98 protein-coding genes and 4 pseudogenes (1 of these 102 only partly in view) are annotated in these 114,340 nt (G+C 73.4%); 49 read left to right on the forward strand and 53 right to left on the reverse strand.

Annotated features, from left to right (window positions below):
• A protein-coding gene (locus tag ACFQBR_RS08735; RefSeq protein ID WP_344177324.1) for an SDR family oxidoreductase crosses the window boundary here: on the reverse strand, positions 1–361 show its beginning. The gene continues 497 nt to the left of window position 1, outside the view; only the first 361 of its 858 coding nucleotides appear in the window; its start codon is at positions 359–361; the stop codon falls past the left edge of the window.
• A 131-nt stretch (positions 362–492) separates the two neighbouring features.
• On the opposite strand from ACFQBR_RS08735, the gene ACFQBR_RS08740 reads away from it, so the two are divergent.
• The 8 genes from ACFQBR_RS08740 to argG all read left to right on the forward strand — a co-directional run bounded on the left by ACFQBR_RS08740 (position 493) and on the right by argG (position 11,452).
• Positions 493–882 (forward strand): winged helix-turn-helix transcriptional regulator, encoded by a 390-nt coding sequence (locus tag ACFQBR_RS08740; protein WP_344177326.1) that lies wholly within the window; start codon positions 493–495, stop codon positions 880–882.
• 708 nt (positions 883–1,590) lie between these two features.
• Entirely contained in the window at positions 1,591–2,400 is an 810-nt protein-coding gene (locus ACFQBR_RS08745; RefSeq protein WP_344177329.1) for a phytanoyl-CoA dioxygenase family protein, read from the forward strand.
• The gene (locus ACFQBR_RS08750) at positions 2,397–2,978 is read left to right on the forward strand and encodes a DUF6309 family protein (RefSeq protein WP_344177331.1); all 582 of its coding nucleotides are present in this window, start codon (positions 2,397–2,399) and stop codon (positions 2,976–2,978) included. The genes ACFQBR_RS08745 and ACFQBR_RS08750 overlap by 4 nt, the downstream gene beginning before the upstream one ends.
• Positions 2,975–7,342 (forward strand): AMP-binding protein, encoded by a 4,368-nt coding sequence (locus ACFQBR_RS08755; RefSeq protein WP_378552738.1) that lies wholly within the window; start codon positions 2,975–2,977, stop codon positions 7,340–7,342. Before ACFQBR_RS08750 ends, ACFQBR_RS08755 begins: the two co-directional genes overlap by 4 nt.
• Positions 7,332–8,192, forward strand: coding sequence for a TauD/TfdA family dioxygenase (locus ACFQBR_RS08760; protein WP_344177333.1), 861 nt, complete (start codon positions 7,332–7,334; stop codon positions 8,190–8,192). The genes ACFQBR_RS08755 and ACFQBR_RS08760 overlap by 11 nt, the downstream gene beginning before the upstream one ends.
• Before the next feature lie 77 nt (positions 8,193–8,269).
• Positions 8,270–9,001, forward strand: a complete 732-nt coding sequence (locus ACFQBR_RS08765; RefSeq protein ID WP_378552840.1) for an SDR family oxidoreductase — start codon at positions 8,270–8,272, stop codon at positions 8,999–9,001.
• A gap of 4 nt (positions 9,002–9,005) precedes the next feature.
• Complete coding sequence (locus ACFQBR_RS08770) at positions 9,006–9,761, forward strand: methyltransferase domain-containing protein (RefSeq protein WP_344177335.1); 756 nt, start codon at positions 9,006–9,008, stop codon at positions 9,759–9,761.
• A 239-nt stretch (positions 9,762–10,000) separates the two neighbouring features.
• Positions 10,001–11,452: an argininosuccinate synthase gene (gene argG, locus ACFQBR_RS08775; protein WP_344177337.1), complete on the forward strand. Its 1,452-nt coding sequence runs from the start codon at positions 10,001–10,003 to the stop codon at positions 11,450–11,452.
• Between the two features lie 139 nt (positions 11,453–11,591).
• On the opposite strand, the gene ACFQBR_RS08780 is transcribed toward argG, so the two are convergent.
• The gene (locus ACFQBR_RS08780) at positions 11,592–12,896 is read right to left on the reverse strand and encodes an FAD-binding protein (protein WP_378552743.1); all 1,305 of its coding nucleotides are present in this window, start codon (positions 12,894–12,896) and stop codon (positions 11,592–11,594) included.
• Between the two features lie 218 nt (positions 12,897–13,114).
• Here ACFQBR_RS08780 and ACFQBR_RS08785 point away from each other — a divergent pair, with 218 nt between their 5' ends.
• Positions 13,115–13,291, forward strand: coding sequence for a hypothetical protein (locus tag ACFQBR_RS08785; protein WP_352982759.1), 177 nt, complete (start codon positions 13,115–13,117; stop codon positions 13,289–13,291).
• Positions 13,288–14,502, forward strand: a complete 1,215-nt coding sequence (locus ACFQBR_RS08790; RefSeq protein ID WP_344177345.1) for a methyltransferase domain-containing protein — start codon at positions 13,288–13,290, stop codon at positions 14,500–14,502. Before ACFQBR_RS08785 ends, ACFQBR_RS08790 begins: the two co-directional genes overlap by 4 nt.
• Before the next feature lie 233 nt (positions 14,503–14,735).
• Here ACFQBR_RS08790 and ACFQBR_RS08795 read toward each other — a convergent pair whose 3' ends face one another.
• Both ACFQBR_RS08795 and ACFQBR_RS08800 read right to left on the reverse strand, forming a co-directional pair.
• On the reverse strand, positions 14,736–14,924 hold the full coding sequence (locus ACFQBR_RS08795; RefSeq protein WP_344177347.1) for a DUF397 domain-containing protein: 189 nt from the start codon (positions 14,922–14,924) through the stop codon (positions 14,736–14,738).
• Positions 14,911–15,726, reverse strand: a complete 816-nt coding sequence (locus ACFQBR_RS08800) for a helix-turn-helix domain-containing protein (protein ID WP_344177350.1) — start codon at positions 15,724–15,726, stop codon at positions 14,911–14,913. Before ACFQBR_RS08800 ends, ACFQBR_RS08795 begins: the two co-directional genes overlap by 14 nt.
• A gap of 317 nt (positions 15,727–16,043) precedes the next feature.
• Between ACFQBR_RS08800 and ACFQBR_RS08805 the strand changes: the two genes are divergently transcribed.
• The 4 genes and pseudogenes from ACFQBR_RS08805 (at position 16,044) to ACFQBR_RS08820 (ending at position 17,718) form a co-directional block, all read left to right on the forward strand.
• Entirely contained in the window at positions 16,044–16,532 is a 489-nt protein-coding gene (locus ACFQBR_RS08805; protein ID WP_344177352.1) for an ATP-binding protein, read from the forward strand.
• Positions 16,529–16,756 carry a hypothetical protein gene (locus ACFQBR_RS08810; protein WP_344177354.1) on the forward strand — a complete coding sequence of 76 codons (228 nt, stop codon included), beginning with the start codon at positions 16,529–16,531 and terminating at the stop codon, positions 16,754–16,756. Before ACFQBR_RS08805 ends, ACFQBR_RS08810 begins: the two co-directional genes overlap by 4 nt.
• A gap of 241 nt (positions 16,757–16,997) precedes the next feature.
• A pseudogene (locus ACFQBR_RS08815) lies at positions 16,998–17,162 on the forward strand (BldC family transcriptional regulator); the annotation flags it as partial.
• A gap of 274 nt (positions 17,163–17,436) precedes the next feature.
• A complete protein-coding gene (locus tag ACFQBR_RS08820; protein ID WP_344177356.1) occupies positions 17,437–17,718 on the forward strand; it encodes a hypothetical protein in 282 nt (93 codons plus the stop codon).
• Between the two features lie 355 nt (positions 17,719–18,073).
• Here ACFQBR_RS08820 and ACFQBR_RS08825 read toward each other — a convergent pair whose 3' ends face one another.
• Positions 18,074–18,460: a VOC family protein gene (locus ACFQBR_RS08825; protein WP_344177358.1), complete on the reverse strand. Its 387-nt coding sequence runs from the start codon at positions 18,458–18,460 to the stop codon at positions 18,074–18,076.
• Between the two features lie 63 nt (positions 18,461–18,523).
• On the opposite strand from ACFQBR_RS08825, the gene ACFQBR_RS08830 reads away from it, so the two are divergent.
• The 7 genes and pseudogenes from ACFQBR_RS08830 to ACFQBR_RS08860 all read left to right on the forward strand — a co-directional run.
• Entirely contained in the window at positions 18,524–19,489 is a 966-nt protein-coding gene (locus ACFQBR_RS08830; protein ID WP_344177360.1) for a helix-turn-helix transcriptional regulator, read from the forward strand.
• Between the two features lie 670 nt (positions 19,490–20,159).
• Complete coding sequence (locus ACFQBR_RS08835; RefSeq protein WP_344177363.1) at positions 20,160–20,987, forward strand: alpha/beta hydrolase family protein; 828 nt, start codon at positions 20,160–20,162, stop codon at positions 20,985–20,987.
• A gap of 884 nt (positions 20,988–21,871) precedes the next feature.
• Positions 21,872–22,126 (forward strand): hypothetical protein, encoded by a 255-nt coding sequence (locus ACFQBR_RS08840; RefSeq protein ID WP_344177365.1) that lies wholly within the window; start codon positions 21,872–21,874, stop codon positions 22,124–22,126.
• Positions 22,127–22,648: 522 nt separating this feature from the next.
• Complete coding sequence (locus ACFQBR_RS08845) at positions 22,649–23,554, forward strand: NADP-dependent oxidoreductase (RefSeq protein WP_344177367.1); 906 nt, start codon at positions 22,649–22,651, stop codon at positions 23,552–23,554.
• A gap of 51 nt (positions 23,555–23,605) precedes the next feature.
• Complete coding sequence (locus ACFQBR_RS08850; protein WP_344177369.1) at positions 23,606–24,328, forward strand: alpha/beta fold hydrolase; 723 nt, start codon at positions 23,606–23,608, stop codon at positions 24,326–24,328.
• Between the two features lie 168 nt (positions 24,329–24,496).
• A complete protein-coding gene (locus tag ACFQBR_RS08855; RefSeq protein ID WP_344177372.1) occupies positions 24,497–25,639 on the forward strand; it encodes a Gfo/Idh/MocA family protein in 1,143 nt (380 codons plus the stop codon).
• A 175-nt stretch (positions 25,640–25,814) separates the two neighbouring features.
• Positions 25,815–26,120, forward strand: a pseudogene (locus ACFQBR_RS08860) (DUF4158 domain-containing protein); the annotation flags it as partial.
• A 5-nt stretch (positions 26,121–26,125) separates the two neighbouring features.
• Here the strand turns inward: ACFQBR_RS08860 and ACFQBR_RS33670 are convergent.
• Positions 26,126–26,263, reverse strand: a pseudogene (locus tag ACFQBR_RS33670) (Tn3 family transposase); the annotation flags it as partial.
• Between the two features lie 607 nt (positions 26,264–26,870).
• On the opposite strand from ACFQBR_RS33670, the gene ACFQBR_RS08870 reads away from it, so the two are divergent.
• The 3 genes from ACFQBR_RS08870 to ACFQBR_RS08880 all read left to right on the forward strand — a co-directional run bounded on the left by ACFQBR_RS08870 (position 26,871) and on the right by ACFQBR_RS08880 (position 31,646).
• Positions 26,871–28,643: a hypothetical protein gene (locus ACFQBR_RS08870; RefSeq protein ID WP_344177376.1), complete on the forward strand. Its 1,773-nt coding sequence runs from the start codon at positions 26,871–26,873 to the stop codon at positions 28,641–28,643.
• A gap of 200 nt (positions 28,644–28,843) precedes the next feature.
• On the forward strand, positions 28,844–29,773 hold the full coding sequence (locus ACFQBR_RS08875) for a universal stress protein (protein WP_344177378.1): 930 nt from the start codon (positions 28,844–28,846) through the stop codon (positions 29,771–29,773).
• A 511-nt stretch (positions 29,774–30,284) separates the two neighbouring features.
• Positions 30,285–31,646 (forward strand): YeeE/YedE family protein, encoded by a 1,362-nt coding sequence (locus tag ACFQBR_RS08880; RefSeq protein WP_344177380.1) that lies wholly within the window; start codon positions 30,285–30,287, stop codon positions 31,644–31,646.
• Between the two features lie 109 nt (positions 31,647–31,755).
• On the opposite strand, the gene ACFQBR_RS08885 is transcribed toward ACFQBR_RS08880, so the two are convergent.
• From ACFQBR_RS08885 to ACFQBR_RS08900, 4 genes are all read right to left on the reverse strand, one after another.
• Positions 31,756–33,027 carry an aspartate aminotransferase type Ic gene (locus ACFQBR_RS08885; RefSeq protein ID WP_267949733.1) on the reverse strand — a complete coding sequence of 424 codons (1,272 nt, stop codon included), beginning with the start codon at positions 33,025–33,027 and terminating at the stop codon, positions 31,756–31,758.
• A gap of 93 nt (positions 33,028–33,120) precedes the next feature.
• The gene (locus tag ACFQBR_RS08890) at positions 33,121–33,783 is read right to left on the reverse strand and encodes a 2-dehydro-3-deoxy-6-phosphogalactonate aldolase (protein WP_344177383.1); all 663 of its coding nucleotides are present in this window, start codon (positions 33,781–33,783) and stop codon (positions 33,121–33,123) included.
• A gap of 73 nt (positions 33,784–33,856) precedes the next feature.
• Positions 33,857–34,909 carry a 2-dehydro-3-deoxygalactonokinase gene (locus ACFQBR_RS08895; RefSeq protein WP_344177385.1) on the reverse strand — a complete coding sequence of 351 codons (1,053 nt, stop codon included), beginning with the start codon at positions 34,907–34,909 and terminating at the stop codon, positions 33,857–33,859.
• Between the two features lie 166 nt (positions 34,910–35,075).
• Positions 35,076–35,870: an IclR family transcriptional regulator gene (locus ACFQBR_RS08900; RefSeq protein ID WP_344177388.1), complete on the reverse strand. Its 795-nt coding sequence runs from the start codon at positions 35,868–35,870 to the stop codon at positions 35,076–35,078.
• Between the two features lie 278 nt (positions 35,871–36,148).
• Here ACFQBR_RS08900 and ACFQBR_RS08905 point away from each other — a divergent pair, with 278 nt between their 5' ends.
• Positions 36,149–37,282, forward strand: a complete 1,134-nt coding sequence (locus ACFQBR_RS08905; RefSeq protein ID WP_344177462.1) for an ISL3 family transposase — start codon at positions 36,149–36,151, stop codon at positions 37,280–37,282.
• Positions 37,283–37,584: 302 nt separating this feature from the next.
• Here the strand turns inward: ACFQBR_RS08905 and ACFQBR_RS08910 are convergent, their stop codons facing one another.
• The 5 genes from ACFQBR_RS08910 to ACFQBR_RS08930 all read right to left on the reverse strand — a co-directional run bounded on the left by ACFQBR_RS08910 (position 37,585) and on the right by ACFQBR_RS08930 (position 42,528).
• Positions 37,585–38,184 carry a GNAT family N-acetyltransferase gene (locus ACFQBR_RS08910; protein ID WP_344177390.1) on the reverse strand — a complete coding sequence of 200 codons (600 nt, stop codon included), beginning with the start codon at positions 38,182–38,184 and terminating at the stop codon, positions 37,585–37,587.
• Positions 38,181–38,519 (reverse strand): transcriptional regulator, encoded by a 339-nt coding sequence (locus tag ACFQBR_RS08915; RefSeq protein WP_267949727.1) that lies wholly within the window; start codon positions 38,517–38,519, stop codon positions 38,181–38,183. Before ACFQBR_RS08915 ends, ACFQBR_RS08910 begins: the two co-directional genes overlap by 4 nt.
• Positions 38,516–38,941, reverse strand: a complete 426-nt coding sequence (locus ACFQBR_RS08920; RefSeq protein WP_267949726.1) for a hypothetical protein — start codon at positions 38,939–38,941, stop codon at positions 38,516–38,518. Before ACFQBR_RS08920 ends, ACFQBR_RS08915 begins: the two co-directional genes overlap by 4 nt.
• A gap of 356 nt (positions 38,942–39,297) precedes the next feature.
• On the reverse strand, positions 39,298–41,130 hold the full coding sequence (locus ACFQBR_RS08925) for a BNR-4 repeat-containing protein (RefSeq protein ID WP_344177394.1): 1,833 nt from the start codon (positions 41,128–41,130) through the stop codon (positions 39,298–39,300).
• Between the two features lie 69 nt (positions 41,131–41,199).
• The gene (locus ACFQBR_RS08930; protein ID WP_344177397.1) at positions 41,200–42,528 is read right to left on the reverse strand and encodes an MFS transporter; all 1,329 of its coding nucleotides are present in this window, start codon (positions 42,526–42,528) and stop codon (positions 41,200–41,202) included.
• A gap of 183 nt (positions 42,529–42,711) precedes the next feature.
• Here ACFQBR_RS08930 and ACFQBR_RS08935 point away from each other — a divergent pair, with 183 nt between their 5' ends.
• The 3 genes from ACFQBR_RS08935 to ACFQBR_RS08945 all read left to right on the forward strand — a co-directional run bounded on the left by ACFQBR_RS08935 (position 42,712) and on the right by ACFQBR_RS08945 (position 45,875).
• A complete protein-coding gene (locus ACFQBR_RS08935; RefSeq protein ID WP_344177399.1) occupies positions 42,712–43,887 on the forward strand; it encodes a mandelate racemase/muconate lactonizing enzyme family protein in 1,176 nt (391 codons plus the stop codon).
• Between the two features lie 180 nt (positions 43,888–44,067).
• Positions 44,068–45,144: a dihydrodipicolinate synthase family protein gene (locus tag ACFQBR_RS08940; RefSeq protein ID WP_378552767.1), complete on the forward strand. Its 1,077-nt coding sequence runs from the start codon at positions 44,068–44,070 to the stop codon at positions 45,142–45,144.
• On the forward strand, positions 45,141–45,875 hold the full coding sequence (locus ACFQBR_RS08945) for an SDR family NAD(P)-dependent oxidoreductase (protein ID WP_378552769.1): 735 nt from the start codon (positions 45,141–45,143) through the stop codon (positions 45,873–45,875). The genes ACFQBR_RS08940 and ACFQBR_RS08945 overlap by 4 nt, the downstream gene beginning before the upstream one ends.
• 172 nt (positions 45,876–46,047) lie before the next feature.
• Here the strand turns inward: ACFQBR_RS08945 and ACFQBR_RS08950 are convergent, their stop codons facing one another.
• Complete coding sequence (locus tag ACFQBR_RS08950; protein WP_267949720.1) at positions 46,048–46,980, reverse strand: TauD/TfdA dioxygenase family protein; 933 nt, start codon at positions 46,978–46,980, stop codon at positions 46,048–46,050.
• A 738-nt stretch (positions 46,981–47,718) separates the two neighbouring features.
• Here ACFQBR_RS08950 and ACFQBR_RS08955 point away from each other — a divergent pair.
• From ACFQBR_RS08955 to ACFQBR_RS08965, 3 genes are all read left to right on the forward strand, one after another.
• Positions 47,719–48,942, forward strand: a complete 1,224-nt coding sequence (locus ACFQBR_RS08955) for an MFS transporter (protein ID WP_344177409.1) — start codon at positions 47,719–47,721, stop codon at positions 48,940–48,942.
• A 174-nt stretch (positions 48,943–49,116) separates the two neighbouring features.
• Complete coding sequence (locus ACFQBR_RS08960) at positions 49,117–49,272, forward strand: hypothetical protein (protein WP_267949718.1); 156 nt, start codon at positions 49,117–49,119, stop codon at positions 49,270–49,272.
• A 232-nt stretch (positions 49,273–49,504) separates the two neighbouring features.
• A complete protein-coding gene (locus tag ACFQBR_RS08965; RefSeq protein WP_344177411.1) occupies positions 49,505–50,392 on the forward strand; it encodes a glycoside hydrolase family 19 protein in 888 nt (295 codons plus the stop codon).
• A 266-nt stretch (positions 50,393–50,658) separates the two neighbouring features.
• Here ACFQBR_RS08965 and ACFQBR_RS08970 read toward each other — a convergent pair whose 3' ends face one another.
• The gene (locus ACFQBR_RS08970) at positions 50,659–51,330 is read right to left on the reverse strand and encodes a pyridoxamine 5'-phosphate oxidase family protein (RefSeq protein ID WP_344177413.1); all 672 of its coding nucleotides are present in this window, start codon (positions 51,328–51,330) and stop codon (positions 50,659–50,661) included.
• Positions 51,331–51,397: 67 nt separating this feature from the next.
• On the opposite strand from ACFQBR_RS08970, the gene pdxR reads away from it, so the two are divergent.
• On the forward strand, positions 51,398–52,849 hold the full coding sequence (gene pdxR / locus ACFQBR_RS08975) for a MocR-like pyridoxine biosynthesis transcription factor PdxR (RefSeq protein ID WP_352987234.1): 1,452 nt from the start codon (positions 51,398–51,400) through the stop codon (positions 52,847–52,849).
• Positions 52,850–52,962: 113 nt separating this feature from the next.
• Here pdxR and ACFQBR_RS08980 read toward each other — a convergent pair whose 3' ends face one another.
• Together ACFQBR_RS08980 and ACFQBR_RS08985 are read right to left on the reverse strand one after the other, a co-directional pair.
• A complete protein-coding gene (locus ACFQBR_RS08980) occupies positions 52,963–54,480 on the reverse strand; it encodes a PepSY-associated TM helix domain-containing protein (RefSeq protein ID WP_344177417.1) in 1,518 nt (505 codons plus the stop codon).
• A gap of 125 nt (positions 54,481–54,605) precedes the next feature.
• Positions 54,606–55,193, reverse strand: a complete 588-nt coding sequence (locus tag ACFQBR_RS08985) for a hypothetical protein (protein WP_378552776.1) — start codon at positions 55,191–55,193, stop codon at positions 54,606–54,608.
• 352 nt (positions 55,194–55,545) lie between these two features.
• Here ACFQBR_RS08985 and ACFQBR_RS08990 point away from each other — a divergent pair, with 352 nt between their 5' ends.
• The 3 genes from ACFQBR_RS08990 to ACFQBR_RS09000 are packed head-to-tail and all read left to right on the forward strand — an operon-like array spanning position 55,546 to position 58,404.
• Positions 55,546–56,586, forward strand: a complete 1,041-nt coding sequence (locus ACFQBR_RS08990) for a FecCD family ABC transporter permease (protein ID WP_267950366.1) — start codon at positions 55,546–55,548, stop codon at positions 56,584–56,586.
• The gene (locus ACFQBR_RS08995; protein WP_267949713.1) at positions 56,586–57,413 is read left to right on the forward strand and encodes an ABC transporter ATP-binding protein; all 828 of its coding nucleotides are present in this window, start codon (positions 56,586–56,588) and stop codon (positions 57,411–57,413) included. Before ACFQBR_RS08990 ends, ACFQBR_RS08995 begins: the two co-directional genes overlap by 1 nt.
• A complete protein-coding gene (locus ACFQBR_RS09000; protein WP_344177422.1) occupies positions 57,394–58,404 on the forward strand; it encodes an ABC transporter substrate-binding protein in 1,011 nt (336 codons plus the stop codon). The genes ACFQBR_RS08995 and ACFQBR_RS09000 overlap by 20 nt, the downstream gene beginning before the upstream one ends.
• A gap of 129 nt (positions 58,405–58,533) precedes the next feature.
• Here the strand turns inward: ACFQBR_RS09000 and ACFQBR_RS09005 are convergent, their stop codons facing one another.
• From ACFQBR_RS09005 to ACFQBR_RS09015, 3 genes are read right to left on the reverse strand one after another with little or no spacing between them, the layout of a single operon-like run.
• Complete coding sequence (locus ACFQBR_RS09005) at positions 58,534–59,574, reverse strand: pyridoxal-phosphate dependent enzyme (RefSeq protein WP_267950365.1); 1,041 nt, start codon at positions 59,572–59,574, stop codon at positions 58,534–58,536.
• Between the two features lie 2 nt (positions 59,575–59,576).
• On the reverse strand, positions 59,577–60,398 hold the full coding sequence (locus ACFQBR_RS09010; RefSeq protein ID WP_344177424.1) for a Rossmann-like domain-containing protein: 822 nt from the start codon (positions 60,396–60,398) through the stop codon (positions 59,577–59,579).
• Entirely contained in the window at positions 60,395–61,153 is a 759-nt protein-coding gene (locus ACFQBR_RS09015) for a class I SAM-dependent methyltransferase (protein WP_267949710.1), read from the reverse strand. Before ACFQBR_RS09015 ends, ACFQBR_RS09010 begins: the two co-directional genes overlap by 4 nt.
• A gap of 255 nt (positions 61,154–61,408) precedes the next feature.
• Here ACFQBR_RS09015 and ACFQBR_RS09020 point away from each other — a divergent pair, with 255 nt between their 5' ends.
• Positions 61,409–62,641 (forward strand): MFS transporter, encoded by a 1,233-nt coding sequence (locus ACFQBR_RS09020; RefSeq protein ID WP_344177427.1) that lies wholly within the window; start codon positions 61,409–61,411, stop codon positions 62,639–62,641.
• Positions 62,642–62,840: 199 nt separating this feature from the next.
• Here the strand turns inward: ACFQBR_RS09020 and ACFQBR_RS09025 are convergent, their stop codons facing one another.
• From ACFQBR_RS09025 to ACFQBR_RS09035, 3 genes are read right to left on the reverse strand one after another with little or no spacing between them, the layout of a single operon-like run.
• Positions 62,841–63,686 carry a citryl-CoA lyase gene (locus ACFQBR_RS09025; protein ID WP_344177429.1) on the reverse strand — a complete coding sequence of 282 codons (846 nt, stop codon included), beginning with the start codon at positions 63,684–63,686 and terminating at the stop codon, positions 62,841–62,843.
• Positions 63,683–64,903 (reverse strand): CaiB/BaiF CoA transferase family protein, encoded by a 1,221-nt coding sequence (locus ACFQBR_RS09030; protein WP_344177431.1) that lies wholly within the window; start codon positions 64,901–64,903, stop codon positions 63,683–63,685. The genes ACFQBR_RS09025 and ACFQBR_RS09030 overlap by 4 nt, the downstream gene beginning before the upstream one ends.
• On the reverse strand, positions 64,900–65,691 hold the full coding sequence (locus ACFQBR_RS09035; RefSeq protein ID WP_344177433.1) for an IclR family transcriptional regulator: 792 nt from the start codon (positions 65,689–65,691) through the stop codon (positions 64,900–64,902). Before ACFQBR_RS09035 ends, ACFQBR_RS09030 begins: the two co-directional genes overlap by 4 nt.
• A gap of 305 nt (positions 65,692–65,996) precedes the next feature.
• Here ACFQBR_RS09035 and ACFQBR_RS09040 point away from each other — a divergent pair, with 305 nt between their 5' ends.
• The 6 genes from ACFQBR_RS09040 to ACFQBR_RS09070 all read left to right on the forward strand — a co-directional run bounded on the left by ACFQBR_RS09040 (position 65,997) and on the right by ACFQBR_RS09070 (position 73,439).
• Positions 65,997–66,989, forward strand: coding sequence for a Bug family tripartite tricarboxylate transporter substrate binding protein (locus ACFQBR_RS09040; RefSeq protein ID WP_344177436.1), 993 nt, complete (start codon positions 65,997–65,999; stop codon positions 66,987–66,989).
• Entirely contained in the window at positions 66,986–67,618 is a 633-nt protein-coding gene (locus ACFQBR_RS09045) for a tripartite tricarboxylate transporter TctB family protein (protein ID WP_344177439.1), read from the forward strand. The genes ACFQBR_RS09040 and ACFQBR_RS09045 overlap by 4 nt, the downstream gene beginning before the upstream one ends.
• A 1-nt stretch (position 67,619) precedes the next feature.
• The gene (locus tag ACFQBR_RS09050) at positions 67,620–69,182 is read left to right on the forward strand and encodes a tripartite tricarboxylate transporter permease (protein WP_344177441.1); all 1,563 of its coding nucleotides are present in this window, start codon (positions 67,620–67,622) and stop codon (positions 69,180–69,182) included.
• A 438-nt stretch (positions 69,183–69,620) separates the two neighbouring features.
• Positions 69,621–72,206, forward strand: coding sequence for a tetratricopeptide repeat protein (locus ACFQBR_RS09055; protein WP_344177443.1), 2,586 nt, complete (start codon positions 69,621–69,623; stop codon positions 72,204–72,206).
• 367 nt (positions 72,207–72,573) lie between these two features.
• A complete protein-coding gene (locus tag ACFQBR_RS09065; RefSeq protein ID WP_344177445.1) occupies positions 72,574–72,861 on the forward strand; it encodes a YrhB domain-containing protein in 288 nt (95 codons plus the stop codon).
• Between the two features lie 296 nt (positions 72,862–73,157).
• Positions 73,158–73,439: a hypothetical protein gene (locus ACFQBR_RS09070; protein WP_344177448.1), complete on the forward strand. Its 282-nt coding sequence runs from the start codon at positions 73,158–73,160 to the stop codon at positions 73,437–73,439.
• Positions 73,440–74,103: 664 nt separating this feature from the next.
• Here the strand turns inward: ACFQBR_RS09070 and ACFQBR_RS09075 are convergent.
• The 11 genes from ACFQBR_RS09075 to ACFQBR_RS09125 all read right to left on the reverse strand — a co-directional run bounded on the left by ACFQBR_RS09075 (position 74,104) and on the right by ACFQBR_RS09125 (position 87,406).
• On the reverse strand, positions 74,104–75,573 hold the full coding sequence (locus ACFQBR_RS09075; RefSeq protein ID WP_344177450.1) for a hypothetical protein: 1,470 nt from the start codon (positions 75,571–75,573) through the stop codon (positions 74,104–74,106).
• Positions 75,574–75,662: 89 nt separating this feature from the next.
• The gene (locus ACFQBR_RS09080) at positions 75,663–76,556 is read right to left on the reverse strand and encodes an HpcH/HpaI aldolase/citrate lyase family protein (RefSeq protein ID WP_378552787.1); all 894 of its coding nucleotides are present in this window, start codon (positions 76,554–76,556) and stop codon (positions 75,663–75,665) included.
• On the reverse strand, positions 76,553–77,761 hold the full coding sequence (locus ACFQBR_RS09085; RefSeq protein ID WP_344177454.1) for a CaiB/BaiF CoA transferase family protein: 1,209 nt from the start codon (positions 77,759–77,761) through the stop codon (positions 76,553–76,555). The genes ACFQBR_RS09080 and ACFQBR_RS09085 overlap by 4 nt, the downstream gene beginning before the upstream one ends.
• Positions 77,758–79,878 carry an SUMF1/EgtB/PvdO family nonheme iron enzyme gene (locus ACFQBR_RS09090; protein WP_378552790.1) on the reverse strand — a complete coding sequence of 707 codons (2,121 nt, stop codon included), beginning with the start codon at positions 79,876–79,878 and terminating at the stop codon, positions 77,758–77,760. The genes ACFQBR_RS09085 and ACFQBR_RS09090 overlap by 4 nt, the downstream gene beginning before the upstream one ends.
• Positions 79,875–81,242 carry an ADP-ribosylglycohydrolase family protein gene (locus ACFQBR_RS09095; protein WP_344183362.1) on the reverse strand — a complete coding sequence of 456 codons (1,368 nt, stop codon included), beginning with the start codon at positions 81,240–81,242 and terminating at the stop codon, positions 79,875–79,877. The genes ACFQBR_RS09090 and ACFQBR_RS09095 overlap by 4 nt, the downstream gene beginning before the upstream one ends.
• Positions 81,239–82,429, reverse strand: coding sequence for an ADP-ribosylglycohydrolase family protein (locus tag ACFQBR_RS09100; protein WP_344183360.1), 1,191 nt, complete (start codon positions 82,427–82,429; stop codon positions 81,239–81,241). Before ACFQBR_RS09100 ends, ACFQBR_RS09095 begins: the two co-directional genes overlap by 4 nt.
• Positions 82,430–82,559: 130 nt before the next feature.
• Entirely contained in the window at positions 82,560–83,831 is a 1,272-nt protein-coding gene (locus tag ACFQBR_RS09105; RefSeq protein WP_344183358.1) for an ABC transporter substrate-binding protein, read from the reverse strand.
• A 47-nt stretch (positions 83,832–83,878) separates the two neighbouring features.
• Positions 83,879–84,706: a carbohydrate ABC transporter permease gene (locus tag ACFQBR_RS09110; RefSeq protein WP_267949689.1), complete on the reverse strand. Its 828-nt coding sequence runs from the start codon at positions 84,704–84,706 to the stop codon at positions 83,879–83,881.
• A 2-nt stretch (positions 84,707–84,708) separates the two neighbouring features.
• Positions 84,709–85,671 (reverse strand): carbohydrate ABC transporter permease, encoded by a 963-nt coding sequence (locus ACFQBR_RS09115; protein WP_344183356.1) that lies wholly within the window; start codon positions 85,669–85,671, stop codon positions 84,709–84,711.
• A complete protein-coding gene (locus ACFQBR_RS09120; protein ID WP_344183354.1) occupies positions 85,668–86,726 on the reverse strand; it encodes a LacI family DNA-binding transcriptional regulator in 1,059 nt (352 codons plus the stop codon). Before ACFQBR_RS09120 ends, ACFQBR_RS09115 begins: the two co-directional genes overlap by 4 nt.
• Positions 86,727–86,965: 239 nt before the next feature.
• Complete coding sequence (locus ACFQBR_RS09125) at positions 86,966–87,406, reverse strand: nitroreductase family deazaflavin-dependent oxidoreductase (protein WP_344183352.1); 441 nt, start codon at positions 87,404–87,406, stop codon at positions 86,966–86,968.
• 309 nt (positions 87,407–87,715) lie between these two features.
• On the opposite strand from ACFQBR_RS09125, the gene ACFQBR_RS09130 reads away from it, so the two are divergent.
• Together ACFQBR_RS09130 and ACFQBR_RS09135 are read left to right on the forward strand one after the other, a co-directional pair.
• Positions 87,716–90,787, forward strand: a complete 3,072-nt coding sequence (locus tag ACFQBR_RS09130) for an alpha-mannosidase (protein WP_344183350.1) — start codon at positions 87,716–87,718, stop codon at positions 90,785–90,787.
• 23 nt (positions 90,788–90,810) lie between these two features.
• Positions 90,811–91,590 carry an IclR family transcriptional regulator gene (locus tag ACFQBR_RS09135; protein ID WP_344183348.1) on the forward strand — a complete coding sequence of 260 codons (780 nt, stop codon included), beginning with the start codon at positions 90,811–90,813 and terminating at the stop codon, positions 91,588–91,590.
• A gap of 84 nt (positions 91,591–91,674) precedes the next feature.
• Here the strand turns inward: ACFQBR_RS09135 and ACFQBR_RS09140 are convergent, their stop codons facing one another.
• The 5 genes from ACFQBR_RS09140 to ACFQBR_RS09160 form a co-directional block, all read right to left on the reverse strand.
• The gene (locus ACFQBR_RS09140) at positions 91,675–92,430 is read right to left on the reverse strand and encodes a metal-dependent hydrolase (protein ID WP_344183345.1); all 756 of its coding nucleotides are present in this window, start codon (positions 92,428–92,430) and stop codon (positions 91,675–91,677) included.
• Between the two features lie 453 nt (positions 92,431–92,883).
• On the reverse strand, positions 92,884–93,744 hold the full coding sequence (locus tag ACFQBR_RS09145; protein WP_344183343.1) for a carbohydrate ABC transporter permease: 861 nt from the start codon (positions 93,742–93,744) through the stop codon (positions 92,884–92,886).
• Positions 93,745–93,749: 5 nt separating this feature from the next.
• Complete coding sequence (locus ACFQBR_RS09150; protein ID WP_344183341.1) at positions 93,750–94,688, reverse strand: carbohydrate ABC transporter permease; 939 nt, start codon at positions 94,686–94,688, stop codon at positions 93,750–93,752.
• Positions 94,689–94,711: 23 nt separating this feature from the next.
• Complete coding sequence (locus tag ACFQBR_RS09155; RefSeq protein WP_267949679.1) at positions 94,712–96,064, reverse strand: ABC transporter substrate-binding protein; 1,353 nt, start codon at positions 96,062–96,064, stop codon at positions 94,712–94,714.
• A 28-nt stretch (positions 96,065–96,092) separates the two neighbouring features.
• The gene (locus ACFQBR_RS09160; RefSeq protein WP_344183338.1) at positions 96,093–97,100 is read right to left on the reverse strand and encodes a LacI family DNA-binding transcriptional regulator; all 1,008 of its coding nucleotides are present in this window, start codon (positions 97,098–97,100) and stop codon (positions 96,093–96,095) included.
• Between the two features lie 167 nt (positions 97,101–97,267).
• Between ACFQBR_RS09160 and ACFQBR_RS09165 the strand changes: the two genes are divergently transcribed.
• Entirely contained in the window at positions 97,268–98,266 is a 999-nt protein-coding gene (locus tag ACFQBR_RS09165; RefSeq protein ID WP_344183336.1) for an ADP-ribosylglycohydrolase family protein, read from the forward strand.
• Complete coding sequence (locus ACFQBR_RS09170; RefSeq protein WP_344183334.1) at positions 98,256–99,290, forward strand: ADP-ribosylglycohydrolase family protein; 1,035 nt, start codon at positions 98,256–98,258, stop codon at positions 99,288–99,290. Before ACFQBR_RS09165 ends, ACFQBR_RS09170 begins: the two co-directional genes overlap by 11 nt.
• Positions 99,291–99,446: 156 nt before the next feature.
• Here the strand turns inward: ACFQBR_RS09170 and ACFQBR_RS09175 are convergent, their stop codons facing one another.
• The gene (locus tag ACFQBR_RS09175; protein ID WP_344183332.1) at positions 99,447–99,836 is read right to left on the reverse strand and encodes an ArsR/SmtB family transcription factor; all 390 of its coding nucleotides are present in this window, start codon (positions 99,834–99,836) and stop codon (positions 99,447–99,449) included.
• 165 nt (positions 99,837–100,001) lie between these two features.
• Here ACFQBR_RS09175 and ACFQBR_RS09180 point away from each other — a divergent pair, with 165 nt between their 5' ends.
• Entirely contained in the window at positions 100,002–101,108 is a 1,107-nt protein-coding gene (locus ACFQBR_RS09180; RefSeq protein ID WP_344183330.1) for an NADH:flavin oxidoreductase/NADH oxidase, read from the forward strand.
• A gap of 263 nt (positions 101,109–101,371) precedes the next feature.
• Here the strand turns inward: ACFQBR_RS09180 and ACFQBR_RS09185 are convergent, their stop codons facing one another.
• Positions 101,372–103,048, reverse strand: coding sequence for a Na+/H+ antiporter (locus ACFQBR_RS09185; RefSeq protein WP_344183328.1), 1,677 nt, complete (start codon positions 103,046–103,048; stop codon positions 101,372–101,374).
• A gap of 210 nt (positions 103,049–103,258) precedes the next feature.
• Between ACFQBR_RS09185 and ACFQBR_RS09190 the strand changes: the two genes are divergently transcribed.
• Together ACFQBR_RS09190 and ACFQBR_RS09195 are read left to right on the forward strand one after the other, a co-directional pair.
• Positions 103,259–103,696, forward strand: coding sequence for a DUF6892 domain-containing protein (locus tag ACFQBR_RS09190; protein WP_344183326.1), 438 nt, complete (start codon positions 103,259–103,261; stop codon positions 103,694–103,696).
• A gap of 148 nt (positions 103,697–103,844) precedes the next feature.
• Complete coding sequence (locus ACFQBR_RS09195) at positions 103,845–105,278, forward strand: PepSY-associated TM helix domain-containing protein (protein WP_344183324.1); 1,434 nt, start codon at positions 103,845–103,847, stop codon at positions 105,276–105,278.
• A gap of 46 nt (positions 105,279–105,324) precedes the next feature.
• Here ACFQBR_RS09195 and ACFQBR_RS09200 read toward each other — a convergent pair whose 3' ends face one another.
• The 10 genes and pseudogenes from ACFQBR_RS09200 to ACFQBR_RS09245 all read right to left on the reverse strand — a co-directional run.
• Entirely contained in the window at positions 105,325–105,861 is a 537-nt protein-coding gene (locus ACFQBR_RS09200; RefSeq protein WP_378552806.1) for a copper chaperone PCu(A)C, read from the reverse strand.
• Between the two features lie 133 nt (positions 105,862–105,994).
• Positions 105,995–107,260, reverse strand: a complete 1,266-nt coding sequence (locus ACFQBR_RS09205; protein WP_378552808.1) for a Dyp-type peroxidase — start codon at positions 107,258–107,260, stop codon at positions 105,995–105,997.
• A complete protein-coding gene (locus tag ACFQBR_RS09210; protein WP_344183318.1) occupies positions 107,257–107,877 on the reverse strand; it encodes an SCO family protein in 621 nt (206 codons plus the stop codon). Before ACFQBR_RS09210 ends, ACFQBR_RS09205 begins: the two co-directional genes overlap by 4 nt.
• An 86-nt stretch (positions 107,878–107,963) precedes the next feature.
• Positions 107,964–108,569 carry an RNA polymerase sigma factor gene (locus tag ACFQBR_RS09215; RefSeq protein ID WP_378552811.1) on the reverse strand — a complete coding sequence of 202 codons (606 nt, stop codon included), beginning with the start codon at positions 108,567–108,569 and terminating at the stop codon, positions 107,964–107,966.
• A gap of 247 nt (positions 108,570–108,816) precedes the next feature.
• Positions 108,817–109,392, reverse strand: coding sequence for a hypothetical protein (locus tag ACFQBR_RS09220; protein WP_344183316.1), 576 nt, complete (start codon positions 109,390–109,392; stop codon positions 108,817–108,819).
• Positions 109,393–109,442: 50 nt separating this feature from the next.
• Positions 109,443–110,837, reverse strand: a complete 1,395-nt coding sequence (locus tag ACFQBR_RS09225; protein ID WP_378552814.1) for a hypothetical protein — start codon at positions 110,835–110,837, stop codon at positions 109,443–109,445.
• A gap of 187 nt (positions 110,838–111,024) precedes the next feature.
• A complete protein-coding gene (locus ACFQBR_RS09230; RefSeq protein ID WP_378552817.1) occupies positions 111,025–111,705 on the reverse strand; it encodes a methyltransferase domain-containing protein in 681 nt (226 codons plus the stop codon).
• Positions 111,693–112,364: a TIGR04282 family arsenosugar biosynthesis glycosyltransferase gene (locus ACFQBR_RS09235; protein ID WP_344183310.1), complete on the reverse strand. Its 672-nt coding sequence runs from the start codon at positions 112,362–112,364 to the stop codon at positions 111,693–111,695. The genes ACFQBR_RS09230 and ACFQBR_RS09235 overlap by 13 nt, the downstream gene beginning before the upstream one ends.
• Complete coding sequence (locus ACFQBR_RS09240; RefSeq protein WP_344183308.1) at positions 112,361–113,137, reverse strand: glycosyltransferase family 2 protein; 777 nt, start codon at positions 113,135–113,137, stop codon at positions 112,361–112,363. Before ACFQBR_RS09240 ends, ACFQBR_RS09235 begins: the two co-directional genes overlap by 4 nt.
• Before the next feature lie 30 nt (positions 113,138–113,167).
• Positions 113,168–114,281, reverse strand: a pseudogene (locus tag ACFQBR_RS09245) (NAD-dependent epimerase/dehydratase family protein); the annotation flags it as partial.
• Positions 114,282–114,340: the final 59 nt, after the last annotated feature.

Raw genomic sequence — 114,340 nt, forward strand, 5'->3', positions numbered from 1 at the left:
TGTGCTCGGGGGCCAGGACCAGGGTGGTGTCGGTGGCCCGTGGGGCGCTGGTGTAGACGATGTGCCCGATCCCGGCCTCCTTCGCGGCCTCCACGGCGTTGGTGTGCTGGGGCACCCGCCGGCCGACCTCGCTCCCGGAGATCAGGAGGAGGGTGTCGGCCCCCTGGAAGGCGGCCTTGAGCGCCTGCGGGTCGTCGAGGTCGGCGCGCGCGGTCCGCACTCCGGTGGCGGCGAGCGCGGCCAGCCGGCCGGCGTCGCGCCCGGTCGCGGTGATCCGGTCGGCGGGGAGGCCGTGGGCCAGGAGGTCGGCGACGACGAGGCGGCCGAGGTGGCCGGTGGCGCCGGTGATGACGACGGACATGCGGGTCCTTCCGATCGCGGGCCGGGGGTTCCCGGCCTTCGTGCGGTGGCAACAGGCCTGTTCTCGAGCGCATTCCAGAAGTCGTGTACGCACCTTTAAGTGAGGTACCTACCTTTTGGTAAGGTCCGGGCATGAAGACGTCGCAGGAGAACCCGGCCGGCCCGTGGCCCCGGGGGGAGGTCCTGTCCTCGGACTGCCCCTCGCGGCGGCTGCTGGGGGACGTCACCAGCAAGTGGGGGGTGCTCGTCCTGATCTCCCTCGCCGAGGGGCCGCTGCGCTGGAGCGGGCTGCTGCGCGCCATCGGCGGGATCAGCGAGAAGATGCTCGCCCAGACCCTGCGCACCCTCGAGGCGGACGGGCTGGTCCTGCGCGACGCCAGGCCGGTGGTCCCTCCGTACGTGGTCTACAGCCTCACCGCCGAGGGCCGCGAGGTGACCGCGCTGCTGCTGCCGCTCGTGGAGTGGGCCCAGGACCACGTCGCCGCACCGGGCACGGGAGCCGGGCCGGACGGGGACGTGTAGGCCCCCGGACGCCGGACACGGAGGCGGCCGTGCGCGGCCCGCGCACGACGGCGCCCCGCGGGCCCCGCCGGGCGGACCCCGCACCCTCGGATCCCGCCCCATGGGACGACGGTGCGCCTTCTCCCTTTCTCCTTTCACAGCATTCCCATCCACAACTCTCCCCCCAATTTTTCGGACACACAGCCGAGCAACCGCTTTCCATGCCCGCAAGCACAATCCACCGACAATACGCAACCCTTGACAAAAGGGATTCCGCGTGGTGCACCCACATCGGAACACGGTGGTCCACCCCCCGACCTGCGGCCCGCCGGTAGAACATTTCTCGACCCCGGCGACGAAGTCCGGAAGTGCCAACGGGAAACCGCACCCGCCTCCCCGACCCGAGGAACGAAAAGGGAAATCGCCCCTCCGGCACCATGCAAAACACCCTCAGCAGCAGAGGCAGGCATCCCGGCAGGTCGCAGCGGTATTTCCTGGTTTCCCTTGACATCGCCCGAAGCAAATGGAAACTAATACTGGCGACCTTCGGCCCGGCGTCCCCCGCCGGCCTTGCTCTCCCGCCGTTCCCCGAGATCATGACCGGCAAGCACGAGGAGCCGAGCACCGCCCACATGCGCATAACCGGTCCATGATCGATATTTCGCGAGCGTCCCGCTCGTGCCACGCGAACGGCCCACCACCAACGTGCGAAACAGGGGCGATATCCTGATGCATGCGTTTCCCCAGGAAGGCGACACCGTCACCACGCGGCAGAAACAGTTCGCCGAATCCGGATACCTCGTCCTCCCGGGCCTGCTCCCCGACCCCCTCCTCGGCAGCCTCCTGCCCGAGGTCGACCGCTGGGTGGACGAGGGCCTGCGCGACCGCTCGATCGCCGCCTGCCTGGCCCCGGACGTGCACGGCCCTCCCCCGCTCCTGGAGCTGGAGCTGCCCGCCCACGGGCGGCTCCTCACCCACGAGCCGCTGCTGGAGGTCCTGTCCGAGCTCATGGGCCCCTCCTTCGTCTTCCACCACCTGCACAGCGACCGGCACGGGGCCGCGACCACCGGCAAGCCCTGGCACCACGACCACGAGCCCAACGACCGGGAGGACCCGGACCTGCTGATGGTGCACGCCCTGCACTACCTCGGCGGCCTCGACCGGACCGTCGGGAGCCTCGCGGTCCTGCCCGGCTCCCACCGCGAGCACGCGGACAAGACGGCCCGCGCCCACCTGGGGACCGCGGAGCTTCCGGGCGAGGTCGTCATCGACAGCCTCCCTCCCGGTTCCACCGTGCTGATGAACTCCGCCCTGTTCCACGCCCGCAGACCCGCCGGCCCCGCACCCTCCCGCCCCCGCTACTTCGTCGACGCGTCGTACTGCCAGGCCGGCGCGCGGTGGCGGCCCGTCAAGCCCTACTGGCGGTACATGCTCTCCCGCGCCCGCGAGCTCGACCTGGGCGGCGGGCGGTGGCCCGAGCTGTTCTCCGCCCGGCACTTCACCGAGTACGCGGCGGCCGAGCGGGGGGCCACCGCGTGAGGCTCGTCCACCCGGTCACGTACGACCAGGTGAGGGCGGTGTACCTGCGCGACCATCCCGCCGACCGGCCCCACGCGGCCAACTCCAACCGTGACGGCGAAAAGGCCCTGGCCATGGCCGAGGACCTGCTCGGCGCCTGGTCCCTGGTCCGGCTGACGAGGGAGGAGGTGCTCGGCGTGGTCCTGCCCTGGCACCTGAGCGAGGGGGGCGCGGTCGAGCTGGTGCCCCGGTCCGGCCTGACGGTCGGCGAGGCCGCGGACCGGATCCGCGCGGGCGGTCCGGGCATGGCCGCGGCCAACCCGGTCTGCGCGCGGAAGCTGGAGCTGCTGCGGAGCGCGCCCCTGACCCCGGTCTACCTGAGCACCCGCCCGGTGCCGCACTCCGACTACGGGGACCTCCGCGTCCGCACCGGCCTCATCCACCTGGACGGCCTGCACCGCATGATCGCCTGGGAGCTGTCCCGGCGCCTGTCCCCCGGGGAGCCGCTGGAGGCGTTCGTGGCCGGCTCCCCCGTCCCGGCCACGCATCCACGACACCGCCGCCCCGACACCGCGCGAACCGGAGGCCCACGCCCTTGACCCGTACGATGCGTCCCGCGCTCTCCCTCCCCGACCTGCTCACCCGGGGGGCCCGGTCCCATCCGGACCGGACGGCGCTGACCGACGGCGTCCGCTCCCTCGACTACCGCGCGCTCCATGCCGCGTCCGGTCGCGTCGCCGCCCACCTGCACGGCCTGGGCGCCGGACGCGGCGACCGGGTGGCGGTGATCGGCCCCCGCGACGGCCGCGTGTGCGCACTGCTGTACGGCGTCCTGCGCTCGGGCGCCGCCGCGGTGCTCATCGACCCCTCGTGGAGCGCGCCCGACGTGCGGGCGCGCCTGGACGCCGTCGCCGTGCGGCACGTGCTCGGCACCGACGGGGCGGTGCCGGCGCCCGAGGGGTACCGCGCCGAGGTGCTGGACGTGGACGCGCTGGCCGCCGCGGGACCGGTCGACCCGCCGGTGCCGTCCGCCTCGCCGGGGAGCGAACCGGCCTCGGACGCGGCCTACCTGTCCTTCACGTCGGGGTCCAGCGGGGAGCCCAAGGCCGTCGCGGTGACCCACGCCAACGCCGTCCACTACGCCCGTTCGCTGCGCCGCCGGCTGGGGCTGACCCGCGCGGACGCGCCGTGCGTCGCGCACGTCACGACGATGGCGGCCGACCTCGGCCACACCTCGTGGCTGCTCGCCCTCGCCACGGGCGGCTCGGTGCACGTGGTGCCCGACCACGAGACCCGCGACCCCGAGGCGTTCTGGGCGTCCCTGGCCCGCGCCGGGGTGTCGGTGCTCAAGACGACCCCCTCCCACCTGACGGCCCTGCTGGAGGGGAGGCCCCCCGGGAGCCCGCCGCTGGGCACGCTGCTGCTGGGCGGTGAGACGCTCCCCCGCTCCCTCGCCGCCGGCCTCCTCGCCGGGGGCGTGGCGGACCGCGTGGTCAACCACTACGGGCCCACGGAGACCACGATCGGCGCGACGTGCTTCGTCGCGTCCTCCCCCGCCGACCTCCCGGCGGACGAGGCGACGGTCCCCGTCGGCACGGCGCTCGGGGACGTCTCCCTGCGCCTGCTCGGCCCCGACGGCCTGCCGGTCACCGACGGGGTGGAGGGGGAGCTCCTCATCGGCGGGCGCGGGGTCACCGCCGGCTACCACGGCCGCCCCGACGAGACGGCGCTGCGCTTCGTCCGGCACGACGGGGAGCGGGTGTACCGCACCGGCGACACGTGCCGCCGCCGCCCGGACGGGAACCTCGTCTTCACGGGCCGGACGGACCGCCAGGTCAAGATCCGGGGCTTCCGGGTGGACCCCGCCGAGGTGGAGTGGGTGATAGGCGAGTTCCCCGGCGTCGGCCAGTCCGCGGTGTTCGTGCGGGAGACCTCCTCGGGGGGACAGCTCCTGGCCGCGGTGCGCCCGGCGGCCGGGCACGACGAGGGGGTGGTGCTCGACGCGCTCCGCTCCCACCTGCGCGACAGGCTGCCCGGGTACTCGATCCCGCAGCCGATCGTCGCCCTGCCCGACTTCCCCACCGGGCCGAACGGCAAGCTCGACCGCGACCGCCTGGCCGCGGTCGTGGACGGGGTCCTGGAGAGCGGCGGCAGGCGGGCCGCCCCCGGCCGGGACGCGGCTCCGGAGCCGATCGGGATGCCCCTGGTGCGGGCGGTCGCGGAGCTGTGGGCGGGCGCGCTGGGCCTGCCCTTCGTGGACCCGCACGCCGACGTGCTCGAACTCGGCGGCGACTCGATCCTGGCCATGCGCACGGTCACGCTGCTGCGGCGGTCCGGGTACCGCGTGGCGTTCGAGGACTTCTACCGGAACCCGACCCCGATGCTGCTGGCCTCCGCCGCACGGCCGGCGGGCGAGGACGCGGAGGACGACCGAGGCGCGGGAGCCGAGGGGCCCGGGGAGGGCGGCGCACTCGCGCCGGCCCAGCGCTGGCTGTTCCGGCAGCGCCTCGGGGACCACCGGCACTGGAACCAGTCCGCCGTGCTGTGCTGCGGGACGCCGGTGGACGCGGCGGCCCTCTCCGCAGCGGTGGAGGACGTGCTGCGGCGCCACCCGGCGCTGCGGCAGCCGGTGGGCCCCGAGGGCCCCGGGGTCCCCCGCCCCGCCGGCGACGTGGACGCGGTGACCTTCTCCTCCCTGCCCCGCACCACGGGCCAGCTGGCTGAGGCGGTCGAGGCCACGTGCTCGGAGCTGCAGCGCGGCATGGACCCGCGGGCCGGGCGCCTGATCCGGGTCCACCTCTTCTCCGGCGGGCACGGCGTCCGGGACCGGCTCGCGGTGATCGTCCACCACCTGGCCGTCGACGGCCTCTCCTGGCGGATCCTGCTCGACGACCTCGCCCACGCCTACCGGGCGGCCCTCTCCGGGCAGCGGTCCGACCTGCCGCCCACGGCCGACTTCTACCGGTGGGCGGCGAAGGCCCCGCCGCCTCCCCCCGCACCGGAGCGGGCCGTGCCGGAGCCCGCCGGGACCACCGAACCGGTGGCCCTCACCTGGGCCCTGGACGAGAGCGCCACCGCCCGGCTCGTCCGGCGCCACGGGCGGGCCCAGCGCCTGGAGGCGTTCCTGCTGACGGCCCTGGCCGAGGCCGCCCTGCGCTGGAGCGGCCGGTCGCGCCTGGGGGTGGAGGTGGAGACCCACGGCCGCGACACCACCGGCGAGGGCGGCGACCACATGGACACCGTCGGCTGGTTCACGGCGGTCAAGCACGTGGTCGTCGACCACCCCGTCCGGGCGGTGCGGGCCGGGCCGGCGGACACCGTCCGCGGGTCCCGGCGCGACGACCGCGCCGCCCGGACCGCCGCCGGGGCCCTGTGGGGCCCGGACGGCCGCCCGGCGGGAGCGGACACCGCGGCCGAGCGGGTGGGCGAGGTCGAGCGCCGCGTGCGGGAGGCCCCGGAGCTGCCGATGGACGCGCCGGGTCCGCGCCCCGACGTGGGGTTCAACTTCCTGGGCACGTTCGAGCTGCCCGACGAGCCGTCGCTGCGGTGGTCCGTCGCGCCCGAGGCGGGCGGGGCGGCGCGCTGCCCGGACGGCGATCCCCTGTACCGGATGCGCCTGACCGCCCGCATCGTCGAGGGGCGGCTGGTGACCGACCTCGTGTACGCGTGGCCGCGGCTGTCCCACGACGCGGCCCACGGCGTCGTCGCGTCCTTCGGCCGCGCCGTGGCGGCCGAGGCGGGCGCCACTCCCCTGCCCCACACCAGGTCCCCCGTCTCGACCTCCGGCCGACTGCTGTACGACGGCTCCGTCCAGCCCGCGCCGCGCGCACGGGTCACCGGCGAACCGGTGCGGGCCCTGCTCACCGGGGCCACCGGCTACGTGGGGAGGCACCTGCTCGCCGCGCTCACGGCCCGGGGCGCCCGGGTCACGTGCCTGGTGCGGGGCGAACGCGACGCCGACGCCGCGCTGCGGCTCCCCCCGGGACCGGAGGGCGCCGTCGCCGGACGGGGCGGGTTCGACGTGGTCGCGGGCGACATCGACCGCGAGGGCCTGGGCCTGTCCCCCGAGGCCCTCGCCCGCGTGCGGGACGTGCAGGTGGTCGTGCACGCCGCCGCGGACGTGCGCCTGGTGGCCCCGCCCGCCGACCTGGAGCGGACCAACGTCGCCGCGGTCCGGCGGCTGCTCGGGTGGGTCGACGCGCAGGTCCCCGGCGCCCGGCTGCACCACCTGTCGACCCTGGCCGTCGCCGGCGGGGTGGAGGGGCCGGTCCGCCGGTTCAGCGAGGCGGACCTGCGGATCGGCCAGGGGTTCCGCACCCCCTACGAGAGGACCAAGTTCGCGGCCGAGGAGGCCGTCCGCTCCTGGGCCGCGTCGGGCCGCCAGTGCTACGTCCACCGCAGCGGGCACGTCGCGGCGCACAGCGCCACGGGCGCCTTCCAGGCCAACGTGGAGGACAACAGGGTCTACCAGCTGGTCCGCGGCTACGTCCTGGCCGGGGCGGCGCCGAGCCGGCCCGGGGAGACCTTCGCGTTCTCCCACGTCGACACGGTGGCGGCCGGAATCGCGGCGATCGTGACGAACCCGTACGCGGCACCGGGCGCCTACCACGTCGAGACGCCGCACACGGTGCCCCACGACGAGCTCGTGTCCTGGCTCGTCGGCCTGGGCTACCCGATCGAGCTGACCGGAGAGGACGCGTTCGCCGCCGCCCTGGCCCGGGTGGAGCGGACCAGGCCGACCGCCGCTCGGCTGGCCTCGGCGTGGTCGCAGCTGGAGGACCGCAACGTCGTGGTGGACAGCTCCTCCACCGCGGCCGCGCTCGACCGTGTCGGCGTGCGCTTCGCCCCGCCGACCCCCGCGTGGTGGTCCGCCGCCATGGCGTGGGCCGCCGGTGTCGGCTTCCTGCCGGAACCGGGTGCCGATGTTCACGACGAAGGGAACGATCCTCACCATGACCGATGACACCGTGACCGAGATCGGCTGGGGCAGCACGACCCTGGACACCCGTCGAGCGCTGTGGTCGCAGCCGCTCGGGGACGAGGACAGGCGCCTGCTCTGGGCGGACGCCACCGCCGGGAGGTGGGACGGGGCCGCGCACGTGCGCGACGGGCTCCGCGCCTTCACGGAGGAGAGCATCCGCTCGGTGGGCTTCGCCCACGTGCCCAACCTGATGGACGCGTCCGCGGACGGCGGGGAGATCGTGGAGGCCCTGTCCTTCGTGATGCGCGACTTCGGCGAGATCATCCCGCAGAACGCCCAGGGCGACCTGTGGCAGGTCCTGCGCGACCGGGACGGGGACGGGGCCACCGAGCTGGGGTTCCACTGCGACACCTGCGACGTGCTCGTCCTGCTCTGCCTACAGCCCGCGGTGCTGGGCGGGGGCGACACCAAGCTGGCGAGCGCGCGGTACGTGCGGGAGATCATCGAGCGGGAGCGCCCGGACGTCCTGGCGACCCTGGAGGAGGACTGGACCTTCGACCGGACGGGGCGGGCCGGGCAGCAGGTCATCGTCTCCCCGATCCTGTTCACCCAGGAGGACGGGACGGTGGGCTGCTACTACCAGACCCGTACCGTGCGCACCTCGCCGGAGAGGGGCGGGCCGCCGCTGACCGAGCGCCAGTGGGAGGCCCTCGACGTCCTCGACGAGGTCCTCTACCGGCCGGAGATCGCCTTCGGCCTGCGGCTGGCGGCGGGCGACCTGCTGCTCATCCGCAACAGCAGGGTCCTGCACGGGCGCTCCCCCTACGTGGACGAGCCCGGCCCCCGCGCGCGCCGGGTGCTGCGGGCGTGGATGAACACGGGCAGCCGGTGAGCCCCCGCGGGGAGGACCGCGCGCCGGGGCGCGCGGGGGGACGGGACGCGGTCCGGGCGCACGCGCGCGGGACCGCCGTGGTCACCGGGGGCGGGAGCGGCCTGGGCCGGGCGGCCGCGCTCGCCCTGCTCGCGGACGGCTGGTCGGTGGCGGTGGCCGGGCGCCGCAAGGAGGCGCTGGAGGAGACCGTCGGCCTCGCCGGGCCGGACGCCGACCGGGTCCTGGCCGTGCCGACCGACATCCGCAGCCCCGCGGAGGTGGAGGCGCTGTTCGCCGCGGTGCGCGAGCGGTTCGGCCGGGTGGACCTGCTGTTCAACAACGCGGGGGCGGCGGTCCCCCGCACGCCCGTGGAGGAGGTGGCGGTGGAGGACTGGCGGCGGATCATGGACACCACCGTCACCGGGACCTTCCTGTGCGCGCAGGAGGCGTTCCGCGTGATGCGCGGGCAGTCGCCGCCGGGCGGGCGCATCATCAACAACGGGGCCCCGTCCGCCCACGTGCCGCGGCCCCACTCCGTCGCCTACACCACGGCCAAGCACGCGGTCCTGGGCCTGACCCGGGCCCTGTCCCTGGACGGGCGGGAGCACGGCATCGCCTGCGGGCAGATCGACGTGGGCAACGTGGCCCCGGCGGACGGCGGCCCGCAGCCGCCCGCGATGCAGGCCGACGGGACGATGGCGGTGGAGCAGACCATCCCCGTGGAGAGGTTCACGGAGTCGCTGCTGCTGATGGCGTCGATGCCCCTGGAGGCCAACGTGCAGTACCTGACGGTGCTGCCGACGACGATGCCCTTCGTCGGGCGGGGGTGAGCGGGTGTTCGTGAGCGCGCGCTCCTTCGAGGAGTACCGGGCGATGTTCTCGCTCTCGGACCACGACCTGTCGCTGCGGATCCTGGACTGCCCCGGCGGTGCCGCGGGCTTCGTGGCGGAGGCCGGGGCCCGGGGCGCGGACGCGGTGGCCGTGGACCCCCAGTACGGGCCGGGCCGGGAGGGGCTGGGGGAGCTGGCCCTGCGGGAGAACGAGCACAAGCACGCGGAGCTGGTCGAGCGCGCCGGGGAGTACGACTGGAGCTGGTTCGGCGGCCCGGCGCGGTACACGCGGCTGCGCTCGCGCTCGGCGCGCGCGTTCGGCGCGGACGTCGCGGCGCGGCCCGGGAGGTACGTCGCGGGGTCGCTGCCGGACCTGCCGTTCGCGGACCGCTCGTTCGACCTCGTGCTCAGCTCCCACCTGCTGTTCTCCTACGGCGAGCAGCTGGGCGAGGGGTGGCACCGGGACGCGCTCCTGGAGCTGGTGCGCGTGTCCCGTGGACAGGTGCGGCTGTACCCCCTGTTCCAGCACACGAGCAACAAGCGGTATCCGGCGCTGGAGCGGATGCGGGAGGCGCTGGCGGGGTGCGGCGTCCCCTCCCGGGTGGAGCGGGTGGACTACGCGTTCGCCCCGGGGGACCCGGAGATGCTGGTGCTGGAGTGCGCCGGCGCCCGTGCGCCGTCGGGGGCCTCCCGCGAGGGCGGGGGCACGTCCGCGGCGTTCGACCCGGTGCGCTGGAGGCACCTCGAAGCGGAACGGTGACGGAGGGGCGCGGGGCGGGTCGCGGGGACGCGGCCCGCCCCGCCGCCGTCGCACGGCCCGGCCCTCGCTGGGGCGGGCGCGGGCGTGCGGGACAGGTCGTGCGGCCGGGGCGCGGCGCACGGTCGGAACCGGGCGGGCGGGCGCCGGGGCGCGGTTCCCGGGGATGAGAACGGCCACATCCGCGGTGCCGACACCGCCCCAGATTGCATGTTCATTCATTTTTCTGCATACTTATTTTCATGTCCAAGGTACTCACTTCCCTTCCTGTCGGCGAACGCGTCGGAATCGCCTTCTCGGGGGGCCTCGACACGTCCGTGGCCGTCGCGTGGATGCGTGAAAAGGGCGCGGTTCCCTGCACGTACACCGCCGACATCGGCCAGTACGACGAGCCCGACATCGCCTCGGTGCCCGGCCGCGCCAACGCCTACGGCGCGGAGGTCGCCCGACTGGTCGACGGCCGCGCCGCCCTGGTCGAGGAAGGGCTCGCCGCCCTGGCCTGCGGCGCGTTCCACATCAGGTCCGGCGGGCGCCCCTACTTCAACACCACCCCGCTCGGCCGCGCCGTCACCGGCACCCTCCTGGTCCGCGCCATGCTCGACGACGGCGTGCAGATCTGGGGCGACGGCTCCACCTACAAGGGCAACGACATCGAGCGGTTCTACCGCTACGGCCTGCTCGCCAACCCCTCCCTGCGCATCTACAAGCCGTGGCTCGACGCCGACTTCGTCAACGAGCTCGGCGGGCGCAAGGAGATGTCCGAGTGGCTGGCCGAGCGCGACCTGCCCTACCGGGACAGCACGGAGAAGGCGTACTCCACCGACGCCAACATCTGGGGCGCCACCCACGAGGCCAAGTCCCTCGAACACCTCGACACCGGCATCGAGATCGTCGACCCCATCATGGGCGTGCGGTTCTGGGACCCCGAGGTGGAGATCGCCCCCGAGGACGTCACGATCGGCTTCGAGCAGGGCCGGCCGGTGACCATCAACGGCCGCAGGTTCGACACCGCCGTGGACCTGGTGCTGGAGGCCAACGCCGTCGGCGGCCGGCACGGCCTGGGCATGTCCGACCAGATCGAGAACCGGGTCATCGAGGCCAAGAGCCGGGGCATCTACGAGGCCCCGGGCATGGCCCTGCTGCACGCCGCCTACGAGCGCCTGGTCAACGCCATCCACAACGAGGACACCCTCGCCAGCTACCACAACGACGGCCGCCGCCTGGGCCGGCTGATGTACGAGGGCCGCTGGCTGGAGCCGCAGGCGCTGATGGTGCGCGAGTCGCTCCAGCGCTGGGTGGGCACCGCCGTCACCGGCGAGGTGACCCTGCGGCTGCGCCGCGGCGAGGACTACTCGATCCTGGACACCACCGGGCCGTCGTTCAGCTACCACCCGGACAAGCTGTCCATGGAGCGCACGGAGGACTCCGCGTTCGGTCCCGGCGACCGCATCGGCCAGCTCACCATGCGCAACCTCGACATCGCCGACTCGCGGGCCAAGCTGGAGGACTACGCCAGGATCGGCATGGTCGGCAGCGGCGACGCCCACCCGACCTCGATCGGCGCCGCCCAGGCCGCGGCGACTGGTCTGATCGGCGCGATGCCCGAGGGCGGCGCCGAGGCGATCGCCTCCCGCGGCCAGGCCGCCGACGAGGAGTGGCTCGACCACGCCGCCCTGGAGTCCGGCACGGACTGAGGCCCGCTCCCGCCGTCCGCACCGCCTTCGGGGGCCGGCGCGGACGGCGGCGGGTCCGGAGGACCGGCTCTCCCGGCCCTCCCGCGACGACGGGCGGCCCTGCGGCACCGGAATATCGGTGCCGCGGGGCCGCCCGCGCTCATCCCCGGGGGAACAGCGCGTCGGTGAAGGCGTTGCGGAACGTGCCGCCGGGGTCCATGCTCCGCGCCAGGCGGGCGAAGTCGTCCGCGCGCCCGTACCCCGCGACGACCTCCCCGGCCGACAGCGTGGTGAGCTTCCCCCAGTGCGGCCGTGCGCCCAGGGGCGCCAGGAGTGCCTCCACCTCGGCCAGGACGGCCACCACCGCCTCCGCGTCGCTGACCCAGGTGAAGTGGAACGTCACGGAGTCGCGGCCGTACGCGGGGCTCAGCCACAGGTCGTCCCCGCGCACCGTGCGCACCTCCGACACGTGCAGGAGCGGGGCCACCTTGTGCCCGATGCCGCGCAGGGCGGCGAAGGCCCGCGCCGCCTGCTCCCTCGGCAGGTACAGCTCCGACTGGAGCTCGTCGCCCGCACTCGGCGTCACGTCGGGCCGGAAGTGCGGAAGCCGCTCGTGCCAGGGCCCGGAGACCCCCAGCTGCACGGTGCAGGACTCCGCCGGCATGCCCGGCACGGGGTGCACCGGTCCATCCGCCGGCCGTCCGCCCTCCCACGGGCGCTCGGGCAGGTCGGTCCGGTGCTTGAGCCACACGTCGGCGGTGTCCCGGTCCCAGTCGGTGAACGCGCTCACGCTGTACGCGGCGCCGAACACCGCGTCGAACCGCTCGGCCACCGCGTCCAGGGGCACGTCGAGGTGGACGCGCTGGGCGACCTCGAAGGCGGGCTCGACGTCCAGGGTGAGCCGGGTGACGACGCCGAGCGCGCCGAGGGCGACCACCGCGCCGGGGAACGTGTCGGGATCGGTGTCGCGGGCCAGCTCCACGAGGTCGCCCTCCGGTCCGACCATCTGCACGGCCCGCACGGAGGCGGCGAGGCAGCGCTGCCCGTCCCCGGAGCCGTGGGTACCGGTGGCGCACGACCCGGCGACGGAGATGTGCGGCAGGGAGGCCATGTTCGCGAGGGCGAACCCGTCCCGGTGCAGGGCGGCGGAGAGGTCGGCGTAGCTCGTGCCGGCGGCCACCTCGACGGTCCCCGCCCCGGGGTCGAGGACGATGTCCTGCGGCATCCCGTCGAGGCGGACCAGCTCGTGGTCGGAGTCGGCCACCCTGCTGAAGGAGTGGCCGCTGCCGAGGGCGCGGATCCTGGGGCTGTCGCGGACGAGGCGGCGCAGTTCGTCCAGGGTCGAGGGCCGGTGCACCGCCGTGTGGGCGAAGGCGACGTTCCCGGCCCAGTTCCTGAGAGGCGGGGGTGGGGTCGGGGGGCGACTCGGGGGTGGGGGTGAACTCGGGGGTGGGGTGGTGGGCATGGGGCCTCCTTGACCGCTGGGGGGACGCCCGTGCATCTTCCCCCGTGGCCCGGGGCGCTGCAGCGGCCGGGGTCCGTGAGTCCGGGATTCGCGTGGATGCGGGACCCGCCGGGGCGACCGTGTGTCCCGCTCCCCCATGTCGCGCGTTGGGACGGTGGATTGCGCGGGGTGGCCACTTCCAGCCGAAACCACTCACAGTGACCGGACGGTGGGTTACTGTGCCCGTGGTGACAGCCCTCGATCCTTTGGAGGACCACGTGGGAGATCACGGCAAACCCGACAGCACCAACACCGGCAAAGGCGGCTCTGCCAGCGGCGACGGCCAAGACCCCAAGAAGCACGGAAGCGAACCCCTCCCCACCCAGTCCGGCGACGGCAAGGACCCCAACCGGTGACCACACCCGGCGCCCGTCTGGCCCGCGCCCTCACCATCGCGGGCCACATCATCGACCCCCAGTGGCACCGGGCGATCCTCGCGGTGGACCGGGCCGGGTTCATCCCCGACACCGTGTGGGTCACCTCCACCGACCACCCCGGCTACTACATGCCGGTCAGCCGCGAGGACCCCGACCACGCCCGTTGGGCGCATGAGGACTACGCGCTCGCGACCCAGGTGGACGACGGCAACCCGGCCGGGGGTCCGAACGGCGAACCCGGGTGGGGCAGGTTGCGGACCTCCAGCCTCAGCCAACCGTCGCTGGTCGTGGACATGCTCCAACAGCTCGACGCCGCCGAGGGGCACCGGGTGCTGGAGATCGGCACGGGGAGCGGGTACAACACGGCGCTGCTCTGTCACGCACTCGGGGAGAAGGCGGTGGTCTCCGCCGAGATCGACACAGAGCTCGCCCGGGTCGCCGTCGACAACCTCGACCGTGCTGGTTACCGGCCGACCGTGCTGGACGAGGACGGCGCCGAGCACCTGGAAACCGGTCTCGGCACGGACCGCTTCCACCGGGTGATCTCCACCGTGGCGGCCCGCGGGTCCATCCCCCACGCCTGGGTGGGGCAGACGTGGCCGGGCGGGGTGATCGTGACCCCCTGGGAGGTGGGGACCCGCCCCGGGGTGCTGGTGCGACTGGAGGTCGGGGAGGACGACACCGCGCACGGGCGGATCGTCGGTGAGGCCCCGTTCATGGTGTTGCGCTCCCAGCGTCCCGACAGCCGCCGCATCCGGGACCTGGTGGACGAGGAGGACCCCGGCAAGCAGGCCGGAACCACCACCGTGAACCCCCGCCTGGTCGCCTACGAGCACCCCGGATGGCAACTGGTTCTCGGACACCTGGTGCCCGACCTGCGGTACGCCGTCTACGAGGCGTCAGAGGAGCGGCCCGAGTGCGCGGGCGAGGCGTCCGTGTACGTGGCCACCCCGGACGGGTCATGGGCGCTGGGCGAGTACACACCGGCCGGCGGCCCCTACGCCACCGAACGCGCCGGGGGCCGGGACCTGTGGGCGGAGGTCGGCGCGGCGTGGGAGGAGTGGCAGCGGGCGGGTCGGCCGGGCCGGGAACAGCTGGGGGTGACCGTGGACGCGGGAGGGACCCGGTTGTGGGCGGGTTCCCCGGCCGGGGTTCTACGGCCGCTGGGCTCGGCTGCCACGGTGGGGTAGCCGTTCGGGCAGTGTGTCCGCTGTTCCCTGAGGTGAGGCCGGGGTTCGGGTGGCATACCGGCACCAACGTCCGCGAGACGCCCCCACCCGGTGGCCCGGTTGGGGGCGGGACTGCGGGTGGGGTCTTTGGTCCTGGTGGTGTGTCGCGCACCCGGGGTAGCCTGAACCCGCAGAACACGGGATCGGCCCCCGCCAATATCGCTGGCGAGGGCCGAACCCATGACAGCCTGCAACTACCTCAGACCAACGGACGCGACAAGAGTCAACGCCGTCCACTCCCTACGGTCGAAGCTGAGGTGCCCGAGGTCGCGGTTCTGAGTGTCGCGCACGTCCGCGCCCTCCGCGTCCTCGCGGGCCTCGACGCAGTTCTGCCCACCTGAGCTGTACTTGGACTTGTGCCACTCGCCCTTACGGCTGGCCATACTTCTCCCTCATCTCCTTGAGGACCTTCACGGACTCCAGCGGTGACCTCGCGGTCGCCTGTAATCTACTGAACAGCATCATGAACCGCCGCACGTCCTTCAGGTCATCCGTGTTTTGGCCACGGTAGACCGACTCCACGTGCACAAGATCGGGTGCTGCCGAGGACGTTAGCAGCGAGAACGGCCCGTCGAGACCGGCGTGTGGGTGCTGGTCCCAGCCGTGGAGCTGCACCATGATCCGCCCGGTCTCAGCCAGTTCGATGATCTTGGTGATCTGCTTGACCATTAACTGGTTCGGGCCAATCGGACGCATTACCGTAATGTCGTCGAGAACGACATGGTATTGCGGACCGCCGTCCCGCAGGACTTCTTTGCTCCAACCCATTCGCTCTTTAAGCCGTTCCTTGGCCTCGATATGACTCAGCCATGGAGCGCCCGCCGCGATGGTAGCCGCTGCGTACTCGGGATGCTGGATCGTACCAGGAACCAAGCTGTTCTGATATTCACGAATCATCTCAGCGTCAGCTTGCATCTGGCGGAACTCGCCGATCCAGTCCACGTGTTCTGGCTGGTAAACCTCCTCATAGGTGCGGACCAGCCTCCCCTTCGCCTCTAGGAACTCATCCAGGTCAGCGACCTTCGATTCGTCCAGCTTTCGGCGACCGTTCTCTATATGGGAAACATGTCCGGGTGTGCAGGTGAGGTGTCGCGCGAGCACGGCCTGCTGGATGCCTGCCCGCTTCCGCGCGCGCATGAGGGCTTGCCCAAAGCGGACATCTGAGGGGTTCCGCTCATCTTCCATGACCCCATGTAACCAAAGATGGTAGTCCCAAGTCTACGAAAAGTTGTCAGAACTTGCGACTAACTATTCGGTACTGGCCAGAACGTTTATTGCTCTTCAAAACGCTGCTGCGGGATGGGATCTTGTCGTCACCGGGGGTCGACCCCAGCGCCTTACCGAGATCTCGGCAAGGCGCTCGGGCAGCACAGGCCGCTCCTCCCCGCCTGACGGCGCGGGAGGAAGTGGACACCCCTGACACAAAAGAGCCTCGGAGGCCGCTCACAACGACCTCCAAGGCAAATGCCCCACCTGTCCCGAAAAGACACGAGGTGAAGCAAATGAAGCCTACCGGTACCACCGCACCAAAAACAGACGCAGACCCTGAGCCCGCCGGTGTCCCGTACCCGCATCGGATCGGGTTCTCCGAGCCCCACCGGCACGGCATAGTCCTCGGCCACGAGCGCGACTACACCGCCCTGGCCAAGTGGGTGCGGGCCATGACCCCCCGGAGGGCCGCGAAACCGGTCTCGCTGGTGGCCGAAGCGCTCGCCTCGAACGCCCACCAGCACACACTCAGCGGGGACCCCGGCGGAACCGTGCGGGTGGTCCTCGACGTCAACCCGTTCCTCATCACCATCGCGGTCACCGACCGCGGCCCCCGCCCGGACTCCGTCATCCCCTACCCCCGGTTGGGTGACCCCCGCCTCACGCCCCTCCCGGGCCTGCATCTGGTGGACCAGATCGCCGTTTATTGGGAGTGGGACTGGGCGATCCCCGGTGCAGGGTCGGGACCGCTGACGATCCGCGCGAAGGTGGAGAACCCGTGAGCGGGGGGACACCGGAGCTGGACCGCGAGTACCGGCAGGTGGCCGCATCGCTCACCTACCACCACCCGGGCTGGTGGGTGATGTGGTCGTACTCCCTGCGCGTGTGGGTGGCGTTCTTCCTCGGCCCCGCCACGGTGACCCCACTTCGCTACGCCGACCCCGACCGACTCTCCCGGCAGATGCGCCACGTGACCCGTACGGTCGCCTCCGGCCGCTCCCCCTGAGAACCACCTCCGGGCGGCACCGGTCCGCCCGGAGGTTCCCCGCCCGGTGCGTTCGCGCCGGGCCGCGGGGCCGCCGCCGAAAAGGGGGGCCGGCGGCCCCGCCCCACCCACTCGGGTCCGGTCGTACTTCCCCGGACCGGACCCGACCCCCACCCACCATCGATCACCCACCCGTACACGCCCGACAACCGACGACACACGCTGACGGAGAACCACCGTGCCCACCGCACCCCTGCCCGACCTGGTCGAGAACGCCGAGGCCCTGCTCACCCCCGGAGAGGTCGCCCGCCTCTTCCGCGTGGACCCCAAGACCGTCACCCGCTGGGAAAAAGACGGCCGCCTGGCCTCGGTCAAGACCCTCGGCGGACACCGCCGCTACCCCAGGTCGCAGATCACCCACGTCCTGAACGCCGGAACGGGCAGCACCGAGGTCGTCCGCGCCCTGGAGGCGGTCCACGCCCTGGCCCTGGAGGTCGGAGCGATGGGCGACGCCGGACACGTCGCGACCCTCATCGAGACACTGCGCGCCGGGAAGCCCTCGCCGCAGCCCTGAATCGCCCGGACGGGCCGTGGACAGCATGTCCCCTGGGCGACCGTGGTTCGCGCCGGACCCCTGCCCCGAGGAGTCCGGCGCACCACGAAGGCCCTCACCGAGCCCGGCCCGTAGAAGGAGGAAACCGGTGACCACCCGGTCCAGGCCCCCGCATGCGAGCGACGGGACCCCTCTCGTTCCCCGCTACACCGAGCACGCCGAACGCCTCGCGTCCCGCGTCATGCAGGAGCGGGAACGGTCCGCCGCGGACGCCGCCGCCGGTCTGGCACGCCTGGAACAGATCGCCGCCCAGCAGCAGTTCGACGCCGCTCGAGCCCGGCTGGAAGCCGCCCGCAGACGGGTCGAGGCCCAGGACACCGCCTACCTGGGGGTGGCGGTCCGCCAATGGTGCCAGCGCACGACCCCCTGAACCGGACCCGTGCAGGCCCATCCCCGCATACGCGAGGAGACAGGGGCATGCACACGTCGGTGTGCGAGTGAGTGTGGGTCCATCCCCGCGTGCGCGGGGAGCACAGCAGATCACCAGCGAACTTACCAGCGGCAAGCAGCCGATTTTCCAACTTCTCAAGAAACCGACACTGAGGACATAGCAGAGTTTGACGCCATAGAGGCATAATCAGCGTCATTCTCATCCGACCACCGTCATGCCGAACCTTCTTCGGCCTCAAAGGTGGGGCTTCCCGACTGGCCTCCTGCACACCTGATGGGCCCTATGGCTCTTTGGCCTGGTCCCTTTTCCGAATTCCATCGAGAGTGAACGGCATTCAGACCAGGGTGGAGATGCAGAACGGATGTCCGGCGGGGTCGAGCAGAACCCTCCACCGGTCGGGCTCGGGCTGACTCGGGGGTTCGATCGCGCCCAGGGCCAGGAGCCCGGCCTGGGCGGCGTCCAGATCGTCGACACCCAGCTCGATGTGCGCCCGCTTCTCCCGGTCGGGGTCCGGCCAGGTGGGCCGTTGGTAACCCGGCAGCCGGGAGAAGCCCAGACCAGGCGCCCCCTCCTGACCGAGCAGGATGAAGTCGTCGCTGGAGTAGGCCACAGGCAGGTCGAGGGCTTTGCCGTAGAAGCGGGCCAGTTCGGCGGGGTCGGGGCAGTCGAAGGTGACGGCCGTGTAGCGCATCGAGGGCAGAGGCGTGGTTTCAGTGCTCATGGGCAGCACGTTAGAACGCGACCAGGACAGGTTCGGTCCTGGTCGTGGGAGAGACTTCAGGACGTGATCAGCACATCCGCCCGTCTCCTCCATCTGCTTTCCCTGCTGTCCGCACAACCATCGTGGACCTGCCGCGAACTGGCCGAACGTATAGCGGTCAACGAGCGCACGGTGCGGCGCGACGTCGCCAGGCTCAGGGAACTCGGCTACGGAATCGAGTCCGATCCCGGACCGTGGGGCGGTTACAGTCTCGGCGGCGGTACCCGGATACCACCGCTGGTCCTCGACGACGAGGAGGCGCTGGCCGTCGCCGTCGGGCTGCGCGAGGCCGCGCTCAGCGGTGTTCTCGGTAGCGACCAGGCCGCGTTGTCAGCCCTGTTGAAGCTGCGCCAGGCCCTGCAGCCGCGGGTCGCGGGCCGACTCGGTGAGATGGACTCGGCCTTCGTGCACACGACCAGGCCCGGTCGGCCGCAGATCGCGCCGGACATGCTGCTGGAACTGGTCGCCGCCTGCCGCGGGGGTGAACGTGTCCGCCTGTCCTACCGTGACCGCGAGGGGCGGGCGACGGACCGGGACGCCGATCCCTATCGCCTGGTGCACACGGGTCGCCACTGGTACTTCGTCGCCCGCGACGTGGCTCGCGACGAGTGGCGGACATTCCGCGCCGACAGGGTCGAGCGGATACGGCCCACAGGGCACGCGGTGGAACTCGTCGATCCACCGGACCCGGCGCTGCTCGTCTCCGATTCACTGGCGGGCGGTAGGTATCCGCTCTATGCGAGAATCCGCCTCCCGCTGCCGATGGAACAGGCGCTCCGGCTGATTCCGCCGACGATTGGCACCCACCGTCCGGAGGGCCCCGAAGCCACCGTCGTCGATATCGGTGGACCCGACGCGAACGGTCTCGCCGGGTACCTGCTCGGCCTGGCCACCCCGCTGCGTGTCCTGGCGCCGGACGAGGTGCGAGAAGCCCTGGTTCGCCGCGCTCGCGAGCTGGTCGAGGACAACATGGACGGGCGGCTTCCCTGAGCTGCATGCGCCACTGCCTGCCCTGGGCCCATCCCCACGTGCGCGGGGAGCAGCCGGGGCTCAGGCGCAGGGGCCGGGGCCGGGCCGGTCGGGGTCCATCCCCGCGTGCGCGGGGAGCAGTGATCCTGGACTTCCCCGCGGACCCGCCGATCGGGTCCATCCCCGCGTGCGCGGGGAGCAGCGCGAACGACCAGCGAACTTACCAGTGGCAAGCGGCCGATTTTCCAACTTCTCGAAAAACCGACACGGATGACATAGGGGACTTTAGAGACTCTTGTTCGCAATGAAGCATATTTTTCTCCAACAAACGAACCACCCCATGGAACCTCTACGACCCCGGCTTGAAGAAGCCGGACAGACCCGCAGCACGAACAGGGGAATTCGGCAGGGCTACAGTAGCGCGCCCGTCACCGTGGCCGACCCCTCGCGTTCGAGGAGCACCAGGTCCAGGGCCGTGCTGGCGATCAGCGGCGGGGACCATCCCCGCGTGTGCGGGGGGCACTATGGCAGCGGCGCAGACGACCTGGGGCCGTCCCGTCCGGGCCTGCTTGCCCGCGCATCTCGGCCCGTGGTCGGGGACCGGAGGTATGCCCGCAGCAGAAAGGGCGTCCGCGCTCGGTAGAGCTCCCCTACGGTTGGCGACGTACCCCCGAAAGCCGTAGGAGTGTGTATGGATGCGATCACCGGTATAGCCGCAGGCGTGCCGTTCACAGCCCTCCCGCCGTCCGGGACGGGCAACGACCGTGCGCCGTTGATCGTGACCTGGCACATGCTGGACGCACCCCGAACGGACGCGGCCTTCGCAGCGGCACTGCCCATGGCCGGTGTTCCTTCCTGGCGGGTCCACCTCGGTATGCCGCTGTGTGGTCCGCGTATGGTCGAGGGCCGTCTCGACAGACACCTCGAACTCGCTCGCGAAGACATCCTGTTGGCGTACCTCGGTCCGATCGTCCACCAGGCCGTAGAGGAGTTTCCGGCCGCGCTGGCCGAGCTGCACCGTCAGCTACCGGTCGACGACCAGCCGATCGGCATCCTCGGTGCATCGCTTGGCGGCGCGGTGGCTCTGCAAGTGCTCACAGCCCCGCCGACACCGATCGGGGCGGTCGCGCTCGTCAATCCCGCTGTGCGGGTGAGCGCGGCCGTCGAACTCCTCGCGACCGGGCTCGACCAGCCTTACGTTTGGACCGCCGAATCCCGCAGAGCGGCCGACGACTTGGATTTCGTCGGCCGTGCCGGAGAGCTGAGCGGAGAGCCCCCGCTGCTGCTGGTCAGCGGCGAGCGCGACCACCCGACGTTGCGCGAAGATGCTTTCTCCCTGGTCAAGACACTTCGTGGGCAGTACGCGCATCCGGATGAGATCGAGCTGACGACTGTGCCGGACCTGGCCCACCCGCTGGCCGATGAGCCTGGGTTGGAACCGGCTCCCCAGTTGCCCACGACGGCGGCGGTCGACGGGGTTCTTACCCGGTGGTTCGTCCGGCGGTTCGCGACGCAGTGAGCAGCGGTGGGTAAGCGTTCCCAAGGCTGGTGATGCCCCCTGTCCTGAGGCGCGTTGATGCTGCGCAAACGGAAGCCTGCCCGCACGAAGCGCGGGCAGGCTTTTGAGAGGACGGCGCCAGGGCGGGCCTGGGTCCATCCCCGCGTGCGCGGGGAGCAGGTCCAGCCCGCGGCGGCCGGGAAGGTCGCCAAGGGTCCATCCCCGCGTGCGCGGGGAGCAGACGGCCAGCTCGGCAGGAACACGCCGCTGCGGGGGTCCATCCCCGCGTGCGCGGGGAGCAGAGCGAACGACCAGCAAACTTACCAGCGGTAAGCAGCCGATTTTCCAACTTCTCGAAAAACCGACACCGAGGACATAGCGCCCTTCAGGGGTTCCAAGTCGCGAGTAGGCATGTTTTCCTCCGACGAGCCGGGCCGCGCCGCGTGCAACCATCCCGGTCCCGGTGGCGCGAAAGCCCAATGTACAGCCCCGTCCTCGCCCCGGGAGCTCCCACCGGCTCCCACCGCCCCTCTCCTCCTTTGAGCCGATACGCCCTGTCGGCAGGTGTCCCTAGGGGTGTCGGTAAGGAGCGTGTCACCAAGTGCCAACTAACCCGCGGGTAACTTAGACGTTCTCCAGACAGCCGACTCCGATCCCACGGAAGATCGCCGATGACCAGGCAAACAGCCCGGGGAAGACTACCGGCCGTAGCCGGGGCCGCGGCCGCGGGTGGGGCCCGGCGGGGCGTGCCGCTAGGGCTGCGGGGGCGCTGAGGGCGGGGGAACGGGGCTCGGCGTCCTGGCCCTGCGGACCGGCGCCGGGGCGGGCGCGGGGGGCGCGCTCTCCTGGCGCTCGCGGCCCGCCCTGGACCGCTCGGACAGCTCGCGGGCCTGGCCGGAGGTCTGGTGGATCCTCTCGCGTGTCTGCTGGGCTGCGGCGCGGGACCCACCGCCGCCGACATCTGGACGGGCGCTTCCATCGACGTCGGCGAGGTCTACGCCAGCCTGGCCCGCGACATCACGAACGGCACCCACCACACCCCGGGTTTCCAGCACGCCGCCCACAACAGCCGTCTCATCGCCCGAGTCGGACAAGCCGCCCGGACCGGCGTCCGGCAGTTAGGCCACCGCACCTCGCGGCACCGTGCATTACTGCCGTGACGGATACGGCGACCGATTTGCGGGCACGGGCGGCCGCCATAGGTTAGGGCCCGCTGAAGGGTTCCTGAGGCCCACCCCCCTATCAGGGAGTCGTTGATGATTTCAGTCCCTCGTCACCATGGCCCTCGCGGCGCTTCGCGGCAGGCTCACGGCGTATGACCACCTCCGCGCGCGCCGCTGTTCTCGAAGCGCAGGACGGGCCCTTCGAATTCCGCGACATCGTGACCGGCACCGGCTGGAACAGAATCTTCGTCGGTACCGGGAACTGAATCAGCTCCATCGCGAACTACACCACCCGCCACGTCCTCGAGAAGGAGACGAGCGATGGCCGGCTCTGGTGGGAAAGGCTGGCAGGAGCCACCACCCAGACCAAGTACCACGCGTACACCGTACTGAAATCGATCCGCCTCGAACGGCCCCGGCCCGACTACCGCCTGCGGGGCGAGAAACCTCCGGTCTTCCTGACCTGACACCGTTCTGAACGGTGCGAGCAAATAGCCCTCGTATATGAGAAGGATCATCATGAAAGCCGCCGTCATCACCTCGTTCGGCGAACCCTCCGTGTTGCGGATTGCGGAGGCTCCGCGACCGGTGCCGGGTCCGGGCCAAGTACTGGTGCGGGTTCACGCCGCCGGGGTGAACCCGGCGGAGATCCAGGCACGCGCCGGAGCGTTCCGCCTGCGTGCTCCCGCCATCATCGGATTCGAGTTCGCCGGCGTCGTCGAGGCGGTCGGCCCGGGCGTCGACGAGGGCGTGGTCGGCGACCGCGTCGCCGGGTGGCCGGACTCCGCCACCCAGGGCTCCTACGCCGAGTACACGGTCAGCAGCAACTTCGCGACGATCCCCGACGGCGTTTCCTTCGAGGAGGCCGCGGCTACTGTCATCGGCGCCGACAACGCGGCGAGGGCTCTCGGGCTTTTGAACATTCGCCCGGGTCATACGCTCGTGGTCACCGGCGCGAGCGGTGCTCTGGGCGGCGCCGCCGTGCAGTTCGCGCGACAGCGCGGTGTGACGGTGATCGGCGTCGCCGGGACTGCCAACGCCGACTTCGTCAGGAGTCTCGGAGCGACCCCTGTCGCCCACGGCCCGGGCCTGGTCGATCGCATCCGTGCCGCCGCTCCGGGCGGGGTCGACGCCGCGCTCGACACCGCCGGCAAGGGGCTCCTTCCCACCCTCGTCGATCTTCTCGGCGGCCCCGACCGGATCGTGACGCTCGCCGACCGCGATGCCGCACAATACGGCGTCGCGTTCAGCCCCGGGGGCAGCGGGAACCGCGACCGCGGCCCTGTCCAGGAAGCCCTGAATCTGATCGCCGCCGGCGCATGGACCGCACGCATCGGCCGGAGCTTCCCACTCGACGAGGCCGCGGACGCTCATCGCCTCGTCGCCACGGGCCACACCCACGGCAAGGTCATCCTCCTTCCCTGACCCGGCCGACCGGCCATTCAACCACGACAACAAACAAGTGGAGAATCCGAAATGCCTGCAGTCCTCGTCCATGGCGTACCTGACACCCACCGGCTTTGGGACACCGTCCGTTCCCATCTTCAACGCGAAGATATTATGACGATCGATCTCCCCGGGTTTGGCGTACCCCTGCCAGAGGGATTCACGTCGACGAAAGAAGAGTATCTCGATTGGCTTGTTAAGAAGATCGAAGAAATCGGCGAACCCGTCGACCTGGTCGGTCATGATTGGGGATCTCTGCTCACGGGCCGTCTCTCGTCCATCCGACCAGATCTGGTCCGGACATGGACAGGCATCAGCGGACCAATCGATCCGGAGTATCCGTGGCACTATCTTGCCAAGATCTGGCAAACTCCAGGCGAGGGCGAGCAATGGATGGCGGACCTCGACCTCGAGGCGTTCGCAGCAAGCCTCAACGAAGCACAGATGCCGCGCGACGCGGCAAACGAATCGGTCCGGCATCTCGATGCCACTATGAGAGCAAGCATTCTCGCCCTTTACCGTTCGGCGATCGAGGTCGGGGCGGAGTGGAAGCCAGGTTTGAGCAAGGTGACCGCACCAGCGCTAGTGATCTGGGGCCTGGACGATCCGTTTCTTCCCCACCGCTTCGCCGACGAGCTCGGTAATGCCACACGCGCACGTGCCGTCTTCAAGCTGCGCAGCTCGCACTGGCCGATGATAGAGCGTCCGGCCGATGTCGCGCGCGAACTCGAGGCCCACTGGGCTCACGTGTAAAACCTGCGCCTGGGTCACTCGGGCTCGAACCCCGCGGCCGCTACGCGAACGGCAATCATTGCTCGCTCGCCATGGTGAGCCCGAGTGCCCACGCATTTGTCCGGAAACGAATCATCGTGACAAATCCCGGAGGGCTTTGCCGGGGCTGCACACGGCAGGAGCATCCTGATGAAGAATTCAGCAAATACCCGGATCGGCGTCGGCCTTATCGGGGCTAGTGCAGATCGGGGTTGGGGCGGAATTGCTCACGTCCCGGCGCTGCAGGCGCTCGACGCGTTCCAGATCCGCGCCGTCAGTACGACTCGCATGGAGAGCGCGAACGCGACCGCTCGTCGGCTGGGCGCCGATCTCGCCTTCGACACACATGAGGCTCTGGTCGTGCGACCAGAGGTCGACCTGGTGGTGGTTACGGTCAAGGTGCCGGAGCACAAGCAGATTGTTTCCGACGCGCTGGCCGCGGGCAAGATGGTTTATTGCGAATGGCCGCTCGCAAGAAACCTGTCGGAGGCCGAAGCTCTGGAGGGGTTTGCCCGCGAGCGACGGCTGCGGACGGTTGTCGGGTTGCAGGGCGGCCTGCACCCGCCGATCCTCTTCCTTCGCGACCTCATCGCGCAAGGCGTGATCGGCAAGCCGCTCAGCACGAGCATCCGAGCGCATTTGACCGACGACATGTGGGTCGGCCGATATGACCCGCCGGTCGAGTACATGGCTCACGCAAAGCATGGCGCCACGCTTCTGAGCATCATGCTCGGCCACGGGCTCGAACCGCTTGCGCGCGTGCTCGGCGCGTTCGAGAGTCTGTCCGCCGTCGTCGCCAATCAGCGCGGTGACGGCATCCGCCTCTCCGATGGCGCGTCGCTGCCGAAGGACGCGCCGGATGAGATCGTCGTCGCCGGCGTTCTCGAAGGCGGAATCGTCACTTCGCTGCACTACAGTGCCGGGCAGTCTGCCGGCTCGGCGATGGTATGGGAGATCCAGGGCACCGAGGGCAGTGTGCGTGTGGAGTCGGCGTCGGGCTACATCCATTTCACCGATTTCACCATCACGCTGCGCCGCGGCAGCGAGCCTGTCCAAGTGCTGCAGGTCCCTCCCGCTTATGCGGCTCCCGACCTGCAACTCGACGCACCCGCAGCGGGGGTCGCCCGCCTCTACGCCCAGTTCGCCGCCGACCTCCGCGACGGAACCGCCGATGCGCCGGATTTCGCGGTCGCACTCGATCGCCACCGGGTACTCGAGGCGATCACACGGGCCGCTGAAACAGGTCATCGGCAGTATCTGTCCCGCCCCGACCGAATGAACTCCCCTCTTTGAACCCGGGAGAGGCACTGCCGCAGGACCCGAGGAGATGGCGATCCGCGAGCTGACCCTGACTTGATCACGGGGGTTGAGGAGGATTGCTACAGGATCTAGCGGTAGAGCCGTGATCTGGACGACGGTTCGGTGACGGGGCCGGCCTGTCCTGTTCGCGGCCCCTACGTTCATGGCCATGCCGCATGAATACCTCTCCGATGAGCAGATCGCCCGCTACGCCCGCTTCCCCGCCGAGCTCTCGGCGGGCGACCTGGAACAGTTCTTCCGCCTCGCCCCCCACGCCCTGGGACTGGCCACGGGCAAACGCACCCCCACCACCCGGCTGGGGTGGGCCGTGCAGTGGGGCCCGGTACGCACGCTCGGGGTGTTCCAACCCGACCACCCCACCCGGGTCCCCGAACGCGCGGTGGCCTTCGTCGCCGACCAGCTCGACGTCGCCCCGGGCCGCCTGGAGGAGTACCGCACCCGGGCCCAGACCGCCTACGAGCACGCCTGGAGGATGTGCAGGGCGAGCATGGTCAGCTCCTGCTCCTCACGCCGGTTGGAGGACAGCTCGCCGGTCTTGCCGTAGAGGATCTCGCCGTGGATGCCGTGGGAGTTCTCCACCACGTTCAGCGTCGAACCACAGGACCCGCCCGGCGAACCCCGGGTCCATCCCCGCGTGCGCGGGGAGCAGGCACCCGGCGCCGCTGTTCCTTCGGGGACTCGCCCAGGGGTCCATCCCCGCGTGCGCGGGGAGCAGCCACCTCCCGCCGGGCCTCGAAACCTCAACCGGGGTCCATCCCCGCGTGCACGGGGAGCAGGCCACGGCCGGGTACGGGCCCGACCTGGCCGCCCCCGCCGACGTGCAGGTGCTGGGTCCATCCCCGCGTGCGCGGGGAGCAGCGGCCTCAGCGCCCGCCGGGCCTGTGTCGGGCTGGGTCCATCCCCGCGTGCGCGGGGAGCAGAGCGAACGACCAGCAAACTTACCAGTGGCAAGCAGCCGATTTTCCAACTTCTCGAAAAACAGACACCGAGGACATATAAGCCTTTAGGGGTTCTACGTCACGAGTAAGCACGTTCTCCTCCGACCAACCGGACTGGCCGCGCCGCGTGCAACCATCCCGTCCCGGTGGCGCGAAAGCCCAATGTACAGCCCCGTCCTCGCCCCGCCGGCTCCCAACGGCTCCCACCACCCCTCTCCTCCCTTGAGCCGATACGCGCTGTCGGCAGGTGTCCCTAGGGTCGGCGCATGACCCAAGCGACGCATGAAGCGCCCCCACTCCCCGCCTCCGTTCTGGCCGACGTCGAACGCGACGATCCCGCCGCGGCGTGCGAACGGGCCCTCGCCCACCCGGGTTTCCCGCACGCGGCGAAGGGACTGTCCGACCTCCCCACCAAGGCCGTGAGACGGCTGGCACAACATTGCGTCGAGCTGTACAGGGAGGCAGCGGCGACCCCCGAACGGCGGAACGCCGTCCTCACGCTGCACACCGCGCTGCTGGGGTGCCGGCTGGACTTCCTGGAGGAGGACCACCTCGAGATCGAGGTCCTGGTCGCCGCCTCCTCCCGCGACATCGCCGACGCCTGTGAGACCGCCCTCGCCGCCGGGAACCCCCGCCGGACGGCAGAGCGCCTGCGGGGCCTCCACGAGTGGCAGCGGCACCGCCTGACGGACGCCCTGGCCGAGCTCCACGGGGCCGCACAGACGTCGGAGCGGAGGAACAGCGTCCTCTGGCTGCACACGGCCCTCTCGCACTACCAGCTGAACCTGCTGCGGTTCGAGGACCTCGAACCCGTGGTCCGCGAGGTCCTCGGGCGCGACGGTTCCGCGGAGGTCGAGGCGGTGCTCGCCTCCGACTCCTTCCTCCGGGTGATGTCCGGCCTGCGGGCCCTTCCCCCGGAGGTGAGGGAGCGGCTCGCGGGTGAGGCCCGCTCGCTCCGCGAGGGGGCACGGACCCCGGAGAGGACGGAGTTGACCCTGTGGCTGGAGGCGGCGCTCCTCTTCCCCCCGCTCCCGGGCGGGCTCACGCTCTCAGACGAGTTCGAGGCCATGTGGCGCGAGGTCCTCCCGGTCGACGCGGCGGCGGCGTGCGAGATGGTCCTGGCGGACAAGGAGTTCGGCGGGGCGAGGCTGCTCCCGACCCTGCCCGGGGACCTCCGGGACCGCCTCGCACAGGTCTGCGTCGAGCTGTACGGGGCGACAGACTCGTGGGCGCGGCGGGACAGGATCGCCAGGATGCACGCGATGCTCGCCCCGGGGCGCCCCGACGACCTCATGGCGCACACGCGCCAGGAGGCGCTGTCGGCCGCGACGGCGGCGACCTTCTGGGGTCAGGGCTGTGTCCACATGGTCTGGGTGGAACTGGTCTCCGGACGCGACGTCCCGGTCAGCTTCGGCCGGACCCTGCGGCGCTACTGGGGCGAGGGCTACGGGTCCGACGTGCCCCTGGGCGAGGTCGTGCGCCTGCTCACCGCCCACCCGGTGCTCAACGCGGGCGACGAGTGGACGGACCACGCTCTCGCCGAGCTGGCGGACCTCCCGGACGCGTGGCGCGACCTGGTCGCGCACGCCGCGACGGCGAAGGCGAGCAGGCCGAGCGCGACCTGGGAGAGGAGGGGCCGGGCGCTGCTCGCGGGGGTCGACGCGGACGAGTTCCGGGAGCGGGTGCTGGGCTGGCTGGCCCTGGTGGGGGAACCGCGTTCGCTGCCGCTGGAGAACGACGTCCGGCACGACCGCTTCAACGACATCGCCGTCCGCGGCCTCGTACGGCTCCTGTCCTTCCTCCCCGGGCACGCGCACACCGCGAGCGGGTTGGGCGCGCTGCTGGAGAAGGCCCTGGTCAGGGTCCCCGGCCAGGGGCCGGACAGGCCGGCGCTCGCCAACGCGTGCGCGACGGCGCTGGGCCGGATCGGGGACGGGACCTCCCACGCCGAACTGGTCAGGCTCGCCGCCGTGGTGGACCACCGGCCCACGCTCAAGCTGATCGGGGCCGGGCTGGACGCGCACACCGGCGCGGTGTAGGACCGGCCGCCCTCCGGGCCCTCCGGCCTCCACTCCGGACCCTCCGGCCCCGCCCCGGCCCGCCCATGAGCCGGAGGGCCCGGGACGCACGTCGTCCGGTGTGACGAATTTCCCGCCACGCCACGGGACTGTTGGGGCTGGAGATCCCGGGTACGGCAGTCTCGACGGGGAATCCGACATCCCCGGACGAAGGAGGTTTCATGGCGGACGAGCAGCTACCATCCCCCAAGGTCGCGGTGGGGGTCGACGGATCGCCGACCGGGCGGTCGGCGCTGGAGTGGGCGACGGCCGAGGCCGTGCGACGGGGTGTTCCCCTGTACGTGGTGCACGCGCTGTCCATGCCGCTGGTGGTGTCCGTCTACACCGGGCCGACGCGCTTCCCCGCATCGGAGGAGATCGCCGACCAGGGCCGGCGCATCCTGGCCGAGGCCGCCGAGCACGCGCGCTCCCTCCGGCCGGAGGTGGACGTGCAGACGGTCCTCGCCCTGGAGGAGCCCCCGCTCGCCCTGCTGCACCGCACCGGCCCGCACGACCTGGTGGTCGTGGGCACGCGCGGGCTCGGACCGGTCCGCTCCGCCCTCGCCGGCTCCGCGGGCGTGCGCCTCGCCTCCCACGCCGAGTGCCCGGTGGTCGTCGTCCCCGCCCCGGAGGGCGAGACCCCACCCCTGCGCGAACCCCAGCGGATCGTGGTGGGCGTGGACGGCTCGGAGGACTCACGGCGCGCGCTGGGCTTCGCCCTGCACGAGGCCGTGCGCGGCGGCGCGGCCTCGGTCGTGGTGGTGAACAGCTGGGAGGTCCCGATGCCGTTCGCCACCGAGTCGCTGGTCGCGGCCGGCTGGACCCCGCCGGACGACCTGCTGGACCGGCGCTCGGAGGAGCTGGTCTCGGGCGTGCTGGCCGAGGTCATGGACGAGAGCACCGAGGACGTGGACATCAGCGTCGTGCGCACCGAGCGCAACCCGGTGGACGCCCTGGTCGAGGCGGGGGCCGAGGCGGACCTGATCGTGGTCGGCTCGCGCGGCCGGGGCAGTATCCGGGGCCTGATCCTGGGATCGGTGAGCCAGGGGGTGCTGCACAGCGCCACGGTGCCGGTCGTGGTGCTGCCCAAGGGCGTGGACGCGACGGAGTGAGCGCGGCGGGCCGGGTCGGCGCCCCGTCCGGCAGCACGTGGAGCCGGGCCCGAGGGGGCGGCCCCGTCCGGGGTGCGCGGCGGCGCCCCGGGCGGGGCGGCCCCTCCCCCGGTTCCGCTCCGGTCCGCCCCCGCCCCGGCTTCCTCCGCTACCGCCCGGTCGCACCCCGGCGTCCCCTCGGCCCCGTGGTGGCGCGTCACACGGTGCCCGCCCGTTGCCGTACGAGTGCTGTGTCCTAGAATGTTCGCCGTGTCCGATACAGCCCGCTTCCTGCGCATGGTCCTCATCTCCATGTCGCTGACGAGCACCGATGACGGCCTCTGTCGCCGCCGGTGCCGCGACGGCGTGCGCTGACGCGAGGCCCCGGGGTTCCCTCCCCCGCCTCCTCACGGGCGCCCGTGCCCGGTACCGGTCCCCGTCCCTCCGGACGCAGTCATCCCTGTTCCACGGCACCGGTCCGCCCCAGGACCGCCGCCGTTCCCCGCCACCGCATGGTTTGGACAGCACCCGCATGACCACTAACCCCACCTCACCGCCCGGAAATACCGACTCGGTGGGAAGCGTCGACGGCCCCGCCGCCGACGCCCCCGGGTCGGCCGCCGGCACCGCCACGGCGACCGTCTCGCCCGCCCTCGCCCTGACCTGGCGGCCCGCCCTCTCCGTGCCCCCGCCCCGGGCCGCCGAGGCTGAGCCGGTCCGCTGGTGGCCGCTGGGCATCGCCCTGGCGGGCGCGCTCGCGCTGGCCGCCTACGTGTGGAACGCGCACGGGGCGCTGCCCGCCGTCCTGCTGGTCCTGGGCACCGGCCTCGGCTTCACCCTGTTCCACTCGCGGTTCGGCTTCACCTCGGCCTGGCGACAGTTCCTCGCCGTGGGCAACGGCACGGGCCTGCGCGCGCACGCCGTGCTGCTGGGCACGACCGCAACCCTGTTCGCCCTGGTCATCGGCACCGGAACCGGACTGTTCGGCAGCGCCCCGGCGCCGTCGGCCGGCCCCATCGGCATCGCCCTGTTCCTGGGGGCGTTCCTGTTCGGGATCGGCATGCAGCTCGGCGGCGCCTGCGCCTCGGGCACCCTCTTCGCGGTCGGCTCCGGCCAGTCCGCGATCGTCATCACCCTGGTCGGGTTCATCGCGGGCTCGGTGATCTACAGCGCCGCGTGGCCGCTGGTCGCGGACCTGCCCGCGCTGCCGCCGTTCCTGCTCTCCGACCACGTCGGCTGGGGCGGCTCCTGGGCGATCACGATCGCCCTGCTGGCGGCGCTGGTCGTGGGCACCCGGGCGGTGCAGAACCGCCGCGTCCCGCCGCCCGTGGGCGCCCCGCCCTCGGCCCGGGGCGCGCTGCGCGTGGTGCGCGGCAGCTGGCCGCTGATCGCCGGGGCGCTGGTCCTGGCCGTGCTCGGCACCGCCGTGCTGGTGGTCTCCGGCGGCCCCTGGGGCATCACCTCGGCGTTCAACCTGTGGGGGGCCAAGGCCCTGCAGCTGGTCGGCCTGCACCCGGAGACCTGGGCGTTCTGGAGCCAGCCGGCCCAGGCCGAGCAGCTGGCCGGCCCCGTGCTCCAGGACAAGAACAGCCTCACCAACATCGGGATCATCCTCGGCGCGGCGGTGGCCGCCGGCGCCGCCGGGACGTGGAAGCTGCACACCGGCCTGAGCTGGAACCTGGTCGCCGCCGGGCTGGCGGGCGGCGTCCTGATGGGCATCGGCGCCCGTCTGGCCGGGGGCTGCAACATCGGCGCCTACCTGGCCGGAATCGGCTCGGGGAGCCTGCACGGGTGGCTGTGGGCGGTCTTCGCGCTGGCCGGGACCTGGGCCGGGCTGCGCGCCCGCACCCTGTTCGGCCTGGGCGTGCCCAAGCCGAGTGACAGCGTCTGCTGACCCGGCCCCAGAAGCACCACGGCCCCGCCCGCGCGAACGCGGGCGGGGCCGTTCCCGTTCCACGGGAACGGGGCGCCGGGGCGGCCGTCGGCCGCCCCGGCCCCCTGGGTCAGCCCTTCAGCTGCTTCTCGATCCCCACCAGGCGCACGCAGACCGTCAGGCCGTGCATGGCCTGCTCCAGGTCCTCCTGGCCGGGGTAGCTGGGCGCGATGCGGATGGTGGCGTCGTCCGGGTCGTCGCCGTAGGGGTGGGTGGCGCCGGCGGGGGTGAGCACGATGCCCGCCTCGGACGCCCGGCGGACGACCTCCTTGGCGCAGCCGTCCTGGACCCGCAGGGTGACGAAGTAGCCGCCCTTGGGCTCGGTCCACGTGGCCAGGCCGGTGCCGCCGAGCTCCGCCTCCAGGATCCGCTGCACGGCGTCGAACTTGGGCCGCAGCAGGTCGCGCTGGCGGTCCATGTGGGCGCGCACACCCGCCTCGTCGCGCAGGAACTGCGCGTGGCGCAGCTGGTTGACCTTGTCGGGGCCGATGGAGCGCTTGCTGTTGTTGGCGAGCAGCCACTTGACGTTGGCGGGCGAGGAGCCGAAGAAGGCGACGCCGGAGCCGGCGAAGGTGATCTTCGAGCTGGACCCGAAGACGAACACCCGGTCGGGGTTGCCGCTGTCGGCGCACGCCGCGAGGACGTCGGCGATCTCGACGGGCTCGTCGGTGAGGTGGTGCGCGGCGTAGGCGTTGTCCCAGAAGATCCGGAAGTCGGGGGCGGCGGTCGGCATGGCCGCGAGGCGGGCCACGGTCTCGTCGCTGTAGCTGACGCCGTCCGGGTTGCTGTACTTGGGCACGCACCAGATGCCCTTGACCGCGGGGTCCGCGGCGGCCAGGCGCTCCACCTCGTCCATGTCGGGGCCCTCGGGGGTCATCGCGACCGGGATCATCTCGATGCCGAAGCGCTCGCACAGGGCGAAGTGGCGGTCGTAGCCGGGGACGGGGCACAGGAAGGCGATGCGCTCCTCGTCGACCCAGCGGCGCTCGGAGCCCGGCAGGACGCCGAGGAGGGCGTGCACGATGCTGTCGTGCATCAGCTCGAGGCTGGAGTTGCCGAGGGCGAGCAGCTGTCCGACCGGCGTCTGGAGGACCCCGGCGAAGATCTCGCGCAGCTCGGGCAGGCCCTGGAGCCCGCCGTAGTTGCGCACGTCCGTGCCGTCTGCGGCGGTGTGCGTGTCGCCGGGGAGGCCGAGCAGGGCCTCGGAGAGGTCCAGCTGCTCGGGCGCGGGCTTGCCCCGGGTGAGGTCCAGCGAGAGGCCGCGGGCGGCCAGGTCCGCGTAGTCCTTCTGGGCCCGCTCGAACTGCCCTTCCAGGGCGTCGTGGCTCTGCTCGGTGGTCATGGTGGAGTCCTCTCGCGGATACGTCGTGGGGCGCTGCCGAGGATACCGAGAAGGGAGGGGCCGCCGTTCACCGCCCGGGGCCCCGCCGCGGCCTCAGCGGCTGGTCGCGGGGCCGTCCGCCCCCAGCCGGCGCAGTCGCGGGGCCGCCTCGTCCCAGGCTCCGACGAGTTCCGCGGCGACCGCGACCATCTCCTCCTCGGCGATCCCCGGGCGGTAGACGGCGGAGCCGATGCCGAAGCCGGTGGCGCCCGCCTCGACCCACGCGCCCAGGGAGGCGGCGCCGATCCCGCCGACGGGGACGAGTTCGAGGTCGGCGGGCAGCACCGCGCGCCAGGCCTTCATCCCGTCGATGCCCACCTGGGTGGAGGGGAAGAGCTTGACCGCGCGGGCGCCGGCGTGCACGGCGGTGAACGCCTCCGTGACCGTGGCCACGCCCGGGTAGGAGTCCATGCCCAGCGCGACGGTCTCGCGGACGACGTCGGCGTCGACGTTGGGCGACACCACGATCTGACCGCCCGCGTCGTGCACGGAGCGCGCCTGCGCGGTGGTGAGGACGGTCCCGGCGCCCACCCGGGCGTCGTCGGGCAGCTCCTCGCGCAGGACCTCGATGGCGCGCAGGGGGTCCGGGGAGTTCAGGGGCACCTCCAGGGTGCGCATCCCGGTCTCGTAGAGGGCGGAGCCCACGCGGGCGGCGTCCGCGGCGGGCAGGCCGCGCAGGATGGCGATGAGCCCGCTGGGGCGGCGTGTGTCGGTCATGGTTCTCTCCATGGGTCGTCTGGCCGTCCGGTCCCGCCGGTGTTCCACCGGCCGCGCGGACGGGCGTGGGTCGTCAGGGGGCTGCGGGTGCGCGGTCCGCGTCGTCGGGTCCGGCCGTGCCGGAGCCGTCGCCGAGCAGTCCCGCGCGCCGGGCGAGGTGGGCCAGGGCGCGGGGGGTGGTCCCCGTGGCTCCGCGGGCGGAGGCCACGCCCGCCCGGGAGAGCGCGCGCCCGTAGCGGTCGCACAGGTCGTCGGTCCCCAGGAGGAGGACGTCGTCCGCGCCCGGCGTGTCCGCACCGCCGCGGAGCTCGCCGCGGACCTCGCTGCCGATGACGAGGCCGGAGACGTAGTCGCCGACCTGGTCGGGCCGGAGCCGGCCGGTGACGACGAGGGAGCGGGCGGAGAAGAGGGTTCCGAGGAGCCCGGGGTCCCCGTCGGGGCCCATCGCCACGTCCAGGCCCCGCTCGTAGGCCTCCCACCGGTCGCCCTCCGCCGGCCGGGCGAGGCGGCCGAGGATGCTGTTCTCCATGAGCAGCGCGTAGACCTCGCCGCTCATGTGGGTGGTGAAGCCGGTGACGGCGGAGCCGCGCAGCCGCACCCACTTGGCGTGGGTGCCGGGCAGGACGACGGTCCGTTCGCGTCCCCCGCCGGGCTGCGCGGTGGCGTCCCCCGCGACGTCGGCGAGCAGCGCGCCGACGACCTGGGTCTCCTCGCCGCGCAGGAGGCCGGGCAGGGGCCCCGGGGCGGTGAGCCCGGGCAGGATGTGGACCGGCCCCAGGGAGGACTCGACCCTCGTCAGGGGCAGCGCGGTCGCCAGCGGGTCGACCGGGAGCTCGACGTAGGGCGCCTGGGCCCAGCCCTGGTCGCTGCCGACCATGCCGCTCGCGACGACGGGCAGCGCCCGGGGGGCGGCCTCCACCCAGTCCAGGCACAGGGAGCGCAGCGCCCGGTCGAAGGCCTGTTCCCTGCTCTCGCCCGCCTCGCGCGCGCCGGCCGTGACGCGCATGACGCCGTCGTCCGTGGACCTGTGGTCGAGGACGGTTCCGTCCTCCGTCAGGAGGTAGGCGCGGCAGGAGCTGGTGCCCCAGTCCAGCGCCACGAGCCGGGCCGCCGAGTAGTCGTCCATCGCATCCGTTCCGTCGTGCCGTGGTCTGGCCTTATGCCGACAGGTAACGCGAGGCGTCCCACTTTGTCGAACACCGTCCCACATAGAGGGATGGATGGACGCCATGGGGGCCTGACCGGGGACGGGACCCGGCCCTTCCCGGACGCGGCGCGCGACCCCGGCCGGGTCAGCCCCTCGGGGCGAGGATGCGGTGGGCCTGGTAGCCCAGGGCCAGGGCGACGCGGTCGGCGGCCTCGATGACGGTCCCGGCGAGCTCCGCCTCGCGGTGCTGCAGGTCGATCGCGCTCAGCGGCCCGGACACGGACAGGCCCGCGACGATCTCGCCGGTGACGTCGCGGACGGGGGCGGCCACGCAGGCCCTCCCCAGGGCGAGTTCCTCGACCTCGGTGGCGTAGCCCCGTGCCCGGGAGCGCTCGATCTCCGCGTCCAGGGCGTCGTGACCGGTGACGGTGGAGACGGTGTAGGCGTGGAGGTCGTCCCCGAGCAGGGCGCGGCGCTGCTCTGCGGTGCTCGACAGCAGCAGGCACTTGCCCAGGCCGGTGGCGTGCAGGGGGTTGCGGCTGCCCATGAGCACGTGGGCCTTGGGCGCCAGGGCCCCCTCGAAGTTGCACAGGTAGAACAGGGAGTCCCCGTCCCGGACCGCGACGTTGGCGCCGAGGCCGAGCTCCTGGGCCAGGCGCTGGGCCACGGGGCGGGCCTCGCGGTGCACGGGGTTGCCGTTGAGGAAGGCGGCGGCCAGCGACACGTGGTCCATGCCGAGGCGGAAGAACCCGCTGTCCTCGTCCTTGCCGATGAGGCGCGCGGACTCCAGGGTCGCCAGCAGCCGGGAGACGGTGGACTGTCCGATGCCGGTCAGCCGCGCGATGTCGGACACCCGAAGCTCGGGCTTTCCCTCCAGGAAGGCGCGGAGCACGCTGATCGCCCGCTCGACGGACTGGTTCCCACTCTGTTCGGCTGCCACCACGGTCCCATCGCATAAGTGATGCACTGTCCGCATCGTCATCTGCACTGTACGGGTACTCGGTTCGCCGTACCAAACACCCTGCTCACACCGCGCCCGGCAGCGCCGGACCTCCTGTTGACGAGCACGGGGATGGGTTCTGGCACTGATCTTGTGGTTTGCTCACGAAGAGTTATGGGGGCCTGCGATTCTGAGCTGCGTGTGAACTTCAGGGGATCGAAGGGCTTCTTCCGCATCTGTCCGGGCTCGTGGTGGAAAGCGGGGAACGGACACCGGGGATGCTCCATCCCGTAGCTCGGGCGAGTTCCGCTGTCGAGGCCTGCCCAAGGTGTGGGACGGAGTCGACCCGCTTGCATGGCCGCTATGAACGCACCGTCCGCGACAGCACGGTCGGCGGAGCAGAGGTCGTGATCCGGTTGCGCATCCGCCGGTTCCGGTGTCTTGACCCGGACTGTCCGGCGGTGACGTTCGCGGAACAGATACCCGGGTTGACCTCGCCTCATGGCCGGTTCAGCCTGCCGCGCAAGGAAGCCATGACCGCGATTGCGCGAGCGCTCGCCGGCCGTGCGGGGGCTCGGTTGGCCCAGCTGCTGGGGATGCCGGTCAACCGGATGACTTTGCTGCGCTCGCTGCGGGCGCTGCCCGATCCCGAGTTGGCCGCGGCGCCCTCGGCCCTGGGGGTGGACGACTTCGCGCTGAAACGCGGGAACGTCTACGGGACGGTCCTTCTGGACATGGGCACCCACCGGCCGGTCGATCTCCTGCCCGGTCGGACCTCCTCCGCGTTCGCGGCGTGGTTGAAGGAGCACCCCGGAGCACGGGTGATCTGCCGGGACCGCTCCGGGGCCTACGCCGACGGAGCCCGCGTCGGAGCACCCGAGGCTGTCCAGGTCGCCGGCCGCTTCCACCTGTGGCACAACCTCACCGAGGTGGCCGAGCGCGGCCTGGAGCCGATGCTGGGGCCAGTCCAGCGCGCGGCAGAGCGCGTGGGTGTGCAGAGGAGCGCCCGCGTGAGCGAGCGGGACCGGGACGCCCGCCGACAGGTCCGTGCCCCCGGCGACGGAGCTGCGGGCGCGGTGCACGGCGGTGGCGTTGTCGCGGTAGAAGGCGTAGGCGGCGCGGTCGGTGTCGGTGAGCCGGTACCCGGGGCGGACCCGGCCGCCGACGACTGGGGCGTCGGGGTCGATCCACCGCCACACGGTGCGCTCGCTGACTCCGCACCCGGCGGCCGCCAGCCGCACGTGCCGGGACGTGAGCGTTCCCGCCGTGGCGAGCTGACGCGACCGCGCGGTCGCCGCCTGTCTCTTCTCCGGATCGACCACTGCCCACCCCGCGCCGCACGGCTCCTTCGAGGTGAGTATGCGACGAAGGGAAGGTGCTTGTCCGGAGAACGCACACATCACCCGAAGTGACCGCGATCGGCCCCACGCCGTCGGCGGGTCGCGAGGCCGCGCCTGTCCACACCCCAAGGTGTTCTCGCAGATCAGAGGGGAGACCCATCCGGGCGTTCCGGGTGGCCTACCCGTCCTGCGTGGTTCATGCCCGCTCGTCCTGGTTCTGGCCGCCGACAACCCCCCGCATAGCGGCGGCGGGGGCGTCGCGGCAAGACAATCACGAACGAGGGCGTCCGTCGCGGCGAGTCACCCCCGTGTCGGTGTGCCGGGGCCGCGGTCAGCCGACCATCGCCCCTTTCCGGCTTATCTTGTCCGCCCCCTCAGGCGGACCGTGTTTCGTTGCCGGCACCGGTCGTGTCCAACACTGTGCGCATCGTCCATACCGGCGGCCCGCCGGGACGCTGGGAACGGTCGGTGACGCGGAAGCCGTACCGCTGGTAGAGGCTGACGTTGCGCTCTTCGGAGGTCTCCAGTCGCACGGCTCGGGCGCCCTGCCGTCCCGCTGCGTCAAGGCCGAACTCGATCAGGGCTCCCCCGAGCCCTTTGCCCTGGTGGTCTGGGTGGACTCCCAGGGTTTCCAGACTCCAGTCGTCGGGGTCCACGGGCCGCTGGTCGGCGCCTGCCAGGCGGTCGATCCGGTCGCCGTACAGGGTGATGATCCGCTCGAGGGTTGCCTCGCCGGGCTCCGATGCGTCCGGAGGCAGGAGCGCGACCACCCCCTCACCGTGCTCGCTGACCGCAACGATCCCGTGGTCCAAGGCGTGTTTCAGGTAGAGGTGCTGGAGCTCGTGCAGCCGGGATGTGTAGTCGTCCTCGGGGATGACATAGCGCGTCCACGGGTAGTCGTCGAAGGCCGCGACCAAGGTGTCGACGACCGCGTCCAGGTCCTGGGGTACGCCGAGGCGCAGGAACGAAGTCACGAAGGGTCCTCTTCTGGGGTGTGGGTGGGTGGGTGGCCGGGGCCGGAGTCAATGATTGCCCGCAGGGTGGTCAGGTGCCGGTTGAACGCGTCGTGGCCCGCGTCGGTGATACTGACCCATGTGCGGGTGCGTCTGCCCACGGCCTCCTTGCGGACGTCGACCAGGCCTGCTTCCAGGAGCACGGTAAGGGTCTGGGACAGGGTGGAGTCGCTGACCTCCAGGAGGTCGGCGAGAAAACGGAAGTCGGTCTCCTCCAGGTTCCGCAGCGCGGCTAGGAGCGAGAACCTCACCGGTGAGTGGATGAGCGCGTCCAGGTCCTTGCGCGGATGGCTCATCGACGCGAACTCGCCCACAGGCACGCCGCGATCGGGCTGGCCGCGACGGCGCCGGCCAGCACCCACCACCACGGCGAGGAGGCGCCCACGAGCTGGAGGGCGGGGTCGAGCATCAGGGTGTAGAGCGCGAACCACGTTGCCACGGCGATGCCCGTGTTGCGCAAGCCGTGGCGCGGTGCCGACAGGCTGTGGCGGTACGCGGTCGCCCAGACCGAGGCCGAGGCCAGCAGCAGGAGGGCGAACGCGGTCCAGTACGGAGCCCCGAACACGTCGATGGAGAGCGTGAAGGCCAGGGCGAACACGGTCTGCAGTGCCACGAACCACCGGAACCAGCGCACTGCGCGCAGCGCGCGGGCACCGGCCTCCTGGCTGGTGGACACACGGGAAACCGCATCATCATAGGTGAAGTGATTTTCTGCCATGCAACCACTTTACCACTCATAAAGTTATGATTGTGGGCGGACGACCCGCATCCGTCGCACGGGGCGGCTCTCGGGGGCGAGGGGATCGCTACAGGACCTAGAGCCAGACCCCGCCGGAGGCCACGGATCGATTGGGGCCCTCGGAGCTACTTACGGGTTACTGTCCTGTTGCCGGGCCTTCGGGAGAACCATGCCTGGTCAGTGCGCCTTGCGGAGGATGTGTGCGCAGGGGAAGCACTGACATGCCCGTGCTCGTGTCCACTGTCATGTTCGCGTTCGTCAACACCTCCGCCGCCGTACCCGTGCGGCACGGCCGGGCCGGGGCCCGCGCCCCTGCCGGGAGGCGCCCCGGCCCCTCAGGAGAACACCTGGAACTCCCGGACCCTGGCGACGTCGACCTCCGAGGCCGAGGGGTCGGTCACGACCAGCTGGACCCGGTCGACCTCGGCGGACGCGAACTCCACGACGCGCAGCTCCTCGGTGTTGCCGCTCACCGAGGCCAGGGTGGTCCAGCCCCCGCCGGGGGTCCGGCCGCGCACCTCGAAGTCCCGCAGGACGGTGGAGGCGGGGTCGGGCGCGTAGCCGCTGGCCACGCGGACCGCCGACACGTCCGCCACCGCCCCCGGGTCCACGGTGAGGGTGGGCTCGGCGTCGCCCTCGGCGGAGATCCAGCGCGAGGCGTCCGAGCAGTCGCCGTCCACGGCCCGGTCCCCTCCGCTGTCGGCGTCGCGCCGGGAGCTCACCGACGTGGCGCCGCCCAGGGCGAGGTTCTCGCCCAGGTCGGGGTCCTCGGACAGGCCCGAGACCAGCTCCTCCCACGTGCCGCCCCCGGAGGGCGTGCCCCGGGACAGGCCCATGCGGAACACCGAACCCCGCGTCCCCTCCGCCAGGGGCGCGCTGACGTAGAGGGTGTCGGCGCCGTCGGCGCCGGTGAGGGCGCTCAGCCGCTGGAGGCCGGGGCGCTCGGGCCCGGCCCGGTCGAGCAGCCACGGCCCGCTCCCGGACCGCTCCGCCCGCACCACCTGGCTGAACGCCCCCGCGCAGCGGCGGTGCTCGGCCACGAGGTAGACGCGGGTGGTGCCGTCGGCGTGCGTGGTGTCGATCGCCGCGGAGGTGTGCACGCCGCCCGCGCCCGCCTCGGCCAGCACCTCCCTCTCCCAGGCGGTCCCGGTCCAGCGCGCGTACCGGGCGTCGTAGCCGGAGAAGCCGTCCCCGGTGTCACGGTCGCGGAAGCGGTAGGCGACGCCGGCCAGGGAGCCCTCCGGGGTGAGCGCCAGCTTGGCGCTCTGGAGGGAGGGCGCCTGCGTGCCGATGTCCTCGCCCTCGGTGTAGGGCTGGTAGACGACCGCTCCCCCGGGGTCGGCCGCGGCGGGCAGCGCGACGGGGGCGCCCGCGGCGTCCTTCGCGGTCCCGGTCGCGGGGTCGTAGACGAGGTAGGAGCCCAGGTGGCGGGCGGTGCTGGAGGGGAAGGGGCCCCACTCCCACAGCACGTGCACCCGGCCCCGGCCGTCCACCTCCAGGTCGTCGGGGTAGAACGCGTGGCCGGGGGCGGAGGCGACCGTGGTCTCGCGGGACCACTCCCCCGCCGCGTTGTCCCAGCGGTACAGGCGGCCGTGGCGCCTGTCGGCGGCGTCGGCCCTGACCAGCGCGTACACGTCGCCGCTCGCGTCGTCGCGGGCGGTCACCGGGTACGTGTAGGTCCCCCCGCCGTCGGGGAGGTCGGCGGCGGACTCCACGAGCGAGTCCACGTCGCCCGGGGCGGTGGAGCGGTAGTAGCGCCAGGCGTCGTTGTGCATGGACACGAAGGCGTGGACGCGGCCGTCGCCGTCCACCGTGATCGAGGGCTGGTTGTGTCCGATGTCGTCGGTGTAGGAGACGCAGTCGGCTCCGGCCCGGGCGCGCAGGCACCCGGAGGTCCACTCCCCCGAGGCGGTGCGCCGGGCGAGGTGGACCTCGTGGCGCCCGGCCTCGGAGGCGGGGGCGTTGAAGGCGAGGTAGTCGTGGCCGTCGACGGAGTCGATCGGCTTCCACCAGGCGGCCTGGTTGGAGGTGTCGACCGCGTAGGGCATCTCCTCGATGTCCGCGGGGGCCTCGGGCGGCGCGGCGAGCGCGCTTGCGGGGGCCGAGGCCAGGCCCGCGGCGAGGGCGGCGGCGGCCAGGGCGGGCAGGGTGCGTCCGGTTCTTCTCACAGGGGGTGTCCAGTCCGTGGTTCGGGGGGCGGGCGGGGTGCCCCGGGGACTCCGGCGGGGCGGCGCGGGTCAGGGGGCGGCGTCGGCCGGGGCGCGCCGTCCGGCGGTCTCGCGGAGCCGGAGCACCGTGCCCAGGGAGATCGCGGCGACGAACATGATGTAGAAGGCCGGGCTGATGGGGGACCCCGTGGCCGCCACCAGCATTCCGGCGAGGTAGGGGGCCGTGCCGCCGAAGAGGGCGACGGCGATGTTGTAGGGGATCGCGATGGCGCCGTTGCGCGTGCGCGGGGGGAAGAGTTCGGCCATCGCCGCGCTGACCGCCCCGTCGAAGGCGGCGATGAGCACGCCGAGGAGGGCCATCGCCAGGAACGCGAGCACGAAGCTGCCCTGGGACATGAGCCAGAAGGCGGGGTAGGACAGCAGCAGGAACCCGCCCGCGCCCGCGACGAGCAGCGGCTTGCGGCCCACCCTGTCGGACAGCGCCCCCATGAACGGCACCAGGACCGCGACCACGGCCAGGCACGCGGTGGTGACCTGGAAGGACTGCACCGAGCTGAAGCCCAGGGTCTGGGCGAGGTGGCTGGGCATGTAGGTCTGGAGCGTCCAGTGGGCGACGGCCTTGATGACGACCATGCCCGCGAGCAGGAGCATCGCGGTCCCGCCGGTGCGGAACGCCTCCCTGACGGGGGACTGCGCGATCTCGCCGAGCTTCTCCAGGCGGCGGAACTCCGGCGTGTCCTCCATGCGCACGCGCAGGTAGAGGCCGACCAGGCCGAGCGGGAGCGCGAGCAGGAAGGGGATGCGCCAGCCCCAGTCGCCCATGGCGGCGTCGCCCAGGACCGTGGTCAGCAGCAGGGCCAGCCCGGAGCCCGCGACGAAGGCCAGGAACCCGAAGGTGTCGATCCAGCTGGTGAGGAAGCCGCGCCGGCCGCGGGGGGCGTACTCGAACAGCAGGGTCGTGGCGCTGGCGGACTCGCCCCCGGCGGCGAAGCCCTGGACGAGCCGGGCGAGGACGAGCAGCAGCGGGGCGAGGGCGCCGACCGTGGCGTAGGTCGGCAGGACGCCGATGAGGAAGGTCGCCCCCGAGGTGATGAGGACGATCAGGGCGAGGACCTTCTGCCGTCCGATCCGGTCGCCCAGCGGTCCCCAGAAGAGGCCGCCGAGGGGGCGGACCACGAAGGAGACGGCGAACAGCGCGAACGTGGAGAGCAGCGCCGCGGTGGGGTCCCCGGGGGCGAAGAAGTTGGCCGCGATGCTGGTGGCGAGGGTTCCGTAGATCCCCATCTCGAACCACTCCACGAAGTGTCCGATGCCCGTGGCGAGCAGGACCTTCCTCGTCTCCCTCCGGGTGGGAGGGGCGACGTCCGCGGCGCGCACGTCGGATGTTCCTTCGGTCATGTCTACCTCGTCGTCCGTGTCGTCGGCCGGGGGTCCGGCCGCGTGGCGGAAGGCCGGCGCCACCGCTATCGCGGGAGCGCGTTGCACCCTGTGTCTTATCCACCACGTCATTGCATGAGCCATGCAGTGTGTGCAACAGTGATTTAACTCAGTCGACATGTCAAGGGTCACATGGGAAGTTCGATGCGCATTCGTAACGTAGAGACGTTCGTCGTCAAGGTGCGGGGCCCAGCCGCCTACCTCGGCTCCCTCGCCGACGGCTCGGCGCTCACCGAGGAGCAGGGCTACCGGGTCCGCGAACCGTGGCTCAGCCTCTACTCCGCCCTCTTCGAGACCCTCCTGGTCCGCGTCGAGGCCGAGGACGGCACCGCCGGGTGGGGCGAGGCGCTGGCCCCCGTCGGCCCCGAGATCCCGGCGCAGGTGGTCGACGGACTGCTCGCCCCGCAGCTCATCGGCGCCGACGCCACCGCGCCGCGCCCCGCCTGGGCGCGGCTGCGCTCGCTCATGCGCGAGCGGGGCCACCTGGTCGGCCACCAGGCCGACGCGCTCGCCGCCGTCGACATCGCCCTGTGGGACCTGGCCGGGAGGATCAGCGGACTCGGCGTGGCGGCCCTCCTCGGCGGCGCGCACCGCACCCGCGTGCCCACCTACGTGTCCGGGCTCCCGAGCCCGGACGACGCCGGACGGGCAGACCTCGCCCGCCGGTGGCAGGAGCGGGGGGCCCGCACGGTCAAGCTCCACCTGGGCAACGGGGTGGACGCCGACCTGGCCACCGTCGACGCGGTGTCCGCGGCGGCGCCCGGCCTGGCCCTCGCCGTGGACGCGCACTGGCGCTACACGCCCTCCCAGGCCGCCCGGCTGGGGCGGGAGCTGGCCGACCGCGGGGCGGTGTTCCTGGAGGCCCCGCTCGCGCCGGAGGACGTCGAGGGCCACCGCCGCCTCGCCGACCGGATCGAACTGCCCGTCGCCGTCGGCGAGACGCTGCGCAACCGCTACGAGTTCGCGCAGTGGCTGGCGGCGGGGGCCCTCGGCCTGGCCCAGCCCGACGTCGGCCGCACCGGCGTGACCGAGGCCGCCTCGATCGCCGAGGTGTGCTCGGCCCACCACGTGCCCGTCGCCCCGCACCACTCCGTCGGCCTGGGCCCCGCGCTCGCCGCCGGGGTGCACGTGAGCGCGGCGACGGAGGACTCCCCCTTCTTCGAGTACCAGCCGACCACCGTCGAGACCGCCGCCGAGCTGGGCTTCCACTTCGACGCGCACCCCGACGGCATCGGGCTCGGCTCCGGCCCCGGACTCGGCCTGGAGGTCGACGAGGAGCGCGTCCGCTCCGCCGCCGTCCGCCACCGCTCCACGCGGTGACCCCGCTCCGGCCCCGGAGCGGCCGCGCCCGGCGCCGCCCCCGGGGGGACGGACGGAGCGCACCGTCCGGCGCCGGGGCGCAGCGCCCGCCCGCACCTGCCGGGCCGCCCGGCGCGGCGGCGCGCCGCCGCCCGCAGACCACGACCGACGAACCAACCAACCACCGGAAAAGAGGCGACCATGACCGCTCTCGGCGGACTCGTCCCCATCCTCGCCACCCCCTTCCACCCGGACGGAACCCTCGACGACGAGGGGCTGCGCCGGCTCGTCCGCTTCCAGTTGGCGTGCGGCGTCGACGGCCTCGCCGTGTTCGGCATGGCGAGCGAGGGCTTCGCCCTCACCGCCGACGAGCGGTCCCGGATCCTCGACGCGGTCGCCGAGGAGGCCTCGGGAGCGGTGCCGGTCGTCGCGGGGGTCAACGGGACCTCCGTCGAGACGGCCGTCGAGCAGGCGCGGGCCGCGGAGGCGGGCGGGGCGGACTCGCTGATGGTGCTGCCCCCGTACATGGTCAAGCCCTCGGCCCGCCAGGTGGTGGAGTTCTACACCCGGGTGTGCGCCGCGACGGCGCTGGACGTGATGGTCCAGGACGCGCCCGGGGCGACGGGGGTGTCCATGGCTCCGGCCGTGATCGCCGAGATCGCCGCGCTGGACCGGGTCACGTCGGTCAAGGTCGAGTCGCCGCCCACCCCGGCCTCGACCGCCGCCGTGCGCGCCGCCCTGGACGCGCGGGGCGCCGACGCGGCCGTGCTGGGCGGCCAGAACGCCTTCTTCCTGCTGGAGGAGTACGGGGCCGGCGCCGTGGGCACCATGCCCGCCTGCGAGGTGAGCGACCTGCTGGGCGGCGTCCTCTCCCTGTGGGAGGGCGGGGACCGCCGCGCCGCGAGGCGCGCCTACGACCGGCTGCTGCCGCTGCTGCGCTTCGGCATGCAGGGCGGCGTCGCCTGGGCCGTGCACAAGGAGGTGCTGGTGGCCCGCGGCGTCATCGGCTCCGCCGCCGTGCGCCTGCCCGCCGCCCCGCTCGACCCGCGCACCGCCGCCGGGCTCGCCGCGATCCTGCACGACCTCGGCCTGCCCGACCACGACACCGTCGTGGCGGCGGCCCGGGGCGCGAACCCGTCGCCGCGCGCGGCGGGGACGGCGGACACCGGTCCCGGTCTCGGGCCGGACGGCTCCGGGGCGCAGGCCGCGGGAGCCCCGAAGGCCGCGTCCGCCCCGGCGGACGGGAGCGCTGCGGCGGCGGGCGGTGCGGGCCGATGAGCAGGCGCGTCCTCGTCGTCGGGGCCTCCTCCGACATCGGCCGGGCCGTCTCCCGGGCCTTCGCCTCCCGGGGCGACCGGGTCGCGGGCGTCTCCCTGGAGGAGTTCGACGATCCCTCGCTCGACCTCGCCCTGGCCGCCGACTGCGCGGACCCGGCGGGCGCGGCGTCGGCGGTCGCCGGGGCGGCCGAGGCCCTGGGCGGACTGGACGTCCTGGTCCCGGCGGCCGCGGCCATGCCCGTGGCCCCCGCCGAGCACACCAGCGACGAGCAGTGGCGCACGGCCGTGGACACCACCCTGGGCTCGGCGTTCTACACCTGCCGGGCGGCGCTCCCGCTGCTCGGCGAGGGGTCGGCGATCACGGCCGTCGGCTCGGTTAACGGCACGCTCGCGGCGCCCGGCCTGCCCGGCTACGCGGCGGCCAAGGCCGGCGTCGAGGGGCTCGTGCGCCAGCTCGCGCTGGAGTACGGGCCGCGGGGGGTGCGGGTGAACGCGGTCGCGCCGGGGCTCATCGGGGGCAGGGGGCTGGCCGCCGCCTCCGAGGGCTACCCGCTCGGCCGCACCGGCACGCCCGAGGAGGTCGCGCACGCGGTCGTGTTCCTGTCGGCCCCGGAGTCCTCCTTCGTCACCGGCGTGGTCCTGCCGGTGGACGGCGGGCTCTCCATCGCCTCCCCCGCCGCGTTCCTGCGCCCCGACCTGCGCGCCCGGTTCCTCCCCGGCGCCGGGGACTGACCCCGGGCCGCCCACGGACCCCCGCCCGTCGGACGGCGGGCGGGGCCACCGCGGGGGCGTCGGGACCGGCCCGGCCTGGCCGGGGCCGCCCGGGTTCTCCCCCGCCGACCCGGCCTGAAGAAGTCCCCGCCACCGGGCCCCGGCGGCCCGCCCGCCGGGGCCGGGTCCCCTTCTAGAAGGGGCGGTCCCCCACGATGGCGACGCGCTCGGCGATCCGGGGGTGGGGGTGGTAGTCGTTCACCGCGTAGTGCTGGGTGGCGCGGTTGTCCCAGAAGGCGACCGAGTCGCGCTCCCACCGGAAGCGCACCTGGAACTCCGGCGCGTGCGCCTGCTGGAACAGGAAGCGCAGGATCTCGTCGCTCTCGGCCCGCTCCATCCCGACGATGCGGGTCGTGAAGGAGACGTTGACGAACAGCGTCCTGCGCCCGGTCTCGGGGTGCGTGCGCACGACGGGGTGCTCGACCGGCGGGAACCGGTCCTGCCACTCCAGGAGCCTGCGCTCGTCCAGGAACCGCGAGAACCCCGGGATGACGTCGTGGACGGCGGTGCGGCCCTCGATGCGCTCCTTGACGGTGTCGGGCAGGTTGTCGTAGGCGGCGGCCATGTCGGCCCACAGGGTGTCGCCGCCCACGGGCGGGACCTCCACCAGGCGCAGGATCGCGCCCATGGCGGGCCGCTCCCTCCATGTCACGTCGGTGTGCCAGACGTTCTCGTAGCTGGGAGGCGTCCCGCCCTTGGCGAACCGGGCGACGTGGGCGTCGTCCCCCTGGTCGATGAACGGGTTGGTCTCCAGCTCCCCCCACATCCGGGCGACGGCCTTCTGGCGCGCGGAGTCGATGGGCTGGTCGCGGAAGAAGACGACCTTGTACTCCAGGAGCGCGCGGTGGATCTCGGCGCGCAGCTCCTCGCCGATCTCCTCCCGCAGGTCCACGCCGTGGATCTCGGCGCCGATGAGGGCGCCGAGGGGTCGGACCTCGAACAGGCGGTAGGGCTGGGCGGACGCGCCCTCGGGGAGCCGGCGCAGTGTGCGCGGGCCCTCGACGAGCGCCGTGTCGACCGCGGCGCTGTCGCGCAGCCCCGTCGTGGTTTCGATCATCGCAGTCATGTTCCATACCTTTCCGATGGGAAAAAAGGATAAACGGAGGGGCGTCCACCGGGACCCGCGGCTCGCCGGGCGGCGACCGGGGGACGGAGGCCCTGTTCACGGGCGGGGGCGGTCTGCGCGGAGGGAGTGAGGCACGAGTCCCCGGACACCGGACCGGACGCCGCGCCGGGCACGGGGAGCGGACGGGACGGGACACGGAGACACGGCCCCGGGACCGGGCCCGGCGTTCACCGGCGGAACGCCGGCACGGGGGCCGCCCGCGGGTCAGGCGCGGGGAGGGGAGCCCAGTCGGCCGCGGCGCAGGATGAGTCCCGGCGTGCCGCGGCGCTTCCGGTCGGGCCGGGCGGACCGGCGGGCGGTCGGGCGGTTCGACGGGAGGGCGTCCATGGGACCGACAGTGGCGCATCGGGGCCGCCCCGTCAATGCCCTCCGCCGACAGGCGTCCGTACCCCGGCGCGGGCGCGGCGGGGCCTTGGGCGTATGGGCGGATGACCGGACAGGCGCGGATAGTCGCAGGTTGACCGTAAAGAACCTGGAATGCCAGGCAAACGACAGATGGTCATTCGGTGAATACTCAGTGTAGTAAAGGGGATATGGACATGAACGCGTCACCTGTTCGTTCGATCCCTGGACCTGCCCCTTCCAGGGCGAGGAGTCCCCCGTGCAAGAGCGATGGAACCGTGCCTCCGTTCCCCAGCCCTTCACCCGCTCCCGGCCGTCGTCGGGCGGGTGGCGCGTATGACCTTTCGGCGCCCGCGCCCGCGGAGACGGCGACCGGCCGGCACCGAGGCGCGCGGGGCGCTGGCTGCCCTGTGCGTCACCGTCACCGTCAGCCAGGGAGTGCTGTTCTACGCCTTCCCCGTGCTGGGACCGGCCATCGCCGAGGACACCGGCTGGTCCCTCCCGATCGTCATCGTCCTGTTCTCCGGCTCCCAGGTGATGGCGGGGCTCAGCGGCCCCTTCGTGGCGCGCTGGCTGCGCCTGCGCGGCCCGCGCGCGGTGATGACCGCGGCCGCGCTGCTCGGGGCCCTCGCGGTCGTCGGGGTCGCCCTGGCCCCCGACCTGTGGTTCTTCGGCGCGGCCTGGCAGGTGGCGGGGATCGCCGTCGCCGGCCTCTCCTACCCGCCCGCCTTCGCCGCCCTGACCCGCTGGTACGGTCCGCGCCGGGTCCGGGCCCTGACCTTCCTCACCCTGGTCGGCGGCCTGGCCAGCACCGTCTTCGCGCCGCTGACCGCCGCGCTGGAGGCACAGGTCGGCTGGCGCGGCACCTATCTCGTCCTCGCGCTGATCCTGGCCCTGGTCGCGGTCCCGCTGCACGCCCTGGCCCTGTCCCGGCCCTGGAACCCCGCCCGGGCGGAGGACCGTATCCGCGACCGCACCGCCGTACGCGCGGTGCTGCGCAGCGGCGCGTTCTGGGCGCTCACCACGGCGCTGGCCCTGGGCACCCTGACCGTGTACGCGGTGGTGGTCGCCATCGTCCCGCTCATGCAGGAGCGCGGCTACGGCACCACCGAGGCCGCCTGGGCGCTCGGCGTCGTGGGCGTGGGGCAGGTGCTGGGCCGCCTCGCCTACGCCCCGCTGGCGCGGATCAGCGGGTCGGTCCACCGGATCGCGGTCGTGCTCCTGGCCTGCGCGGCGGCGACCGCCCTGCTCGCCCTGGTCAGCGGACCGCTGTCCCTGGTCATCGGCGCCGCCGCGCTGGTGGGCTCCGCCAGGGGCGTGCTCACCCTGCTCCAGGCCACCGCCGTGGCGGACCGCTGGGGGGAGGCGCACTACACCACGCTCAACGGCGTCATGCACACCCCGCTCATGCTCACCATGGCGCTGGCCCCGGGGGCGTGCGCGCTGCTGTCGGGCCCGATGGGCAGCTACGCCGCCGTGTTCCTGCTGCTGGCGGGGCTCTCCGTGCTCGGCGCCGTCGTCGCCCTGGCCAGCGGCCCGCAACGGGGCCGGGCCCCCTGAGCGGGCCCGCACCACCTGTTCCGCGGACATCGACCGGATGCGGGCATCGAGGTTGCCGGCGGCCGGCCTCCGGGAACAAGGGGAGCAGGATCCCGACCGCCGACAAGGACACCGTGACCCGCCCCACCGCCCCCCGGTCGCGGGCACGGCGCACAACGACCCGAGGAGACACAGGTGAGCGAGCAGCCCCCCGAAGGCGGGATCGACGACCCCGCCGGGACCGAACCGGACGGCGGCATCAACGACCCGATGTCAGCCCCGGAGGGCGGGGTCGGAGACCCCCTCGGCTCCGGCCCCGAGACGGAGGGCGGGGTCGGGGACCCCGTCTGACACGGGAAGGACCGCCCCCGTCCACCGCGAGGCGGACGGGGGCGCGGTGCGTCCGGAACCTACCGCCCGCGTCCCGGAGGCACCCTCCCCCACACCGGCCCCGTCCGTTCCGTCACCGTATCCTCACGATCCGTGGCACAGGTCTTGACAGGTCTAGACCAGCTTGCTTAGGTGACGGCACCCCCTGCGGCGCGCGGTCGGACGTCGCGCCGCACCCTAGGAGTGTGACCCCGTGATCCGACGTCTCCTGAGCCAGCTGGCCGCGCTCGGCGCGCTCGCCGCTGTGCTCGCCGTCCTCCCCGCGTTCTCCGCGCAGGCCGCCACCGCCTGCGCGACCGCCTGGAGCTCCTCCGCCGTCTACACCGGCGGCAGCCAGGCCTCGTACAACGGCCGCAACTACACCGCCAAGTGGTGGACGCAGAACGAGCGCCCCGGCGCCTCCGACGTCTGGACCGACCAGGGCGCCTGCGGCAACGGCGGCGAGGAGGAGCCCAACCCCGTCGCGTTCGTCGTCAGCGAGGCCCAGTTCAACCAGATGTTCCCGAACCGGAACTCCTTCTACACCTACAGCGGCCTCACCACCGCCCTCAGCTCCTACCCGGCCTTCGCCAACACCGGCAGCACCGAGGTGCGAAGGCGCGAGGCGGCCGCCTTCCTCGCCAACGTCAGCCACGAGACCGGCGGGCTGGTGCACATCAGGGAGACCAACGAGGCCAACTACCCGCACTACTGCGACTGGAACCAGCCCTTCGGCTGCCCGGCCGGCCAGGCCGCCTACTACGGACGCGGTCCGATCCAGCTCAGCTGGAACTACAACTACAAGGCCGCCGGCGACGCCCTGGGCATCGACCTGCTGAACAACCCCTACCTGGTCGAGCAGAACGCCTCGGTCGCCTGGCGGACCGGCCTCTGGTACTGGAACACCCAGAGCGGCCCCGGCACGATGACGCCCCACAACGCCATCGTCAACGGCCACGGCTTCGGCGAGACCATCCGCTCGATCAACGGCGCGATGGAGTGCAACGGCAACAACCCGGGGCAGGTCCAGAGCCGCATCAACAAGTTCACGGAGTTCACCCAGATCCTCGGCACCAGCACCGGGGGGAACCTGAGCTGCTGATCCGGCGGGCGCGGCGAAGCGCCCGCGGACCGCATCGGAGCGGGGGTGTCCCCGGCGACCGCCGGGGGCGCCTCCGCTCCGGTGTCCCGGGAGCGGGGGCCGGCCCCGCCGACCCTGTTCCCGACCCCGCCGGACGGCGCTCCGGGCCGTGCCTCCCCGCACCGTCCCGGCCCCGCGACCGGACGGCCCCCTCCCACGGGGCCCGCGCCCGTGGAGCACGACCGGGCCCGCGCACCGCCCCGGAACCCCTCGGAGGGCGCCCGGGGTCAGCGCGCCCCGACCGTGCCACCGGACGGCGCAAGCGCGCCGGAGAGCGCCGCGACGTGCTCGGGCACCCCGGTCCCGGGCGCCAGGCCGGGGTCGGGCTCGGGTGCGCCGAACACCTGGCGGACCGGCACGACGCCCGCCCAGACCGGCAGGCCGAGGTCGTCCTCGTCGTCCACGGGCGGGCCGGTCCGCACCTTCACGGAGGCCTCCTCCAACGACAGCGCCAGCACCCGTGTGGCGGCGAGCTCCTTGGCGGTGGGCGGGCGGACGGCGTCCCACCGCCCCGGCGCGAACTGCTCGGTCAGGGCCCGCAGCGCGGCCAGCGACTCCTCCTCGTCCCCGACCACGCGCGGCACGCCGTAGACCATGGCGGAGCGGTGGTTGAGGGAGTGGTTGAACGCGGACCGGGCCAGGACGAGGCCGTCCACGAGGGTCACGGTCACGCACACCTCCCCGCCGGCGCGCAGCGACCGGGCGCCGGTGGACCCGTGCAGGTAGAGGGTGTCGCCGATGCGGCCGTAACCGGTGGGGACCACCATGGGCGCGCCGTTCACGACGACGCCGAGGTGGCAGACCGACCCGGCGTCCAGGAGGTCGTAGAGGTCGGTGCGCGCGGTCCGGGCCTTGTGCTTGGCGCGGCCGAGTCTGGTGCGTTCCGTGGTCGAGAGCATGGAGCTAGCCTAGGAAGAAGTGGACTCCCCGAACACAGCCACTTCCTCCCTGAAACGGAAGACCACTTTGCCCCGACCGCCGGCCGACCCGCCCCTGCGCCTGGACCGCTCCAGCGCGGTGCCGCTCACCGTGCAGCTGTCCGACGCGCTGCGCGGCGCCATGTCCGAAGGGCTGCTCAGGCCGGGCGAGCGCCTGCCCTCCAGCAGGTCCCTCGCCGCGCAGCTGGGCGTCAGCCGGACCGTCGTGACCGAGGCCTTCCAGCAGCTGTACGCCGAGGGCTGGCTCGACGGACGGCACGGGTCGGGCACCTACGTCGCCGAGCACGCCTCCCCGTCGGCCCCGCCCTCCCCCGGCGCGCCCGCGCCTCCGGGGGGCCGGCCGCCGCCCGCGGCGGGCCGGGCGCCCGAGCCGCGCCTGTCGCGGGCGGAGGCCCGGCGGCTGGGCATGGTCGACCTGCGTCCGGGCGTCCCCTGGGTGCGCTCGCACGACGGGGCCGCCTGGCGCAGGGCCTGGCGGCACGCGGCCTCCCTGCCGCTGGACGACGACCCCGACCCCCGCGGGCTCCCGCGGCTGCGCGAGGCGCTCGCCGAGCACCTGCGCCGGACCCGCGGCGTCCGGGTCGGCCCGCGGAACGTCCTGGTCACCCGAGGCACGGGCAACGGCCTGGACCTGCTCGCCGCGACGGTCCTGGCCCGGGGCGGGCGGGCGGGGGTCGAGGAGCCCGGCTACCAGAGGGCGCGCGACATCCTGGAGTCGCGCGGGGCGGAGGTCGTCCCCTGCCGGGTGGACCGGGACGGCATCGTCGTCGACGACCTGCCCGCCGACCTGTCCGTGGTCTACACGACGCCCGCCCACCAGTACCCGCTCGGCGGACGCCTCCCGGTCCCCCGCCGCGAGCGCCTGCTGGCCTGGGCGCGCAGCCGGGGCGCGCTGGTCGTCGAGGACGACTACGACGCCGAGTTCCGCTACGACGTGGCGCCGCTGCCCGCGCTGTACGGGTTGGACCCCGGGCACGTGGTCCTGCTCGGCACCCTCTCCAAGACGCTGTCCCCGGACCTGGGGATCGGCTGGCTGGTCGCCGACGCCGCGCTGCTCGAACGCGTGGCCGGGACCCGCGACCGCCTGTCCGACCGCACCGGCGTCCAGGCCCAGGCGGCGACGGCCCTGCTGCTGGAGCGCGGCGACCTCGACCGGCACCTGCGCCGCATGCGCCTGGAGTACGCCCGCCGGCGGCGGACGCTGATCGACCACCTGGGCCCGTACCTGACCGGGGACACGGCGGGGCTGCACGTCATGCTGCCGCTGCCGGCCGACGCGGTCGCCGGGGTGGTGGCCGAGAGCGCGGAGCAGGGCGTCCTGGTGGAGGACACCTCGCGTGCGAGCCACGGCGAACCGACCGTCCACGGCCTGATCCTGGGCTACGGGGCCGCGCACCCGGCCGACCTGCGCAGGGCGTGCCGGGTCCTGGCCGGGGCCGTGGGCCGCCGCGCGGGGGGCGGCGGCCCGGCGGCCCGCTGAGCCCCCCGCCGTTCCGCGGAGGGAAGGGGCGTGGGCCCCGGGACATGGGGACCGGACCGCCGTCGGGAAGCAGTTCGGGCAGCGCTCCCCCGTGGGCCGGGGACCGGGCCCCGTCAGGCGGTGCGGGCCCGCCTCCTGCGGCGCGCCCCGACGGCGAGGTCCACCGCGAGGAACAGCAGCAGCGACACCCCCAGGACCGGCAGCAGGTACCCGACGGCCACCGCCACGGCGACGACCCCGACCCTGGCCCACGGCGGAGCCGCGCGCCACGCGCCGCGCGGGATCGGACGCCCCGTCGCGAACGCCCCGTCCCTGGTCGGACGGCGCTGCCACCACATGCGGTAGCCCCAGAAGATCATCGCCAGCAGCCCCAGGACGAGGACGGTCAGCAGCACCTGGTTGACCACCCCGAACAGCAGGCCCATGTGGAAGGCGATGCCCCAGGTGGACAGCTTGGCCATGAGGGGGTAGTCGGCGAAGCGCAGCTCCTCGACCACGGTGTCGGCGTGCGCGTCGACGGCGACCGCGTCCTGCTGGACCGGCCAGCTCTGGTCGGTCTCCCTGACGGTGAACGGCGCGCCGTCCTCCACCGGGAAGGAGACCTCGACCGGCCCTTCGAGACCGGCCGAGCGGGCCGTGTCCAGCACCGCGTCGACCTCGCCGGCCGGGTCGGCGGCCTCGTGTCCGGCGTGGTCCCCGTGGCCGGAGTGTCCTCCGTGGTCGGAGGGGGCGGGCGCGGAGAGCGCCGGGGTCTGCCAGCCGAACGCGCCCCGGATCCCGCCGATGTTCTCCCCGGCGAACTGGGACCAGGTCAGCCCGGTCGCGGACACCAGGAGGAGGCCGGCGAGCGCCCAGGTACCGACGGACCCGTGCCAGGAGAGCGTCCTGGCGCGCCCGGAGGCCGAGCGCCGGGGCAGCAGGACGCGGCGCGCGCGGCGGTTGCGCCGGCCGCGGGAGAGCCACAGGGCGAGGCCGCCGAGGGCGATCGCCCACAGCCAGCTCGCGGCGAGCTCGCTGTACAGGCGGCCGGCGTCGCCCAGGTGCAGGGTCCGGTGGAACTCGGAGAGCCAGGACCGCACCGGGAGCGACGCGCTGCTGCCGTAGCTGGTCGAGTCGCCGACGACCTCCCCGGTGTGGGGGTCGACGAAGACCGCCAGGCGGTAGCTCGCGGAGAGGCCCTCCGCGTCGAAGAGCACGCGCGTGGTCAGTCCCGGTCCGACGGAGGGGCGCACGGCGCTCGGCTCCGCCTCCGGGTGTGCGGCGAAGGCCGCCTCGACCTGCTGTGAGAGCGGGACGGCGGTGTCCGCCGGTTCGACGGTGAGCAGGTCGGCGTGGACCGCTTGTTCGAGTTGGGGCGTGTAGACGTACAGGAGCCCGGTCAGGGCTGCCACCACGATGAACGGGGCGACGAGGACGGCTGCGTAGAAGTGCATCCGTAGGACCAGGGGGCGTAGGGAGGACCACAGGGTGCGGGCGGGGGCGGGCGTAGCGGGATCGGCGGAGGAGGCGGGAGCTGCGGGATCGCCGGGGACGGCGGGATCGGGCGTGGCGGGGACGGGGGGTGCGGGCTCGCCGGGGACGGGGGCGCCCGCCGCGGGCTCGTGGGGGTCGGAGGTGTCGTTTCTTCGCATGGGTCGGGGCCTTCTGCTGATCTCCCCGCTCCCCCGTGGGGGACGCGGGCACGGGTGGCGGCGCCGGCGCGCGGGGCGTCGGCGGGGGCCGGGCGCAGGGCGCGCGGCAGGCGGCGTGGTGTCGATCAGGGAAGGGCCGGGGGCCCGCGCACGAGGCGGACGCACCGCTGCCCCGGGCGGGGGGCGGGCACACCGGTGCGGGCGAAGCGCGGCGGGCCGGGGAGCACGACCGTGCGGGGGCGTGCGAGGAGGACGAGGAGCACTCCCCGCAGGAGCGCGTCCAGGAACCCGAGGAGGTCGAAGAGGGCGCGTTCGCCCTGGCGCAGCCACCACGCGCTCACGAGCCCGGCCGCGGCGTGGGCGAGCAGCATGTCGGCTCCGGCCCCGGACGCGCCTTCGGGGAGTGCGGCGTGCGCGGCGGCGTGCCCGTGGCCCGTCCCGCCCGGCGCGGTCGCCCCGGACGGGGAGGCGAGGGTGAACACCAGGTGCAGTGCGGCCTGTCCCCACAGCATCCGGGCGGCGAGCGCGCCCAGGCCCTGTTCGGAGCGGGCCGCGCCGTGGGCGAGTGCGAGGGCCAGCACGACCCCCAGGACCAGGGCGAGCGGGGGCACGCCGTGCCCGGAGGAGAGGCTGTGCCCGGTGGCGGAGACGCCCACGCACACCCCCGCGAACACCGCGGAGCGCGGCAGCCGGGGCGGGGCGGGCGTCGACATGGCTGCCATTGTGCACGGGCGGCGGTTGCGTGGCTATACGTGTACCCGGGGTGATTTCGGCCGGGCCCCCGCGCTCGCGGCCTCGCCGGAACCCCTGCGGGTCCGACGTTCTACCCCCTTGTCCCTTTCGGGCCCTTTTCGCCCTTCGGACCGGCGAATCCGCGCCCCGATCACGTGCGCGAGTGGTGCAATTCAAGCCTAGAATGATAACCATTGTCATTATCGCGCATATCGGAAGGGAGACCCGGTGCGCCAACTGTCCGTCCCCCCGGACGAACCACGGCAGGCACACAGTCCCGACCCCCGCTCCGCTTCCACCCCCGCCCCGGCGGGCCCGCGCCGGGTCCGCCGCCTGTCCACCCCCGCCGGCGCCGCGCTGGCCGCGGTCGTGCTCGGCGCCGTCCTGGCCGTGTCGATGGTCCTGGCGATCGGACTGGGCTCGGCGCTCGTCCCGCCCGGCGAGACCGTGCGCTACCTGTGGGCGGCCCTCACCGGCGGCGCCATCCAGGCCGACGAGGTCGTCCGGTACCAGATCATCTGGCAGATCCGGACGCCGCGCGTGATCCTCGCCGCCCTGGTCGGCGCCGGCCTCGGCGTCGTCGGCGTCGCCGTCCAGGCGATGGTGCGCAACGCGCTCGCCGACCCCTACATCCTCGGCGTCTCCTCCGGGGCCTCCGTGGGCGCCGTGCTCGTCGGCGTGTTCGGGGCCCTCTCGGCCCTGGGCGTCTACGCGGTCTCCGCCGGCGCCTTCCTCGGGGCCCTCGTCGCCACCCTCCTCGTCTACCTCATCGCCTACTCCCGGACGGGGGTGACACCGCTGCGCCTGGTGCTGACCGGTGTCGCCCTGTCCTTCGGGTTCCAGGCGGTCATGAGCGTGATCATCTACCTCGCCCCCAGCAGCGAGGCCACGAGCACGGTCCTGTTCTGGTCCATGGGGAGCTTCGGCGCGGCCACCTGGGGCTCCCTCCCCGTGGTCGCGGCGGTGGTCGTCCTCGGGGCGGTGATGCTCCGCGGCCTGGCACGCCCGCTCGACGTCATGGCGCTGGGCGACGAGACGGCGGCCAGCCTGGGCATCGGCGCGGACCGGCTGCGCCGGTGGCTCTTCGCCCTGACCGCCGTCATGACCGGGGCCATGGTCGCGGTGAGCGGGGCGATCGGGTTCGTCGGCCTCGTCATCCCGCACATCGTGCGCATGCTCGTGGGCGCCGACCACCGCCGGGTCCTCACCGTCGCCCCGCTGGTCGGCGCGGTCTTCATGGTGTGGGTCGACCTCGCGTCCCGCGTGGCCGCGGCCCCCCGCGAGCTCCCGCTGGGCGTCATCACCGCCCTGATCGGCGTCCCGGTGTTCATCACCCTGATGCGCCGCAGGGGCTACCTGTTCGGAGGACGCTGATGGACCTGCGCCTCGACGGCCTGTCCGTCGAACTCGGCGGCGAACCGATCGTCCGCGCGCTGACGCTGGACGTCCCCGACGGGCAGGTGGTGGGGCTGGTCGGCCCCAACGGCTCGGGCAAGTCCACCGCCCTGCGCTGCGTGTACCGGGCCCTGCGCCCCGACGCGGGCCGGGTGTGGCTGGGGGCGGAGGACCTGTCCTCCCTCAGCCTGCGCCTGAGCGCCCAACGGGTCGCGGCGCTGACCCAGGAGAGCGGCAGCGACCTGGACTTCACCGTGGAGGAGGTCGTGGCCCTGGGCCGCGCCCCCCACCTGCGGGGCAACCAGGCGCTCAGCGCCCGCGAGCGCGACCTGTGCCGCAACGCTATGGAGCTCCTGGACGTGGCGCACCTCGCACACCGGGGCGTGCTCGAACTGTCCGGCGGGGAGCGCCAGCGGGTCCTGGTGGCCCGCGCCCTGGCCCAGGAGCCCCGGGTGCTCGTCCTGGACGAGCCCACCAACCACCTCGACGTCCGGCACCAGGTTGAACTCCTGTCCCTCGTGCGGGGGGCCGGGATCACGGTGCTCGTGGTCCTGCACGACCTCAACCTGGCGTCGGCCGCCTGCGACCGGATCGGGGTGCTCTCCGAGGGAGCCCTGGTGGCCGCGGGCACCCCCGACGAGGTCCTGACCCCCGCCCTGCTCCGCGAGGTCTTCGGCATCGAGGCCTCGGTGGTGCCCCACCCCCTGACCGGCGACCCCCAAGTGCTGTACCGGCTCCCTCCCCGTCCAGGCCACCTGGACTCCGTGATGTCGAGAAAGGCGTCCCATGACGACCAGCGTTCGTGAAGGCAGTTCCCCCTGGCGGTCCGTGCTCCCCGTGGCGGCCGTCTCCGTCCTCCTCGCCGGGTGCGGCGCCCAGGTCCAGGAGGGCTCGGCGTCCGCGGACACGGTGACCGTGGAGCGCTGCGGCGAGGAGGTGGAGTACACGACCCCGCAGCGCGCCGTCGCCTACGAGGGCGGCAGCGCCGACAAGCTGTTCGCCCTCGGGCTGGCCGACCAGGTGCACGGCTACGTGATGCCGCCGGCCAACCCGCCGGTGGAGGAGTCGCCCTGGGCGGAGGACTACGCGAGCGTCGAGTTCCTCGGCGACGACCTCCTCGACCGCGAGACGGTCGTGGACGCCGAGGCGGACCTGGTGGTCGCGGGCTGGAACTCCGGGTTCAGCGACCAGCGCGGCATCACCCCCGAGATCCTGGACGGCATCGGGATCCAGAGCTTCATGCACGCCGAGTCCTGCTTCAACTACCCGGGCTTCCCCGAACGCGTCACCCCCTTCGAGGGCCTCTACACGGACCTGGACCGGCTGGGCCGGATCTTCGGGGTCGAGGAGCGGGCGACGGAGCTCGTGGAGGGCTACAGGGAGCGGGTCGCGGCGGTGGAGGAGCAGGTGCCCGAGGGCGACCCGGTTCCCGTCTTCCTGTACGACTCGGGCGCCGACCAGCCCTTCACCGCGGGCAGCCAGGTGCCGCCGAACGACATCATCTCCTCTGCCGGGGGCGAGAACATCTTCGGCGACCTCGACGAGCGGTGGACCCAGGTCGGCTGGGAGGCGGTCGTGGAGGCCGAGCCGGAGGTCGTCATCATCCTCGACTACGGCGACCAGCCCGCCCAGGAGAAGATCGACTTCCTGACCTCGTTCCCCGCCATGTCCGAGGTCCCGGCGGTGGTCGAGGAGAACTTCTTCGTCCTGGACTACAACGAGGGCATCTCCGGCCCGCGCAACATCGACGGACTGGAGAGTTTCGCCGAGTACCTGCGGGAGCTGGAGCGGGGCTGAGCCCGGTCCGGCCGTGAGGCGCACCGGCCCCGCGATCGCGCGGCGGTGCCGGTGCGCCCGGCCCGCCTCCCCGTGCGCGGGCCCGCGCACGGGGAGGCGCCCGCCGGAGGGGGACTCCGGCGGGTGTCCTCACCCCTCCAGGGACGTGACCAGGTCGTCGGTGTGGACGGCGCGGGAGGGCGGCGCGGCCCCCTTCCACTCCATCCGCGACCACGGGAGCTCCAGGTCGTCCGGGTCGAGGACCTCCCGCGGAGCCAGGTCCTCGATCGCCGCGGCCTCCCCGTGGCGCGCGAACACCGACTCCACGTACCGGTGGCCGGTGTCCGGCGCCAGGAACACGACGCGGCGCCCCGGGCTGCGGCGGGCCTCCCACCGCGCCACGAGGTGGGCCGCCCCGGTGGAGAGCCCCGCGAACACCGCGTGGCGGCGGAGCAGGTCGACGCTCCCTGCCAGTGCGGCCGAGAACCCGGTCCAGTGGACGGTGTCGTAGAGCGAGTGGTCGACGTTGCCGAACGGGATGGAGCTGCCGATGCCCGCGATGATGATGTCCCGGTCCTCGACGCCGTCGCCGCCGAACGTGACGCTGCCGAAGGGCTGGACCCCCACCAGCGCGGTCCCGGGCTCCCTCTCCCGCAGGAAGCGGGCCAGGGCCCCGGTCGAGACGCCCGTCCCCACGCCGCCCACCAGGGTCAGCGGCTCGCCCCCCGTCTCCCGGGCGATCATGTCGGCGGCCTCGCGGTAACCGAGGGCGTGGACGTCGTCGTGGTACTGGCGCATCCAGTGGAACCCGGGGTTGTCCCGGATCACCTCGCGGACCCTGCGCACCCGGCGGTTCTGGTCGAGCCGGAGGTCGTCGGAGGGCGGCATCTGCTCCAGGGTGGCGCCGAGCACGGCGAGCTGGACGCGCAGGGTCCGGTCGACCGTCGTGGAGCCGATGATGTGGCAGCGCAGGCCGTAGCGGTGGGCCGCCAGGGCCAGGCCGTGGGCGTACATGCCACTGGAGCTGTCCACGAGGGTGTCGCCCGGGCGGACGGCCCCCGTGTCGAGCAGGTGGCGGACCGCCGCCACGGCGGAGGCCACCTTCATGGACTCGAAGCGCAGGCAGGCCAGCCCCCCGCCCAGGTCGATCAGGTCGGGTCTGCCCACGGCCTCGGAGAAGTGCTCGTCCACGGTCACCCCTCCCCTCCCCCGGCCGTTCTCCGATCCGCACCGTGGGCCCGGTAGCGGTAGAGGGAGGTCGGGTCGGCGCTGAACTGGGAGAACGGGAAGGGTTCGGCCGACAGGGCGCTCACGCCCGCACCGAGGAACGCGCGGGCCACGGCCGCGCCGCTCTGCGCGTAGACCACGAGCGGGACGTCCCGTTCGCGGCAGCGCTCCAGGATGCGGTCGAAGGTCCCGTTGCCCAGGGTCATCCCGGTGGCGACGACGGCGTCGGCCTCGGAGAGGACCCCCTCCATGTCCGGGGTGACGGGGTCGCCCCACTGCGTGCTCCGCAGGTTCAGGTCGCAGGGAAGACAGCGCCCTCCCCTCTCGTGGATGGCGGCGACGAGGGGGTTCACCACGCCGATGAGGCCGACCTTGCGGCCGTCGGGCTCGGGGACGAGACCGGCGACGGCCGCGTCGCGTGCCAGGGCCCGCTCCTCCGGGGTGCCCCGGGGCAGGACGACCTCCTCGGCGCGGGGGTCCTCGGCGTGCGGCGCGGCCTGTCCCAGGTAGGCGTCCAGGGCGGCGAGCCGCAGCGGGAGCGGCCCGTGCAGGAGGAGGTCGCGCAGGGGGGCGCCGGAGGCCTCGGCGCAGACCGCGGGGTCCAGGGCGCCCTGCTCGAAGGCGCACGCGCCGAAGGCCCGGCCGACCCTGACCAGGACGTACTGGTTGAGGTAGGTGACCCCTCCCCCCGCGAGCCGGGTGCCGTGGTGGACCCAGAACACGCTGGTCGCCGGGGGCAGGTCGGGCTCGGCCAGCACCGACCGGAAGAGTGTGTCGAGGTCCTTCATCGGACGGCCTCCAGGTCGCGGTCCCCGTCCCCGGCCCCGGCGGGTCCGCGGGTCAGCCGGAACAGGTGGGTGAGGACGCCGTCCTCCCAGTCGTGCAGGTGGTGGATCTGTGCCCTGAACCCGGTGGCGGCGGCGTGGCCGATGATGCGGCGCAGGTCGGCGGTGTTGGACACGATGAGGTAGACCTCCCCGCCGGGGGCCAGCAGGTCGCGTTCGGCGATCTGCGAGAAGAAGGCCTCGGTGACCGCGGCCCCGGCACACACGTTGCGGACCACGTCGGGGTCGTCGCTCACCGGCTGGCTGACCGCCGGGGGGTTGAACGTGACGACGTCCGCCTGGTGGCCCTCGGGGAAGCCCGCGAAGACGTCGGAGACGACCGGGACGAACTCCGGCGCCTGCGCGCCGGTGACGAGCCTGCGGTAGTTGTCCCCGGCCGCGCGGACGCTGTCGGCGTGCACGTCCACGGCGTAGACCCGCGCCGCTCCGCGCAGGCCCGCCACGGCGGTCTCGACCCCCAGGCCGACCCCCATCGCGGCGTAGCGCCTGCCCCGCACCGCGATGTCGCCGTCGAGGAGGCGCTGGTGGATCATCCGGCTCGTCTCCCCCGGCATGAACACGCCGGGAGGGACGGTGAAGTCCCACCCGTTCCAGGTGTAGGTGCGGTGGGTGCGGAGGTCGGCCTTGGGCTGGTTCATGCCGATGATCTGCTCGGCCGGAAGAGGGGGAGGGAGCTGGGCGATCAGGGAGGGATCCACGCGGGTCCTTTCGACGGCGGAGGGGTACGTCTCGGAATGCGGACACGGGGCGCCGGCACACACGCCCCAGGTCGCATCTCGGACACCGGACCGACCGCGCGGGGCGGCAGGGGCGGCTCTGGCGATGACGACTATAGGGGAAATGAAAATCATTGTCAGCAGATGGCGGCGATGTGAATACGAGCGTTAGTGGTTATCGTTTTCACTAAGATGGAACAGACCCCTGCCGAACCGCCAGAGAGCGAGAGACCACGCGTGTCAACGACGACGCCGAACCAGACCGATCCCCGCCGGCTACGGGGCTCCCCCCTCCTCGACCCCGCCTTCGTGCGCCTGTGGTGCGGAACCACGGCGTCGGGCCTGGCGACCTGGGCCCTGCCGTTCATCCTCGGCCTGGCGGTGCTCGACGGCTCCCTCGGCGCCGTGGGCCTGGGACTGGTCCTGGCCACACGGACCGCGGGCTTCCTGGTCGCGGTCCCCCTCGGCGGGCTGCTCGCCGACCGCCACTCCCGGCGGTCCGTCGTCCTGTGGTCGGGGCTCGCGGCGGCGGCCGCCACACCCGTCCTCGCCCTGGGGCTGGGCACCTCCACCGCGCTCATGGCAGCGGCGGCGGCCGTGGTGGGCGTCGGCCAGGGCGCCTGCCGCCCCGCGTTCCAGGCGCTCACCGCCGAGGTCGTCGCCCCCGAGGACCGGCAGCAGGCCAACGCGGCCCTCACGTTCTCCGTGCGGGGCGCCACCCTGCTCGCCCCCGGGCTGACCGCGCTGCTGTCGACGGTGACCGGCACGGGAGCCCTGCTCCTGGTCACGGCCGCGCTGTGGCTCGCGGCCGCGCTCCTGCCCCCGGCGGGCGCCGCGGCGGGGACCGGGGAGCGGGCCCCGCGCGCCGCCTTCCACACCGAGTTCCTCGAAGGGCTCGCCGAGGCCCGCAGGCACCCCTGGTTCGTCGCCGGGCTGGGCGCCCTCACCGTGGTGATCGCCCTGGGCTACTCCGCCACCAACGTCCTGCTCCCCCTGGCCAGCCGCGACCACTACGGGACCGAGGCGGTCCTGGCCGGGGCGCTCACCGCCTACACCGGCGGCGCCCTCCTCGGCGCGGTGCTGGTCTCCCGGTGGCGGCCCCCGGCCCAGGGGTGGACCGCCCTGGCCGGGCTGGCCCTCTACGGCCTGGCCCCGCTGAGCCTGATCCTGCCCGTGGGCCCCCTGGCGGTCATGGCCGCGTACGCGGTGGTGGGGGTCGGCGTGGAGCTGTTCAACGTCCCGTGGTTCACGGCGGCGCAGCGGGAGGTGGAGCCCGGCAAGCTCGCGCGGGTCTCCTCCCTGGACTTCCTGTTCTCCTACGGGCTCGCGCCCGTGGGCCTGGCCCTGATCGCCCCGGCCGCGCAGGCCTTCGGCGCCGGGCCGGTGCTCCTGGCGTGCGCCGTGCTGTGCGTGGCGGCGCCCGCGCTGGCCGCGCTGGCCCCCGGGGCCCGGGATTTCCGGACCCCCTGAGCCCCGGGCCGGGGCGGCCGGCGCCGAGCAGGGCCCCGTAGTGCCGTGGCCGAAGACGTCGCCGATGTGATGTGAGGGGTCCCGACCCCGATGATCTTGTACTTATAGACGTTCTCGACGCCCAACCTCGCTATAAGTACAAGATCACGGAGGGAAGGCGGAGCGGAGCCGTGCACCTTTCCGGGGACGGGACCGGCCCTCAGGCCCTCCGGTCCGCGGGGACGTGGCGGGTCGGCGGCCCGGTGTACTCCGCCAGGACCGAGCGGGGGAGCGGCCCCTTGATCCTGGCGCCCGACCCGTGCTCCTCCCAGGCGTGGGCGAGGATCCCGACGGAGCGGGAGAGCACGAACAGCCCCCGCGCCAGCTCGGCGGGGAACCCCAGGGACGCGTAGACGACCGCCGTGGCGCCGTCCACGTTCATGGGGACGGGTCTCGCACGCCCCTCGGACAGGGCGGCTTCGAGGGCCAGGGCCGACTCCAGGGGGCCACCCGGCACCACGCCCTCCTCCACGGCCGCCCCGACCAGGCCCAGGAGCGGGTCGCGGCGGGGGTCGCGGGGGTGGAAGCGGTGGCCGAACCCGGGCACGTACTCCCCCCGGGCGCGGTACCCGGCCACCTCGTCGGCGGACACGCGGTCCACCTGGGCGCCTCCGGCGCGCAGGGCCGCCATCCGCTCCAGGAGCTCCACGCACTGCTGGCCCGCTCCGCCGTGGACGTCCCCGAGGAGGTTGACGCCGGTGGCGACGGCGCTGTTCAGGCCGACGCCGCAGGTGGCCGCCATGCGCGCGGCCGCGATCGAGGGCGCCTGGGGGCCGTGGTCGACGGCGGCGACCAGGGCCGCCTCCAGCAGGCGGGACTGCCGGGGATCGGGCAGTTCCCCGCGCAGCATAAGCCACACGGTGTCCACGAACGAGGCCTGCCCGATCAGCTCCTGGACGGGGTAGCCGCGCGGCTCGATCTCGCCCGGGGCGATCCTGATGACCCCCGTGGACCACCAGCTCCCGATCTCGCGGCGGGTCATGGACTCCTGGCCGGTGTCGCTCATACGGTTCCCTCCTCGCGCAGCCTGTCGATCTCCTCGTCGCCGAAGCCCGCCTCGCGCAGGACCTCGGCCGTGTGCTCCCCGAGCACGGGGGGCGGTCCGGGCGGGGCGAGGGCGGCCCCGTCCACGTGCACCCCGCTGCCGAGGACCCGCAGCTCGCGCCCCTCCTCCCCGGGGAAGGGGAGCGTGTGCACGAGGCCCCGGTGCTCCACCTGGTCCAGGTCCAGCGCCTCGGCCACGCTCAGGACGCGGGCGGCCGGGACGCCCGCCTCGGACAGCTCCCGCTCCCACTCCCGGGCCGTGCGCCGGGCGAGGTGCTTCTCCAGCTCCTCCCGCAGGGCGTCCCTGTGGGCCTTGCGGTCCTCGCGGCGGGCGAAGCGCGGGTCCGAGGCCAGGTGGGGCGCGCCGACCAGGGCGCACAGGGTCTCGAACTGCTCCTGCTTGTTGGCGGCGATGTTGAGCGCGCCGTCGGCCGCGGCGAAGGTGCCGGAGGGCGCGGCGGTGGCGTTCTCGTTGCCGATGGGGGACGGCTCGACGCCGGTGGTCAGGAAGTTGGAGACACCCCATCCCATGGCGGTGATGGCGGTCTCCAGCATGGACACGTCCACGCTGGCGCCGATCCCGGTCCGCTCGCGCCGCACGAGCGCGGTGCTGACCGCGAAGGCCGCCGCGAGGCCGCCCAGGACGTCCGCGACGGGGAAGCCGGCCCGGAGCGGCCCGGTCCCCGGGGTGCCGGTGGCGCTCATCATCCCCGAGAGCCCCTGGACGATCTGGTCGTAGGCGGGGCGCCCGCTCATGGGGCCGTCGGCCCCGAACCCGGAGACCGCGCAGTACACCAGCCGGGGGTTGATCCCGCGCAGCCGCTCCCAGCCGAAGCCCAGCCGCTCCAGGACCCCGGGGCGGAAGTTCTCCAGCAGCACGTCGGCCCCGCGGACCAGCCGCTCCATCACCTCGCCGCCCCGGGGGGACTTGAGGTCGAGCGTGAGGGAGCGCTTGCCGGCGTTCTGCGCCAGGAACGACGCGCCCAGGCCCCGGGCGCTGAGGTCGGGGGCGGCTCCGAGCCGCCGGGCCAGGTCCCCGCTGCCGGGCACCTCGACCTTGACCACCTCCGCCCCCATGAGGGCCAGCTGGTAGCCGGCGTAGGGTCCGGCCAGGACGTTGGTCATGTCCAGGACGCGGACCCCGGCCAGCAGGGGTTCGGGCTGTTCCGCCGCGCTCATCGGGCCGTCCTTCCGGGGCCCGCGGGCCCGCCCAGGGGGTCGAGGCCGATGCCGGTGATGCGCCCCGCCGCGCCGACGACGGCCGAGGTGAAGCTCTCGACCGCGGCGTCGGTGAAGCGGGCGGTGGGCCCGCCCACGGCCAGGGCGGCGACGGGGACGGCGCCGTCCGGCCCGTACACGGGGGCGGCGACGCCGGAGGCCCCGGTCTCGCGCTCGCCGTGGCTGACCGCGTAGCCCAGCCGCGCGGCGCGCTCCACCTCCTCCTTGAGCCGGTTGAGGTGCCCGGGGCCGTGGGGCGAGGCCGCCGAGACGCGCAGGAGCAGGGACTCGGGGGCGCCGATCAGGAGGACCTTGCTGGCGGAGCCGCCCCACAGGACCATCTCGTCACCGGTGTTCACGACGTGGCGGAGCCGCTGGGGGCCCTCCTCCTGGGCGACGCACACGCGCACCGCGTCCGCGCGGACGTAGAGGTTGACGGTCTCCGCGGTGTCCGCGACGAGTTCGCGCATCACCGCCCGGACCGCCTCGGGGACCCTCCAGACCGCGTGGGCCAGGCGGGCCCACCGCAGCAGTCCGGGGCCCACCCCGATCCGGCCGTCGGGCCGGGTCCACAGCAGCCCCCGCTGTTCCAGGGTTCCCACCAGTCGCAGGACGGTCGTCTTGGCCAGACCCGTCCGCTCGGTGAGCTCCCGCACGGTGTGGGCCTGGTGCGTCTCGTCGAACAGGTCCAGCAGGTCCAGTGCGCGCGCCACGCTGCGCACGGAGCCGTCCGCGTCGCCTCCCGGCATGTCTCCTCCTCGCCAGTGGTCCACTGTGTGGTCTCTCTGATCCATCAGGTGGACTCGCGGCGACAGCCTAGCGCACGGGGCGGATTCCCGTACAGGCCCGCCTTCGACGGGCACCTCCGCCCCGAACACCGCTCCGCGAAAAAAGCCGCTGGAAGAGGCAGGTACACCCGGACCGCGACGAACACGTTACGGGCGCGTGTCATCCTCCCGTTGACAGGAGCCATTGTGACCCGCATCATTTCCGGAACCAGCAAGCGGCCCTCCTGGTCCACCAGGTGGACCAGGGGGTCGAGAGGAAGTGAAGGATGAAGAACCAGCGGATCCTCCGCTCGGTGGGAGCCGTGGCCTCCGTCCTCGTCGTCGGCGCCGCCGCGGCCAACGCCGCGCTCTCCGACACGGGCGCGTCCGAGGCCCGGGCCCGGGTCGACATCGTCGTCCCGGCCGACCCCGGCGGAGGCTGGGACCTGGTGGCGCGCGAGGCCCAGCACTCCCTGCGTGTCAACGGCATCGTCGAGAACACGCAGGTGATGAACCTCCCCGGGGCCGGCGGCACGATCGGCCTCGCCCAGACGGTCCGCCGGGAGGGCGACGCGACCACCCTGATGACGACGGGCACCGTCATGATCGGCGGCATCATCGTCAACGACTCGGCGCAGACCCTGGAGGACGTGGTCCCCATCGCCCGCGTCGCCGACGACTACGAGGTGTTCGTGGTCAGGGAGGACTCCCCGTTCGAGGACATGTCGGACCTCGTCGCGGCTTGGGAGGAGGACCCGGGCGCGGTGGCGGTCGGCGGCGGCTCCCTGGGCGGCACCGACCACCTCCTCGCGGGCCTGGCCGCCCAGTCGCGGGGGGTGGACCCCCAGAGCGTCAACTACATCCCCTTCGCGGGCGGGGCCCAGGCGCTCACGTCCCTGCTCTCGGGCAGCGTCGACGTCGGCGTCTCGGGCTACAACGAGTTCCGCGACCAGGTGGAGGCGGGCAACCTCCGCGTCCTCGGCGTCTCCGCGGAAGAGCGCGTGCCGGGGCTGGAGGAGCACCCGACCCTGCCCGAGCAGGACGTGGACGCCGTGCTGCCGAACTGGCGCGGCTTCATGGCTGCGCCCGGCATCAGCAACGCCGAGCGCGAGGAGCTGACCGCCATCGTCGAGGAGATGGTCCGCACCCCCGAGTGGCAGGACACCCTCGAACGCAACCGGTGGGAGGACACCTTCCAGTCCGGACCGGAGTTCGAGGAGTTCCTCGCAGCCGAGATCGACCGCATCACCACCGTCACACAGGACCTGGGACTGTCATGAGCCTGCGCAGCACACCCGCGGAACCGCGCGGGACCGAGACCGGACCGCGCCCCGCGCGGCCGGCCCGGCACTGGTGGAGGGGGCGGAGCGAGATCTTCGTCGGCCTGCTCACCATCGGCATCGGCCTCTTCCTCGGCGAGCAGACGCTCACCATGCACGTGCCCGACAACTCGGCCTCGCCGGGGCCGCAGTTCTTCCCCTCCGTCGTCGCGGTCCTGATGGTGGTCCTGGGCACGGCGCTCGCCGTCCAGGTGATCCGGCGCCCCGCCCCGGAGCCGGAGAGCGGCCCCGCCGACACCGAGACCAGGGCGCACGACCAGGCCGGAGCCGTCGGAGAGCTGGTCGACGGCGAGCGGCCCCCGGCGGGCGCGCCCGCCACTCACAGCGACTGGCGCACGGTCGGCATCGTGATCGGCTCGGTCGCGCTCTTCGCCCTGCTGCTGCAGCCGGTGGGCTGGCTGCTGTCCGGGGCCCTGCTGTTCTTCGGCGTCGCCTGGGCCTTCGGCGACAAGCGGCGTCCCGTGTTCGAGGCCGGCGTGGCGCTGGTCTACTCCTCCGTCGTCCAGCTGGCGTTCGTCGCCGGCCTGGGCCTGAAACTCCCCGCGGGGATCCTGGGAGGGGTGCTCTGACATGGAGACGCTCGGACTTCTCGGGGGCGGCTTCGCGGCCGCCCTCACCCCGGAGAACCTGCTGTGGGCGCTGGTCGGCGTCGTGCTCGGCACCGCGGTCGGCGTCCTGCCCGGCCTGGGGTCGGCGATGGCGGTGGCCCTGCTGCTGCCCGTCACCTTCAAGCTCGACCCCACGGGCGCGTTCATCATGTTCACCGCCGTCTACTACGGCGGGCTCTTCGGCGACTCCACGACCTCGATCCTCATGAACACCCCGGGCAACAGCTCGGCCATCGCCACGGCGATCGAGGGCCACAAGATGGCGCTCAAGGGCAGGGCCTCCCAGGCCCTGGCCACGTCGGCGATCGGCGCGTTCATCGGCGCGGTCGTCTCCACGGCCGTGGTGGCGTTCTTCTCGGGCGTCATCATCGACATCGCCCTGCGCTTCGGCCCCGCCGAGTACTTCGCGCTGGCCGTCTTCGCCTTCCTGGCCACCTCCGCGGTCGTCGCCCAGTCCATGGTGCGCGGCCTCATCGCGCTCTCCATCGGCCTGTCGCTGGCCATGGTCGGCATCGACTCCCAGAGCGGCGCGGCCCGCTTCACCCTGGGCATCCCCTCCCTGTTCGAGGGGGTCAGCATCATCACGGTGACCGTGGGCCTGCTCGCGCTGGGAGAGGTCCTCCACGTGGCCTCGCGCGTGCACCGCGGAGGAAGCGGGAACACCGAACTCCTGCGCACCAGCGGCACCCCCTGGCTCAGTGTGCGCGACCTCAAACGCGCCGTGCCCGCGTGGATCCGCGGACTGGGCTTCGGCCTCCCCTTCGGCGCCGTCCCCGCGGGCGGGTCGGAAATCCCCACGTTCCTGGCCTACGGCACCGAGCGCAAGCTGTCCCAGCTGCGGGCCCGCAGGGGCAAGCGCCCCGACGAGTTCGGAGAGGGCGCCATCGAGGGCGTGGCCGCCCCGGAGACCGCCGCGAGCGCCACGGCGGGCACCGCGATGGGCGCGCTGCTGGGGCTGGGCCTGCCCACCTCGGCCACGGCGGCGATCATGCTCGCCGCCTTCCAGCAGTACGGCATGCAGCCCGGTCCGCTGCTCTTCGAGCGCAACGCCGACCTGGTGTGGGCACTCCTGGCCAGCCTGTTCATCGGCAGCGTCATGCTGCTCATCCTGAACCTGCCCTTCGCACCGCTGTGGGCGAAGCTGCTCCTGATCCCGCGCCGCTACCTGTACGCCGGCATCACCGGCTTCGCGGTGCTGGGGGTCTACGCCTCGTCCTACTCGGTGATCGAGCTGTGGCTCCTGATCCTGCTGGGGCTGCTCGGGTTCATGATGCGGCGGTACTCGATCCCGGTGGCCCCGGTGCTCATCGCGGTCATCCTGGGCCCGCTCGCCGAGACGGAGCTCCGCCGCGCACTGGCCATCGGTCAGGGGGACGTGGGCGCGCTCTTCGCCGGGCCGATCACCATCGGCATCTACACGGTCATCCTCGCGGCCGTGGCCCTGGTCGCCGTCGCACGGATGCGCTCGGCTCGCCGGAGCCGGGCCCAGGCCGAGTCCGCCGAGAAGACGGAGGTTGCCGGGTAGCCGGGGGCGGTGGGTCCCTCTGCGAAGGCCCCGGACTCGGCGACCGCCGTGCCCGGGGCCTCCGTCGTGGACGTCCTAGGGTCAGGGCCTCCACGTCCGACGGCCGCAGGTCCGACTCCTGCCGGGTGCGCCACGCACTCCCGGGACGGACGGCTGACACGAGGGCCCCACCAGCGGTCTTCGCCGCGTCGCCGTCCCCGAGGTGCTCCCCGGCGCAAGCCCCCGTGCAGCCGGCGTGTCCGCCCGCCTCTGAACACTTTGCCGTTCTGCGACCTTGGCGTCCCGGGCCGAGGACGGCCCGTGTCCGCCCACCAACGCCCCCAGCCTCCCAGACACCGGAGCCCTGGCTACGGGGCCCGTGGCCGCCCACCGGCCGGATACGACCGATGCAGCCGAAGCCCTTACCCGACAAGGCTTCGCGCACCACAATCAGATGGCATGAGCAAGGCGAGGGAAGAGCGGCACAGTGTCGTCAACACCGTAGACGGAGACACCTCCAGCAGCACCGTCATCCAAGGACGGAACGTGCACGTGACCCCTCAGGTGGCTCATCAGGTGAATTGGCCTATCCGTTTCGGCTCCATCCCCGAGGCGGCAGCTCACTACCAGCATCGGACCATCGCCGACCGGCTTGACAACGACCTGCACAGTTTCGGAACCGTCATCCTGCGACAGGTCATCTCCGGTATCGGCGGGGTTGGCAAGACCCAGTTGGCCGCCCACTACGCCCGCACCCTTCGCAACATCACTGACCCTGAACGAAGGGTGGACGTCCTGGTGTGGGCCAACGCCTCCACCCGTGCAAGCATCACTTCCGCCTATGCCCACGCGTCCCGACAGCTGTACAGCACGGTCCCAGAGGACCCAGAGGACGCCGCTCACCTGTTCCTCGCCTGGCTCGGCGACCCCAACAAACACCAAAACCGGCGATGGCTGGTGGTGTGGGACGACCTGACCGACCTACCCCAGGTGGAAGACCTGTGGCCCCCACACGACCAGCCTCACGGCCGCGTCCTAGTCACCACGCGAAGGCGCGACCATTCCCTGACTACTCAGGGCCACCTCATCGAGGTAGACATCTATACCTCCAACGAAGCACGCGCCTTCCTCACTCAGGCCCTCGACACAGCAGGCATTCCACACTCCACCGCAGAGCTGGACACCCTGGCTAATGCCCTGGGCCGCCTCCCACTCGCCCTAGGGCAGGCAGTGCCCTACATGGCGGACCTTGTCCTGGACTGCCCCGGCTACCTGGAAGTGTTCCATGACCGGATGACCACCTTGGAGGAGGTATTTCCCGACTGGAACACCTCCTCTCCACTCGCCGCCACGTGGGACCTGTCCCTAGGACAAGCCGACAACCTCCACCCTCGTGGAGTCGCCCGCCCATTGATGAGTGTCATCGCCCTACTGGACGGCACTGGCGTCCCCGAACAGGTCTTGACCTCTCCACCGATGTTGGACTACCTCGCGGCTCGCCACAAAGCGAAGGGCCCGCGCGACCGCCCCGGAGTGTCCGCCCACCAAGTGCGCACCATCTTGGCAGGGCTGGACCGGCTCAACCTTCTCACTCGTACTGTTTCTGGCAACAGTCCTGGAAGAAGTCCACATACGGTCCGCGTCCACCAACTCGTCCAGCGCGCTACCCGAGAACACCATATGACTCGTCCTACACGTGAGACCGCGCAAACTGCCGCAGACGCGCTCTTTCACGCATGGCCGGAGGTGGAACGCGACACTGTCCTGGCCGACCGACTGCGCTCCAATACTCAGGCATTGCACGGTCGTACCGGACATGGGCAATATGTGGAGAAATGGTTGTGGGAATCGGAAGGCCATCCCGTGCTGTTCTGGGCGGGCCGCAGTCTGGGCGAGGCCGGAAGAGTACATGAAGCGGTTACCTACTGGGAGCACATGACCCGTGCCGCCCATAAGAATTTGGGCCCTGACCACCCCAGCACCCTTGCTTCTCGCTACAGCCTCGCTCACTGGCGCGGCGAAACCGGAAACCTCACCAAAGTAATGCAAGCCCTCGAAGAACTTCTCACCGACCAACAGCGCGCCCTCGGATCCGACCATCCGCATACCATGACCACTCGTCATAAGCTTGCGCATTGGGATGGCGAAGCCGGATCTCCCGCCACAGCAGCGCAGGCCCTTGAAGATCTCCTCGCTGATCGGCTACGCGTGCTGGGGCCCGACCACCCTGATACGCTCGCCACCCGCCACAATCTTGCCTGGTGGCGGGGCCAGGCCGGGGATCCCATAGCTGCAGCGCAAACCTACGAAGACCTCCTCACTGCAATGCTGCGTGTTCTTGGACCTGATCACCCCGACACCCTCACTACCCGGCATGACCTTGCCTGGTGGCAAGGCCGGGCCAGAGGCCCCGTTGTTGCTGTTACTACCCTCCAAGATCTCCTCAGGGACCGGGTGCGCGTGCTCGGCCCCGACCACCCCGACACCCTTTCCACTCGTCACGAAGTCGCCTGGTGGCGAGGCCGGTCCGGAGATCCCATAAGCGCTGCTGCTGCCCTTCAAGACCTCCTTACCGACCAGCTACGTATCCTCGGACCCGACCATCCCCACACCCTCATCACTCGCGCCAACCTCAGTAGGTGGCAAGGAGAAGCTGGGGACCCCATAAGCGCCGCTGTCACTCTCGAAAATCTCCTCGCCGACCGAGTGCGTATCCTCGGACCCGACCACCCCGACACCCTTTCGACCCGAGGCAAGCTCGCTGACTGGTGGGGCGAAGCTGGGGATCCCACAGCCGCCATCACCGCATACGAAGACCTTCTCATCGACCGGCTGCGTGTTCTCGGCCCCGACCATCCCCACACCCTGCTGACTCGCCACAAACTCGCCTTGTGGACCCATGAGGTGGGCAACACCGCTGAGGCCCTCAAGCTTCTGGCTGCTCTGGTGCAGGATCGGAGACGAGTGCTCGGTTCCGATCATCCCGACACGCACACGAGCGAACAGCTTCTACAGCGGTGGTACAGCGATCTATCGGGGGAATAACTCAACCAAGGGACCCTTGATCCGATCGGTTACCGGCCGCGATTACGAGGAAACCCCAGGCCATCCGGGGTGAATCCTTGCACTGACCCGGGGCCGGGGGTGCCGTGCGGATCCTGGTGTGCTCGCCGGTTCGGTTACCTCACCGGAGCCGAGGTGCCGCGTAGCAGCGCGGCGGTGGCCTCAGCCACCGCCTTCGCCACGTCCGGGAAAACCGACTGGTAGGCGCCCTGGGTGAAGTACATGGTCGCGTGACCCAGCTCGCTGGACACGATGTCTCGTGCCTGGTTTATTGGAGACTCGGAACCAAAGAGGCATCGTAGACCATATCGGCAGATGGCGCCACTACTCTCCCATCAGGAGGAACTAGATGTCGAAACTAGATCGGGAAGTTGCCATCATCAAGGCCGAGGAATTTCTTGAGTCAGAATCAAGAGAATGGAAGTACAATGACGTGAAGGCTATGCGCGAAAAATCATTTCAACATGAAAACGACCTCATTGTCCCCTATAACACAATTTCTTACCTGAAGACAGGAAAAATAGAGGATGGCCTAGTAGGAAATACCCCGATTAGGGTGAATTTGGAAACCGGTGCATGCGACTTCATCGACATCATACAGGTCCTGGACTACAGGGACATGGGATACCCGGTCTAGGGATCATATCGATAGCCATTGGCATGCCTGGATGGGCGTTTGCAACAGAAGAGCATGCAGGCAATGCCGAGCATTGCCCGGAAGGTGGAGGCCCTGCACCCCAGAGTACATTCAACCTTCGAAAAAAGCCCGGCCAGGCGATCGAGCCCTCGTCCTCGCACCGGTGTCGCCCCAGTCGCCAGGAGACTCGATCACGAAACGGACCAGGGTCGATTTGTCTTCCTGGATACACAGACTGAGATAGCTGGCCACGTGGCAAAATGGAGCTACTACATTCCGGCAAGGACACATACGCCATGATGGAAAAAGAAGAAGCCATCGATCTGGCCAGGAAATTCTTCAAGGATGCCATCAGCAAATCCATGATCCAAGATGGTATTATATCCGAGCGCGATATTTTCTGCCACGAGAATTACGTGATCGCACCCTGGGACTCTGCCGCTTTCCTCAAAGAGGGAAAGTGGGAGGAGCGCATGATCGGCAATGTACCCATTGAGGTGGACAGGGAGACTGGGAATTGTAGATTCATAGGAATTAGACGAGTAATAGAATACCGTGATCTCGGTTTCCCCGTTTGACGCAACGATGAAGTTTTCCGTTGTCGGGCCAAGGTTCTGGCGTTCTGAGTGTGGACGTCGAGCACCGCGGGGTGAGGAACCCGCACACCGAGCACGACCCCGCCCCGGCCTGAACGCCGACCGCATCGTCAGGGACGTGCCCAGCGTTTTCACATCCGAGCACACTGCTGCTGCCTCCGACCCCACACCCCGGCCTGCGGTTCCGTCGCATTCTGCCTGTCTCAGGCCCCCTTCTCACAGCGAAACCACCGAGGCCGCCCATTTACCGAGGTGGTGCCCTCAGCACAGGCCCATCACTTTTCGGCTCACCCCAGGGAAAAGGCGTCCAGCACTGCAGCGACATTTAGATCTCCATGGCCGGGTCATTTCCCGCAGGGCCCGCAGGCCGGGACAAAAAATGGGATAAATGTACTTCGCACGACCTCACGATATGCCATCGGACACCATTTCTGCTTCTCATCGATGGTCGCAGGTTCGAATCCTGCCGGACGAGCTACAAACCCCAGTCCATGCGGAGTGCACTGCTTCACTTTCGAGGAACCATCGCACTGATGGGACCGAGGTGGGACCGAAACGGGACCATCCCCGCATTCATCCTCCGTAACTGCCTACAGGGCTATGACCGGTGCTTCCGTCCACCGTCCGCGTACAACACCCGGTCAGGTCAGTACGACGAGGGCTCCCTGCTCCAGGCGCGAGCGGCCAGGACCAGGACATCGTCGCCCCCCACTAAGACCTGCGATTCCGTCTCCTTCCCGTCGACACGAAAGCGCAGGGGCCCACCGAACGCCTCGGTGCACATCCGGATCCGGACGGGATCGGTCGCGACCAGACCCTCCAACCGCCACAACGCCCCCGGTTCGTGACCGGGCACGGCCAGGTGCACGACGGCCTGGGTGCCTTGTCGAGTGCCCCAAGCGATGTGTTCGATCGTGTAGGAGACCAGGCGCAGTTCGGCCCGATCGGGGAGACCTGTGACCTCGCGGGCGGAGTCGAGGACGGCCGGGTCCGCCCCCGACACGAGAGGGCTTCGGTGCACCTCACGTATCAGCTCCGCGGCGTCCGGAACGCCTTGGAGGAGCCGTTTCCACCACGGCACCAGTCCGACCCCTCCCTGGTGGAGCCACCGCACCACCAGGGAGCGGAAAGCCACCTCACGCTGCCGCCGCGGAAGAGCTCCTGCCGCCAGGATGTCCTGTCCAGCTCCCCGCAGGGCCTGGCAGTAGGCCTTCACGGGGACACCCAAGGCTCCCGGCAGGGCGTGGACCGAGCGCATGTGCACCATCGCCGTACTGAGGAAGACGGCCGCGCCCCACACCGAAGACGACAGCTTCCCTGCCTGTGGTGGATGACCTGCCCTGGCCCCGCCCCTGCGGGACGGGACCTGCGTGTCGGCCCGGCGGCCCGCACCCGACAGGTGCCAGAAGGGGTCGTCGAGCCGCAGCGAAGCCGACCGTGCCCGTAGCACTCCGCGGGTGCCGAGACCGACCGATGCTCCGCGTGCGTCGCAGTCCAGCCGCACCCCGGACTCGGTACCGGTATCGACGTCCGCTTCGGCCAGGTCGTGCAGGCACACGTCGAGTGTGGGGACCCGGGCTCCGCCGTCGCCAGGGGCGTAGGAGCGGGCGAGTTCCAGGGTGAGGAAACCACCGAGCCGGGTGCCGTCACGTTCGATGCGTAGGTGGCGGAGGGTCGCCGCGTCCAATGCGTAGTCGTCGGCCAGTTCGGTCAGTGTCTGCGGCGTCCACCGGGAGTACGCCGGCCGGACCGTTCCCCCGTAGTCGCGCCAATGCCCGTCGGGGCGCGCAGGTGGAGGTTGGACCAGTGCGTCGATCCGGTGCCCGGCCGCCGCCCCTTGCTCCAGCAACCAGGCCCGGCCCCGGGGCTCCAGGCTCGCCATCCACTCCAGGGCCGCTCGGGCACGCCGTTCCCTCTCACGACCGGTCCGACCTGTCGCGGCGCGGAACAGGGGGAAGGTGTTGTTGTCCCACACGTCGGCGAAGACCCTGATGGTTTCCCGGTCGAACGTGCGCGCGTCGTGGGCGGCGTCGGCGATCTGGATCAGGGAGCGGTCCAGCAACGCGCCCAACGCGGCAAGGGCCGGTCCAGAAAGCTCGGGGGGTCGAGATCTCATACACGAACCCTGACACGGGCTCCTGAGCCGAGCAGCACGCGGTCGGGCAGAGGAGACAGTGATCCCGCACATCCGGCACGGAACCCCTGTCAGGGGGCGGAACCCGACCCGAACGGGACCTCCACCGACCTGGAGGCGGCCCGACCGGCCAGGGCCAGCACCGCGCGCGCACGCTCGACCATGGCGGCGTCGAGGAAGGTCCCGTCGGCCAGGACGACCACCCCCGTCCCCGCGGCGGCGGCCCCGGCGACGCTCTCCAGGACCGTGCGCGCCCGCTCCACCTCGTCCGGCGAGGGCAGGAACGCGGCCCGGATCGTGTCGAGCTGGGCCGGGTGGATCGCGGTGCGGCCGCAGAAGCCGAGCGCGCGCCCGGCGCGGCACGAGGCGGCGAGGCCCTCGGGGTCGCGCACGCGCGTGTACGCCGACATGGCCGGCGGGGGCAGCCCGGCCGCCCTGGCCGCGTTCACGACACGGGCGCGCGCCCAGGCCAGGCCGTCCTCCCCGTCCACCCGCAGGTCCGAGCGCAGGTCGGCCTCGCCGAGGCCGATCGACGCGACCGCGAGCGAGGCCGAGGCGAGGTCGAAGGCGCGCTCGACCCCGAGCGCGGACTCCACGAGCAGGTGCAGGGCGCGGCCGGGCAGCGCGTCGGCGAGCGCCCGCACCTCCTGGGCCGACTCGGCCTTGGGCACGCGGGCCCCGACGCCGGCGGGCAGTCCGGCGAGCGCGGCGACGTCGGCGTCGTGCCACGGCGTGGAGCGGTGGTTGATCCGCACCTGGACGGGGCGGGTCGCGGAGGCGAGCAGCCGCACGGCGTCGCGCCGCGCCCCGTCCTTGCGGGAGGGGGCGACGGCGTCCTCCAGGTCGACCAGCACCACGTCCGCGGCGGAGCCGAGCGCCTTGGCCACCCGGTCCGGCCGGTCGGCGGGCACGTACAGGAGCGTGAGGGGAGGCGCCGCGCCCGGGTCGCGCGCCGCGCCGCTCACACCTCCCCCCGCTCCCGCAGCTCGGCGATCCGCTCGGGCGCGAACCCGAGCTCGCCGAGGACCTCGTCGGTGTCCGCGCCGTGGGGTCGGCCCGTGAAGCGCACGACGCCGTCGTTCTCCGACAGCCGGAACAGCGGGCCCTGCATGAGCATCGGCCCGAGTTCGGGGTCCTCGACCTCGTGGACCGTCCCCAGTTCCCGGAACTGGGGGTCGGCGACGATGTCGGACGCGTCGTAGACCGGGGCGACCGCCGCCTGGGCCTCCTCGAACGCGGCGACGACCTCGTCGCGCGTCCTGCGGGCGATCCACCCGCCGACCGCCTCGTCGAGCTCGTCGGCGTGGCGGGCACGGTCGGCGCCGCGCGCGAACCAGGGCTCGTCGACCAGGTCGGGGCGGCCGACGAGCCGCACGACGCGCTCGGCGATCGACTGGGCGGAGGTGGAGACGGCCACCCAGTGCCCGTCCCCGGTCCGGTAGGTGTTGCGGGGCGCGTTGTTGGACGAGCGGTTGCCGGTGCGCGGCTGGACCGTTCCCAGCTGGTCCCAGCGGGTGATCTGGGGTCCGAGCACGGCCAGGATCGGCTCGATGATCGCCGTGTCGACAACCTGTCCGCGCCCGGTCCCCGCGCGGGCGGACAGCGCCACCATGACGGCGAACGCGGTGGCGAGCGAGGCGACGCCGTCGGCCAGCCCGAACGGCGGGAGCGTGGGCGGCCCGTCGGGCTCGCCCGTCATCGCGGCGAACCCGCTCATGGCCTCGGCGAGCGTGCCGAAGCCGGGCCGCGTCCGGTAGGGGCCGATCTGGCCGAACCCGCTGACGCGCGCGAGCACGAGCCCGGGGTTGCGCTCGCTGAGCTCGTCGTAGCCCAGTCCCCAGCGCTCCAGGGTGCCGGGGCGGAAGTTCTCGACGACGACGTCGGACTCCGCGGCGAGCGCGAGGAACACCTCCCGCCCGCCCTCGCTCCCGAGGTCGGCGGTGACGGTGCGCTTGTTGCGCCCCAGCGTCTTCCACCACAGGTTGACGCCGTCCTTGGCGGCGCCGTGCGTGCGCGAGGGGTCGGGGCGGGAGGGGTGCTCGACCTTGACGACGTCGGCGCCCATGTCCCCCAGGTGCATGGCGGCCATGGGGCCGGCGAAGAGCGTGGAGGCGTCCACGACGCGCAGGCCGGCGAGTGCGCCCGAGGAGGGATCGCGCGAGACGGTCACGCGACCGCCTCCCCGGTGCGCTCCGGCGCCGAGGCGGGGGGCGCCGTTCCGGGAAGGTCTGTGGCCGGCAGGTCCCACGCGCAGCGGAAGCCGACGGTGGCGCCCCGCGCCTGGCCCAGGCCGGGCAGCAGCAGCTTGACGCTGCGGTCGGGGGCGTGGCGCCCGCCCTCGACATACCAGTCGGACCCCTCGGCGGCGTAGTCCGCGCCGCCCTTGAGCATGACGAACCGGGTCCGGCCGTCGCTGTGCTCGCTCTCGGTCCAGTTCCAGACGGCGGGCTCCCCGCGGCGCAGTCCGCCGGCCTCGCCGGCGAGCTGCCACTCGTCCTCCGTGGGCAGGCGTCCGCCGCGCCAGGCGCAGTACGCCCGCGCGTCGTCCAGGTCCACGAACGACACGGGTTCGTCCTCCGTCCCCGGGGCGGGGCGCCCGTCCTCCCAGTGCGCGAGGAAGCGGTGCGGGAACGCGGGCTCGTAGCCCGTGGCGTCGAGGAACGCGGCGAACCCGGCGTTGGTGGCCTCGCTCGCGGCGACCGCGACGGGCGCGGACAGCACCCCGTCCCGCTGGAGGGTGCGCGCGTCGTGCAGGCGCGGCGGGAGCGGCTTCCACTCGTCCACGTACGGGGCGCCCTGGTACATGCCCGTCTCCCGTGCGCGGTAGCGCACGGTGAGGACGTAGGGCCCCGCGGGCACCACGGCGGCGTCCGGCTCCGGGCCGCCCACCGCGTGGGCGCCCGCGACCGCCGCTCCGGCCACCGGGGCCGCCGGGCGCAGCCGCGCGGCGAGGCGGTGCCGGAACCGCGCGTCGGGGTCGTGCGGTGCGGCGGCGAGCAGGTCGAGCAGGCCGGGCAGCCACTCGGGCTCGGGGGCGCCGTCCGCGACGTGCAGGAGCGCGGCGACGCCCCGTCCGGGCACGGTCACCCGTCCGGCCTCCGCCCGCCCGCCGCCCGTGAGGTCGACGAGCGTTCCGCCGTGAGCCTGCGCGCCGCCCGCGTGCGGGAGCACCGGGCCCGTGTGGTCGGCCTCGCCGCGGTTGACGAGCGTCCACAGGGTCAGGCCGTCCAGCTCCCACCGGGAGGCGTACACGCCGGCGGCCTCCGCCTCGGGGGCCAGCTCCGCCAGGGGCGTCCACTCCCCGTCGAGGAGGAGGTCGCCCGCGGCCCGCTGGACGGCCGTCATGCGGCTCACGGTGGCCGCGTCGCGCGGTGACCAGCCGACCCAGACCCCGAACACGACCTCCCACACCATGACGCCGACCCCGTTGAGCCAGGCCGACTGGAGCTCCTCGGAGTGGTCGCGGTGCCAGCGGCGCACGTGGTGCTGCATGTGGCGCCGCTCGTACCAGTGCGCCCTGAGCACCCCGGGCACGGGCGAGTCGGCGAAGAACTGCGCCCACGAGGTGGCGTGGTCCTCGATCCGCTCGACGGCCAGCTTCGACTCGCCCTCCAGGACCACGCCGGGCCGGGCGGCGTCCAGGCGGGCGACGAGGTCGGGGTCGGCCTTCTTCAGGGTGTCGAGGAAGACGCCGTCCGCGCCCAGGTCGGCGACGAGCGACGCGAGCTCGGTGACGTCGTCGGCGCCCCGGCGGGTACCGACGTCCCAGGGGTTGTAGTCGACGAACACGTGCAGTCCGGCGCGGTGGAGGGCCTCGACGAGGCCCCCGGGGCCCGCCAGGCCGGGCACGTCGCGGTAGTGGTCCCACTGGTTGCGGTCGTCCAGGCCGATCACCGGGTAGGCGTGCCAGAGCACGACGGCGTCGAGTCCGCCGAACCGCTCGCGGGCGTCGGCCAGGAAGCGCTCGGGGGTGAACCGGTGCTCGTCGAAGGAGTACAGCAGCTCGTCCCACAGCCACACCTGCGCGACGGTGTGGCAGCGGGCGGCCCACGCCGCCCCGGGGTGCTCGTACACGGCGCCCCGGTAGCCGTGGCGGGTCCGGGCGTCCTCGCGCCACGCGTGCAGGCGCTCCCGCCAGGCGGGGCGGTCGGCGGGGTCCGCCGGGGCCGCGAAGACCTTGGCCTCGTCGAGGGCCCGGAGCCGGTCCGCGGAGGGTTCGCCGTCGAGCGGAACCTCGGTGGGGAGGTCGATCGGGCGGGGGACGAGCGGGTCGAACAGGTAGGTCACGGCGTGCTCCTCTCGGTCGTGGCGGCGGGGGCCGCGAGGGCCGCGGTCCGAGCGGCGAGGTCGTCGATCCGCTGTTCGCCCCCCGGGAGCGAGGTCGCGATGCGGCCGTCGAGCGGGTCGGACCACCGGGCTCCGATGCCCCGGGCGCCCCTGAGCGCGCCCACCACGCCGCCGACGGTGGCCGCGGCCGAGTCGGTGTCCCACCCGGCCGTCACCGCGTGCGAGACGCTCGGGCCGAACTTCCCCGCGCCGCGGGCGAGGGCGTACGCGATCACGGCCGCGTTGTTGAGGACGTGCACCCAGTGCAGGTCGCCGTAGGCGTCGTGGAGCCGGTCGAGCCCGGCGCGCACGTCCCCCTCCCCGGCGGCGTCGCGCCCCAGCCGGACGGCCGCGGCGAGGCGGCTGTCCGGCGGGACGGCCGCGTCCGCGGCGTCCAGGACCTCGTCGACCGTGTCGTGGACCATCGCCGCCGACGCCAGCGCCGCCGCCCACATGGCCCCGTAGACGCCGTTGCGGGTGTGGCTGAGCCTGGCGTCGGTCCAGGCGAGCCAGGCGGCCCCGCGCACGTCGCCGGGGCTGGCCCACCCGAGGACGTCGGCGCGGATGAGCGCCCCGATCCACTCGCGGAACGGGTTGCGGTGGGTGGCCGTCTCCGGGACGGGGCGCGCGTCGAGGATGTTGCGGTAGGCGGCGCGCTCGGCCGTGAAGACGCGGCCTGCCGGGAGGTTGTCGAGCCAGAGCTGGGCGACGTCCTCGGTCGTGAACCCGCGCCCGTGCCGTTCGAGGAGGGCCAGGGCGAGGATGGGGTAGTTGAGGTCGTCGTCCTCCGGCATCCCGTCGATGTTCTCCTCCAGGGACGTCGGCGCGCTGCGGCGGTTCCACGGCCAGCGGGCGGCGATGCCGTCGGGGAGCCCCACGGCCGTGAACCAGCGGTCGAGCGGCCAGCGCCCCGTGGAGCGCAGGATCTCCTCGATGCCCTCGCGCGGGATCTTCTCGACGGGTTTGCCGAGCAGGCATCCCGCGGCGCGGCCGGTCCAGGCGCCGCGCATCCGCTCGCGGAGGTCGCCGCCGGGGGCGGACGGCCGGGGCGCCGGGGGCAGGACGGCCTCGATGCCGGCCCAGTCGTCGGGTTCGCCGGGGGCGGCGGGGACGGGCAGGGCGGCCAGTTCGTCGAGCAGCGCGCGTGCGAGTTCTCGCAGCTCCGGGGAGGCGGGCACGGGTCCGGCGCCGCTCACCGCGGGGACGGGGTCGCCCCCGGCGTCGGCCCACCGGTCCCGGATCGCGGCGACGTCGCGCCCCTCGGCGGCGGACTGGACGAGTTCGTGCGCGAGCAGGTCCTCCGGCTGCGCCCAGGTGAGCCTCATGTCGTCCCTCCCGCCGGGACCGCGGCCGGCGCGCGGTCGATCGCGTCGATGTCCCGCAGGCGGGCGGCGGCCCGCTCACGGTCGGCGCGCAGGATGTCGGCGGCGGCGGAGGCCATGAGGCGGCCGGTCTCGCGGATGTCCATGCGGCTCGCCTCCTCGACCGCGTCGAGCCAGTCGGCGGGGACGGCGGACGTCCCACCGAGGCCGGCGCAGACCGCGCCCGCCATGACGGCGATGGAGTCGGCGTCGCGGCCGTAGTTGACGGCGCCGAGCACCGCGCCCCGGTAGTCGCCCCGGTGCCCGAGGACGAGGCCCAGCGCGGCGGGCAGCTCCTCGATGGCCTTGGTCCGGGAGGGGCGGCGCGCGTCCATCGACATCTGCCGGTAGGCCGGGCCCACCGAGTCGAACGGGGCGACCGTCTCGCGGACGAGCCGTGCCAGGGCGCGCTCCTCCTCGTCGGTGCGGGGCGGGGCGTCCCAGCCGTCGAAGGCCCCGACGACGGCGCGCAGCGCGGCGGCGGTGCCGTCGTGGGCGACGTCGAGCGCCGCGGCGACGACGTCGTCGAGGGCGGCCCCGGGAGCCACGGAGGCCGCGACCATGGCCGCGAAGACCCCGGCGGCCTCGCGCCCGTAGCTGGACTGGTGCGCGCCGGTGAGGTCGATCGCCTCCGCGTAGGCGCCCCGGGGGTCGCCCGGGTTGGCCAGGCCGACGGGCGCGACGTACATCGCCGCGCCGCAGTTGACGACGTTGCCGACGCCCGCCTCGCGGGGGTCGACGTGGCCGTAGTGGATCCGGGCGACCATCCACTTCTCCGCGAGGAAGACCCGCTGGAGCAGCAGCGCGGTCGACTCCAGCTCGGGGACCCAGCGCGGTTCGCCGATCATGAGCGGGACGAGGTCCTCGGCCACCGCGTAGGCGTCCAGGTGTGCCCGCCGCTTCGCGTAGACCTCCACCAGGGCGCGCGTCATGAGGGTGTCGTCGGTGACGTGTCCGTCGCCCTTGTGGTACGGCGCGATCGGGCGGGCGTTGCGCCAGTCCGGGTACCACGGTCCGACGATGCCGGTCACCCGTCCGCCGTGGCGCTCCTCGATCTGCCCGGGCGTCCACCCCTCGGTGGCGCCGCCCAGGGCGTCTCCCACCGCCGCTCCGGTGATCACGGCCACCGCTCGGTCGTCCAGCCAGGTCACGGTCCCACTCCCCTGTCGTCGTTCGTCTGCGCTGCGGGCCCGTCTTCGCGGGCCCGCCCACTCGTCCGTCCCGGGACGCGCCCGGGACTCCCCGTGCCGGGGGCGTGGCGCCCCCGGCCGCTCCGGGTCCCTACCGCGTGATCTCCTCCCAGCCGTTCTCCAGCTCGGCCGCCAGGCCGTCCGCGTCGATCTCCTGGGCGAGGAACCGCTGGTAGGCGGGGGTCGCGACCGTGTCCTTCCACTGCGCGTAGGCGTCGACGAACAGGTACGGGGAGGACTCCAGGTACTCGCCCGAGGCCAGGACGGCGTCCCAGCCGTTCTCGCCCTCCAGGGAGGAGCCCATGACCTCCCTCGCGGAGGTCGTCGCCGGGATGAGCGAGTCGGCCTCGTTGAGTGCCGCGAGGTTGTCGGTGGAGGTGAAGAACTCGATGAACGCGGCGGACTCCTCGACGTGCTCGGAGTCGATGTTCACCGACAGGGTCTGCGGGTTCGCGGCCTGCCACGGGCCCGCGGGCCCCTCCAGCGGCGGGAGGACGACCCAGTCGAGGTCCTCGGGCGCGTCGGCGGCGATGTTGGCGGCCTGGAAGGAGCCCTGGACCGTCATGGCGACGTCGCCCGCGTAGAAGGACGGGAGCGCCTCCGTGCCCGACTGGGTGAGCGTGACCGGCAGGATCGACCGGTCCTCGTGGGCCATGGCGTCGACGAGCTCGGGCAGGGCCATCTCCCCCTCCCCGATCGTCAGGGCGGCGTCGGGGCCGGAGCCCTCGAAGTAGCTCCCGCCGAAGGCCGGGGCCATGGCCATGAACACGGCCGTGGGGCTCGACAGGCCCCAGCCGAGCCCGTGGGCGTCGGGGGTGGTCGCGGCCAGCGCGATCTCGCGCAGGTCCTCCCAGGCCATGGTCTCGCCGGTCGGGACGTCGACGCCCGCGTCCTCCAGCATGCCCCGGTTGGCGAAGACCACGTAGGACTGCATCTCGGTCGGGTACGCGATGACCCGGCCGTCGACCGTCACGGAGTCGAGGACGCCCGGGGGGATGTCGCCGCGCGCCGCCTCGGACATGTGGTCCGAGAGGTCGGCGAGGTAGCCGTCGACGGCGAAGGGGACGACGCCGGCGGCCTCGTAGTGGATGATGTCGGGCGCGGCGCCGCCGTTGAACTGGGTGATGAGCTTGTCGTAGATCCCGTCCCAGCCGGCGGGGACGATCTCGACCTGCGTGTCGGGGTTGGCCTCGTTCCAGGCCGCGACGATGCTCTCCGTCGCCTCGATGGCGGCGGGCTGGTCCGAGAGGGACTGGAACTCGAGGGTGACGGGGCCGCCGTCCCCCTCGCCGGAGCCGCAGGCGGTGAGGAGCAGCGTCGCGGCGGAGAGTCCCGCGGCGACGGACACGACGCGTGTCTGCATGGGTCTACCTTTCGTCGGGGGGTGCCGGTGGGCGCCGGTCGCGGGGGTCATCCCTTCACCGCGCCGGCCATGAGCCCGCCGGTGAGCTTCTTCTGCATGATCGAGAAGAAGACGATGCTCGGGATCGCGGCGAGCACCGATCCCGCCGCCAGCGGCCCGAGCGCCACCTTGCCCTCGCCGCCGATGAACATCTTGAGCGTGATGGGCAGGGTGTAGTTCTCGGGCGACTGGAGCAGCACGAGGGCGAAGAAGAACTCGTTCCACGAGGAGACGAAGCTGAACATGGCCGTGGCGACGACGCCCGGGGCCAGGAGCGGGAGGATGATCAGGCGCAGCACCGTGAGGCGGTCCGCGCCGTCCATGGCCCCCGCCTCCTCCAGGTCGACGGGGATGCCGGACACGTAGCCCTGGAGCATCCACAGGGCGAACGGCAGCGTGTAGGTCGTGTGGACGAGGGTCAGGCCGACGAGGCTGTCGGTGAGCCCGATGGTGCGCAGGACGAGGAAGAGCGGCAGGATGACGAGGATGACCGGGAAGACCTGGCTCACGAGGATCCAGCCGACGCCCGCCGTGCGGACCCTCCCCTTGAGCCTGGCGAGGACGTAGGACGCGGGCAGCGCGATGAGGACGACGAGCGCCGTCGACACCAGGGCGACGAACACGCTGTTCCACGCGGACCGGACCAGGCCCTGCCGGGCCAGCGCCTGCGCGTAGTTCTCCCAGTGCCACTCCTGCGGCAGCAGGCTCACGGTGAGCGAGTTGAGCTCACCCGAGGACTTGACCGAGGCCGAGATCAGCCACAGCAGCGGGAAGCCCAGGAAGAGGACGTAGAACGCGAGGGCCGCGTACTGGGCGGGACGGACGAGGGAGCGCACGGTCAGCCCACCTTGCCTTCGCGGTCGTCGCGGAACTGGGACCGCAGGTAGAACGCCAGGAGCAGCACGACGACGATGACGAGCACCATGCCCATGGCCGCGGCGTAGCCGATATTGCGGTTCTTGAACGCCTCCAGGTACGTGAACAGCATCGGGAGCATCGTGCGGCCGCCCGGACCGCCCTCGGTGAGGACGTACACCAGCGAGAACGAGTTGAAGTTCCAGATGAAGTTCAGCGACGTGATCGAGGCGACGATCGGCCGCAGGCCCGGCAGGGTGACGCCGGTGAACCTGCGCCAGGCGCCCGCACCGTCCATGGCCGCCGCCTCGTGCAGCTCGGACGGGATCTGCTGCAGCCCGGCGAGGAGGGTCACGGTGGTCTGCGGCATGCCCACCCAGACGCCGACGACGACCACGGCGGGCAGCGCGGTCGAGAAGTCGGCGAGCCAGTTGACGTCGTCGGGCAGGCCCAGTGCGCCCAGGGCGGCGTTGAGCGGCCCCGCGTTGGGCGAGTAGATCATCTGCCACATGATCGCCACGACGACCGGGGGCATCGCCCACGGGATGAGGGCGAGGACGCGCGTGAGGCCCTGGAACCTGAGGCCGGCGTCGAGCAGGAGCGCCAGCCCCATCGCGGCGACGAGCTGGAGCAGCGTCACGGAGACGGCCCAGACCATGCCGATGCGGAACGACTCCCAGAAGTAGGAGTTGTCGAGGAGGCTCACGAAGTTGTCGACGCCGACGAACTCGTAGTCCGGGCGGCGCACCAGGCGCGCGTCGGTGAACGCCAGCGCGATGCCCATGACCAGGGGCGCCACGCTGAGCACCAGGATGGGCAGCAGCGAGGGCATGACCAGGGCGGCCGCCTCGCGGCGCCGCGCGCGGGCCGTACCGCCCGGCCGGGGCGGGGCCCCGCGCGCGGGGCGGGGCGGGGCCGTGCCCCGCGGTGAGGGGGGCGCCGTCATCCGGCGCCTCCCCCTGGCGCGGCGGCGCGGGCCGGCGCCGGGGCCGTGGACTCCCGGACGACCAGCCGGGGTCCGACCGAGGCCGTCTGCGGCTCGCCGGCGTCCCCGTCGACGAGCCGCAGCATGATCCGCGCGGCGGCGCGCCCGCGCTCGTCCGAGCCGAGCGAGACGCTCGTGAGGCTGGGCTGGAAGACGCGGCCCAGCTCGGTGTCGTCCATGCCCGTCACCGCGACGTCCTCGGGCACGGACAGGCCGAGTTCGCGGGCGGCGCGGATGGCGCCGATGGCGAGGAGGTCGTTGGCGGCGACGACCGCGTCGAGGCGGGCTCCGCCGTCGGGGGCGCCGGCCAGGAGCCGGTGCGCGGCGGCCACGCCGGCCGCGACGGTGAAGTCCTCGGCGAGGGCGACCTCCACGCGCTCGGCGGTGGACCCGGGGTCGGAGGCGGCGGCGTCGAACCCGCGCCTGCGCGCCTCGCCCGGGGTCGTGTCGGGGGGGCCGTTGAGGAAGCCGATCCTGCGGCGGCCGGTCTCCAGCAGGTGCCGGACGGCCTGGCCGATCCCGTCCGCGGAGTCCGTGGACACGGAGTCGATGCCCTGGTCCCCGAGGGAGCGCCCGATGACCACGACCGGGACCGGCGCCTGCTTGATGGCCCGCACCAGCCCGTCGTCGGTGCGCAGCGGGCTGAGGACCATCCCGTCGACGAAGCCGCTGCCCAGGCTGCGCACGAGCTCCGTGGCCGAGGCGGGGGTGTCGCCCGTGGTCATGACCACGACGCGGTAGCCGTGCGGGGCCAGGACCTCGTGGATGGCGGTCATCATCTCGACGTAGACGGGGTTGCCGATGTCGGCGACGGCGAACGCGATCTGGAAGGTCTTCCTCAACCGCAGGGAGCGGCCGGTGACGTCGGGGCTGTAGCCGAGCTCGGCCGCCGCGGCGCGTACGCGCTCGACCATCGCCTCGCTGGCCCCGCTCCCGTGCAGTGCGCGGGAGGTCGAGGCCAGCGAGACCCCGGCGCGTTCGGCCACCTGGATCAGGGTGGCGCGTGATGACGTCATCGCGGCTCCAGTCACGCTGTGCTCCGGAAGGGCTTGGAAACGTTTCCAGAAACATGGCGCAATGTGCCCGACATCTCCTGGAAACGTTTCCGGGAAACTATCGTGACCCAGTTCACCCTGTCAACAGGTTCAACTCCCCCACCCCTGGTCGCCGGGGACGGGAAGGGCCGCGCACCCCGTTCCCGGGTGTGCGCGGCCCGCGGACTCCTAGGCCGCCGGTCGGCCGGCCGCTCAGCCGGTCATTCGGCCCGGTCGACCACGAAGACGGGGATGAGGCGGTCGGTCTTGCGCTGGTAGTCCGCGTAGTCGGGGAAGGCCGCGACGGCCCGCTCCCACCACTCCTCGCGCTCCGCTCCCCCGACCTCGCGCACACAGGCCGCGAAGGGGGTGGGGCCGTCCTGCAGGGTGACGGCGTCGGGGTTCTCGCGGAGGTTGTGCACCCACATGGGGTCCTCCGGGGCCCCGCCCTGGGAGCCCACGAGCGCGTAGCGCCCCCCGTGCTCCACGCGCATGAGGGCGATCTTGCGGATCTTCCCGGTCTTCCTCCCGCGCATCGTCACGATGACGACCGGCAGGCCGGTGTCCCCCAGGGTGTTGCCCTCGGCCCCGCCGGTGCGCTCGTACAGGGCGACCTGCTCGCGGACCCACGCGGACGGGCTCGGTTCGTATTCGCCTTCCACGGCCTTCTCCCTCTGGGCGTGTCCTCGGCGTGCGGGCGGCCCGCCCGCCTCGGACGGTCGGCGCCCCGGCCCGCGCGGCGACCGTGGCGCACGGGTGCGACCCGGTCGCGGGCGCCGCGCCGCCCCTTCGGCGGGGCGGGGCCGTGAGGCCCCGGCGGAGCACCCACATGGTGCCACGGCGGCCCCGCGCGGGGGCGGGCGACGCGGCCGGGACCGGGCCGCCCGCTCCGGCCGGGGCGTTGACGCGGTCTCCACGGCGGTGACAACGTACCCACCACCTGTCAGGGGACGATCGAACGGAGAACCACCGTGCACGACGACCGGCGGCTGACCGAGGCCCGGCTGCAACGGGTACTGGGCGAACGCGTGTGGCCCGCGATCTACACGAGGTCGGTCCCCCTGGAGGTGGCGCGGTGGGACGCCCCCGGCGAGCCGGTGCCCGCGGCGGAGGGGATCGCCGCGGACCACGTGCCCGCCCGCGTCGGCGACGCCTGGGGGCCGGCCTGGGGGACGACGTGGTTCCGGCTGCGGGGTGAGGTGCCCCGGGAGTGGGCCGGGCTGACGGTGGAGGCCGTCGTCGACCTGGGCTTCGACAGCGGCATGCCGGGCTTCCAGAGCGAGGGGCTCGTCCACCTCCCGGACGGCGCCGTCGTCAAGGGCCTCAACCCGCGCAACGCCTGGATCCCGGTCGGCTCTCCGGCCGGGGGCGGGGAGGCCGTGGAGTTCCACGTGGAGGCCGCGGCCAACCCCGTCATCCTCGGGAACCCGCCGTTCCGGCCCACGGAGCTGGGCGGGGGACGGGGGCCCGCGGACGAGCCCCTGTACCGGCTGGCCCGCGCCGACCTGGCGGTCTTCGAGACGGCGGTGTGGGAGCTGGCCATGGACCTCGACGTCGCGGGCGGGGTCATGCGCTCCCTCGACACCGGCGACCCGCGCCGCTGGGAGCTCCTGCGCGCCCTGGAGAGGTCCCTGGACGCCCTCGACCTCCACGACGTCCCGGGCACGGCCGACCGCGCGCGGGAGGCGCTGGCCCCGGCCCTGCGCTCCCCCGCGGCGGCGAGCGCCCACCGGGTGTCGGCGGTGGGCCACGCCCACATCGACTCCGCCTGGCTGTGGCCCGTGCGGGAGACCGTGCGCAAGGTGGTCCGCACCAGCGCCAACGCCGTCGCCCTCGCGGAGGACCACCCGGGGTTCGTCTTCGCGATGTCCCAGGCCCAGCAGTGGGCCTGGCTCAAGGAGCACCGGCCCGACGTCTTCGCCCGGGTGGTGCGCGCGTCCGAGGCCGGGCAGTTCGTGCCGGTCGGGGGCATGTGGGTGGAGTCCGACACCAACATGCCCGGCTCCGAGGCGCTGGCCCGGCAGTTCAGCTTCGGCAAGCGGTTCTTCCGCGACGAGCTGGGCGTCGACACCCAGGAGGTGTGGCTCCCCGACTCGTTCGGCTACTCGGCGGCGCTCCCCCAGCTCGTGCGGCTGTCGGGCTCGCGGTGGTTCCTCACCCAGAAGATCTCCTGGAGCCGGACCAACGCGTTCCCCCACCACACGTTCTGGTGGGAGGGCATCGACGGCACACGCGTCTTCACCCACTTCCCGCCCGTGGACACCTACAACTCCGAGCTCACCGGCTCGGAGCTGGCACACGCCTCCGGCAACTTCCGGGACAAGGGCGGCGCGTCGCGGTCCCTGGTGCCCTTCGGACACGGCGACGGCGGAGGGGGCCCCACCCGGGAGATGCTCGCCCGCGCCCGGCGGACCGGCGACCTGGAGGGGTCCCCCCGGGTGGAGGTCGAGCACCCCTCGGAGTTCTTCGCCAAGGCCCACGCGGAGTACCCCGACGCACCCGTGTGGCTGGGCGAGCTGTACCTGGAGTTCCACCGCGGGACCTACACGAGCCAGGCGGCCACCAAGCAGGGCAACCGGCGGTCCGAGCACCTGCTGCGCGAGGCCGAGCTGTGGGCCGCGACCGCCGCCGTGCGCACCGGCGCCCCCTACCCGTACGAGGCCCTCGACCGGGTGTGGCGGACGGTCCTGCTGAACCAGTTCCACGACATCCTGCCCGGGAGCTCGATCGCGTGGGTCCACCGGGAGGCGGCCGAGTCCTACGCGGAGGCCGCCGCCGAGCTGCACGGGATCGTCGCGTCGGCCCAGGGGGCGCTGGCGGAGGAGCCCGGCGGGGACGGCGGCACCCTGGTGTTCAACGCCGCCCCGCACGAGCGCGACGGCGTGCCCGCGCTCGGCGCGGTCCCCGCCGCGCTCACGGGCGCGCCCGGCGCGGCGGCGGCCTCGGTCGACGCCTCGGACGGCGGCTTCCTCCTGGACAACGGGCTGCTGACCGTGCGCGTGGACGGCCGCGGGCTCGTCACCTCCGTCCTGGACAGGGTCGCGGAGCGCGAGGTGCTGGCCCCGGGGTCACCGGGCAACCTGCTCCAGGTGCACCCCGACCTGCCCAACCAGTGGGACGCCTGGGACGTCGACGCGTTCTACCGCAACACCGTCACCGACCTCACCGGCGCCGACGCGGTCGAGGCCCTGGAGCCGCGGCCCGGGGGCGCCGCCGCGCTGCGCGTGGCGCGCACGTTCGGCGCGTCCTCGGTCGTCCAGGTCCTGTCCCTGAGCCCCGGCGCGCGGCGCCTGGACGTGGAGACGGTGGTGCACTGGCACGAGCGGGAGAAGTTCCTCAAGGCGGCCTTCCCGGTCGACGTCCGCGCGGACGAGTCCTCCTCGGAGATCCAGTTCGGGCACGTGAGGCGGCCCACCCACTCCAACACCTCGTGGGACGCGGCGAAGTTCGAGATCTGCGCGCACCGGTGGGTGCACGTCGGGGAGCCCGGCTACGGCGTGGCGGTCCTCAACGACTCCACCTACGGGCACGACGTGACCCGCGCGGTCCGCGGGGACGGGGGCACCACGACCACGGTGCGGCTGTCGCTGCTGCGCGCCCCGCGGTTCCCCGACCCGGAGACGGACCAGGGCGAGCACCGCTTCCGCTACGCGCTGGCCCCGGGCGCGACGGTGGAGGACGCGGTGCGCGAGGGGTACCGGATCAACCTGCCCCCGCGCGAGGTCCCCGGCGGCGGCGAGGTCGAGCCGCTGGTGCGCGTGGACGACCCCGGGGTGGTGGTGGAGTCGGTCAAGCTCGCCGACGACCGGTCGGGCGACGTCGTCGTGCGGCTGTACGAGGCCCGGGGCGGGCGGGCCCGCGCGACGGTGGCGCCGGGCTTCCCGTTCGCCGGGGTCCGCGCGGTGAACCTCCTGGAGGAGGAGTACGAGGGAGCGCCCGGACTCGACGTGCGGACCGCGTCCGGCGACGGCGGGCACGGGCACGGTTCCGTGGCGTTCGGGCTGCGGCCGTTCCAGATCGTGACGCTGCGGTTCGCCCGGTAGCGCGGCCGTCTAACCTGGCACGCATGCACAGGCAGAGCACCACACCCCCCGGCACGCAGACGCTGCGGCGGGGGCTCGACGTCGTCGCCGCCGTGGCGCGGGGGGCGTGCGACCTCCGGGCGGTGTGCGAGAGGACGGGGATCAGCCGCAGCACCGCGCACCGGCTGCTGCAGCTGCTCGTGCAGGAGGGCTACCTGCGCCGGGGCCCGGAGAACACCTACCTGCTGGGCCCCGCGCTGATCGAGTACGGCTTCCTCGCCCTCCAGCAGAACCCGGTGCCCCTGGTGGCGCGCCCGGTCCTGGAGCGGCTCTCCGGGCGGTACCGGGACACGGTGCACCTGGCCATCCGCGACGACGACGAGGTGCTGTACCTGGACAAGATCGCGAGTCTGCGCGGCGCGGAGACGCGTTCGCGGATCGGCTACCGCATGCCCCTGACCACCACGGGCATCGGCAAGTCCCTGATCCTGGACGAGGGGGAGGAGGTCTGGGAGCGGCTCTTCGCCGCCGAGCGGGAGAGCGGCGGTGGCGGGGACCGGTCCCTGGACCGCTTCCTGGAGACGATGCGCCGCTACCGCAGGCTGGGCGCCACGATGGACCTGGAGGAGAACGAGCCGGGCATCCGCTGCGTGGCCGCCCCCGTGCGGGACGGCAGCTCGTCCGGCGTGGCGGCGGTCAGCATCGCCGCCACCCGCCCCTACATGCCCGTGGAGCGCATGCGCGCCCTGGTCCCGGTCCTGCGCGAGGCGGCCGAGGAGATCTCCGGGCTCCTGGGGTACCCCTCGGCGGGGTCCCCGGCCTGACCCCGGCCCGGCGGGGCCCGCCCTCGCGCCGCAGGCGGGAGGGGCGCCCGGCCACGTCCGTGGGGACGGGGCCGGCGACCTGCCTCACGCCGCAGGCGGGAGGGGCGCCCCCAGCGCCAGCAGCACGGGGAACCCGATCAGCGCCCCCACCCTGATGGCGTCCTCCACCCTGCTCCGGCCGGTGTGGAAGGCCACCGGTGAGCGCAGCATCCACCACCGCTTGCCCCGCACCGTGAACGGCCAGGCCAGCGGCACGCCCGACCGGGTCAGCCAGTCCCCCAGCACGTGCGTCAGCGCGCCCGCGAACACCACCAGGCCCACGAGCCACGGCGCGGGGCCGTAGCCCTCCACGAGCAGTGTGCACGCGCCGAGGACGAGGGCGGCCACCAGCGCCGCCCGCCTGCGCCGCCGGACCGTGCCCCACGCCCTCCAGGGCCGGACCACGGTCCCCAGGCCCAGGGCGGACATCGCGAACACCACCGCGGCGGCCCCGAACGGAGCCAGCGCCGCCCCCAGCGCGACCAGGCCGAACACCAGGCACGCCGGGACGGTGTGGGTCAGGTGGCGGTGTCCGCCGTCTTTGGGCGCCTCCAGCTCCCGCGGGGTGGCCGTGCGGCGGTAGACCCGTCTCGACAGGCCGCGCAGGCCGGTCGAGACCAGTTCCGTCACCCGCCCGAGCGAGCGCCCCGCCGAGGAGCCGGGCTCGTCCAGGTCGGGGAGGAGCGCGGCGCCGGCGCCGACCGCGGCGCACGTCAGCGTGACGGGCACGTCCGCGCCGCAGAGCAGGGCGACGGCGCCGCCCGCCAGCACGCCGGTCGCGGCGTGCGAGGTACCCATCATCGAGGTCTCCGTAGGGGGTGGGGAGGTCTGCCTCCCCGACCCTCTCTCGGACGCGCGACAGCGCTGCGCCCGGGGCCCCGTCCACGCCCCGCCGGGCGGGGTGGGGCCGGTGCCGTCATGGCGCTGCGCGGCCGCGGGGAGCCGGGCGCCGAAGGGGTGCGTGCGGCCGAGCGGGCGCCTGTCCCCGAACCCGATGGGGGCGCTCGTCGCCGTCGGGAGCCCCGCCGCCGTCGACACGGTCTTCTCCTGAGCGCGCCCGCCCCGGGCCGGCGCCGCTTCGCGCGGCTCCGGCCCGGGTGGGCGTGCCCCCTGCCCTCCGCACGGGCCGTCAGGCCCGGCGGGGGCTGCCCGGGCGGGCGGGCGCCGAGGCGCCCGGCCGTCCGGGGCCGGACCCGTGCCCTAGGACGGAGGGCGCGGATCCGGCGGCTTCGGGACCCCTCGCGGGGCCCCTGGTCAGTTGGCCATGCCGGTGGACGCGTAGCCCGACACGAAGCGGCGCTGCATGACGAGGAAGACCGCGAGCATGGGCAGCAGCATGATCAGGCCGGCCGCCGCCACCAGGGCGTGGTTCACGGTGAAGCCCTGCTGGAACGAGTACAGGGCGATCGAGACCGGCAGCGCCTCGGAGTCCTGGAGGAACGTCACCGCCAGGAGGAACTCGTTGTACGCCTGGAGCCCCGCGACCAGGCCCGCCGTGAGCAGCCCGGGCCAGATGAGCGGCAGCACGATCCGGAAGAACACGGTGAGCTCCCCCGCGCCGTCCATCCGGGCCGCCGCCTCGTAGTCCGGCGGGATGGCGATGAGGTAGGACCTCAGGAGCAGCGTCGCGAAGGGGCTGTAGATCGCCCAGTAGATGAGGATGAGGCCGAACTGGGTGTCGTACAGTCCCAGCCGCGTCCACCACGACAGCAGCGGGACGAGGAACAGCTGGATCGGCAGCGAGGTCACCACCAGCAGGTACATCGTGATCGCCCCGGGAGCGGGGACGTCCAGGCGCACCATGGCGTAGGCGGCGGCGCCCGAGATCAGGCACACGCCGACGGCGGTGCAGGCCACGATGACCGCGCTGTTGGCCAGGCCGGTGGCCATGTTCGCGCTCTGCCACGCGGTGGTGAAGTTGTCCCAGGCGGCGTCGGCGGGCAGCCCCATCGGGTTGGTGCTGAGCTCCGCCGGGGTCTTCAGCGCGCTGAAGACCATGACGACGATGGGCCCCAGCGCGTACGCGGCGAGGATCACCAGCAGCAGGTAGGTGAGGGGGCGGCCCCGGTCCAGGAGACGCGCGGCGCGTCTGGCCCGTGTCGGTCGTGCGGGCATCGGGGTCACACCTCCCATCGGAGTCGGCGGCGCAGGACGAGGTAGCCCGCGATGGTGACGGCGCTGATGACCGCCATGACGACGCCCACGGCGGAGGCCACGCCCGCCCGGGACTCGCTGAACGCCGTGCGGTACAGCAGGGTGCTGAGCATGTCCGTGGAACCAGCCGGGCCGCCCTGGGTGAGGATGTAGACGAAGTCGAACACCAGGAACGACCAGATGATCGTCATCAGGAACAGGAAGACGAGGGTCGGCCGGATCCCGGGCAGGGTGACGTGCCAGAACTCCCGGAACCTCCCGGCCCCGTCCAGGCGGGCCGCCTCGTACAGCGACGGGTTGACCGACTGCATGGCGGTGAGGAAGAGCATCACCAGGAAGCCCCACCACTGCCAGTTGTTGATCATCGCGATCGCGCCCAGGGCCAGGTCGGGGTCGCCCAGCGCGTTGGCGTCGCCCACCCAGGGCACCCCGAAGGAGGCCAGGGCCGGGCCGATGCCCGCGTCGGGGCTGAGGATCTGGCGCCACACGGCGGCCGAGACGACGGTGGCGACCACGTACGGGATGAAGAACGCGATGCGGAAGAGGGTCCGCCCGCGCCGCACGCGGCTGAGCAGGTAGGCGCCGAGCAGGCCCATCCCCATGGGCACCGTCAGGAAGAACAGCGTCCACACCAGGTTGTGGCCGAGGGCCCGGTGGAAGGCCGGGTCGCCGGCCAGGGCCTCGTAGTTCGCCGTGCCGACGAAGTCCGGGGTGTTGATCCCGTCCCAGTCGGTGAACGAGTACGCGACCGACATCATCGCCGGACCGGCGATGACGAGGACGTTGACGATGAGGAGCGGGGCGAGGAACAGCAGGCCCGTGAGCCTGCGGTTGGGGCCTCGCCTGCGGGCCGGGGGGCGGGGCGGTCGGACCGCCCCGCCCGTCCCGGTGACAGCGACGGACATCGGGTGGGGTTTCCGGTTTCTCTCTACTGCGGAGTGAACGGCGTCGGCAGGCCGCCGGCGCCCAGCTCCTGCTCGAAGCTGGTCTTGAGGAAGTCCGCGTACGCCGACGGCGACATGTCGCCGGTGATGACGCCGTCGAACTCGGTGTAGAGCGCGGTGTTGGTCTGCGGGGGCAGGAAGGTCCAGCTGGCGTAGCCGATGTTGTCCGACGCGGGGATCTCCTCGTACAGGCGCTGGGCGCGCGGGTCGATGCCCTCGGGGAAGTCGTCGGCGCCGTAGGCGACGGGCGGCGGGTTCTCGCCCTGCTCGGCCAGGTAGCCCAGGGAGCGGGAGGTGTCGCCGACCAGGTGGTCCAGGAAGGCGGCGGCGGTGTCGGGGTCGCTGCTGTCGGAGCTGATGGACAGGGCGGTGCCGATCGCCATCGGGAACACGCCCGGCTCGACGCCCTCGGCGAGCGAGGGCAGGGGCGCCCAGTCCCAGTCCTGCGGGTCGTTGCCGGAGTCGGTGAAGAACGTGCCCATGGAGCTGAAGCTCCACGTGCCGCTCATGTACATGGCGACGTCGCCGTTGGCGATGCCGGTGCACATGTCGGGGTCGGTGTTGGTGAACCAGCGTTCGGCGCCGCCGCCCCACCAGCCCTTGTCGATCTGGGACTTCATCGTCTCCAGGGCGTCGACGACGGCCGCGTCGTTCCAGTCGCGGTCCCCGGTGAGGATCTCGTAGAGGTTCTGGGGGCCCACGGCGGCGTTGAGCACGCAGCTGAGGTACCACTCGCTCTGCGCCGGGTAGCCGCTGTTGCCGGCGCCGACGGGGATGATCCCCTTGGAGTCGGCGTCCTCGCACAGGGCCTCGAACTCCGCCTTGGTCGTGGGCGGGGTCCAGCCGTTCTCCTCGAAGACGGCGCGGTTGTAGTACATCACCAGCGAGCCGTAGGAGGTGGGCACGGACTGCATGGCGTCTTCCACGCGGCTGAGCTGCTGCGCCCAGGGGAGCAGGCGGTCGTTCCAGCCGTACTGGTCGGCGTAGTCGTCCAGGGGGATCGTGCGGTTGCCCTGGGCGTAGGACACCGTGGTCGTCGGGCCGGGCGAGTAGATGATGTCGGGGGCGTTGCCGGAGGAGACGGCGGTGTCGGTCTGCGAGGCCAGGTTGGTGAGCTGCTTGGTGGTCATCTTGACCTGGCGCTCCGACGACTCGTTGAACGTGTCGATGAAGTGGGTGCGGAAGTACTCCTCGGTCTCCGGGGTGGGGAAGGCGCCCCAGTAGTCGATGGCGGAGGAACCCCCGCCGGAGCCGCCGCACCCGGTCAGGAGCCAGGCGCCCGCGAGGGCCCCTCCGGCGAGTTTGAAGGCGTCACGGCGAGGAAGGTGGTGGGTCACAGGGGATCCTTTGGATCGTGCACGGTGTTCAGGTGGATTCGCGGACGATGAGCTTCTGGGGGAGGACGACCTCGCGCGCCCCCTGGGCGGGGCCTTCGGAGAGGCGTTCGAGGATCAGCCGGGCGCAGGTGCGCCCGATCTCCCGGGCGGGGTTGTGGACGGTGGTGAGCGGGGGCGACAGCAGCGACGCCGCCTCGATGTCGTCGAACCCGGTGACCGCGACGTCGCGGGGGACGCTCAGGCCGCGCTCGCGGACGGCGTCCAGGGCGCCCACCGCTATGAGGTCGTTGGCGCAGACCAGGGCCTCGGGCGCCGGGTCGAGCGCGAGGAGGGCGTGGGCCCCCTCCACCCCTCCGGCCCGGGTGAAGGGGCCGGAGACGACGAGGGACTCGTCGAACTCGACCCCGAAGTCGCGCAGGGCCCGTTCGTAGCCCGCCAGGCGGAGCCGTCCCGGTGCGGTGTCCGAGTCCCCGTTGACGAAGCCGATCCTGCGGTTCCCGCGTTCGAGCACGTGGGTGACGGCGTCCGCCATGCCTCCGGTGTCGTCGGCCCGCACGATGTCGCCGAAGCGCGGGTCGAGCTCACCGCTCAGCCGGACCAGGGAGGCGCCGGCGTCGGTGATCGCCGCGTAGTGGCGCTCCTGGGCGGTCAGCGACGCCAGGACGACCCCGTCGACCTTGCGGTCGAGCAGGTGGCGCAGGGCGGCGTCGAGGTCCTCGGAGTTCTCCCGGACGCTGCAGATCGAGATGAGGAAGCCCTGGGGCTGGAGCACGTCCTGGAGCCCGGCCGCCATCTGGGGGTAGAAGGGGTTGGTGACGTCGGAGACCACCAGCGCGACGGCCTCGCTGCGTCCGGTCCGCAGGCCTCTGGCCGAGGGGTCGGGCCGGTAGTCCAGCTCCTGGACGACCCGGAGCACCTTGGCCTTGGTCTTGTCGCTGACCGGGCGCCGCCCGCTCAGGACGTGGGAGACGGTCGTGATGCTCACACCCGCACGCGCCGCGACGTCGGCGATGCCGGCCCTGTTCTCCTTGCTCATCTCTCTCGATTCGCATCGTATGCAAAACGTATTGCAAAAGGGTAGGGTTCATAGTGGCCAAAAACGGTGTGCAGTGTCAAGACGAGTATCCCCCTCCCCCACTCACCAGTTGGAACACGGCGGAGCGCGTCGAACTGCTGTGCGCAAAACGAAGTGAGAGGATGCCGATGGTGACTCGTGATCGGTGCCGCGGGGCCCTGGTGGGCCTGGCGGTCGGCGACGCCCTGGGGGCACCCACAGAAGGCATGACCCCCGATGCCATCCGTGCAGCACACGGACGTGTGGTGGACTTCCTCGAGGAGGACGCCGCGGGCACCGACGACACCGAGTACGCCGTCCTGTGCGCCCGGGGGCTGCTCGCGCACGGGCACGGCCTCACGGCCGACCACGTCGCCGAGGTGTGGCGGACAGCACTCCTCGCCCAGACCGAGGGGTTCCACGGCGCCGGGTTCAGCGAGATGGTGGCCATCGCCAACCTGCGGGCCGGGCTGCGGCCCCCCGTCAGCGGCGCCGACAGCTACGAGTCCTGGAGCGACGGCGCGGCCATGCGCGTCGCGCCCGTCGGGATCCTCTGCGCCGGCGACCCGGCCGAGGCGGCCCGGCTGGCGCACGAGGACGCCATGGTCAGCCACGACGCCGACGGCGTCCACGGCGCGCGGGCCGTCGCCGCGGCCGTGGCGGTCGCCCTGGTGGCCGAGGGGCCCGACGAGGTCGTGGCGGCCGGGCTCGCGGCCATGCCCGCGGACTCCTGGACCGGGCGCCTCACGAGGCGGGCCCTGGAGATCGCCGGGGCCGCCCCCGACACCGACACGGCCGAACGGGAGCTGTACGCGCAGATCCCGCTCTTCCACTACCCCTGGCCCGACACCGCCCCCGAGGCGGTGGCCCTGGCCTTCGGCCTCTTCGCTGCCGCACGCGGCGAGTTCGTCCCCACCGTGCTCGCCGGGGTCAACATCGGGCGCGACTCCGACACCATCGCCGCGATGGCCGGGGCGATGGCTGGCGCGCTGCACGGCGCCTCGGCCGTCCCCGCGCACTGGCGGGAGCAGGTGACGAGCGTCTCCGGCCGCTGCGTCACCGTCACCGCAGGAACGGACCTCATCGAACTCGCCGACGCCCTGCACGCCGCCGGGCGCCACCACCAGGAGGTGGACCTTGCGCTCTGAGACCGCGCGCGGAGCCCTGCTCGGGCTCGCGATGGGCGACGCCCTCGGCCTGCCCGCCCAGTTCCACCGGCGTGTCCGCTCCGGGTGGGGGCGCGACATCCTGTGGCAGAAGAACGCCGAGCTCGACGCCCAGCGCGTCTCGCGCCCGCTGCTGCCCTTCGCCCTGAGCGGCGACGAGGGCAGCCCGCTGTCCGGCACCGACGACGCCGAGACCGCGGCGACGGCGGCCCTGGTGCTGCTGGAGGCCGAGGCCCACGACACCGCCTCGCTGTTCGCACGGTGGCGCGCGCACTACGTGGACACCGAGGACGTGTGGTGCGGCGTCGCCGAGCGCGGCGCGGCCGTCCACGCCCTGCGGGGCGCGGTGCCTCCCACGACGGGCACGGACAACCCCGTGCACTGGGACGACGCCGCGGTCCCGGCGGCCGTGGCGGTCGGACTGCTGCGCGCCGGGGACGCGGACGCCGCCGCCCTCCTGGCCGGGGACTACGCGAGCATCACCCACTCCCGGGACGGGCTGTGGGCGGCCCGCGCCATGGCCCACGCCGTGGCGTCGCTGGCCGGGGGCGCCCCGCTGGAGATCGCGCTGGCGGGAGCCCGCCGGACCGTGCCCGCGGACAGCTGGCTCGGGCGGGGGCTGGACCGCGCCGACGCGCTGGTCGACGGCGCCGCGGACGCCTTCACGGCGGTGCCGGACCTGGTGGACGCCTTCGGGCGGGCGCGCTACAGCCACGGGGGCGTGGCCCCCGAGACGCTGCCGACGGCGTTCGCGATCACCCGCCTCGTGGGCGGGGACCTCGCCGCGGGGCTCCAGGCCGCGGCGCTCCTGCCCCGGCAGGCCGACAGCATGCCGGCGATGGTCGGCGCCCTGTGCGGGGCGGTCGGCGGCGAGCGGGCCGTCCCGGCGGCCTGGCGCGAGCGCGTCGATCTGCTGGAGGGCGTGCTGCTCCCCCGGGTCGCGGGCGTGCGGCTGACCGAACTGGCCGACCGCCTGGTCGCCGCGGGGGCTGGAGTCCTCCGGTGAGGTGAGCGGGGCCGGGCACCGGTACCGGAGGGCGGATCGGGGCAGGCGTACCCGGCAGCGCGGGGGCGCGCCGGGTATCGGGGGCCGCGCGGGACGGAGGATCCGTCCCGCGCGGCCTTCCGCGTTCCCGGGGCCGCGCCGCTCCCCGGCGGGCCCTCAGCGCCCGCCGTCGGAGGGCGCCGTCACGGCGGCCTCGTCCTCGCGCTCGGCGAGGAGGGCGGCGTTCAGCACCGCGCCGAGCAGCCCCGGCATACGCGTCTCCAGGTCCTCGGTGCGCAGGCGGCTCATCCGCGACGTGCCCTCGTAGTACTGCCGGATGATCCCGGCCTCGCGCAGCACCCGGAAGTGGTGCGTGGACGTGGACTTGCTCACCGGCAGCGCGAAGGCGATGCAGGCCATGTCCTCATGGCCGTCGGCCAGGTCGCGCACGATGCGCAGCCGTACCGGGTCGGCCAGTGCGTGCAGGACCGCGTCCACCCGGATCTCCCGGGCGTGCGGGTGCTCCAACCGGCGTCCCGGCCTTCTCGTCCCCGCCGTGTCGACCACAGGACCGCCTCCCTCGCTGCGCCACCATCCACAAAGTACGACAAGCCTCGTAGTTTGACAATCATCGTAATACGATGATTATCGTATGAGGAGCGGTCGACTCGTGACCGACGCCCGACCCCGGCGCCGCCGGGGTCCCACCCCGCACCACGGGAAGGACCGACCGTGAGCACGTTGTTCACCCCCCTCGTACTGAGGTCGCTGGAGATTCCCAACCGCGCGTGGATGTCCCCGATGTGCATGTACTCGGCGGAGTCCCAGGGCCCCGACGCCGGGGTGCCGACCGACTTCCACCTGGCGCACCTGGCGGACAGGGCCGCGGGCGGCCTCGGCATGGTCATGGTCGAGGCCACCGCAGTGCGCCCGGACGGGCGGATCAGCCCGTGGGACCTGGGCCTGTGGAACGCGCGGCAGGAGGCGGGCCTCGCCCGGGTGGTCTCGGCCGTCCGCTCCCACGGCGCCGTCGCCGCCATCCAGCTCGCGCACGCCGGGCGCAAGGCCTCGGTCGACAAGCCCTGGCTCGGCAGCCGCCCCGTCGCCCCCGCCGACGGCGGATGGGCCACGGTCGGCCCGAGCGCCGAGCCCTTCCACGACCACCCGGCGCCGACCGCGCTGACCGTCGAGGAGATCGGGCAGCTCGTGCGCGACTTCGCCGCGGCCGCCGAGCGCTCCCTGGCCGCGGGGTTCCAGGTCGTGGAGGTGCACGGGGCCCACGGCTACCTCCTCAACTCCTTCCTCTCCCCCGCGGCCAACCACCGCACCGACGCCTACGGCGGCAGCCTGGAGAACCGCATGCGGTTCCCGCTGGAGGTGGTCGACGCCGTACGCGCCGTCTGGCCCGAGCACCTGCCGGTGCTCTTCCGCACCTCCGCCACGGACTGGCTCTCGGAGAACGCCGACGACGCCCGGGAGGGCTGGACCGCCGAGGACACGGTGCGGCTCGCCAAGGAGCTCCAGGCCAGGGGCGTGGACCTGCTCGACGTGTCCACCGGCGGCATGGTCCACGACGTCTCCATCCCCGCCGCGCCCGACTACCAGGTCCCCTTCGCCGAACGGGTGCGCCAGGAGACCGGCCTGCCCACCGCGGCGGTCGGCCTGATCCTGGAGCCCGCCCAGGCGGAGGAGATCGTGGCCTCGGGCCGCGCCGACGCCGTGTTCCTGGGGCGGCAGCTCCTGCGCGAGCCCTACTGGGCCCACCGCGCGGCCGAGGAGCTGGGCGGGGCCTCGCGCTGGCCCGACCAGTACGGGTACGCGGTCGCCCGTCGGCGCTGACCGCGCGCACGGACCCGCCCGGCGCGGCGCCCCTCCCTGGGGCGCCGCGCCGGTGTCGTGTCCGGGGGCGGGGGTCCGCTCCGGCTGCGCCGTGCCTTCCGTGCGCGGACGCGACGGCCCCGGGGCCCCGGCGTCCGGGGACCGCGTTCGGGACGGGAGCGCCTGCCCGCCCGGGCACGCCTCCCCCGTTCCGGTTCCCCCGGTCGCCGTCCGTGGTGGGGCCCGTCGTCACGGGTCCCGGCAGCCCCCTTCGGGCCCCGGGGTCACTCGAACTGCTCGCGGTGGGTGAGGCGGACCTCCTCGGTGTCCATCGCCGACTGCATCCGGCGCAGCACGACGTCGTCGATGCGGCGCTCGTCGCGCAGCCGGATCACGGTGGCCCGCTTGCGGGCCAGCAGAGCCAGGCGCAGCGCCGTGTACTGCTCCTCCCTGTTCCGGATCCGGTCGGTCCGCGCGGCGTCGGGGTCCTCGCGCAGCGTCTCCAGGTGCTCCCGGTACTCCTCCTCCAGGCGGGAGGCGACGGCCGGGTCGGTGTCCAGGGCGGACGCGGTCCCGGGCAGGGCCTCCAGTGCCTCCTCGATCGCGGTCCGCTGGGCGAACCGCCGTTCCCGCTCCACGTCGGAGTCGTCGGGCAGGCCCGCCCGCGAGATCAGCGGGGGCAGCAGCAGCCCCTGGACCACCAGGGTCACCAGGATGACGCCGGTCGTGGTGAACACGATGAGGTCCCGCTCGGGGAAGGCGGCTCCGGAGGAGGTCGTCTGCGGCACCGACAGGGCCACCGCCAGCGACACCGCGCCGCGGAACCCCGCCATGGCGTTGACGAGCCGGGAGGGGAGCCCCGGTCCCCCGGTCGGCCGCCGCGCCCGCGGCAGGAGCCGCACGAGGAGGGCCGGACCGAGGACGAAGGCGCCCCGCACCGCGAGGACCAGCACCGACACGAGGGCCACCAGCGCGAGGGCCTGGGCCAGGGCCAGGCTGGCCAGCCCCCGCACGGCCGTGTGGACCTCCAGGCCGACCAGCACGAACAGCGACCCGTTGACGAGGAACACCGCCAGGGACCAGGACGCCTCGGTCTGCCGGCGGGACAGGGGCCGTCCGATGGTCGGTCCGGCCTGGCTCATGATCAGGCCCGCCACCACCACCGCCAGCACGCCGGAGGCCTCCACGCCCTCCGCCAGGAGGAAGGCCGTGAACGGGATGAGGAGGATGGCGACGTTCTGCAGGAGGGCGTTCTCGATGCGGCGGCGCACCGCCGCCCAGAACAGGGCGGTGACCGCGCCGGCCGCGACGCCGCCGCAGTAGGACAGCAGGAACAGCCAGCCGACGTGCGGGGCGCTCAGGGACTCCTCCCCCACGGTGACGCCGACGGCCACGCCGTAGACGACCAGGGCGGTGCCGTCGTTGACCAGGCCCTCGGCGCGCAGCACGGTGATGTCCCGGCGCGGCAGGAGGCGGGCCACGGTGGACACGGCGGTCGCGTCGGTGGGGGCGACGGCGGCCCCCAGCACCCACGCCGCGCCCCAGGGCAGCCCCCACAGGTGGGCCAGGACGGCGACGGCGGCGGCCGTGGCGATGACCAGCAGGGTGCTCATCACCGCGATGCCGGTGAGGTTCTTGCGGATCTCGCGCAGCGACGTGGACAGGCTCTCCCAGTACAGCAGGAGGGGCAGGAAGATCAGGAGCATCAGCTCCGGCGGCAGCTGCACCTCGTGCAGGGCGGGGACGAACCCCATCAGCACCCCGCTGCCCAGCAGCAGGGCCGGGGCGGGCAGGCGGGTGCGGCCCGCCAGGGCGGTGCAGACCAGGATCGCCGTCCCCAGCAGGACGACGAGTACGAGACCGAGCAGGGGGCACCTCCGTCGACGTCGTCCGGGCGCGTCCCGGGGCGCGGCACGGTCGGAAGCCTCTCGCGCCGCACCCCGGGTGCGACCGCCGGACACGGCGCTTTGCCCAGGGCGGAGGAGGTCCTGTCCGCCCCTTGGCCCGCGGGGACGGGGATGCCGGGGTTCGGGAGGGTCCGACCGCGCTCTCCCCGCGGCCGGAGCTCCGGCCCGGGGGCCGCCGCAACCCGCGCCCCGCCCGGCGGGAGGCGGGCCGCAGGGCCGAACCTGGCGCGCAACGGTGTCGTACCCCCTGGCTACCGTGACCCCATGCCGACCTTCCAGGACTTCAACTTCAAACTGCTCGTCGTCGAGAAGCTCATGTACGACGACGGGACGCTCTCCCCCCGGTTCACCCTCTCCGAGCACCTCCAGGGGCTCGGGATCACCCAGAGCCCCCACGACTACGCCTACGCGGTCGGGAAGGAGTTCCAGGTCCTGGACGAGGCGCGCGCGTACTTCGAGGCGCTGGAGATCGGCGCGGAGCAGCTCGCCGCCGTGGACTCGGTCCTGTTCGACGGCGGGAACCAGGCGTTCATGGAGTGCGCGCCGGTCTGGGACGGCGAGGACGACCTGTTCGACGTCCGCTCCCTGGACGACCTCGACCTGGTGCCGAACCTCCGGCGCTTCGAGGGCGCCGAGGACCTCTTCTACCAGCGGCCCGAGATGCTGGAGGTCCTGACCGCCAGGGGCATCGAGGTCGACTGAGCCGACGGGGCCCGCAGCGGCCGGCGGGGCGCCCGGGCACGGGCGTCCCGCCGGCGGGAACCCGGAGGCCACCGCGGACGACCACAGGGGCGAAGGACGCTTCCCACCGGGCACGGGCCCGGTGCGCCGCTGTGAGGAGAACGAACGCGTGGAACGGCAACCGGACAAGTCGGCAGCGGACCGGGCCCGCCCGGGGCCCCGCGGCGCCTGGGCGGCGCTGCGCCCCCTGGTCCTGCGGCTCCACTTCTACGCGGGGGTGTTCGTCGCCCCCTTCGTCCTGGTCGCCGCCGCCACGGGGCTCCTGTACGTGTGGACGCCGCAGATCGAGCAGGCGGTGTACGCGGAGCAGCTGTACGTGGAGCCGGGGGGCGAGCCCCTGCCGCTGCACGAGCAGGTGCGCACCGCCCGGGCGGAGCTGTCCGGGGCCGAGGTCGACGCGGTGCGTCCGGCCACCGGCGAGGAGGATTCCACGCGGGTGCTCTTCGACCTGCCCGGGTCGGCCGAGAGCCACCGGACGACGGTGTTCGTCGACCCCTACGGCGGCGAGGTCCTCGGGGTGATGGAGACCTACGGCACGAGCGGCGCGCTGCCCGCCCGGACCTGGGTCGACATGCTGCACCGCAACCTGCACCTGGGCGACGCGGGCCGCCTGTACAGCGAGCTGGCCGCGAGCTGGCTGTGGGTGGTCGCCCTGGGCGGGGCCGCCCTGTGGGCCTCGACCGCGCTGCGCCGCCGCGGGGGCGCGCGCCGCCTGCTCGTCCCCGGCGCGGGCACCGCTCCCGGCCGTCCCCGGTCGGTCTCGGTGCACGGCGCGGCCGGGACGTGGCTGCTGGCGGGGCTGCTGTTCCTGTCCGCCACGGGGCTGACGTGGTCCCAGTACGCGGGGGCGAACATCACCGAACTCCGGGAGCGGCTGGCCTGGACCACCCCCTCCGTCTCCGCCGACGTCCCGAACGCCTCCCCGGGGGTGGACATCGGCATCGACACGGTGCTCGCCGGCGCGCGGGACGCCGGGCTGGACGGCCTCGTCGAGATCTCCCTGCCGAAGGACCCCGCCGCCCCCTACACAGTGACCCAGATCGACCGGTCCTGGCCCACCTCCGTGGGCTCCGCGGCGATCGCCGCGGACACCGGGGAGGTCGTCGACGTCGTCCGCTTCTCCGACTACCCGCTCATGGCCAAGCTGAGCCGCTGGGGCATCGACGCCCACATGGGCGTGCTGTTCGGGGTGCCCAACCAGCTCGTGCTGACCGCCGTCGCCCTGGGAGTGGTCGTCGTCGCGGCGTGGGGGTACCGCATGTGGTGGCAGCGGCGTCCGACGCGGGGCCGGGCCCTGGGTGTGGGCCGCCCGTACCCGCGCGGCTCCTTCCGGGCCCTGACGTGGCCGTGGCGGGCGGCGGCGGTCGTCGTCCTGGCGGGGCTCGGGTGGGCCGTTCCGCTGGTCGGCGCCTCGCTCGCGGTGTTCCTCGCGGTGGACGCGGTGCTGGGGTGGCGCGCCCGCCGCCCGCGCCGCACGGCGGGGCCGCCCCCCGCGGCGCCCGGGTCCGGGGACGCGCCGGTCGCGGGGTCCCGCTCCCGGTGAGGCGCCCCGCGCGGCCGTCCCCGCCCGGGCGGGGACGGCCGCGGGCTCAGTGGTGCCCTCCGTGGTCGGTCACGGGTGCGCTGCCGGCCGCCATGGGCTGCACGGGCGCGGTGACCTCCAGTTCGCTCCCCTCGGCGAAGGTCAGCGTGACGGCGACCTCGTCCCCCTCCTCCAGGGGTTCGGGCAGGTCGTTGACCATGATGTGGTAGCCGCCGTCGACCAGCTCGGTGGCTCCCCCCGCCGCCACGGGGATCTCCTCCACGACGCGCATGCGGGAGGCCCCGGAGCCGGTGGTCTCCGTGCTGCACAGGTCGGCGTCGGGCGAGGCCCCGGTGGAGACCCCGGTGATGGCGGTGTCCTCGTCGGCGGCGTTGGAGACCTCCATGTACAGGACGGCGATCTCCGGGTTGGCGGGTTCGGGCACCCACGCGCCGGTGACCTCCAGGTCGCCGGCGGCGGCGTGGCCGCGGGGCTCCGCGTCCGGGTCGGCCCCGGCCCGGTCGGCGGGCGCGTCCGGCGCCCCGCAGGCCGTGGCGAGGAGCAGGGCGGCCAGCGCGGCGGCGGTGGTCCGTGGCTTCGGCACGGTCCCGTGTCGTGGGAGTGGCATGGTCCTCGCGGTTTCCTCGTGGTCGTGGTCGTGCGGTGGTGCGGGTGGGAGCGCGGCCCCGTCCCCGGGGTCGTTCACGGAGCCCTCGCGGTTCCCGGGGTGCGCGCCCTCACCCGGGGAGGAGGTCGTGCGCGATCCAGGGTTCGCCCCCGCGCACGGGCGGCACGGCGAACAGGGCGCTCCCCTCGTGGCGGACGTACCGGTGGAGGGCGTCGGCCCCCTCGTCCAGGGCGCGCTGCACCGGGGTGAAGCCCGCCCTGGGGTCCGCCTGCCAGGCGGTGAAGACCAGGCCCGCCTGCCGGAGGCCGTCGGCGTCCCAGCCCAGGTCGTAGTTGAAGCCCCGGCGCAGCATCCGCGCGCCGAGGGTGTTGCCGGGGGCGGCGAGCCTGATGTGGGCGTCGGGCGCGATCACCGGCGTGCCGTCCTCCCCCGTGGCCGACAGGTCGGGGAGGTCGTCCTCGGCGCTGCCCCCCAGCGGTGCGCCGTTGGAGAGGCGGCGGCCGACGACGGCCTCCCGGTCCCCGGGGTCGAGGGAGTACCAGTCGTCGAGGAGCATGCGGATGCGGCGGACGACGAGGTAGGTTCCGCCGTCCATCCACGCCAGGGCGGGCTCGGGGTGCGCGGCGAGGACCTGGGGGCCGAACACCGGGTCGGAGGCGTGCGGGTTGACGGTCCCGTCGATCTGGCCCATCAGGTTGCGCGGCGTGGCGCCCGGGTCCTCGGCCGCGGCGGCCGAGCGCTGGAACCCGGGCAGGGACCACCGCGGCCGCGCGTCGGCGGCGACGGCCCCGACCAGGTGCCCGACCGCGGAGGAGAGGACGACGGGGTCCTCCGCCCCCGCGTGGAGCAGCAGGTCCCCGCCGCACCAGCCGGGCTCCAGGCGGTCGGACGCGAAGGCCGGGACGTCCTCCATGTGCGGGGGGATCCGGTCCTGCGCCCCGATCCGGTCGAGCAGGGAGGCGCCCAGGCCGACGGTGACGCCCAGCGACGCCGGGAACAGCCCCCGGGTCGGGGCGCCCTCGACGCGGGCGTCGAGGCCGTGCCCGTGGAGGGCGCCGATCTCCCGGCCCCAGGTCCGGAGCACCCGGCGCGCGGCCTCGCGCGCCCGCTCCCCCGGCTCCGCCCGCAGGTCCAGCGCGACCAGTCGGACCTGGGACGGCGTGGGCGACAGGAGGGCCGGGGGCAGGCCGTCGCGGTCCCCGGCCCTGGAGCGGGAGGGGGCGAGCGCTTGGGCGTTCTCCTCCCCGGCCCGGCGGTCGGCGAAGGCGTGCCCGGCGCCCGCGCCCGCGGCCAGGCCGGCGAGCCCGGCCGCGCCCGTGGCGGCCAGGAGGCCGCGGCGGGAGGGCCCCTCCCCCGGGTCGGTGCGGCGTCTCACAGCAGGGTCTCCGCGAGTTCGGGGAGGAGCGCGGCGATCCGGTCGGCCTCGGTGCCCTCGTCGAACATCCCGGCCGCCTCGCCCCCGGGCAGCAGGACGACGATCCGGCCGCCGTGGGTGACCAGGTACTGGCCCTCGGTCTCCTGCGGGGGGTCGACGGCGATGCCGTAGTCGCGGGCGGCCTCGACCGTCGTGTCGACGTCCCCCCGGACCCCCTGGAAGGAGGGGTCGAACCGGTCGAGCCAGGACCGCATCTGCTCGGCGGTGTCGCGGGCGGGGTCGGTGCTGACCATCACGACGTCGTAGGCGTCGGCCGCCTCCCCGGCCTGCCCGAGTGCCAGGTCGATCTCGGCCATCGTCATCGGGCACACGTCGGGGCAGCTGGTGTAGCCGAAGAAGAGCAGGGTCAGCCGGTCGTCGGCGACGTCGGTGAAACCCCACGGGTCGCCGTCGAGGGTCGTCAGCTCGGTCGCCGAGGCGGCCATGGGGTCGTCGGACAGGTCCATGTAGTGGTCGGCCTCCGCGACGGGGTCCGCGGCGGAGCAGGCGGTGGCGAGGGCGAGGGCGGCGCAGAGCGCGAGGCCGCGGAGGGCGGCCTGGCGGGGTCGGGACGTCATGGTGTTCCTTCTCGGGTTCGGGGCCGGCCGGAGGCCGGCGGTGGGGAGGCGCGTCCGGGGCGGCGCGGTGCCGCCCCGGACGCGTGTCAGGCCGCCTGGCGCAGCATGCGCGCCAGGTCGCGCCGGCCGCGCGCCACGCGGGAGCGCACCGTGCCGACGGGGGTGCCGATGGCCCGGGCGGCCTCGGCGTAGGGCATGCCCTGGATCTGGGTGAGCACGAAGGCCGTCCTGCGGTCCTCGGGGAGGTCCTCCAGCAGGGACAGCAGGGCGAGGTACTCGTCGAAGCGCCCCTGGTGGGCGCACACGCCCTCCTCGGCCCACCCGTCCACGGCCTCGTGGCGCGGGATCCGGCTCTGGGCGCGGTAGCGGTCGGCCACCGTGTGGCGCGCCACGGAGAAGAGCCAGGCGCGCACCGGGGCGCGTCCCGCGTAGTGGTCGAGCCCGCGCAGGGCGCGCGAGAAGGTCTCCTGGGTCAGGTCCTCCACCCAGGACGGGTCCACCCGGCGGGCGATGAAGCGCGCCACGTCGTCACGGGTGCGCGCGAACAGGGAGTCCAGCGCGTCGCGCGCGCCCTCCTTGGCGCGCATCGCCAGGGCTGTCAGTTCGCCGTGCTCGCCGCCGGGGCGGAGGGGGCCCGTCCCCGGGGAGCCGTCGGGGGGTGCGGAGGGGATGGTCTCGCTGAGGGAGAGCATGTCGGTTCTTTCTGTCGCCGACCGCGCGGACCCCGGGACAGGGGTCGGCGGAGGACCGCGCGGTACACGTCGGAGGGGGCGCTCGGCAGGGCGGAGCACCCCGAGGGGCCGGCGGGGCCCGGACGGCGCGTTCGACCGTTCTCCGGCGCCGCTGAGCGGCGCCGGGGCGGTGCGGGAGGCCAGGGCGGGGGTCAGGGCAGGGACGGCCGTGACCGCGCCCTGCCCAGGGCGTGGCGAACGCGGGGTCTCAGGCGGGCGACAGGGCCGGGGGGCCGCGCAGGACGCGCGTGTGCCGCAGGTACGGCAGCCGGATGCGGACGGGCACGTCCGCGGTCCGCAGGCTGGGCACGAGGGGGCCGCGCGGTGCGGGCAGGCCGCACACCAGCACCAGCAGCGGGAGGAGGGCGAGCGCCATGAAGCGCAGGAAGGCGAACAGCGCCGTCTCCCCGCGGCGCAGCCACCACGCGCTGACCAGCGCGGAGACCACGTGCATCCCGATCATCGTCCACGCCGGCATCGCAGCCTGGACCACCACGTCGCCCTCGTGCGAGGCGGTGTGCGGACCTCCGAGCGAGCCGACGTAGCTGAACGCCACGTGCAGGGCGAACTGGCCCCAGAGCATCCACCCGGTGAGGGTGGCCCAGCCCTGGCGGCGGTTCGCGGCCGCCCACGCCATGGCGAACACGACGGCCGCCCCCGCGAGGAGCCCGGCGAGGGGGACGTCGTGGCCGGAGCTGAGCGCGTGCCCGTGCGCGGACAGGCTCGCGCACACCAGGGTGAACACCCCGGCGCGCAACGGGCGGCACGACTCGCTCTCGGTCATCTCCCCTCCATCGTCCCACCACCGCGGGGGGCGGCGACGGCGGGGCCGGGTCACCAGCCGGTGAGCAGCAGGTGGTTGACCAGGAGGGCCGTGGCCCCCTGGGCGGCCAGCCACCCCCGGTGGTGGCGGTCCGGCAGGAGGGCCGCGGCGGGGACGAGCCACAGCACGAACGGCAGCCAGATCCGTTCGGTCTCGCCCTTGCTCATCCCCGAGAGGGTGGCCACGGCGATCGCCCCGAGCCCGGCGGCGACGAGCAGGACCGTCGTCGAGGCCTCCCGGGACGGCGCCCGGAGCAGGCCGCCCGCCGCCGCGGGCGCCCCCGTCAGTGCCCGGCGCAGGCCCGCCGCGGTCGCGGGTCCCACGGCCAGGCACGCGACGGCGAGGTTGGCCCACACCCAGTACGCGTAGGGGCGGACGGCCGCCACCCCCTGGTAGTAGCGCTCCACGAGCAGGCGGTACCCCTCCCACCAGTGGAAGCCCGCCGCGGTGAAGGCGGCGGCGACGACCAGGGCGCCCGCCAGGGCGTAGGGGAGGGGGCGCGCGTTCCTCGCGCACAGGAGCACGGCCAGGGCCGGGACCGCGGCGAGGACCAGCCCGTAGGACAGGTACACCGCCCACCCCAGGAGCAGACCGGCCGCCAGCGCGGTGGAGCGCGGCGCGCGTGCGCCGGGCGACGCGCCGACCGCGAGCAGGGCCAGGCCCCACGCGGTGACCGCCGCGAAGTAGCCGTCCGCGGACACGCCCGCCCACACCGCCGCGGGCAGCAGCACGAGGAACGGGGCCGCCCGGCGCGCAGCCCCCTCCGCACCGAGCGCACGCATCGCGACCAGCACGGCCGCGGCGGCCGAACCGCCGGCCAGGATGCACCAGAGCCCGGCCCACGCCCCTCCCCCCAGGCCGATCCGGTCCAGGGCGACGAAGGTCAGGACGGCGCCCGGCGGGTGCCCGGCCACGTGCGTGGGCCAGTTGTCCGGCTGCCCGATGAGGATGTGCCGGGTGAACGTGCTCAGGGCGGCGCCCGCGTCCTCGAAGCGGTGCACCGAGGACAGGTACTCGTGGGGTGACAGGAGGCGGTCGGCGATCCCGCGCCTCCAGCCGTCGACCAGGGCGAGCGCGGCGATCCAGAGGGCGGACACCGCCCAGGCCGCCCCCACCAGGGCGCGCCAGGGCAGGGCGCGCGCGGCCGCGGGACCGCAGGCCGCCACCGCCGCTGCCAGGGCCAGGGCCGGCACCGTGCCCGGCCCCGTGTGCGGGAGCCAGGAGGCGTACAGCGGCGGCCAGTCGACGTGGAGGACGCCCCGTGTGCGCTCGATCCAGGTGCCGGTGACGGCCGCCGCGGCGAAGAGGAGCACGGCCAGGGCGGCGGCGGTCAGGTCGGCGCGGAGGCCGCGAAGGGCGGCGCCGGGCGCCTCCCGGTCGTTCCGGTGGAGTTCTGGCTGCGTCACGCCGTCACCGTAGGTCACGGCCGCCGTTGTCGCGGGGTGCGCGGCGGCGTGTCGCCGGGACGGGGGAAACCGCTGTTCGCAGGGGGTGCGGTCGGACACACCGCCGAGCGTGCGGTCCGGTACGCGCGGGCCGCGCGCACGCCCTGAGCGGCCGTCGGCGCGGCGCCGCTCCCCGGCCCGCCGCGGCTCAGCGCGGGGAGCGCAGCGCCGCGAACCGGCGCCCCCGCACCCTCCACGCCTCCGCCCACGTCCATCCGGCCGCCTCCGCGCACAGCCGCAGGGCGGGGAGCCCGACCCTCGCCCACGGGAACGGCGCCCCCGGATCCCGGCGGCCGTCGGTGACCTGCACCGTCACGCACTCGTGGACGTCCTGGCCCGCGGCCTCGACGACGAGCAGGCCGCCGGGCAGGACGATCTCCCGTATCCGGGAGAGCAGGTCCCCGGGCACGCCGCCGATACCGATGTTGCCGTCGAGCAGCAGGGCGGTGCGCCAGGCGCCCTCCCGGGGCAGGGGGTCGAACACCGACGAGCGCACCGCCAGGCCGCCCGCCTCGACGGCGCGCGAGACCGCGACGGGGTTCGTGTCCACGCCCAGCGCGAGGTGGCCGCGGGCCGTGAGCGCGGCGACCATGCGGCCGGGGCCGCACCCGACGTCGACGGTGTCGCCCTCGGCGCGCTCCAGCACGCTCTCGTCGGCGGCGTCGGTCCCCCCGCACCAGCGCTCGACCTCCAGCGGGAGCATCCACCCGTCGGACCGGCACAAGAACAGGGGGCCGCGCCCGCTGGCGAGCGCCTGCGAGTAGGGGTCGCACAGCCACGGGGCCGACCCGGCGTCGATCCCGGTCCCGGCCGCGCTCACCTGCGGCACCGCGCTCTCGCCAGCCGGACGGCCCTGCCGAAGCGGCTGCGGGGTATCAGCGACGCCACGAGGGCGGCGTCGCGCGCGGTGTCGACGTCGGTGATCCTCTCCAGGTCGCCCACTCGCAGTCCCGCGCCGACGAGCCGCTCGCGCTGGACCCGGCCCGTGTGCGCGGTCGACATCGGGACGCCGCGCAGCAGAGCGGGGTCGGGGGCGGCCAGGCCGAGCGCCCAGAAACCGCCGTCCTCGCTCGGTCCGAACCACGCGTCGGCGCGGTCCCACGCGTCCGGGGCCAGCGCGGGCGCCAGGAGCGTCCGGCTCACCTGGGGGGTGTCCATGCCGATCAGCAGGGTGGGCCCCGAGCAGGCGGCGAAGGCGTGCGCGAGCCGCTCGTCCAACCCGGCGCCGACCTGCGGCACCACCTCGAAGCCCGGGGACGGGAGCCAGGGGCCGGGCCTGCCCTCCAGGACGAGGAGCCGCCTCCTGGCGGGGAGGGAGCGCACCGTGTGCAGGGTGTCGGCCAGGGCCGCCTCCGCGAGCGTGGCGGCCTCCTCTCTCGTGTACTCCGGGGTGAGCCGCGTCTTGACCAGGCCGGGGACCGGTTCCTTGGCGATGACCACCAGGGTGGCGGCCCCGGTCGGCAGGGCGGCGTCGCGGCGGCCGGTCACGGCGACCCTCCCCCCGCGGGCGCGCGGCGCCGGGCAGGGGGCTCGCGCAGGACCGCCGTCATGTCGCGCACCGCGGTCCAGGTGCCCCGCCACGTCCCGGTGACCTTGGACCTGCCCGACCGGGGCAGGTAGGGCACGTCCACCTCCTCGATCCGCCACCCGGCGTCGGCGGCGCGCACGACCGTCTCCAGGGGGTAGCCCGAGCGGCGGTCGGCCGTTCCCAGCGCGAGGAGCCCGGCCCTGCGGGCCGCCCGCATCGGGCCGATGTCGCGGACCCGCACCCCGGTCCGGGAGCGCAGCATGCGCGCGACGGCGGCGTTGCCGGCCCTGGCGTGCACCGGCCAGGTCCCCCGGCGGGCGGGGCGCCGCCTGCCCATGACCAGGTCGGCCCCGCCGGAGCGGACCCGCTCCACCATCTCCGGGAGGAGCCCGGGGTCGAGCGAGGCGTCGCAGTCGCAGAAGCAGACGAACTCGGCGGTCGCGGCGGTCAGGCCCGCGTGGCACGCCGCGCCGAAGCCCCGGCGCGGCTCGGGGACGACGAGGGCCCCCAGGGCCTCGGCGACGGAGGCCGAGCCGTCCGTCGAGCCGTTGTCGACGACGATCGCCCGCCAGCCCGGCGGTATCCGCTCCATGACCCAGGGCAGGGCGGCGGCCTCGTCCAGGCAGGGCAGCACCACGTCGACGGGCGGCGCGGGACCGCCGCCCCCGGGACCGTGGCCGGCGCGCGCCGGTTCGTCGTTCTCGCGGTCGTGCTCGTGAGGTTCACTGGTCATCTTGATCACGTTACGAATCGATGCCCTCGCCGGGGGTGAACGGCGGTCGCGACACGCGGAGGCGTCGTCCTCACCCCGTCGTGGCGCCCGCGCCGACCGATCCGCGCAGTTCGGCGCGGGCGAACTCGGCCATCCCCTCGGCGAAGCCGACCCTCGGCCGCCAGGACAGCTCCTCGACCAGCCGCCGGGAGGACGCGGTGATGTGCCGTACGTCGCCCAGCCTGTACTCGCCGGTGGTCCGGGGCGCCGGGCCCCCGTACGCGTCCGCCAGCGCCCGCGCCATCTCGGCGATGGTGTGCGGCGTCCCGCTCCCGGTGTTGAAGGCGGACAGCTCCCCGCCGGCCCGGTCCCGCACCGCCTCCAGTGCCGCCACGTTGGCCCTGGCCACGTCCGCGACGTGCACGAAGTCGCGCCGCTGGCGGCCGTCCTCGAACACGCGGGGCGCCTCGCCGCGGGCGAGCGCGGAGCGGAAGAAGGAGGCGACGCCCGCGTACGGGGTGTCGCGGGGCATCCCGGGCCCGTACACGTTGTGGTAGCGCAGGGACACCGCGCGCCCTCCGACGGCCCTGGCCCACGACGCGCACAGGTGCTCCTGCGCCAGCTTCGTGGTGGCGTAGACGTTGCGCGGGTCGGTCGGCGCCTCCTCCCCGACCAGGCCGGGCACGAGCGCGGCGCCGCAGCGGGGGCACGGGGGGTCGAACACCCCGGCCGCCAGGTCCGCCTCCGCCCTCGGTCCCGGTCGGACGTCGCCGTGCTCGGGGCACGTGTACCGGCCCTCGCCGTAGACGACCATCGAACCGGCCATGACGACGTCGCGGACCCCGGCCCGGGCCATGGCGGCCAGCAGGACCGCCGTGCCCAGGTCGTTGCAGCCCACGTAGTCGGGGGCGTCGAGGAAGCCGGCGGAGCCCAGCCCGACCATCGCCGCCTGGTGGCAGACCGCGTCCACCCCGCGCAGGGCACGCTCGACGGCGTCGCCGTCCCGGACGTCGGCCACGACGTCGACGCCCTCCCGCGGCCCCTGCCCGGGGTGGGCCTGGGGCAGGTAGGCGTCGAGGGTCACCGCCTCGTGCCCGGCCAGGCGGAGTTCCTCCGCCACCCGCGATCCGATGAACCCGGCCCCGCCTGTGACTAGTACGCGCATGGCCCCAACCTACGTTTCGATCACGCAACGTCACCGTCTCCGCCACGCACGGTGCGGTG

Origin of the sequence: Nocardiopsis tropica (assembly GCF_042660575.1) — a bacterium.
GTDB lineage: Bacteria > Actinomycetota > Actinomycetes > Streptosporangiales > Streptosporangiaceae > Nocardiopsis > Nocardiopsis tropica.

Bases quoted from the DNA above. Each gene is read 5' to 3' on its own strand.
- ACFQBR_RS09145 (WP_344183343.1), bottom strand. From the start codon at position 93,744: ATGCCCGCACGACCGACACGGGCCAGACGCGCCGCGCGTCTCCTGGAC.
- ACFQBR_RS09210 (WP_344183318.1), bottom strand. From the start codon at position 107,877: ATGACGTCCCGACCCCGCCAGGCCGCCCTCCGCGGCCTCGCGCTCTGC.
- ACFQBR_RS08935 (WP_344177399.1), top strand. From the start codon at position 42,712: ATGCGCATTCGTAACGTAGAGACGTTCGTCGTCAAGGTGCGGGGCCCA.
- ACFQBR_RS08760 (WP_344177333.1), top strand. From the start codon at position 7,332: ATGACCGATGACACCGTGACCGAGATCGGCTGGGGCAGCACGACCCTG.
- ACFQBR_RS08745 (WP_344177329.1), top strand. From the start codon at position 1,591: ATGCATGCGTTTCCCCAGGAAGGCGACACCGTCACCACGCGGCAGAAA.
- ACFQBR_RS09240 (WP_344183308.1), bottom strand. From the start codon at position 113,137: ATGACCAGTGAACCTCACGAGCACGACCGCGAGAACGACGAACCGGCG.
- ACFQBR_RS09115 (WP_344183356.1), bottom strand. From the start codon at position 85,671: ATGACGGCGCCCCCCTCACCGCGGGGCACGGCCCCGCCCCGCCCCGCG.
- ACFQBR_RS08885 (WP_267949733.1), bottom strand. From the start codon at position 33,027: ATGACCACCGAGCAGAGCCACGACGCCCTGGAAGGGCAGTTCGAGCGG.
- ACFQBR_RS09190 (WP_344183326.1), top strand. From the start codon at position 103,259: ATGCCGACCTTCCAGGACTTCAACTTCAAACTGCTCGTCGTCGAGAAG.
- ACFQBR_RS09150 (WP_344183341.1), bottom strand. From the start codon at position 94,688: ATGTCCGTCGCTGTCACCGGGACGGGCGGGGCGGTCCGACCGCCCCGC.
- ACFQBR_RS09045 (WP_344177439.1), top strand. From the start codon at position 66,986: ATGAGCCTGCGCAGCACACCCGCGGAACCGCGCGGGACCGAGACCGGA.
- ACFQBR_RS08930 (WP_344177397.1), bottom strand. From the start codon at position 42,528: ATGACCGAAGGAACATCCGACGTGCGCGCCGCGGACGTCGCCCCTCCC.
- ACFQBR_RS08845 (WP_344177367.1), top strand. From the start codon at position 22,649: ATGAAAGCCGCCGTCATCACCTCGTTCGGCGAACCCTCCGTGTTGCGG.
- ACFQBR_RS09065 (WP_344177445.1), top strand. From the start codon at position 72,574: ATGTCGAAACTAGATCGGGAAGTTGCCATCATCAAGGCCGAGGAATTT.
- ACFQBR_RS09215 (WP_378552811.1), bottom strand. From the start codon at position 108,569: ATGCTCTCCCTCAGCGAGACCATCCCCTCCGCACCCCCCGACGGCTCC.
- ACFQBR_RS08950 (WP_267949720.1), bottom strand. From the start codon at position 46,980: ATGACTGCGATGATCGAAACCACGACGGGGCTGCGCGACAGCGCCGCG.
- ACFQBR_RS08995 (WP_267949713.1), top strand. From the start codon at position 56,586: ATGGACCTGCGCCTCGACGGCCTGTCCGTCGAACTCGGCGGCGAACCG.
- ACFQBR_RS09030 (WP_344177431.1), bottom strand. From the start codon at position 64,903: ATGAGCGCGGCGGAACAGCCCGAACCCCTGCTGGCCGGGGTCCGCGTC.
- ACFQBR_RS08880 (WP_344177380.1), top strand. From the start codon at position 30,285: ATGACCACTAACCCCACCTCACCGCCCGGAAATACCGACTCGGTGGGA.
- ACFQBR_RS08875 (WP_344177378.1), top strand. From the start codon at position 28,844: ATGGCGGACGAGCAGCTACCATCCCCCAAGGTCGCGGTGGGGGTCGAC.
- ACFQBR_RS09140 (WP_344183345.1), bottom strand. From the start codon at position 92,430: ATGATGGGTACCTCGCACGCCGCGACCGGCGTGCTGGCGGGCGGCGCC.
- argG (WP_344177337.1), top strand. From the start codon at position 10,001: ATGTCCAAGGTACTCACTTCCCTTCCTGTCGGCGAACGCGTCGGAATC.
- ACFQBR_RS08955 (WP_344177409.1), top strand. From the start codon at position 47,719: ATGACCTTTCGGCGCCCGCGCCCGCGGAGACGGCGACCGGCCGGCACC.
- ACFQBR_RS09035 (WP_344177433.1), bottom strand. From the start codon at position 65,691: ATGCCGGGAGGCGACGCGGACGGCTCCGTGCGCAGCGTGGCGCGCGCA.
- ACFQBR_RS09135 (WP_344183348.1), top strand. From the start codon at position 90,811: ATGCACAGGCAGAGCACCACACCCCCCGGCACGCAGACGCTGCGGCGG.
- ACFQBR_RS08855 (WP_344177372.1), top strand. From the start codon at position 24,497: ATGAAGAATTCAGCAAATACCCGGATCGGCGTCGGCCTTATCGGGGCT.
- ACFQBR_RS09055 (WP_344177443.1), top strand. From the start codon at position 69,621: ATGAGCAAGGCGAGGGAAGAGCGGCACAGTGTCGTCAACACCGTAGAC.
- ACFQBR_RS09165 (WP_344183336.1), top strand. From the start codon at position 97,268: ATGGTGACTCGTGATCGGTGCCGCGGGGCCCTGGTGGGCCTGGCGGTC.
- ACFQBR_RS09120 (WP_344183354.1), bottom strand. From the start codon at position 86,726: ATGACGTCATCACGCGCCACCCTGATCCAGGTGGCCGAACGCGCCGGG.
- ACFQBR_RS09025 (WP_344177429.1), bottom strand. From the start codon at position 63,686: ATGAGCGACACCGGCCAGGAGTCCATGACCCGCCGCGAGATCGGGAGC.
- ACFQBR_RS09095 (WP_344183362.1), bottom strand. From the start codon at position 81,242: ATGAGGCTCACCTGGGCGCAGCCGGAGGACCTGCTCGCGCACGAACTC.
- ACFQBR_RS08780 (WP_378552743.1), bottom strand. From the start codon at position 12,896: ATGCCCACCACCCCACCCCCGAGTTCACCCCCACCCCCGAGTCGCCCC.
- ACFQBR_RS08940 (WP_378552767.1), top strand. From the start codon at position 44,068: ATGACCGCTCTCGGCGGACTCGTCCCCATCCTCGCCACCCCCTTCCAC.
- ACFQBR_RS09050 (WP_344177441.1), top strand. From the start codon at position 67,620: ATGGAGACGCTCGGACTTCTCGGGGGCGGCTTCGCGGCCGCCCTCACC.
- ACFQBR_RS08825 (WP_344177358.1), bottom strand. From the start codon at position 18,460: ATGAGCACTGAAACCACGCCTCTGCCCTCGATGCGCTACACGGCCGTC.
- ACFQBR_RS08805 (WP_344177352.1), top strand. From the start codon at position 16,044: ATGAAGCCTACCGGTACCACCGCACCAAAAACAGACGCAGACCCTGAG.
- ACFQBR_RS08905 (WP_344177462.1), top strand. From the start codon at position 36,149: ATGCTCCATCCCGTAGCTCGGGCGAGTTCCGCTGTCGAGGCCTGCCCA.
- ACFQBR_RS08740 (WP_344177326.1), top strand. From the start codon at position 493: ATGAAGACGTCGCAGGAGAACCCGGCCGGCCCGTGGCCCCGGGGGGAG.
- ACFQBR_RS09040 (WP_344177436.1), top strand. From the start codon at position 65,997: ATGAAGAACCAGCGGATCCTCCGCTCGGTGGGAGCCGTGGCCTCCGTC.
- ACFQBR_RS08970 (WP_344177413.1), bottom strand. From the start codon at position 51,330: ATGCTCTCGACCACGGAACGCACCAGACTCGGCCGCGCCAAGCACAAG.
- ACFQBR_RS08870 (WP_344177376.1), top strand. From the start codon at position 26,871: ATGACCCAAGCGACGCATGAAGCGCCCCCACTCCCCGCCTCCGTTCTG.
- ACFQBR_RS09075 (WP_344177450.1), bottom strand. From the start codon at position 75,573: ATGAGATCTCGACCCCCCGAGCTTTCTGGACCGGCCCTTGCCGCGTTG.
- ACFQBR_RS09220 (WP_344183316.1), bottom strand. From the start codon at position 109,392: ATGACCGAGAGCGAGTCGTGCCGCCCGTTGCGCGCCGGGGTGTTCACC.
- ACFQBR_RS08835 (WP_344177363.1), top strand. From the start codon at position 20,160: ATGGATGCGATCACCGGTATAGCCGCAGGCGTGCCGTTCACAGCCCTC.
- ACFQBR_RS08945 (WP_378552769.1), top strand. From the start codon at position 45,141: ATGAGCAGGCGCGTCCTCGTCGTCGGGGCCTCCTCCGACATCGGCCGG.
- ACFQBR_RS08920 (WP_267949726.1), bottom strand. From the start codon at position 38,941: ATGGCAGAAAATCACTTCACCTATGATGATGCGGTTTCCCGTGTGTCC.
- ACFQBR_RS09070 (WP_344177448.1), top strand. From the start codon at position 73,158: ATGATGGAAAAAGAAGAAGCCATCGATCTGGCCAGGAAATTCTTCAAG.
- ACFQBR_RS08895 (WP_344177385.1), bottom strand. From the start codon at position 34,909: ATGGACGACTACTCGGCGGCCCGGCTCGTGGCGCTGGACTGGGGCACC.
- ACFQBR_RS08850 (WP_344177369.1), top strand. From the start codon at position 23,606: ATGCCTGCAGTCCTCGTCCATGGCGTACCTGACACCCACCGGCTTTGG.
- ACFQBR_RS08800 (WP_344177350.1), bottom strand. From the start codon at position 15,726: ATGGAAGATGAGCGGAACCCCTCAGATGTCCGCTTTGGGCAAGCCCTC.
- ACFQBR_RS08980 (WP_344177417.1), bottom strand. From the start codon at position 54,480: ATGCGAAGAAACGACACCTCCGACCCCCACGAGCCCGCGGCGGGCGCC.
- ACFQBR_RS09105 (WP_344183358.1), bottom strand. From the start codon at position 83,831: ATGCAGACACGCGTCGTGTCCGTCGCCGCGGGACTCTCCGCCGCGACG.
- ACFQBR_RS08890 (WP_344177383.1), bottom strand. From the start codon at position 33,783: ATGACCGACACACGCCGCCCCAGCGGGCTCATCGCCATCCTGCGCGGC.
- ACFQBR_RS08915 (WP_267949727.1), bottom strand. From the start codon at position 38,519: ATGAGCCATCCGCGCAAGGACCTGGACGCGCTCATCCACTCACCGGTG.
- ACFQBR_RS09160 (WP_344183338.1), bottom strand. From the start codon at position 97,100: ATGAGCAAGGAGAACAGGGCCGGCATCGCCGACGTCGCGGCGCGTGCG.
- ACFQBR_RS08985 (WP_378552776.1), bottom strand. From the start codon at position 55,193: ATGTCGACGCCCGCCCCGCCCCGGCTGCCGCGCTCCGCGGTGTTCGCG.
- ACFQBR_RS08795 (WP_344177347.1), bottom strand. From the start codon at position 14,924: ATGGCCAGCCGTAAGGGCGAGTGGCACAAGTCCAAGTACAGCTCAGGT.
- ACFQBR_RS09010 (WP_344177424.1), bottom strand. From the start codon at position 60,398: ATGAAGGACCTCGACACACTCTTCCGGTCGGTGCTGGCCGAGCCCGAC.
- ACFQBR_RS09000 (WP_344177422.1), top strand. From the start codon at position 57,394: ATGACGACCAGCGTTCGTGAAGGCAGTTCCCCCTGGCGGTCCGTGCTC.